Genomic DNA, 115,343 nt, shown 5'->3' on the forward strand with positions numbered 1-115,343 from the left:
GGCCTGTAAAAACGCGATTCTGATCGTTGAGTTTGCGCGTGAGCTGGAAATCCAGGGGAAAGGCATTATGGAGTCGGCGCTGGAAGCTTGTCGCCTGCGTTTGCGCCCGATTGTGATGACCTCTATCGCCTTTATTGCCGGGACCATCCCGCTGATCCTCGGCCACGGCGCCGGAGCCGAAGTGCGCGGCGTGACCGGGATCACGGTGTTCTCCGGGATGCTTGGCGTGACGTTGTTTGGTCTGTTCCTGACCCCGGTGTTTTACGTCGCGCTGCGTAAGCTTGTCGCGCGTAGAAAACCCGATGCCGGGATTTTGCCGGGTTAACCCCCGCAGGCAATAAAAAACCGCCTTCAGACATGCGCTGAAGGCGGTTTTTTTTAGGCTAAAGTCACGCTAGCGGGCTTTTTTATCGCGGGTATCCAGTTCCGGCACCGCGACGCATCCGCTGGTATCGCCCTTTTTGACTTTTGCCAGCGCGCTGGCCACGGTATGACGGGCCAGCACATCCAGCGAGGCCTGCTCGGCTTCATCGGCAATGGATTTGAAATACCAGCAGGCGTTGGCGCTCACCACGCAACGTGCCGGCACATCGGGCCGGGATGCCCACAGTTTTTTATCTTCGATAACCGAGATGTAGATATCACGCAGGGTGATGCTTTCTGCCGGGCGGCCAAGATGGATGGAACCGTTGCGCCCCAGCGTGGAGACAATAATTCCGTCACGGGTCAGCGGTACCATGAGTTTGCGGATTAAGCTCGGGTTGGCTTCCAGGCCGTAGGCCAGAATCGAACTCGTCGAACGTTCACCCATCTCCTCCGCCATCGCTACGCTAAGAACCATCTGCAAAGCTGTCGGGAAGCGGTAATCTAACATGTTGTCTTCCTGGGTCGCGGTGAATCTTGTTCTTTTTGGCACCGCAGAGGTGAATAATCAATAAGCAACAATATAACAAACATGGTCATTATTTTGAAGCTATCTACTGCGCACATGAGGCGTAAAATAAGCTTTCCGTGCCATATTTGTGACCGGACCTGGCCATGCATGAATGCTGCATGAGCCATCGTCATTTCCCCTCGACGGTCAGGATGCCACCAGCACAGCTGCCTGCGAGTTTATACCGTCGCCTGGAGGCGATTGTGGTGTTGATGGCAATGCACCGCGGCCAGGACCCCGCCCAGTAACAGCAGAATGGCGGCACTTTCCAGCAGATCCGGAAAACGCCGGAGATAGATGAAGCCGTATAACAGCGCGAAAAGGGTTTCAAAGACCACCATCTGCCCCGTCAACGATACCGGAAGGCGCCGGGAACAGAGATTCCAGGCCAGATATCCCAGCCACGAAGAGACCACGGCCAGCACCACGTTCATTGCCCAAAACAGCGTTTGCGCATCCTCTGGTAACGATAAATCCACGGCGGAAAACCCACAGAGACTGGCAATGAGCCACAGCAGTAGCGAGATACCTCCCGTACACAAGCCAATCAACAGCGACCACTGATTGCTGTTGTAAGGGAGCGTTTTCAGAGTGCGGGAGTTATCGACAGCGTAACGGCTCCAGCACAGCAATGCGGCGAAGGCGCAAAGCATCCCCAGCATCGGCTGTTTTCCCCCCGCAGTTGGGTACGCGGACGACTGCTGCGCATGCAGATTAATCAGCACCACTCCGCCGACGATCGCTGCCATCGGCAACACTAATTGCCTGAACGGCGGCGCATGCTGGTCTCTGTGACCAAGCAACGGAACCATCACCGGTATTAAGCCAATCACTAACGAGGTTGCGGCGATGCCGATCTGCTGCACGGCCGCCGCGACTAGCAGAAAATAAAGCACATTGCTCAGCAGTGAAAGACGGATCAGCGTCAGCAGATCGCGATGATGCCAGACGCGGGTAATGCTGCGCCATTGTGGAATCAGTAAAATTGCCGCCAGGACGCCATAGGTTGCAAAACGCCCGCAGGTTAACAGCAGCGGTGAGACCTCGGGTAACAACATCGGTGGCAGGAAGATGAATCCCCAGCAGGCACCCGCCAGCGCGCCAAAAGCAATTCCCTGCTTCATGCTGACGCCCGCAGCGCCGTTTCAGGCAGTGTCGCCCCCGACTGGCGTTCACTCCATGAGGATAAAAAGTATTGCAGCCGTGGGCTTCTCGGCTGATGAAACAGTTGCGCCGGCGGCCCCTGCTCTTCAATACAGCCATCGGCAAGAAACAGCACCCGATCGGAGACTTTAGCGGCAAACCCCATCTCATGGGTCACAATCATCATGGTCATACCATCATTAGCAAGGTTGCGGATGACTTTTAGCACCTCCCCGACCAGTTCCGGGTCAAGCGCTGAAGTCGGTTCATCGAACAGCATAATGCCGGGTTTCATGGTCAATGCCCGGGCGATGGCAACACGCTGCTGCTGACCACCGGATAACATCGCAGGCCAGCTATCGGCTTTGTCTGCCAGACCAACCCGCGCCAGCTGCGTTTTCGCCTCGGCGTAGGCTGCTTCACGGGAGACCTTTTTAACCCGCCGTAGCGGTGTGGCGACGTTATCGAGTACCGTCATATGCGGCCACAGATTAAACTGCTGAAAGACCATACAGACGTCGCGTAAAGCCTGACGGTTTTCTCTGTCGCTTAATCGCCGGCGTTTCTCGCCGCCGAGTGGTTCATAGCCGACGCATTCGCCATTAACCACAATCCCGCCGGAGCTATAATCCTCTAAAAAGTTTATGCAGCGTAACAACGTGGATTTACCCGACCCTGAGCCGCCAATGACGCAAATAACTTCTCCGGAAGTAATGCTGACATCGATGCCACGTAAAACGTGGTTTTCGCCATAGTGTTTATTGAGGCTATTAATCTCAATAGCATAATCACGCATAATATTAACCTCGGCTTAATTGAGAATAAGAATAATGGCGCTCTATTTTATTACCCAGACGGGAAATACCGATCGCGATCCCCCAATAGACAATGGCCATTAAGGAGTAGATTTCAACCATCGCATAGGTCTGGTTGGCTATGGTCATGGCGGTATTGGTGAGTTCACCGACCGTAATAATCGATAGCACCGACGACTCTTTCACCAGAATGATGCTCTGGCCAATCAACGGCTGGATAATACGCGCGAGCATTTGCGGCCAGACAATGAAAGTAAATATTTTCCATGAACTTAAACCAAGGTCTGCCGCCGCTTCAACTTGCCCATCAGAGACAGCATTGCGACCCGCGCGGAATATTTCGGCAAAATAGGCGGAACCATACCCTCCCAGGCACAGTACGCCGACCTGTTGGGCTTCGAGGTTAATACCAATATAGGGGCCACCATAAAAGACCAGAAAGAGTTGTACCAGTAACGGCGTGCCGCGAAAAACATTAACCCACGTGTGATATATCACATTGAATAACGCTGGTTTCTGTCTTTCGAGGAGAAACAAACAGAGACCGATCGCCAGTCCCAGCAGGATACCGCCGAGACTCATTTTTAAGGTCATTAAAATACCGGCGGCGATGGCATCTTTATAGGTAAAAAGTATCTCAAGATTCATTGTGCTAATACCCTTTGGGCCGAAGATGAGCGACTTTTCTCTAACCTGGCGCCAACGATACTCAGCCCCCACGAGGTCAGGAAATAAAGGAGCCCGCATGCCGTATAAAACTCCAGCGGCCGATAGGTGGTTGAGGCCAGCGTTTGGGTAACTCTCATCAACTCATGGACCGCCACCACCGAAACTAATGCCGAATTTTTAATGATATCGATGGTTTCATTAATCAATGCCGGCATCATGGTGCGCAAAACCTGCGGCATCTGAATATAAAACAGGGTTTGCGTCGCTGAGAAACCAAAATCTCGTGCCGCCTCCAGTTGACCTTTGGGCAACATTTTAAAACCGGCCCGAAGAATTTCCCCTTGGAAGGCGGCGGTATTTAATGAGAGGGCCACAACCGCCGCCAGCCATGGCGAAAGGGTGATCCCCACGGCCGGCAAAGCATAAAATATTAATATCAACTGGACCAGCAACGGTGTGCCACGGTAAAAACTGACATAGGTTTTGCAAAAACAGCGCACAAAACGCCGCGGAGAGTTTAACCCCAGGCAAATTAACCAACCGAGGATCAATCCTATGACAATCGCGCTCAGCGATACAGCCAAAGTACTGAGCACGCCGATTAATAGTTGAGGGAAATAGGGAAACACCACTGAAATATCAAACATATTGCCCTCCAGTATCCATCAAATTAGTTAGCCGGGGTCGGTACTTGTTCAGGAACGGCCATCGAAAAACCCAGCCACTTCGTTTGTAGCTGTGCCAGTTTTCCCGATTTATTCAACTGAACAATACCGTCGCTGATAAATTTGACCAGTGAGGCGCTATCCGCGTCTTTTCTTCCGGCCCATGCATACCAGGTGGCCGGGCCAAACGGCGGGCGTACAATTTCAAACGTATCACCACGGGTCTTCACCAACGGTGCGAGATTCGGCAGTGATTGCACAACCGCATCAACACGGTGCGCCGCTAATGCCGCATAGGCTTCGTTATAATCAATAAAGGCTTTAATTTCTTTAACGCCGTGACCGGTGGTGGGTTTAAGTACCGATGCTTCATACTCCTTTAGCACAGCGATTTGCGGCGCTCCGGCCTGACTGGCAACAATCATGCCCTGCAGATCTTTGGCGCTATTAATGCGGCTATCCCCTTTGCGTTTCAGAATGGCCACGCTGGCGTCAGAAAAAGGAGCGGTAAAGGCGAATTTTGCTTCACGATCGCGGGTAATGGTTAAAGAGGTTGCCACAAAGTCGAATCGTTTGCTTTCCAGACCGGGGAGAATTCCCTGAAATGGAATATCCAACTGAACCACTCTCACCCCGGGAAATCCTTTCATGACTTCCGTGAGAATATCTTTTCCCAGACCGACGATTTTACCATCCTCAAGCATTTCAAAAGGGGCATAGCGCGCTTCGGTGGCAATCACTATTTCTTTTTTTTGCTTAATATCATCCAGTAAATCAGCCTGAGCCGTGGATATCAATAATGGCGAAAGTTGTAATACAGACATTGACAGTAACAGCCACAGTTTATTTTTCATGAGGTTTCTCCGCGAATTTAAATGACGCTGATAATATTTATTCATTCGCTGAGCGGCGACAAACGGTGGTTTCTAACTGATAACTATTAGCACCGCTAATGGTGCCTTTGGCATGAATAGTGCTTATTGCAGGTTATTTAGCAACAGGGTAACCGATGATGCAACGTAAACCAGGTTTACCGTCCCTCGACGGTTTGCGCTACTTTGATGCCGCGGCGCGTAATCTCAGCTTTACCCGTGCCGCGCAGGATCTTTTTCTTACTCAGAGTGCCGTAAGTCAGAAAATTCAATCACTTGAACAGCAACTTGGCTACCTGGTCTTTCATCGGACTCCCGCCGGGCTACGCTTAACCCCGCAGGGTGAACAGCTGTTTATCGGGGTGCGTCAGGCCTTCGCCATCCTCGAAACCACGCTGCACCAAACCGGTGAAGAAACCCTTGAGGGCACCATAAAGATTCGGGTGATGCCGTCCTTTGCCACCAAATGGCTGCTTCCCCGACTGCATCAGTTTTATGAGCAGTACCCTATTAGCCTGGAAATTGATGCCGATATGACGCCCGCCAATTTTAAATCTGACGTGGTCGATATCGCCATTACCCCATTTTGGGTGGACGATAAAAATTTAATTCAACGACATCTGTTCAATGATGTTATCTATCCCGTAATCAGCCCGGAGTTGATGAAAACCCGGCCTCTGCAAAGTTACAACGAACTCTGCGGCTTACGCTTACTGCATGATTCCATGCCGCAAAATGCCTATAGCACCCATTGGCGCTCTTATTTTGCTCGCCTCGGGCTGTATGACCTGAATGTCGAGGCTGGAACCGGCTTTTCCCGTGCCGACCTCGTGCTCCAGGCCGCCTGTGCCGGACAAGGGATAGCCTTAAGTCGTCACTCTTTGTGTGCGACGGAAGTGCGCAATGGCGCACTGATACGCCCTTTTACCGATATCGTCGAAGACGGACAGGTGTGGTTAACCTGCCCGCGTAATAATGAGAAACGGCCACGCGTTCAGGCGTTGATTAACTGGCTGACAGAGGAAACCGCGCATCATATTGCAGAACGAACGCAAATTCTCGGTGAATATACGCTGCATAAGGCCGGCTAATGACCGCAAATTAATAATCTCCGTTTGTCGCGAGATATCGTTTTCCAGATGATGGCAACACGCCATTATCAACGACGGAGTTTATTATGAGCATGCCAGACATTATTGAAATAGCGAATGGACAAAAAGTTAAAGGAACGTTCAGCACCCATGAAATGCAGCGCCGGCTGTCGGGATTACGCGCCATCATGGAAGCAGACAGTATTGATGCTGTTATTTTAACCTCGATCCATAATATTAATTATTACGGCGACTTTTTATATTGTAGTTTTGGTCGCCAGTATGCTCTGGTGGTGACGCCGAGCCAGTCATTTTTAATTACTACCAATATCGACGGAGGTCAGGGATGGCGCCGTAGCTACGGTGCAAATATCGTTTACACAGACTGGCAGCGTGATAATTACTACCGGGCAGTGCGTAAAGTGATTCCTGATGATAGCCAGCGGATTGCTCTGGAAGGCGATCATGTGACGATCGAACAGCGTGCTAAATTCTGCCATTACTTATCCCAGGAGCAGTTTATTGATATTGCCCCGGCGACGATGCGTATGCGCATGATTAAGTCCGCCGAAGAGATCGCGCTGATTAAAATTGGTGCTCAGGTCGCCGACCTTGGCGGCGCGGCATGCGTCGAGGCGATTGGCGAGGATGTTCCGGAGTATGAAGTTGCCCTTGCGGCCACCTCGGCAATGACCCGGGAAATTGCGAAACGCCTGCCGCATGTTGAATTGCGCGATACCTGGACGTGGTTTCAGTCTGGCCTGAATACCGACGGCGCCCACCATCCGGTGACCACCCGCCGTCTGAAGCAAGGGGATATTTTATCGCTGAACTGTTTTCCGATGATTGCCGGCTATTATACCGCGCTGGAACGAACACTGTTCCTCGGTGAGCCCAGCGACGAGCAGTTGCGTCACTGGGAGATCAACTGTGAGGTGCACCGCCGTGGGCAAGCTCTCATCCGCCCTGGCGCACGTTGTTGCGATATCGCCGCTTCGCTCAATGAAATTTATCGCGAGCACGACCTGCTGCAGTATCGGACTTTTGGCTACGGCCACTCCTTCGGCGTACTGAGCCACTATTATGGTCGCGAAGCCGGTTTAGAATTACGCGAGGATATTGAAACCGTTTTAGCACCGGGAATGGTTGTCTCAATGGAGCCGATGATCATGCTGCCAGAGAGCATGCCGGGACACGGCGGTTATCGTGAACACGATATCCTGGTTGTTAACGAATCAACTGCAGAGAACATCACCCATTTCCCCTATGGCCCAGAGCACAATATTATCGCCGTCAATCAATAAACATGCCGGTTAACACCTGCGCCGCCCCTTAATAAGAAAAATTAAGGGGCGGCTGTTTCTTAACGATGCTGGTTAATCAACATTCACAATGTGCAGCGACGGCAGGCGACTAGCGTCTGCGTGATGATTCGCCCCGCCATTCAGAGCAGAGCCCCTTCCCCTCCATGTTCATTCCAGACGGAATAGTTTCAGCAAACAATTAAGTTGACACGCTTATGCATGCGATCAAAACTAAACCGTACAGTTCACATAACAGTGAACATCATGGTGTCTATTGCGGGCTTGCCGGTACGCGCGGCCCTTAACCACAACGAAAGGATCTGCACATGAAGACGTTAAGGCTAATCGGTGGGCTGGCGGCTATCGCTGTTCCCCTGCTGTTGGTGGGGTGTGCTGGAAAAGAACCGGTGCGTTATAGCGGCATCGATTCGTCGTCAAAGCTGACCGCGAATAGCGATGATAATGCCGATCGCATGCCCTATCGTTATTCACCTCTCGTCGACTGGCGCAAGTACGACAGCATTATTATTGACCCGGTAAAAATTTATCAGGGCCACGATGGACAGTTTGATGATATGGCGCAGGCCGATCGCCAGCTGCTCGCCAACCACATGCAGGAGCAGTTCAGCAAAGTATTAAGCCCTCGCTTTAAAGAGGTCTCCGCCCCTGCTGCGAACACCCTGCGGCTGAAGCTGACCCTGACGGGCGCGGATACCACACCTCAGGTGGTGGGTACCTTTACTAAATTCGATCTGGCGGGCGGGCCTTATAACATCGTGCAATCGATACGCGGAGGCCAGGGACTGATGAGCGGTTCGGTGGATTATGCCGTCGAAATTTATGACGCCAACAGCCACGATCTATTGAAAGCGTACGTCGCCCGGCAGTATCCGAATGCCATGAACGTCTCTGCCAGCATCGGCTCGCTGAGCGCCGCTGAAGTAGGTATTGAAAAAGGGGCGGAAGAGCTGGCGGAGTTGCTCAGGTAGCCTCACAGACAGCAGGTGCAGCCGGAAACGCTCAAGCGATACCGGCTGTCATTTTCCCTATCAGTCATCTCCTGGCGACCCGGTGCTATGAAGACATTCCCGCATCTGACTATCTGCCCGCATTGCGATAGCGTCTACCAGACATTGCCCTGCGTATCGGGCGAAATTGCCCTCTGCCAGCGTTGTCACGCCGTGCTCTGGCGTGATCGCCGGCATGTGCCTGGCCATCTGCTGCCGCTGATGATAACGGCGGCCGTGGCTTTAGCGATCGCCGCGCTTTTTCCGGTGCTCTCGGTCGGGTTTCACGGGATGGTGAACGATGCCACGTTGTGGAATGTGGCCTGGGCACTGACTGCCGGTGACAGTTATCCCGTAATGGCTATCGGTAGCGTTTTTCTGCTGCTGATCGCGCCCTTCTTACAGGTAATTCTAATGGCATGGCTGCTGAGCTTTGCCCATTTCGCCCGCCCGGCACCGGCGTTTATCGGCACCATGCGGGTGCTCAAATGGCTGCATCCCTGGAGCATGGTGGAAGTTGGCATGCTGGGATTTCTGATTGCCGGGATCAAGCTGTCGTCACTGCTGGACGTCTCCATAGGTCCTGGCGGTTGGGCGCTGGCCCTCTCCTGTATGCTGGTGGTCTTCATCAACAGTCACGATCTGCATCCGCTGTGGGATCTGCTGTCGTACGAGGAGCAAAACTATGACCAATAAGGCTCCTTTTGCCCGCCAGATGCAACTGTGTCGCTGCACGCTCTGTGGGCTGGTGTGTGCTGACGACACGGCGTCCGGCGATGACCGAAAATGTCCTCGCTGTCAGACGACGCTGCCCCACCGCCGGTCTGGACGCCGACACCTGAGCTGGGCGCTGCTGTTAACCTCTGTGATCCTGTATCTGCCCGCCAATATTTTGCCGGTGATGTACACCACTCTGCTCGGCCATGGCAGCGAAAGCACCATCCTTTCCGGAATTGTGGCCTTCTGGCACAGCGGGTCATGGGGTATCGCGGCGATCATCTTTATTGCCAGCGTCATGGTGCCGTGTCTGAAATTTTTGTCATTAGGGGTCCTGCTGATCTCCGCGTCCCGCCAGAGTTGCTGGGCCAGATGTGAACGGACCCGGCTTTACCGGCTGACCGAGTGGATTGGTTGCTGGTCAATGCTGGACGTGGTTGTCGTTGCCGTGGTGTGTTGCCTGCTACGGTTTCGTCCGCTGAGTGAAGCCGAACCTCGTATCGGGATCCTGTTTTTCGCCCTGGTGGTCGTCCTGACCATGCTGTGTGCGCTGAGTTTTGAACCAAAAACGCTATGGGAAGACAAGCAATGAAGCGTCCTGTTTCAGGTACTCCTCTTTTTTATTACGGGCGCTGGCGCAATGCCCTGATCTGGTTGCTCCCCGTTATCGCGTTTGTTGTCGCGATGTCGATGGTTATCCAGGCGCGCTTAACCATCGGGCCTGAAGTGGTGATTGCCTTTCGTAGCGCCGCCGGCCTCGAAGCCGGTAAAACCGCGGTGAAATATAAAGATGTCACCGTCGGGATAGTTAAGGAGATAGCCCTCAGCCCCGATAACAGCCAGGTACTGGTGCGGGTCACTCTTGCCCGAAACGCGCAGAATCTGGCGCGCGCCGACACCCGATTCTGGGTGGTGAGGCCACGGGTCGGAATAAGCGGCGTGAGCGGCATTGATACCCTGTTGTCCGGGGCTTACATCGGCGCGGACCGGGGGAAATCCGAGGAGAACAGATACCGGTTCACCGGTATGGAAACGCCGCCGGCTATCGTCAACGACATGGCCGGCAGCCAGTTTATGCTGGAAGCCGACGACCTTGGCTCGCTGGATATTAACGCGCCGGTCTACTATCGCCGCATTCCTGTCGGGCGGATTACCTCTTACCAGCTGCGTAAAGACGGCAAAGGGATCGATCTCAACGTTTTTATTGATGCCCCCTATGACCGCCTGGTCACCGCGGATTCGCGATTCTGGAATGCCAGCGGAGTGGATCTGTCGGTCGGCAGCGATGGTTTCCAGCTTAAAACCCAGACCGTTGCCGCCATTATGGCCGGGGGCATCGCCTTTTCCAGCCCGGAGAACCCCACCCAGGGCGTGCTTCACAAGCAGACCCGTTACAAACTGGCAGCGGATGAACAAACCGCGATGGCGCCTGCTGACGGGCCGCCGGTGCGTTTTCAGCTGCGTTTTGAACACACCTTGCATGGCCTGAACGTGGGCGCCCCGGTTGAGTTTTCCAGCGTGCGGATCGGACGTGTCGCCTCCGTTGAGCTCGACTATAACCCCGAGGGATACCGCTTTCCGACCATCGTGGATATTGAGGTCTATCCTTCGCGGATGGGCCGCGTGCTCGAGAAACTCCCCGAACCAACGGGCGACACCGACCTCAATACGGTCATTTTCACCCGCGAAATGATCGCGCATGGGCTGCGGGCGCAGGCCACCTCCAGCAGTCTGCTGACGGGGCAACTTTATATCTCACTTGATTTCATACCGGATGCGCCGAAAGTGAAATTTGACGCCACAAAGCGCCCGGTTGAACTGCCTACCGTCAATGGCGGACTGACCATCCTGCAGGATCAGCTCACCGATATCGCCAGAAAAATCAACAAAATGCCGCTGGATCAGATCGGAAATAACATGAACAACACGCTGCTAGAACTGAATAAAACGTTGCGCATGGTGAACAGCCAGTCTCTGCCAGCCGCCAACCACCTGATGCAACAAACGCAGCGAACGACGCAAGACGTGCACAACCTGCTGGCGGAAGATTCCCCCCTGATGATTAACCTGTTGCAGTCCTTACAGGAAACCACGCGAACGCTACGGGCGTTACGCAGCCTGACAAACCAGCTGGACCGTCGCCCGGAGTCGTTATTGCAAGGCCGCGCAGCAGACGCGGCGCTGGAGGATCCCCGTTCACGTAAAGCAGGAGTGCAGCCATGAGAACGGTTTTGTGTCTGATCATCGGCGCCGCATGTGCGCTGGCTGGCTGTTCATCTCCCCAGGTGCGTTACCACACCCTGGTCAGCCCTGACCCCGTTTCCCGGGTCGTCGACCCGCCAGGGTTTGTGATTGCGCTGCTGCCCGTCGGGGTTCCGGCCCAGTTGGATAGCCAACAAGTGGTGGTCCGCCAGAGCGACAGTCGCATGGTGATTCTGGACAACGATCGCTGGTTAAGTCCGTTGGGCGATGAGCTACAGACGGTGCTGTCCCTCGCGATGACGCAGCAGCTCAACACCGAGGATGTGGCAGGGATCGCGCGCGATGACAGCAAACCGGTGGTGCGGGTGCTGTTGCAGATTCGCCGTTTTGACAGCTGGCCCGGCAAAGCCGTCAGTCTGGATGCTGACTGGAGCTTATCGACATCGCAAGGGAATGAAAATCGCCGGCTGGTGTGCCGAAGCCACCTTTCGCAAAGCGTCTCCGGCAATCCGGCCCAGATGTTTGCCGCCTGGCAACACGTGGTTGAGCGCCTGGCAGCCCAGACCGCAGAGACCGCAGCCCAGTGGATGGCGACCGGCAGCGCCGCGTGTCGCCGGGGCTAGATGGTGTAAACCGGGTTCGCGGCCGTGAACCCGGTCGGCATATGCCGGTCACTCCGGCTTTTTAACGGCGCCATCAAGAAACATCCGCACGCCATTCATGACCATATCATTGACTTTTTCCTGCGTGAAATCAGGCATCTGACGCATGAAAAACAGGATCTCGCTTTCCGCTTTAATCAGTGAAGTAAACTGAATAGCGCGCAGCATCGGGTCCGATGGCGCCAGTTCACCTCGTTCCATTGCCGCTTTCATTTCCTGAGCCAGCGCCTCCATGCTTTGGCGGATGCCGGATTCCAGAAACAGCTGACCGATATCGGAATGCGCGGCTTCGCCCAGCACGACGCGATAGATTTGCAGGGCCTGATTATCGCACGTCACTACCCGCAGCATATCTTGACCAAAGCGGATGAGTTTCTGTTCCAGAGATAAGTGCTGGTTTTCCGGTTGAGCGAGCCCGTTTGCCGCTTCGGTAAGAAAGCGGGCGCTGCAGTTGCGCACGACCGTTTCAAATAACGCCTCTTTTGAAGCGAAGTATTTATAGAGCGTGGCCTTGGAGCCACCGGCACGTCTGGCCACTTCATCCATGGAAGCACGTTCGTAGCCTATCTCCGTAAACACCTCCGCGGCGGCGGCCACGATCCCCTGGCGACGCGCCTGCGTCAGTACCTTCATGTTGAACCCTTAGCTGGTTTTAAAGCGATGCTTAAACATAACTACACCGTACAGTATGGGTTATTATGCCATGCCGGGGCGTTAAATGCCCCGTTCGGGAGCCCGGAGTGTGACCTGTAGACAGGCAATGATGTGTCTGGATGTGAACGGATCTACACCTGGCTGATGATCTGCTGGCAACCCATTCCCAACAATGAAAGCAAGGGGTTGCGATTGTACTTTCTAACTCTCACTTACCGTACGACTCTTTAACAGGTCTTCAACCAACCCAGGGCCAACCGGCTGCCATCCCAGGCGTTCTCTGGTCAGGGTGCTGGAGGCCGACATATCATGTTCGATCAGCATACTCATCCAGCCAAAATGCGCACTGGCGTCCTGAGCGGCGATACGCTTAACGGGCACATTCAGAATATAGCCAATCACTTCCGCGATGGTGCGCATTGGGATCCCTTCTTCTGCCACCGCGTGATAACGGGCGTTGGGGATATTGTTCTCCAGCGCGCGCAAATAGACCTGCGCCACATCGCTTACGGACACCGCTGACCAGCGGTTTTGCCCGTCCTCCACATACCCGGAAACCCCCTTCTGGCGGGCCAGTTCGATCAGCGGCGTGATTAAGCCTTGTTTCTTTGTGTCATGAACCTGCGGCAGGCGCACCACCGAGACGCTGACGCCACGTTGGGCAACGGCAAGTCCCGCCAGCTCTGAGGCCCGGCGTGGGTTAGGATTTTCTGGATTAAAGAACGCTTCTGTCGCCACGGCATGATGGCCGGTGGAGCCCATCGCAACGCCGGAGGTGATAATCAACGGCTTCTGCGTGCCTGCCAGCGCCGCGCCCATGGCCTCGATCACCCGTTGGTCATTTTCGCAGTTGGCGACAAAGGTAGAAAAATCATGATTAAAGGCAGTATGAATCACAGCATCTGCCAGACTGGCTCCACGCTGCAGGCTCGCCAGATCGTCTATGTTGCCAAAATGCGCCTCGGCACCGGCGGCCACCAGCCGTTTAGCCCCTTCCGCGCTTCTTGTTAAACCCAGCACCTGATGCCCTGCCGCCATAAGCTCACGGGCAATGTTTGCGCCAATAAATCCGGTCGCGCCGGTAAGAAAAATACGCATAGGTAAACACCTCAGATCAGTGAAGGCTTCGCGCCGATTGACAACGACTATAGGGCCCGGCGTTAATACGATCTATGCTTGAAAGTCGCTATTAATCGTCCGATCGTCTCGAGGTAGTATGGACCCGCTCTCAGAACTCTTATCGTTGCTCAAACCCCAGAGCTACGCTTCAGGCGGGCTGGCGCTGACCCAAAACATGGCCATTGCCTGGCCGTATCATGAGGGAATCAAGTGCTATACCGTGGTGTCCGGTCAGTGCTGGCTGTCCGTCGAGGGCGTCGCTGACAATGTGCTGCTCACCGCCGGTGATTGCTATCTTTTGCCTCCTGGCCCTGCTTTTACCCTCGCCACCAGCCTGGCGGTTGAGCCTGTCAACTTTGCCACTATTGTCGCGGAAAAGCGGCTGGGTAACCCGGCTGATGGCGGCGGGCAGGACGGGTGTTTTATCGTTGGCGGCCATTTTGTTCTTGGCGGCCATCATGCCAGCATGCTGCTGGGGGCGCTGCCGCCGATTGTGCATATTAAAAAAGACGCCGATAAAGCGGCGATGCGCTGGTCGCTGGAGCACATGGCGACAGAGGTGCTTAACCCGCAGCCCGGTAGCGCGTTGATCGTCCAGCAGATGGCGTACACCATGTTGATACAGGCGCTGCGTTTACATCTTTATGATGAAAACAGCGACAAAGTCGGCTGGCTTTTTGTGCTGGCGGACAAGTCATTGAGCACCGCCATCAGCTGTATGCACAACGATCCGAGCCATCCCTGGACGCTGCAAATGCTTGCCGAAAAGGTCGGTATGTCGCGCTCAACCTTTGCCCGGCACTTCAAAGATAAAGTGGGCAGTGCGCCGATGGAATACCTTACCCACTGGCGGATGTTGCTGGCCTGCGATCGCCTGAAAAATACCAAAGATTCGCTCACGCAGATTGCCAACGCGCTGGGCTACGAGTCTGAAAGCGCTTTTGGTAAAGCCTTTAAACGCGTGATGGGCTGCTCTCCCAGACAGCATCGTTAAAAAAATTATTTTTCCCGACAATATTTCCGCGCCTCATTCGTCTACCTCAGCAGAAGCTATTTTTTAGTGATTCACTGAGGAGTGAAAACCATGAGAGATTTTGATATGCGTAGACAGGGTTGGGGACACGGTCGCGGGTTTGGCGGGCGCAGTATGGCGAAGCCGATCGTGATTGGCGTGGTGCTGGTGGTGGCGCTGGGGCTACTGGTGATGTCCCTGTGGAACTCGGTGCTTCCCGCGCTGATTGGCGTAAAGAGTATTGGTTTCTGGCAGGCGCTGGGTCTGCTGGTGCTGTGCCGGATCTTATTTGGCGGGCTGGGCATGCGCCCGGGAATGTTTGGTGCCCGTCGGCGGATGCATGAACGCTGGATGCAGATGACTCCGGAGCAGCGCGAGCAGTTTATGCAGCATCGTCGCGCCGGCGGCTGTCATCATGAGCACCGCTGGCACGGCTTCGCCCGTCATCGCGACGGACAGTGCCCACGGGACGACCAGCGCGAGTCTCAGGACGCTAAACCCACCGCCCAGCCGCAACCGGACGAGACAAATCAGCAGAAACCCGCGGGCACCGAGTAAGCGGTATGAGCGCTGAAAAAGCGAAAAACTCCCCGCTGGTCACGGCCCTTGTCGCCTGCAGAGCTAAGTTATCGGCGTTTATTCGCGGCCGGACGGCGGTGCGCGATGATGCGGACGATATCCTGCAGGAAGTCACATATCAGCTGATGAAAGTGGAACAGCCGGTGGAGAACGTAGCCGCCTGGCTGTTCCGCGCCGCGCGCAATGAGATGACCGACCGGTCGCGGAAAAAACGTGAACTCCCGCTGTCGACCTGGTTTACCGATGGCGAAGACGATGAGTCGTTTCCCGAAGACGAACTGGCGGAGACCCTGTTTGGGGTCCCGCAGTCGCCGGAAGAGGCCCGGCTGAGCGAAATGATTTGGGCAGAACTGGATCAGGCGCTATCGGAACTGCCCGCAGCCCAACGCGAGGTGTTCGAGAAAACCGAGCTTGAAGGCTACAGCTTTAAAGCGCTGGCGGAGGAAACCGGCGTTAGCGTTCAGGCGCTGCTGTCGCGTAAACACAAGGCCGTGCTCTACCTGCGCACTCGCCTGCGTACGCTTTATGATGAGCTCATTGGGGAGTAAATCCCGGGCCACGCCGGCACCCGCCATCAAGGAATAACCCGCGCGGCCCTCAGTTGCGCAAACAGCTCAAAGAACATCTCGTCGGTGGCCTGCATTCGGGTGAAGCCCGCCCGACGCAGCTTGCTGCCGTCGCCGAACATGTCGTAATGCCAGCCAAAGACAAAATCAGCAAAGGTCCCGTCGCTCAACCGCAGGATATCCGCTTCCACCAGCCCCCCTTCCCCGGCAAGCTCGCGCCATTCTGCCCGGTAGTCGCGAAACAACTGCTGAAATGACAGCCTGACCGGCGGCGCACACTCAAGCTCAAACCAGCGGGCGATGAGCGGCCACAGCTCGCTCCAGCGCCACAGATCGCCGTTATTGACGTTAAAGGCCTGATTCTCAGCGCTGTGCGCGGTAGCCGCCCACAGCGTCGCCTCGGCCAGCAACCCACCATCCGTATAATCAACAATGCTGTGCCAGGTGTGTTCCGCGCCGGGAAAGCGCAGCGGTAGCCCCCGCGCTTTACACAGCGAGGCGTACAGGGCAATGCTCAGCGCGAGATTCATGGTATTGCCCGGTACCGCGCTGCCGACAACACCCGGCCTGATGGCATTCCAGTGCCAGGTTTTTCCCCGCTGAAACTCGCTGAGCCAGCTGAGCTGAGCGGCGTTAAATTCCGCACCGGGGACGCCGGGATCGCTTTCACGCGCCGGCGTTTTGAACGGCCCCAGATGGGCGCCATAGACTTTGTAACCCTGCATTAAGCTTACCGTCTGCAGCGGCGAGGTTTGTTCTATATTGCTGACCAGATTGCGCAGCATAGTGACGTTCGGTTCCACCATTTCGGTCCAGTTGGCGGCGTTCAGCCAGGCGCTGTAAAAAATATGGCTGACATTCTTCAGTGGTTGCAGCATCTGCGCGCTGTGCTGGGCATCCAGCAAATCGACGTTAACCAACGGAATATTATCGGGATGGGAGGATACATGGCGGCTCAGGCCGATAACCTGCCACTGATTGCGCAGCAGCGTGGTGACCAACTGTCGTCCGACAATTCCGCTGGCACCGGCAACCAGCGCGACGTTTTGTGGCAGCATCTTATTCATGGTGACTCTCCATAAAAGGTGACAGACACAGTGTGATCTATTATTTTTTCTACACATATCCCATGAAACTAATGGCACTTATAAGCAGAATCATTAAATGAATAATAAGCTCAACGCCATTGCCACTTTCTTACGCGTTGCCGAAGCGGGCTCCTTCTCTGCCGCCGCCCGCCAGAGTGGTATCAAGCAGTCTGCCGTCAGTCAGCAAATCGCCGCGCTTGAGGAGGAGCTGGGCGTGGTCCTGCTGCACCGAACCACGCGGGCGATGGCGCTGACGGCGCAAGGGGAAATCTATCGCCGCGATATGACCTTGCTACTGGACGCCATGCGGGAAGCAGAAAGACGCCTGAACCCTGCCGACCCACAATGGCAAGGCACGGTGCACCTGCAGCTCCCCAGCGGCCTCGGCCAGATCGTGCTGCCGCACCTACTGACGCTGCAGCAGATGCACCCGAACTTACACCTGACGCTTTCACTGGATGACCGCATCGCCGATCTGGTCACCGAAGGGGTTGATGTCGCGCTGCGGCTCAGCCATGAGCCTCCGCAAACGCATGCGGCACGGGCGCTGGCAAGGATTGAAACCCCGCTTTATGCCGCCCCCGGTTTTAAACCGCTTCATTCGGTCAGCGAACTGGCGGTACATCCACACGTGCGCTTCAGCGGCATCGCGCAGGAGGCGCCGCTGCGGTTAGTGTCGGGCGATGAAATCCTCGAAGTGAAGGTGAATACCGTGTTTCGGGCCAACACCAGCGATGCGCTGCTACAGGCGATTGAGTCCGGCATCGGTATCGGCGGCATGCAGCGGCCTCTCGCCGCCAGGGCGTTGCAGGCCGGCAGGTTGGTTCCGGTTCTTCCCGCCTACCGGCTACCCGATCGTTTCCTCTACGCGGTCTATCCCGACGCCCGCTTCATTCCCCAGAGAGTCAGGAGCATTATCAGTGTGATTGAAGGCGTGCTGGCTAGCATAACGGAAAGCCGCTGAGGTTCCCGCATGGCGTGCTTCCCGAGCGCAATGCGCTCACCGACGACGACACAACGAAAGTGTGCTTAACTCATCATTCATCGTCGGGCAGACCACACAGGAGGTCAGCTTGCAGGTTGAAACAACGCGCTTGTCTCTGCGCCCTATCGCACAAATGGCGACGCAACCCGACAGCCCTGGATCAGCTGCAGGGACTGCTGGTGAAACCGCAGGGCTACTTATGCCGTTCATCACCTTTTGTAGGATATAACTATGATAACTGTAGAAAAATCAGATCCCCTTTCTTCCGAATCCCATCGATTAATTGAAATGCTATCAGCAGAACTGGCCATGATTACGGGTGATAACGGCAAAAGTCATTTCACCATTGATGCCATGAATGATGATAACGCGTTATGGATACTGGCAAAGAATGCGCATGGCGATGCGATAGGATGCGGCGCTATCCGGCCATTCGCGCAAAATATAGCCGAGGTGAAAAGAATGTTTTCCGACCGAAGTGTGCCGGGCGTGGGGAACGCCTTGCTCACTTACCTCGAAGCCGCCGCCACAGAAATGGGATATCGCGAGCTGAGGCTGGAAACCCGGCATATCAACCTGCGGGCGGTACAGTTTTACGAGAAAAATGGCTATGTCCGTATTGAGAATTATGGTCCGTACGTGGGCAGAGAAGAGGCAGTTTGTTTCTCAAAGGCGTTGTGTTAATCGCATTAAGGGGGAGCCTGGTGACAGAAAAACGTTGTCATGCTTGCGACTGGGTTGTTCTTTAAAGCATTGAGACGGTACGGACTTGGCAAAGTCAGATCCAGGTACGAAGAAATACATGACGTCCGCAATGAGTGAGGAGCAGAAGTTGACCGCGGCCAGATGACTAGCTAAGTCGTAGCGATTCAACTCAGGGCAAATCAGCCTCATAACACATTATCCTTATTCCGAGGCTTTTCTTGCCAGCTCTGGGTCTATTTGACTGTAACGTCCTTGATCTGACCGTTACTGCAGGAGAATGTTTTATCCCGGGGCTGAGGCAGTTTGTTGGCCCGCCTTGCTGATAAGTACAAATATTTAATTTCACAGAAGAGTTTTCCTGATACGAACTTCCTGGATGAAAAGCGTAATGGACGCCACTATGATAATGGAAAAAAATACGATTTTAGGAAGATCGTAATTGAACACCGTGGTGAACTTGTCATTGTTATATAGATGATTGTTCCTGTAAGAGAACGTTTCGTAGATATTACCCCAAATTTCGAGTGCAGACCCGACAGATAAAACAATAAATAAAAATGAGCAGTTAACTCTTATGCTTTTTCGTTTCCTTCTTCTTTTGAAAAATAAGGCAGTGATGATTATCGGCACAGCAAAGGCGATTAACTCCTTGAAGCTGAAAGTATATATAATTTCCATATCTGAAATCCTTTAATGTACTACTTGGAAAAGTAGGGCGGTTTTCGAACGTCACATCACAAAAAAAAGACCACGAAACCACAAAGGTCAGAGTGCTCGCTATGAGTACTCCTGCTATGCCTACATCGTTATACCTCTTTACGGCATATCGTCAACCCGCGTACTTTGGGGAGGCGGGTTAAGGTCTGCTTTCGCCAGTGCTCAAATACTGACTGATATGAGTTTTAAGTGGACTTGTCATGATTGCGGGCTAAAAGGTAGGAATTATGATTGCTTGAGTAAAGCCGTGAATTTCTGTTTCTTGCACGGAGCGGACAAGCTATCGAGTTGAAGGTCCGCTGTGAGCGAGGAGCGGAAGTTACTTTTGAACACAAATAAGCTTAAATAGGGGGATCTAAAAGGATTTCTACAAAAGTTATGGGGGTTCAGTGGAGTAATGCACCGTATAAATTCACCGTTTCTGGCTTAGTTCGATGATATTATTCCGCTTAAACAGTAGAACAAGTCTTAAAAACGACGTTGGCGGCGTTAGCAAACGCCGCCTTTGGACTGGTACCAGAACCGTTGGTGTTAACTTTTCCATTCAGCCATCGTGTATGGCTGCGTCAGATGTAAAATTTATCTGTTACTGGGATGTCTGATCTCTGACAGAATTACAGTAAGTTGTTCAAGTGACAGTGGTCGTCCCATATTGCTTTCAAAAGCCTTATTAAATACTTTAAGCATTCTGTCGTACCCATCCACGCTTGGGGCGTGGGAGTTTAAATATCGCCCTTTGAACTCTTGAAAACGATCCAGTTTATTGATGATAAATTCCGCAGCGACTAGCAGTTCGGATTCATTATTTCCATCAAAACCTCTGAAACGCGGATCGTCACCAAAAGGTGCAGCATCGCGCTGAAGTATGGTTTTTTCCTCTTCACTTAGCTCAGAGTAGCTGTATTCGATAATGCTCCACATTTGCAGTATATCCAATACATACTTGACCTCTGGAGGTGTTTCCTGATCTTTAAATGGTATACCTGAAAATTTCCAAGGAATAGCCCAAGTTTGTTGATCAAAAATAGCTTCCCGGATAAAGTCGTGATCTATATCGCCTTCAACACTATTCTTGTCGTACAAATCACATAGCATAAGAAGAATAAGTTTTTCACTGTCTCTGATCTGCATATTCAGTCACCTTTAGGATTGTATGTGAAATCATCGGCCACACGGCATATTTCTGGTTGAAGGGATGACAATTTTGTATAAATTATGCGACTTTCTCTGAGTTTTTCTCCAGGCGTAATAGCATCTGATAAAGCTGAAATATGTGTTCTGATTTCTGCTGTAAATACATCAACAGGCACATTAATTTTTTCAGCAAGGGCTGAACCGGAGAAAGTTGTCTGGAACTGCTCAAGGAACTGTTCAGTTTCATCAATGATAGGTTCCATTGTTATGCCAACGATTTTTTCTGCATTGCAGCCTGGGCCAACCGTTCGAAGCAATTTTATTGCGCTATTCAATGATGTCTGAACAGTGCCTGCTAGCCTAACATGTCGTTGATGATGGATTTGTTGCACAGCCGTTTGCGCTTCTGTGGCGGCCCGGCGCGAGTACCACCATCCCACAATCGAACCAATAGCACAGAGAATAGTGACGCCAGTTCCTATTCGGGACAGCAAGATGTCATCGAATTCCATAAGCCCCCCTAATTTATATACCAACCGCAATATGATAATTGAAAGCACAACTTTGTCATCTAAAAGTTCCCTACCATGCACTGATTAACACAGGCCAGAGACTGTTTCTGGGCAGGGGGCCTGATGTACTGAAGGTCTTTGATGAGCGAAAAGCGGATATTACACCCGCTTTCTAGAACTAGCACTTTACGTACAATATACACTATTTTTGAGCTTCTATGTTTTAAATACTAATCATTATTTCTATCAGGAGCATAACTTATAAAGGGCCCCATACCCATAATCAGTCTGTTCATAAAATGATATGTTGCTAAAGCATAGTCATGCGTCTTGTAATCGATAACACTCATTTTCTTACCTGCATATTTCTCAAAACCAGGGTATTTACTAAACTGAGCATCTACAACATAAAGATGTTTTATCTTATTGTTAACAACTCTAATTTCATCAATCATAGAGTATGAAGGTATTTTTTCTAAATTTATCCCATTACTTAAAGATAATTTTTTAAGTTCTGGCCATTTGAAAGGCATATCTTCATCTTTCCCACCAATGATCATCATAGCTCGTTTAACAAATTGTTCAATCGTTGCCCATAAATGAATAATCAAACCTTCATTAGCAATTTTCCTAGCTGATAAAATTTCACAAGCCAAATTGAAGTTCGGGAAACCTATTCGAGCAAAATCAATTTTCTCTTCGTCGTGTTCATTATAGATCTGACTAAACATTCCATTATGCTGCTCATCATAGTCTTTGAGTAAAGGGGATACTTTATCGGCATTAAAATTGTAGTGTTTTAAAGCATATCTGTTAAGGATGATTATATCATCAATTCGTTTATTGAAGCTGTTTAACAGGGAATACCTTTTACTGGATTTACTTTTTTCATATTCACTCTGAATATCATCTGAGCCAGGGAAATCGGAAAAGTCATCAACCTTTAATTTTATTTCTGAGTCAGAACTACTGAGGTTAACATGTACATATTCATTTAAAGTTGGGATGAAGTTTGCTAAAGGTAGTTCCATGTTTGTCTTATCCATATTATTTTGCCAAGGTTTTGAATCTCGTAATTCTGAGAAACCATTATGTATCAACATATCACATGAAAGAAATTTTTCAATCATAATGAAAATCAGTGAAAGCCGTTTACGTGGTAAGTTGCATTTATCGTATTTTGCGGTATTTACTTGCTGGTTAAAGATTAGGCACCCAGTTTACTTTCCATATTAATAAACTATTATTAGCCAATACTAGCTATTCAATTCTTGTTTCCCGTTGCACTGCTTTCGGAGAGTGTGGCTTTTTATGTGTTTTCCCGAAAGTAAACATCATAACACAAGAAAGTAAAGCTAAAAAAAAAGCTAAAAATATATCCTGATATTTTTAACGATTCATTAAAAATAACACCAATAATATTAAAAGAGTTGTAAGATGAGAAGGCTGCTAATAGCAACCAAATTACAGCTATAAAAAAACAGACCCACTGATTAATTTTTGAAACAGATACACTCATTGGGCCAGTAATAAATTTATCTACGAGGTTTTCGTAGTCGGGTCTCTCAAGTAAGGTTTTATATAATGGCCCAGTTATTCCGTCTTCTAACAAATCAAGGTGATTCTCCCAATTCTCTTGCCAATATTTACTTCCTCTACTTGATAGAAACCATGCAAAAGTAAATACAAAACCAATGCAAGAAACCACAAATGACAGGAAGAATTTACTTGGCATATTTTCGGATGATAAAATAGAAAAGTATCCAGCAAATGCTACAGCTATTAATGCCCAGAAGTAAGTAGCTCTTTTCCAGTAGAGCTCAATCTCAAACTTTCTAATATCAGATACCTGACCAAATGCGTCCCTGAGAATATTTGAGTCTTTCCCGTTAATTCCAAATTTTATATTGTATTCATCTTGATTCATGTATAGAGCCTATGTTTAGCTTGTAATAAATAGGATTACTGAAACGTGCTAATTAAAATTAGCAAATTTTAATTATAAAATGTCACACTTAAAATGCTAGTGTTTTTTTGTCCGCAGAATTCATTTTAGTTTCCATATGAAATTTTAAACGGTACATTAATTAAATGCCCGAGTATCCGCTTCTGGCACAGGGCTGCTGTTGCAGCCCTGACAATCTTAGACTTCAATCGATTCAGGGATCTCTAACGCATCATCGACTTCAATGCCCAGATAACGGACTGTGCTTTCCAGTTTCTTATGACCCAACAGAAGTTGGATCACCCTGAGATTCTTGGTTTTCTTGTAGATCAGGTAAGGTTTTGTTCTTCTCATGGAATGTGTGCTGTACAGCGAATTTTCGAGACCAAGCTTTCCTACCCACCCATGAAAAATACGGTTGTATTGCCGGGTTGAAATGTGTTGGCAAGAACCGACTCTAGATTGGAATAAGTAGTCTTTACTGTGCAGATTGCCCAGCTTTATTAGCGCTGCAACTGCTTCTCTTGTCCCTTTGGTTATCTCAAATTGGACGAGGCTACCGGTTTTCTGTTGTAACACCGTTGCTCTACTCGAAACAGAACTGCCATATGCAACATCTGATACTTTGAGTTTTACTAGATCACAGCCCCGAAGTTTACTGTCTAAAGCCATGTTGAACAGGGCTAAATCGCGCGTTTTACCTTCCAGTTCAAGCCGGATTCGGATCCCCCAGATATGAGATATCTGAAGTAGTCTTTTTTGGCCGATGATACGGTCTTTGTTCCACGGTGACGTGTTCATACTCAAATCTCCTGCAATGTGGGAGATTTGAGTATGGTTGTCCCTTATGAGCGATGAGCGGACACTATGACTGCATGCAATAGTGATGCGTGAAAATACTATTATTAGAGTGCCTTGAAGATCAGTGGCGATTCAGTTTAGCGGCAGAGGTCCGACTCAGCAGCAAAGTGAGCCCCAATGGATTTAGATGATGATATTAATTTTGTGCCGGTCGGCCTCTCCTACCACCCCAATCATACTATTTACTGTACTTAACTAATCGAAGACTCACCCATAAGTTATACCGGCGAGCCTCAACTTTCACTCTTCTATATTATCGAACCCACCTTCGATATACCATTTTTCTGCCAAGAGTTTTTTGTAAAGAGCATATTCCCATGAATCTGGTCTACGATGAACAGTTTCAAACATATGTTCAACTTCTTCTTTAACAGAAACCCAATCTTTAGTTGTCAGGAAACTGGAGAATGTATTTTTTAAATCTCCCAATTTTACCAATGCGTTGGAAGAGTAAAGCTCATTCAGTTTTAGCTTTGTAAAATGGCTATGAAGCTTTAGCCTTACTTTTTCATCATATTGTTTATTTGGTAGGCAAATGAAATCTATTTCTATTGGGTCTTTACTTAGAAATATCATTTCAAACCATGTTTCTTTCGAGAAGTCGTCATAATATGGATGTATAAATTGCTTTTTAAGCGAGTTAGGCATCGTATTTTTTTTAGCTTCATTACACCTAGAGCAAATTGGGACAAGATTTTTTGTAAATACAGAAAAAGCATAATAAGTTTGCTTTGGGGCGTGATGGTCAATCGCTGTCACTATGCTTTCTGAGCACATAGGGCATTTTTTATATGGTGAAGATGCTAGCAGTTTATCATAATAATCTCTACAAATAGCACCTCTACCTACCAAATGCTCAGAGTATAACGACTTCATTAACGCATCATTGAATTTACCCAAAGCATTCGATCTTTGCAGTTTTACAATGTCACCACTTTGAAGAAGAGTATGATAGTCATTATACAAATCCTTTATTAATGGCATTACCGCGTTGTAGTCATATAATGTGATTTTTTCATGTGCAATTGCGCATTTTTTAAAAATATCCAGATCATCAAATGCTGGAAGAGTTAAATGTATCATTGTTAACTCTCACTCTTTTTAATTCGAATCAGTGAGCGAGCTAGGGCCCTTGCTTCTCCGCCTAACTTCTCATCAAAATGCTTATTCAACGCATCGAAATCACTATAAGCCTCAGATGCATCAGTAATCATCTTATAAAAACCTGTATTTACTACTTCGTGACTGAACACTTCCCTTGTTAAGGTACCAACATTCTCTCCGAAAGTTTCAATCTGTGGTCTATTTGCGCTTACATACTTACCCGTCCTGTTTAAAATCCAGGCACAATCTGAACGAACCTCCTGAAGTACAACGGGTGAGTGTGTCGCTACAATCGCTACACCATTCCTTTCACTCATCAAATGTGAAATTGCACGAATATATGCAGATATAAGAGGTGGGTGCAAGTGAGCTTCAAGCTCATCAATAAGAGTTAAAGAACGATCTTCGGTAACTTCGATTAACTTAGTGATACTGATTAATGTTACTAAATGTCCAGAGCTAAATTTATTTAGAAATCCACGTACCTTATCGCTCCAATCCTGAGCTGTATCATCTATGATAAGCTCTGCGAGGTTAGATATTCCAATTTCCTTAAAAAGAGGATCATTTTCTAAAATTATAAGACAGTCCTTCCATCTTTTTCTTCTCGCGCCTACGAGACATTCTCGCATACTTTCACAGAAATCTTTATGTAAGGTATCGAACGATTTTGGTATTAGTTTTCCATTAACTCGTTCCATCAGACCAATATATTCATACTTTAAGCCGCTGGGTATTTCGCTCGGGGCCACAGGACCAAATTTATCGAAGGGACTATAGGAAAGAAGAGTTAGTGATGTAAAATATTCCGGTTTACTAATCCATTCATCAATATCGTTAGGCACTTGCAGAAGTCCGACGTATTTATCCTCCAGCGCCTTATTTCTTATAACGCCTTTTATAAATCCAGAAAATAAAGTTGTTTTACCAACTCCATTTCTTCCTATTATTGCATGTATATTGCTCGGTGGCATTGTATTCGGAACAACACCAAAACTTAAACGAACTTCTTTGTCTTCATGGTCAGTAAAGGGGAATAAGTATGAAAATCTGAATTCGTTATTATTTTCGTGCCCTTTTGCAAGATTATGCAAACTATCAAATATATGTCTTTCGCTTATTTCTCTAAGAACAGAATGAATCATAGCAGGGTGGGCTCTGAACTTACGATAAATATTCAAGTCATAAGAAACATCTCTCATCCCCTTGAGAATGGCCTTTTTAACACCGGGAGATAATAAGTTTAGAGTTTCATAATAGTTTTCAGTTTGACCTAATGAAAAATAATCATCAGAGAATCCTTCAGAAACATCATCAACTATCGGTTTACAATACGAAATTTTTTCTTCGCTCGATACACACTCTGATTCTGGCTTCATTCGATCTTGGCCAATTTTCACCTCTCCTATTGTGTTATAACGCCCTTGATTATCACTGTAAAGAAGAAGGTATTTAGTTTCCCAATAATACCAATCATTCCAACTACTTTTCATTAAATAAACTGTATTACCAAGACCAACTTGAGGTAGTATATCAGCTTTTATAAATTTCAATTTTTTACCTCCCCCCCATCAATATATTTTGAAAAAATAAATTATACAAAAATACATGATTTTCCGCTACCAACAATTTATGTAGAGTTAAAATTTTTAATTTTTTGACTACAAAGCGGGCTTTCTCGTTAGTTGACCATAAAATCATCGCTCAGCTCATAACCAAAATTATCATCGTCTTCGTCACCGCCCTCAATAGATGGCCATTTCACATACCACCCGGCAAGCTCGGCACTGCGAAGAACAAAATAGCTGTCTGCTTCGACGGTGTTAACGGTTCCGGTTGCTGAATCTTGGCGCAAACTACGTATAGTTTCCGCTACCTCATCCAGCTTGACGTCGTCGGTAACATTGAGGACCAGACCGTTATCCGGTTCCACTTACCCTCCAGACCGTCAGGGGGAGTGATCTTAATGGTTTTCATCATGCAACTCCTTTAGGGGTCAGTTTGGATATCGGAAATTTTTGTACGTTAAGCGCAATATTTAACCAATGGTGGTGCGTAAGCGATTGATTTAACGCCAGTGGCTATCGCTTTTAGGTTCTCGCTCTTACATAAGTTATACGATTAGACAAAATCGATGGAAAACTGTTAACTGTTAATTGTGCGGGAGTAAACCTCATTGCTATATATAAGCCTGTTCGAAAGACAGGCTTGCCGTACAACAATTTCCGATATCCAAATTGCCCCCTGTAAAACTCAGCTTACCTGTAAATTTATCTTATAAATAAGGACTGCTCTCCAAAGATTAATACATCAGCGGCGTTAGAAAAGTCCGCTTCTGGCTGTGAGTTCAATGGGTTCAAAGTCCACGGTGAGCAATGAGCGGACGCCAGTTATACAAGATAGCTGAGCAGAGTGCCAAAGCCGCTAATGACTTTAATTATTCAGAGTAACAGTGCTCCGGAGCCGGGAATTTTGGCGTCTTGCCGGTGATGCTCAGGCCAAGCATGTCGTGCAGCTCCAGCTTCTTCAAACTTTTTCGCGGTTTCGATCAGGACGGCGGCTTGCTGACTGTTTCGGCCCTGCAGGATCATCCCCAGGGTATCGCCGATGAGACGTATCTCAACGCCCGCGGTACTCAGTTCGTGCACAAACGTTGCGTCATAGCAGGTGAGCATGATGAGCTCAGATAAACTGTTCTGCCAGCAGCAGTACTGCGATGAGGATCATCAGGCCGCCGGAAATCCGGCTGATATTCAGCGCCGCGCGTGGTCGCGTCCTCAGTACCGTGCCTGAGCCGTATCCCACGAGCAGGTAAACCACACCGCAGCTGACGACATGCACAAGCCCCAGCGCAGCCATCTGCAGCGGAAGCGGCCAGACAGCGTGGACATCAGTGAACTGTGGCAGCAGGGCTAAAAACAGCAAAAAAACCTTTGGATTAAGACCGCTGATGCAGAACCCCTTAAGCGCCCACTTTAACCCCGACCCCGCATCCTCATTCTGGCCCGCCGCCGGTGCCGACGGATGGCGCAGCATGCCGATGCCAAGCCAAAGAAGATAACCCGCCCCGGCAACGGTTAGGGTGGAAAGGACGCCCGGAGCCCCCGCAATAACCGAACCGACGCCGGTTGCGACGATGAGCGTAGCGACAAGATGGCCGCTCAACATGCCAGCAACCGCTGGTATGACGCGGCGTCCCTTGATGCCGGCTGAAATGGCATAAGCCCAGTCGGCGCCTGGCGTGAAAATGAACAATACGGAAACAGCCCAGAACGCGGCAAACATATTCAGTGACATGCTACGTTATCCTCCTCAAACCCATTGTTCGCCAGGCATTTTCGGCGTCTGAAGCCTGCAAATACGGACACCGTCACCTGGCTGACATATTTATAAGTCGAGAAAGAATATTGCATTTCAGGTGGGATGTGATTTCATTTTAATCTTAATAACCGATGAAAAACGGGAGGTATTCACAAATGGACAGAACAGATTGCAATATTCTTGCAGAGCTTCAGCGGGACGGCAGACTTTCGCTGACTGACCTTGCGGAACGAGTGGGGATCAGCCTGTCATCATGCCAGCGGCGGGTCAAGGCTCTGGAACATGAGGGTGTGATCAGCGGTTACCGGGCGTATCTTGACCCCGCCAGGTTCGGGCTAAATTTTTCAGCCATAGTCTTCGTCACTCTGCGGGAAGGCGACCGGCATGCAGTCAATGCTTTCGAGGAGGCAGTAAAAGAGATACCACAAATCATTCAGGCCCAGCGCCTGTTTGGCGATCCGGATTATCTGCTTTACGTTATCACTCGTGACCTGCCGGCTTTTCAGGTGCTTTACGATGAAAAACTTTCTGCTCTGGCGGGAGTACAGCGGCTTACCTCAACGCTGATTATGAAAACGGTGGTAAAAGATCGTGCACTGCCAGTCTGACAGTACACCGTGTTCATATGCGTAAAAATGACGGGCTAAGGGATACATTGTTTGGGCAAGGAATAATATCTACTGAAACCTCAGACAGATACCTCGCAAACCAAGAGCATACTATTCCTGTTTATTACCAGATATACCGAATGCCAGACACGATTCTTCACTCGCCCCAAGGTAACTTTCGCCAGGAAAACCCGATGGCAGCGCATCAGGGAGATCAAACGTTGAGCTGATGGCTTTAAATGTTCGGCTCTCACCACTAGCAACAATACTATGCAGTATTTCCAACGCATGGTAAGCCATTTCCATACTTGCTCTATGTGGTTCAGATTTTCGTAAGGACCATGCCATTTCCGCCGCTCCCAGGCCACGGCTTTCCGTACTGAAACCGTGGGCTTGCTGCATTACAAACGGTTCGCTGTTACCTTTGAGGATGACCTTAACATCGCCGCCAAATTTATTCGGATCTGCCATATAAACAACCCCCTTCGTACCATAGAGGGTCAGTACTGGCCTTTCCGGTTTAATCTGGATGGACTCAGAATCAAAGTGCAACGAACCCACGCAGTCATTTTCAAACAGCATCGTTCCAGATAACAACGTTTCGCATGCCATTTCATAAGGCTCCCCCAACTTGTCGAGGAAATAATGTTTCCGCTGTTTATTGCGGGTACGCGAATAACCACTCACCTCATGAACTGGGCCCAGTATGCTCAGCAGAGCAGTGACATAATAAATCCCGACGTCAAAACCAATTCCGCCACCCGCCTTGCTGGTGAAGGGAAAGATCTCGGCAAACAGTGCCGAATCGCGATTCAGCGCGCAATGGCAGGAGGTCACCTCACCAATCATGCCGCTATCAACAATCGCTTTTGCTGTTTGTACACTCGCCCCCAAAAAGGTATCTGGCGCACATCCAAGACGGCAGTTGTTCACCTGCGCCAGCGCGAGTAGCTCACCAGATTGCGCCAGGTCTATGGTCAGAATTTTTTCGCTATAGACATGCTTACCTGCATTCAGCAATGCCTTGATGACATCGTAATGCGCCTGTGGGGGGGTAAGATTGATCACCATTTCTATGGTGGGGTCGTCGATAATCTGCTCCCAGCTCAGCACAGCAATATCGTAACGCTGCGCGGTGGCCTGGCATTTATCGAGGTTTCGGTCGTAGCATCCCGCAATCTCGATAATGGAGAATTTGGCCTGTAGGCTTTCGATGTAAGACCTACTGATAACGCCGCACCCGACAATAGCCGTGCGGACTTTTTTAACCAATGGCATGATTTACCCTCTACTTTAAGGCGTAGGAAACAAAAGCCAGGCGACGGCTATCCGGAGCCCAGGCATTAACATTGATGGTGCCCTGCCCGCCAAAAAGCTCGGCGAAGACTTCAGGCTCTCCTCCCTCAGTCGGCATCCGCATGAGTTGGACATGTTTATTCGCCGGATGATCGTGTGCCGCCACATCGGCTGCAGAATAGGCAATGCACACCAGCGTTTTACCATCCGGCGAGATATGTGGAAACCAGTGGTTCGCCTGCCCCCAGGTCAGTTGCTGCGGGTTCGAGCCATCGGCGTCCATTCGCCATATTTGCATCAGGCCGGATTGGGTTGAATTAAAATAGATGTAGCGACCGCACGGTGAAAACTCGGGCCCATCGTTATGGCCAAAATCTCTGGTTAGAGCGTTCTCCACCCCACCCGTTGAAGGGATAGTATAAATGTCATAGTGGCCGTTACGTTCCGCGCAGTAGGCAAGCGTTTTTCCGTCCGGCGACCAGCTGTGCAAATAGCTGGGGCCAATGGGTGTCAGTAAGTTCGGTATCCCGCCGCTAAGCGGCAGTTGATAGATACGTGACAGCCCGTCCTCATGCACATTGTGGCTAATAGCAATCTTCTTCTGACATGGGGAAATGACGTGATCGTTATTGCAGTTGGTCGCAAACCCGGTATCTAACCGAGAAACTATGCCGGTTATAAGATGCAGCGAATAGATGGCCCCCAGAGAATTAAAATAAATCTGCTGACTGTCGCGTGTCCATTCCGGGGCTTCAATCAGATAATCGAAAGTCTTAATACTTTCTCGCACTCCAGTGACCATATCAATAATCTCAAGCGTGCTGGTGACATTGCGGTATTTCTGGGTGAAAAGTGCATTGAGTATTTTCATAGAAAGATCCTTTAATATTCGCCCGGATACACTAGCCCCCAGGTTTGACGAATTTTGTCCATGACTAAAAGGACATCGCGGGTATCGCTGAGTGTTCTTTTCGGATTCTCTTTTAAGTTATTTACCAGACAGCGCTCAATGTCCTTAATTTCATAATAATAGCCAGTGCCAATGTTCTTATTATCGATGACCTGTTCCCGCCCGTCATGAAAGGTGAAGGTGGCTTTATCCGGCATCCAGAAATTATTGATGGTGATGTAACCTGTTTCACCATATATCATCGCGCTATTCACAGTTTTCGTGACAATTGAGGATGAGAGCATGGCCAGTTGTTTATCGCCATAGCGCAACAGATAACTACCGGTCCCGTCCACTCCTGTCGGCACCATAATCGCCTGCGTCATGATCTCCTGCGGAAGGCACTGATAGACCATTTGTGCGAGTGTCAGGACATAAATACCGGTATCCAACAGGCTGCCGCCGCCGAGGTTAGGGTCGTATAAACGGTCAGCAAAATCCTCCCGGGCTTTAAAGCCAAAATTGGCCTGCACCAGAGTGACCTTGCCTATTTTTCCCTCGGAAATGGCAGCAAGGACCTGTTCCATCACAGGGAAAAAGCGTGTCCACATCGCCTCCATAAAGAAAACGTGATGCTCGGTCGCAGCCTGTTGAATTTCCGAGAAATCGCTAGCCGATAGAGTCACCGGTTTTTCGCAAAGCACGGCCTTACCCGCCCTGATGCAGGATAATGCCTGCTCCTTATGGAACACATGAGGGGAGGCAATATAGACAATATCGCAGTCGCTTTTTTGTAACAGCGAATCATAATCATCGTACACCTCAGAAATGGAATAGGTTTTGGCGAATTCATCAGCGCGTTGCTTATTTCTTGAGGCTACCGCAACGATATCGCTGCCATCGGAAAGCAATAGATCGCTAGCAAACGTACTAGCGATGCGGCCGGGGGCGATAATGCCCCACTTAATTTTCCTCGCCGGGCATGCAGAACTGTCCATACTCGTTCCTCTCTTATTGTTGGCTAACGTCAAGATGTTGAGCGATGGCATTGACCACCAGGTTGTGATCGTCAATGTCTGTCAAACCGGAAACGGTGATGGTGCCAATTGGGCCGGTATTTTTAATATAAATGGGAAAACATCCCCCGCTCAGCGTATAGCTGCTGTCAAGGGTGACACCGTTGGTATGGAAGGAGTCCGGGTTGTAATGCTTAAATTTAAGGCGTATTAGCATAGAGCAATGACCAAATCGGTTGGTCAGTTTTTTTTTGCGTGAAACCCACTCTTCGTTATCCGGAGATGAACCCGTATTGGCGAAATAATAAAGATTCTGCCCGTGGCGACAGATATCTATAACTACTGGATAGTTATTTATTATCGCCTGTTGGGTAATTATCGTCCCAATAGCAAGTGCGTCTGTGTTGCTGAATGCAGAGAATTGCAATTGCGACTCCTGCTCAAGTAATTTTTGCATCATATCATCGCTGTCATTCATTGCACTCTTCTCCTTGCAATATCATCACCATCATGTCGTTTAGTATAAGGACGTCGACCTACGATAAATATATGAGCAGATGGGTAAAATATAAATTTATTGCGTCAGCTAAGTTACCGGGATCACATTATCACGCAGGATATACAGGTGTGAATTCTTCACCTCTGTGAGGTGAAGATCCGTTTCATTTATGTTGCATTGTCGGCGCGTACACATTAATCAATAAGGCGCGTTTCATCAGCCTCATAGCGTAAAAAATCAAAATGGGCTTCATGTTGATGGAGCATGGTATCTACGCACGCCAGCCCGAAGAATGCCCCGGTAAATTCCCCATACTGGCTATATTCATCAGAAAATGCCGTCGTATCGTAGCGCTCTCCAATCGGCTGATAATCCCCGTCGCGCAGTGACCAGTAACACCGAATATCCCGCCCCTCAATGCGCATCTGCAGGAAAACAGGCTCACGACCTGCCCGGACAGGCTGGGCAGTATCATACCGCTGTCCGTTATCCATATGGATGACCGACAACACGGGTTCCTCCAGTGATACATCCCAGGTTTGCAGCAGGTAGAGATAGTTCATGTTGTCGTAATAGAGCACCAGACCTGCGCTATGCTGATACACCTGTGGGGAAAAAGCGAGTTTGGTGGTGATCGTGCAATAAACCGAGGTCAGCTTTTTCGCCAACAGGCTTACCTTGTTGGTCGAGCTTAGCGACTCCTGTCCCCGTAGCGTGACATGACTGTCACGTTTGTTTAGCACAGCGAAACGGCGAAAATCGATGCGCGGCGCGTAATACGTTTTACTCAATTGCACCTGATCAAAATGATCCGTCGGCGCATCCGGCGTAAATGGATTTGGCTTCAGGGACGGCTCGTTGACCTCATGGCGGGCTATGTTGCCCCCTCCTTTGAGCCTTAGCCAGTTGTCCGTCGTCCAGTACATCTCCTGGATAGCCGTTTCTCTGCCAAGCGTGCAGCGCAGTTCATCACGAAACGGTCGGCTACACAGATGTACCAACCAGACTTCCCCCTGCGGGGTTTCAACGTAGCTACCGTGCCCGGCTTTCTGCAGATAGGTCTCAGGGTTGAAGTACTGAGGTTTAAGATGGTTCGCATCGTGCCGTTCATTAAAGTTTTCAGCGTACGACGTTAAAATCGGATTCTGCGGGTCGCTCTCATATGGCCCCCAGACACTTTTCGCCCGTCCCATCGCGACGGCATGCCCGTATCCGGTGCCGCCCTCCGCGGTCATAATATAGTAGTGATCCCCGCGTTTCGTCAGATGAGGCGCTTCGATGCACCCCCGATCTGTACCGCCGGACCAGATGCGCTGAGGAAAACCGACAATGGCTTTCTGCGTCGGAGAGTACTCTACCAGGCAAATGGCGCCGGGTTTTTCGTAGCCAGGGCGTGTTTCCCACTCCAGAGAGACGATCCATTTTCGCCCGTCGGTGTCATGCAACATTGATGCATCAAAACCGGCGGAGTGGAGATAGACAGGCTCGCTCCAGGGGCCGGTTATCTCTTTGGCGGTAATCAGGTAGTTGTCGACATCAAAATAGCGGGCATTCATAGAGTTCATCACGCCATAGATGACATAGAACATTTGTTCTTCCTCGCACCAGGTCAGGCAAGGTGCCCAGATTCCTTTGGCGGAGGGAAGTTTACGCAAGTCGGGAGCATTGTCATCTTGCAAAACATGCGTCAGCAACTGCCAGTTTTTTAAATCCCGCGAATGGTAAATCGGGATCCCCGGAAACCATTCAAATGAGGAAACGGCAACATAATAATCATCGCCACGGCGGCAAATACAGGGGTCAGGATTAAAACCTTTGAATATGGGATTCTGAATCATAAATAATCACTCTTTATCCGTTATTAGCGTATTTTGTTATCCCTGATTTTACCGGCCATATTTATTTCCAGGTATATGAAACGCCCTCGTAAATATAAGAAGTGTCTTCGAGTAGGTGATCCTATTCACAAAAATAAAAAGCGCCATTATCGCAATGGCGCAGACAGAAAAAACACAGGCAGTGCTATCAACGATTAGTATGGTTCTGCCGAATAAGAGAAATAATCGAAGTCCGCATAAGCTTGTTGGCCAGTAAAATCCTGGCAACACATCCCCACAAAGGCCCCTGTAAAACGCTCGATACTGCGTTCTTTAAAGTACTCGTCGGACAGTTTGCTGTATTCCACATACCCGCCGACGGGGAACCACTCAGTTTCATCCAGTGAATAATAAAACCATGCCGCATCCCCCTTCACCTGTACTTTGAGATGCACCACCCCTTCACTGGCTATACGAATGCCGTCGCCGGCCACCATAGTGAATTTGTTCAGATCGTTGACCATCAGGTTGACCGTCCGCTGCCCTTCCTCATCGCAGGAGATATTCAGGTACAGATAGTTTGTCGTGTCATAAAAACAGACCAGCCCAGCCATTTGCTGGAATGAACGTGGGGAAAAATCCACGCAGGTTTGCGCGGTATAGGCAAAATCCGTCTGACGCCGGGCTTGCAGGCTCTGGTAATGGCGAGAACTGAGCGATTCACGACCACGTAGACGCAACCAGCCTTTCCGTTCTACAAGCGAACACATTTCTTCGCTGAGCGGAATGCGCAGCGATTGATAATGCAGCGGCAGCATTGGGGCATCAAAATCATCTTTAGCCGGCAGCACGGGCCAGGGGCGATCTTCCAAAAGGGTATGAACCACGTTTTCCGGCGTTGTCCTCTCATTGATAAGCCGTAACCAGCCCTCTTCATTCCAGTACACTCGTTGAATAGCTGTTTCGCGCCCCATCGGGCTACGTCCTTTTGTCGGCAGCGGCCTGCCGCACAGGTGCACAATGAACATTTCGCCGAATGTATTTTCAAACAGATCAGCATGCCCCACGCGCTGTAGTGGTAAACGGCAGTCGTATCGGGACGTCATCATCTGGCCGATAGGATCCGTTTCGTACGGCCCGAAGAGATTGCGCGAACGAGCCATGGTCACACCATGGTTATAGAAAGTGCCACCTTCTGCAGTCAGAAGATAAAACCAGCCTTCGCGTTGGTATATATGCGGTCCTTCGGTAGTCCCCAGCGCGCTTCCCGCGTAGATTTTCCGGCACTCGCCCACCAACCTGTTTTCCTGCGCGTCATACTGCTGAATGATGATACCGTTCCACTTAGGAAAGCCTGGCTTCCCGCCTTCCAGGTGACTCATTTCCATACTCACCAGCCATTTCGTCCCGTCGCTATGGTGGAAAAGTGACGGGTCAATGCCCCGGCTGTGAAGGTAGGTAGGTTCTGACCACTCCCCTTCGATATCGTCGGTGGTAACCAGGTAATTGTTCGCATCCCAGAAGCGCCCGGCGACATTTTTAACATCACTAAAAATCAGGTAAAAGCGCCCATCTTGAAAACTCAGGCACGGGGCATACACGCCGCCTGAATCCGGGTTACCAATCATGTCGAGCTGGCTTCTACGGTTTAACGGATAAGCTATCCGCTGCCAGTTTTTCAGATCGAGAGATTTGTACAGGCTCACCCCCGGAAACCATTCGAATGTCGAGGTAGCCATATAATACACCTCGCCAACGCGAATAATTGATGGGTCTGGGTTAAAGCCAGGAATAATAGGGTTAGTGATAGCGGCCATAATAGCGACTCCTTGTTAGCGTCCGTAATAAACCGTTAGTGTCTGGCGGGCTCGTTTTGTGCCGCGATCGCCGTAACGGCGTTATCGGACTCTTCACTGTTGCGGTATTTTTTCAGAATTAAAATCAGGCTCAGGATCAGCATCGCCGGAATCACCGTGAAAATGAGTCTGACGACAAGGGTCGCCGATTCAGTCTGTACGGGCGCGTTACCCACATAGCCCCCCATCGTCAGCAGCCAACCGATAATGGCCCCACCGATGGCAATACCAATCTTAATGGCAAAAATGTTGGTGGAAAAAACCAGGCCACTGAGGGATTTGCCTGATTTTTTCTCCACATTATCAATAATGTCGCTAAGCAGGCTCCATTGCAGTGGCGTGGCTGTGGAGTTGATAAAGTGAATAATACCCACCACCACGCAGGTCAGGACAATGTAATCAGCAGGCACAAAGAACAGCGCAATCATCACCGCCGCCTGTACCGTCATTGCCAATTTGTAAGCCCATAAGCGGTCGAGTTTTCCGTACAATGTGGTGGTAAACATCGAACCGATAAACTTCGCACCGAGGATAATAGAAAGCACCACGCTGACCAGGTCCGGGCGATGCAAATAATAATTCACGAAGTACATGGCCCCGCCGGTTTTTAATATTCCGGCAATCAGGTTGACCACATTGAGGCTAAAGATACAGCGCCAGTTCTGGTCTTTCAGCAGGATATTGAGGTCTTTATAGATACCGCTAAATTTCTGGGTTTTATCAACCTCTTTGATATAACGCTCTTTGGTCATCGCAAAGCACATCATGAACATGATCGTACTCAACATACCCATCAGGATCATGCCGTAGAAATACCCCTTTTGCAGATCGCCATTGCCCAACACTTTGGTCAGGGGTAGCGCCACGGCAGAAACGATAATCCCGCCCAATGCGGCAAAGGCGAAGCGGTATGACTGCATTGATACCCTTTCCTTCGTGTCCCTGGAGAGGTTATTGATCATTGCACAGTAGGGCACGTTAACCAGAGAGTAAAAAATCGACAGCGTGGTATAGGAAACGTATGCATAGATAATTTTTCCAGTTTCCCCGAAATCCGGAGTATAAAACGTCAACGCTCCAAAAATGCCAAACGGTAAGGAAAACCAGAGCAGGTAGGGGCGAAACTGGCCGTATTTTGTTTGTGTATGGTCAGCTAAATAACCAGCATAAACATCAGCAAATGCGTCAAAAACACGAACCACGAGAAACATAGTTCCCATATGAAAAGCACTGAGGCCATACACATCAGTGTAAAAATAGGCCATAAATAACATGATGGTTTGCCAGATGATATTAGAGGCACCATCACCCAGACCATAGCCTACTTTTTCTTTAAACCCTGTCTTATTCATAACAATACCTTTATTTTTCAAGGGATAGTCAGCATAGCGAAACAAGCGCCGTATTCATGCTATGAAAAGTAGGCTTAATTTAGGGCAAAAAATGTATTCTTTGATGGAGTTTATATGATTTTTTTGCGCGACCAGGGAAACGCCGATCACACTCAGAAAAATCAGTCTGTTTTTAACATTTATCGTTACAGCTGCAGTCCGCTACCGACATCAGTAGTGGTTCTGACTTTATCCCTGAATGATAGTGGGGTATCGTTCATCATTTCCCTGAATTTAAGGCAAAAGTAAGCACTGTCGGTGAAGCCAGCGCGTTGGGAAATCTCACTGATACGTAGATCGGTATTCGTCAGTAAATTAATGGCAATATTTAACTTTCGCAACAGAATAAATTTTTTAAAGCTGAGACCAAAGGTAATTTTAAATACTTTGGAAAACCATGACTTAGACCAGTTACAGGTTCGCGCTGCTTCTTCTGTTGTTATTTCATAATTTTCAGTGGCATCAATAGATTTCAGTAATTTGATAAGCTCTCCGAGATAGGCGTTATTTTCCCTTTCTGTAATATGCACGGCTGCTTTCAGATTTTTAAATGCATGCAGCAGAATACTGCGGATTAGTGAGCGGAAAAGCGTGTCGGTAAAATCGCTAAACTCGCCACACCAGTTAAATAGCATTTCCAGCCGGTCGGCGTCTTCTGCGCCAAGAATAGCCATCGCACCACAATGCAATGCATCGGATGCCAATGCGTGCTCATCAAGCCACTCTTTTTCGAATTGCAGGAGATAGCGCACATGATTCGCCTGCGCCGGGATAACCATCTCATGAATCATCAATGCCGGAACAAAAATCAACGTATTGTTTTCTATTACTAATTTTTCATTTCCGATAGTGAAACTGCCCGTTGATTGTCGAAACCACATCATCTCGTGCATCATATGATAATGCGGTACCACCTCTATCCCCTGGAAGCCTCTGATAGCGTCGACCCGGAAGGTGAACAAGTCCCCGGCGCGGACGGGAATTTTCTCGAAAACGGGAGATTCATCACTCATACAGTACACTCTTCTTATATTTGTCAGGATTGTTTATACATATCAGAAACTAGAATAGCAATAACTTAATAACGTCTACTTAAGCAAATCCGTACTTTTATCCAATGGGGTCTGTATGAACAGTTCGCTAATAAGCGTAAAAGAAAAAATAAGTTATGGGCTAGGCGACACCGGTTGCAATTTAGTCTGGCAGACCGTAATGCTATTTATGGCCTATTTTTATACCGATATTTTTGGTTTGAATCCAGCACATATGGGCACCATGTTTCTGGCGGTGCGTTTAATTGATGCGGTAACTGATGTATTAATGGGTGCAGTGGCCGACAGAACAAAGTCAAAGTATGGTCAGTTTCGCCCCTACTTATTATGGTTCGCGATTCCGTTTGGCGTGCTGTGCTGCTTAACGTTTTATACCCCAGATCTATCGTACGGTGGAAAACTGATCTACGCGTACGTTTCTTATACATTACTGTCGCTGGTCTACACCGCCATTAATGTCCCCTACTGCGCGATGATCAATAATATTTCAAATGACTCCAGAGAACGAGTGTCATTACAATCCTGGCGATTTGCTCTTAGTACTCTGGGTGGCTTGATTGTCGCCCTGACGGCCCTACCGCTGGTGGCTTATCTGGGGAAAGGTAATCTGCAGAACGGCTATTTTTACACCATGATGGTAATGGGTACGCTGAGCATTATTCTCTTTTTCATCTGCTTTGGTCTGACTAAAGAGCGTTTTTCATCAGATGTCGAATTAACCAAAAAGTACAGTATCCTCGACGATCTCAAAACGCTACTTTCCAATAAAGACTGGCGCATTCTTTTTGCACTCAATGTGGTGAATCTGGTCGCCGTGCTTTTTAAAGGTGGCACCACACTTTATTTTGTAAATAGTATTATGAATCGTCCTGATCTCGGCAGCCTGTTACTAACCGCGACTCTGGCATCGGGTGTATTAGGGGCAATGATCTCGCCTACCGTATTTAAAAACATCGATAAAGTAAAAGGATTTAAAGCGGCAATGTTACTCGAAGCCGCACTGCTGCTGGGTATGTATTTTATTCCCGGCAGCAACGTCATCGCCATTTTCTCGCTGGTGATTATCATTAATATTATCCAGCTTGCCGCAACCCCGTTACAGTGGAGCATGCTGTCAGACATTATTGATGCTGAGGAGCAAAAGAGTGGCAAGAAACTCAGCGGTATTGTCTTCTCCACCAATTTATTCGCCATTAAGTTAGGGATTGCCATCGGTGGTGCGCTGGTGGGATATCTGCTAGCCTGGGGTGATTATGTCGGTGGGGCAACAACGCAAACGGCGTCGGCGCTGGAAACTATCCGACTGCTGTTCACCGTGTTACCGGCTATCCTTGTAGCCTCGCTGGTGCTCATCATGCGCAAATACAGCCTTAACGATAAAGCGCTGATGTCCATGACGCAGAAAAACTCAGCGGCGTAAATACACAACAGTGACCGGTATCCCCGGTCACTTATTCTTTTGCGTTATGCTGACGGTAGATCGCCGGCGTGATATTCATCTGGCGTGTAAAGAAGTTATAAAAGTAGGTAATGGAGGGAAACCCGACCAGAGCGGGGATATCCGCAATCGGAATGTTTTTGTTCTCCAGCAGTATCCGGCAGCGAATGAGTTTTTCTTTCAGGATCACCACATGAACCTTACACCCAAGCTCTTTTTGAAATTTGCTGTCAATGAGCGTACGGGAAAGCCCCAGGTAGTTGATTACGTGAATTACTTTCAGCGGCTTATGAATGTTCTCGCTGATAAATGACAGCGCGCGCCTCACCAGCGGGTCATGGGTCTGTTTTACATCCGTCGACATGCGTTCTTTGATACCTATCGGAGGAACGACAATACGACACCGGGCTTTCTGGTCTTCTGATGAAAGATGTGCATGTAAGAGTCGGGCAGCCTGAAAACCTATTTGACGGGTACCTTGCACCACCGTTGTTAAGGAGATACGCGACAGATAGTTGACCAGGTCTTCATCATCGATCCCAATGATAGCGATCTCATCAGGCACCTTTACACCTGCGATTGCACATGCCTGTAACAGATGGCGGGCGCGGGAGTCGGTGACGGCGATAATACCGCTTTGAGGTACAAGCGAACGGATCCACGATATCAGCGCGCACATCGAGATATCCCGCTGTTGGATCGCGGCATCGTAATCCTGGAACAATTCAGGAACGTAAAAATGCGTTTTCGCCAACTGCAAATAGGCATTTTCACGCTCTGTTGCCCATCGTTTTTCACTGGCATTCGGTAGGCCAAAAAACACGATGCGCTGAATGCCCTTATTCATCAGATGCTCAAATGCCAACTTAACCAACTCATAATTGTCCGTCGCTACATAATCACACTGTGGGTAGTTGTCTTCCAGGGCAAAAGATCCGCCGACGCCAACATAAGGCTTTACGGACCCAGCTAATATTTTAACCATATCTCGATCGTCAAAATCAGCGATAATGCCATCTGCTGATGCCATAATGGTGTTCACTTTATTTGTGCAAAATGACTCTTCGATATAAATATCCCAGTTGCATTCTGAGATAGCAAAATACTCACCAATACCCTCAATAACCTGACGGTCCCAGGCTTTATTGGCATTAAATAGTAACCCTACGTGATACTGGCACATATGTATATTCTTCGTGTTTAGGTCGGTAAGGTAATGAACTTATTATATTTTATCATGCTTCGTGGATAACTGTTTTGTTGAGCGACTGTTAGTTCTGAATTTCTTCGGCGTCACACCAACAATTTTTTTAAACTGAAAACAGTAATAGGCACTATCGGTAAACTCACATTGATAAGCAATATCCGTCACATTCAAATCGGTATTCGTCAGCAGGTTAGCAGACTGGGATATTTTCTTTCTGACAAGATACTCTTTGAAACTGACCTGCATAATTTTTTTAAAAGTACGCGAAAAATGGCTCGACGACAGACCAACAGTTTCCGCAGCCTCATTCAGAGTAATATTAAATGAAGTGCGAGTCTCCATATCAATAATAAAGTTTATGATACTTTCAAAGGAGCTATTACCTTCCCCTTCTGGCGATATTTGTTCTGCCTGGGTGGCGTGGTGGAATACCGTGTTAAGCAGTAGAATCATCAATGGGTTTATCTCATGGACTGAATGCGCTGCCTCATGTATTTCCGTAAACCATCTGAACAAGAATTGTAGCTTTCCGGCGTCCTGTTCATTGAGTTGCGTGACAATGCCGGCATGGGGTTTCAACGCCGGGAATGGATATTTTAACCGACTAAGAACAGCATTATCATATTGTAAAAGAAAACGTTCATGATCGTTGGTAAACGCCAGCTCCATATCATGCAATACCAGAGGACTGACGTAGATTAAAGTGTTATTTTTCAGACTAAACTTTTCGCTTCCAATAGTGTAACTGCCCTCCACTTTATGAAACCACATAATTTCATGCTCCAGATGCATATGTGGTCGGATGTATACCCCTTTCTCCGGAACGCCTTCCCGAGCGCGTAACATGTAGTCGACACCGATGGTTGTGTCGATTTTTTCAAAAAAGTGATCTGCATTCCACATGGTCAGCATAAAAATTATATAAACCTCAATAAAAACTACATCTTTAAGACGTATATGAGCGAAAAATTACATATAACAGTAGTGCAATTTTTTAGTGATGTATAGGGAAATTAATTTTTACTTAAAGTTAGGGTTATTTATTTAATCTTCGAATAAGTTTCAATTGATTAATTCATGCTAATTTAGATGCTACATAGGCCAGGCAGAAAGGTATTATGATGAAAACATTAATTTTAAAGCTTGATGGAATACCTGAAAATCTTGAGCAACATTTAAAAAATGAGTATATGCTGATTGATGTTCACGAAGCAGTATCTCAATCTCAACAAGAAAATATCAATTCCGCTACCGTTGGCGTTGCCAATGGGGAGAGTAAACTCGATGCCGATTTCCTGAAGAATTTCCCGTCATTGAAACTAATTGCTATTTTCGGTGTAGGGTTTGATGGGATCGACATGCAGTATGCGCGACAGAATAATATTATCGTCACCAACACTCCGGGGGTATTAACAGAAGATGTCGCGGACCTCGCCCTTGCCTTTTGTCTGGCGCTCACCCGTGAAATTATGCCTGCCATTGATTTTGTGCGACAGGGGCACTGGAACCATTCGCGCTATCCGCTAACTACGAAGTTCAGTCGGTGCAAGGTGGGAATATTTGGCATGGGGCGCGTAGGTCAGGCGATTTACCGTCGGTTGTCGGCGTTTGATTGTGATATCTATTACACGGATTGCAATCAGGTGGATATTACAGCCAGACGGATTGAAACCATACAACAACTGGCAAGTGAGGTGGATGTACTTATTTTATCAGCTAATTTATCCGCACAAACCCACAATATTATTGACCTGACAGTGCTAACTGCATTAGGTAAATCTGGTTACCTGGTGAATGTGTCACGCGGCAGTCTGGTAAATCAGGACGATCTTATAACCGCACTTGAAAAAAATCTGATTGCAGGTGCGGCACTTGATGTACTGGTACATGAACCTGAAATACCGATTGGCCTGCAACGTGCCAATGTCATTATTACACCTCACTACGCAAGTGGCACGAATGAGACCCGTAATTCGATGAAGAATCTAGTATGTGAAAATATTCGTTTATATTTGCATTCAGATAGTGTGCTTACCCCCGTTAAATAATTATTCACGCCAGGAGTACTCTTTAGTACTCCGGCATCAATGGCTCGCTCCGAGACTTCGGTGAAGGATAAGCTTATCAAGTCAGTGCGGCTAATATTAATCGGCACTAATCTGCACTAAGGGCAATAATTCATCTGGATTCTGTACTCAGACGTTCACGTAGGAATTCGAGAAAGCGCTGTGTCTTAGCAGGCAGCAGGCGGGTTTCAGTCATTGCATAAACCTGCATGGGTGAGCCTTGCCAGGCTGGCATGATCGGTTGCAGCACGCCAGTTAACAACTCATCGGCGACGATTTCCTGCGGCATCAGAATGATGCCCATATCAAGCGTTGCCAGACGGCGAATCATTCCGACACTGTTGATCGAGAATCGACTGCTGATGGGCACAGTATGAGTCTGCCTGCCCCGGCGCAATGTCCACGAACTACCTTTCATAATATTCATGCATTCATGTCTTTCAAGATCGGCCGGTGCATTCGGATGCCCCGAACGTTCAAGGTATCCGGGTGAGGCGTAGAGATGCGGTGTGAGTGAAGCCAAGGGTCGCGCAATCAGTTGTGAGTTTTCGGATTCGCCGATACGAATTGCCACGTCGAACGGTTCGGTAACCAGATCTACCCTGCGCGGGTTAAGATCGAAATCGAACGAGATGCCAGGGTAGAGGTCAGCGAACTCAGCAATCAAGCGTGCAAGATAGGTCACGGCGAAATCAACTGGAAGTGAGACCCGCAGAACTCCGCTCGGCTGTGCAAGCATCTCGCCAAGTTGTTCATGTACCAGGCGAGCTTCATCCACGATGCGCTTGCATCGTTCAAAATAAATCTGGCCGGCCTCGGTCAGTTCGACCTTTCTGGTGGTTCGGTGTAGCAGGCGCAGCCCGATCGCTTTCTCAAGCGCACTGATTCTCCGGGAAAGCGTGGAATTTGGAATTCCGACCGCGGCTGCCGCGCCACGAAAGCCCCTTGCCTTCACGACCTCGACGAACAGAGCCATATCTTTGAGGTAATTATCCATATTGACGACACCTTGTGACGATCTTTAGGACAACGCCGTATCCAGCTGCTCCCGGCCTGTTAAGCGACTGATGGCACCTTAACAATTGCTTCATTTATGGAACAATGTTATCCAAAAAACGCTATTTATTCCAGTTTATGTAAAGGGGATGATGATCGCGATGAAATAATTGAGGACTTATGAGTGCACCGATCCTGTCGTCGTCAGGACTGAGCAATGAGTACATTCATAAATTCATGGCTGCTTCAGATTCTTTAATAGAGCGGGCAGCCAGTAATTCAAATACTGACTCTACCAACCAGTCTATTGATTCATTCACTACCGAGGATCTTTCCATGAGCAAATTGTTCGAGCCTGTCCAGGTTGGGCATTACAGCCTACCAAATCGCCTGGTCATGGCCCCCATGACCCGTTCACGCGCTCAGTATGACGGCACGCCGGGTGAACTCGCCGCCGAATATTATGCGCAACGTGCCGATGTCGGTCTGATTGTTACCGAAGGCACCCAGCCTTCCGACGACGGTCAGGGTTATCTCACCACCCCTGGCATCTACACCGATGCCCATGTTGCCGGTTGGAAGAAGACCACCGATGCTGTGCATGCTCAGGGTGGGCACATCTTCATTCAGCTCATGCATGCTGGTCGCATGTCGCATCCCGACAACACGCCGCATCATCGTCAGGGTGTCGCGCCATCTGCGATCGCGCCGGGCACAGGCATGTTCACCGCCACCGGCATGCAGGATATCCCGACGCCGCGCGCGCTGACCAAAGAGGAGATGCAGCAGACAGTCAGGGACTTCGCATATGCCGCAAAGCGTGCGATCGAATCCGGTGCCGATGGCGTTGAGATCCATGGCGCCAACGCCTATCTCATTCAGCAATTCTTCGCCCCGAATGCCAACTCCCGCACCGATGAATATGGCGGCGCTATCGAAAACCGCGCTCGTTTCGCCATCGAGGTAGCCGTCGCTGTAGCTGAGGAAATCGGTGCCGCTCGCACTGCCATTCGCCTGTCGCCCGGCACTACGATGTGGGGCATTGAAGAAGGCGAAAACGGACCGGACTTATATCGTTACCTCGTTGCGGAACTCGACAAGCTCGGACTGGCTTATCTGCACATCATGCACCAGGGAAACGACCCGCTACTGGCCGATATCCGCAAAGCCTGGTCGGGCAAGTTGATCCTTAACCGCCCGGGTCGCCCGCGTGAACAGTTTGGAGCCGATGTCGTTTCAGGTCTCGCTGACCTCGAAGCTTACGGCGCAGCAGTTCTCGCCAACCCGGACTTCACTAAACGAGTGAAAACCGGAGCCCCGTTCAACAACGCTGACCCTACCACTTTCTTCGGCGGTAACGACAAGGGTTATACTGACTACCCAACCATGAGTGACGCCCCTGGGGCATAGGAATATCATCATGGTTTACATCGCTTCGCTGCAAGGACGAACCATGGCAGCCATTTCCAGGACTCTGGCCTGGGTGGCGAGCCAGGCTGTTCGGGCCAACTTTCCGCCACGCCTCATCAGCGCTCAGTCATTCCCTTCCCCTCTACGCACTGACAAACCTGGGGGGATCGAAGGCGGTCACCGGTGGCAGCGCCTCGCGCCACGGTTCAATCTCCACCCAGCAGCTTTGCGCACTACAGCCCTGACCCAGGCGCGAACTGCCGCGATCTTCGGTTAATACGTTGGGGTTACCATGTTTATCCAGCGACCCCTTTTCATTGGGGTCCAGAGGATCGTACCAGGCGCCGGTCGACATCTGAACCACGCCCGGCAAAATCTGTTCGCTCAGGTGCACGCCGGCCAGGATCGCGCCGCGCGCGTTATACACTTTCACCACGCTGCCTTCGCCGATCTCCCTCGCCTGCGCATCCTGCGGGTGCATCCATAGCGGCTCGCGGCCGTGGATTTTGGTTGCCCGGCTGACGCTGCCGTGATCGTACTGGCTATGCAGCCGGGTACGCGGCTGGCTGGAGAGCAGATGCAGCGGCCAGCGCGCCGCTTCCTGCCGTTGCCAGGCCGCTTCCTGCTCGTCCCACCACGGGTGGCCGGGGCATTCACGATAGCCAAAGCCGGCAATCGTTTCGGAGAACAGCTCGATCTTGCCGGACGGTGTGGAAAGCGGATAGCGCTGCGGATCGGCCCGGAAGTCCGCCAGAAATATCTGCGGCTTCTCCGGCGCGCTGTACTCCAGCACCCCTTGCTGCCAGAACGCCTCAAACGACGGCAGTTCAATCCTCTCTTCCCGCGCTCGCGGTCGCGACTCTTCGTAGATCTGCCGCAGCCACTGCCCGACATCACGCCCTTCGCTAAAACTCTCGCCGCAGCCCAACCGCCCGGCCAGGTCGCAGAAGATAGCGTAATCATCGCGCGCTTCGCCCACCGGCGGAATTTGCGCGCTCATGGCAATCATAAACCCGTCGTGGCCGCCGCTGCCGATATCTTCCCGCTCCAGCGAGGTAGTAACCGGCAGAACAATATCGGAAAATTTGGCCTGCGCGGTCCAGTACTGCTCGTGCACCACCACCGTTTCCGGCCGCCGCCAGGCTTCACACAGGCGGTTGATATCCTGATGGTGATGAAACGCATTGCCGCCGGCCCAGTAGACCAGGCGAATATCAGGATAGCGCAGATGCTGGCCGTCAAACTCATAGGCTTCCCCCGGATGCAGCAGCATATCGGACAGCCTCGCCACCGGAATGACGCTGTTCACCGCGTTTTTACCGGCAGGCAGCCGCGGCCCGGAAAAGGTCTTGCGCGCCGCCCCCGCCAGATTGGTACAGGCATAGCCAAACCCTAACCCGCCGCCCGGCGTACCGATTTGCCCCAGCAGCGCGGTGAGCGCCACCGTCGCCCAGTAGGCCTGCTCGCCTTGGCGCGCACGCTGTATCGACCACGAAATATTCACCATCGTGCGCTGGCTGGCCATCTCACGCGCCAGCGCGGTAATCTGCTGCGCATCAATGCCGATGATCGCTGCCGCCCACTCCGGCGTTTTTGCCACACCGTCGCTCTCCCCCATCAGGTAGGCGCGATACGCGGCAAAACCCACCGTGTGGCTGGCGACAAAACCGCTGTCGTACAGGGATTCGTTAATCAGAACGTAACAGAGCGCCAGCAGCAGCGCGGTATCCGTCCCCGGACGCACGGCAAGCCACTCGGCGCTCACGACGGCGCTCAGGTCATTGCGCACCGGGCTAATATTCACAAAGCGCGTCCCCTGCTCCTGCATCTTCTCCAGCCAGTATTTCAGCATGTGGTCGTTGGCACCGCCGCCGCTGACCTGCGAATTACGCAGCGGCAGGCCGCCAATCGCCACAAACAGCTGGCACTCCCGCGCCAGCTCGGAGAAATGGGTATGCTGACGATGCAGCGGACTTAACGGCCCGAGGACATGCGGAAGAATACGCTCGCCCGCCGCACTGCTGTAGGTGTTGGTACTGGCGGTGTAGCCGCCAAAGGATTTGAGAAAACGGTGCAGCTGGCTTTGGGCATGGTGAAAACGCCCGGCGCTGGCCCAGCCGTAGGAGCCACCGAAAATCGCCTCGTTGCCGCAGCGCGTTTTGACCGAGTTCAGCTCGCGGGCCAGCAGGTCGAGCGCCACCTCCCAGCTTACTTCAACAAACGGCTCTTTGCCGCGCCCTTCCCGCGACGCCGGGCCATGCTGTAAATAGCCAGCACGTACCGCCGGACGGCGAATTCGCGTCTTGCTGGTGACCGCATCGGGGAGCGACTGACCGATGCGTGAGGGGTTTTTATCCCACGGCACCGGGGTCACTGCGTCAATTTTGCCGTCGCGGGCCTCGACCTGCCAGGTTCCCCAGTGCATTACGGTCAGATTGTGTTGTTTTCTCATAGCGCCTGTTTTCTTTTCTCGCCCGATAACCATCGCCATAATAAAGGGTGATAATAATGGGATTCACCCACGCATCACCCTATAATCTGCTACACAAGAAGGATTGCCCACGCAGAACAACTCTGTATTATTCCTGAGTACGATATATTACAGCGACGAAATAATTAAAATTAAGCCACAATCTTTATTTGAATTAATAAGGCTTGCAAGCAATTTAAACCCACAAAATAAAAATGGGTTAACTCTCATCATGAAATATTTTCAGGTTGCAGGTGATAAATTTAAGTTTTCCTTAGACAAATCTGCGATATAACATTGTTGATATAGCTTATATATTTTTTGTATTTGAGGTTGCGTGGCTGTTATTGTCATGCTACTGCTCCGCAGCCACCTCCATCACAGGACCATAATAAGAATGTCGCAGAAAATGAAATTATTGCCCATCGCGCTGGGTCTGCTCTCGCTCGCCTCCGCAAACGCCCTGGCGGCAGAAGCCTTATCACTTCAGGGAAAAACCATCGGCGTCGCCGTTGTCGGCACCCAGCACTTCTGGGATCGTGAAGCCTATAAAGGCGCTAGCGAAGAAGTCGAGAAACTGGGTGGCAAAGTGATCGGCGTCGACGGCGGCCGTGATAACCAGGTTCATGCCAACAACCACGATATTTTACTGTCGCGTAAAGTCGATGCGGTAATTAGCATCCTGGGCGATAGCGCCGTTGAGCCGAAATTCAAAGCGCTGCGCGACGCGGGTATTCCGGTATTTACCGTTGACCATGTGTCAAAATACTCCGTCAATAACACCACCTCCGATAACTACACCCTTGGGTCAACCATTGGTCGTTATATGGCCGATGAGTTAGGCGGCAAAGGTAACGTTGCGGTATTTAACGCGTTCTCCAGTTCCCTGCGTATTTGCGGCATTCGTTACGACCAGTGGAAATATGTCCTTAAGGATTACCCGGACATTCATATTATTCAACCGGAGCTGGCGGAACAATTTGCCAACTCGCCGGAAGATGCGCGTAAGAAAACCCTCGAACTGCTGAGCCAGTACCCGAAAGGTAAACTTGACGCCATCCACGTTGCCTGCTGGGATCAGCCAGCTATCGGTATCGTCCAGGCGCTGGAAGAGACCGGGCGCGATAAAGACGTTAAGGTCACCGCCATTGATGCCGGCCCGGAAACGTTGGAAATCATGGCCGAGCCGGGTAGCCCGTTCGTCGCCAACGTCGCCCAGCAGCCGCATCTGATTGGCCAGACCTCCGCCGATAACGTCGCCCGCTACTTCGACAAACAGAAGCTGCCGGTGCAGACCTTTATTCCGGTGGTTCCGGTGAAAGGTCCGCAGGAGGCGAAAGCGGTCTACAAACAGCTGGGATATGGCGAACTGCAGTGATAAATCAATCCTCCGGCGGGGTCCATCCCGCCGCTGGTCTGGCGATGAACCAGATCAGCAAAACCTTCGCCAACGTGACTGCATTAAATGCGGTCACGCTGCTTCTGAAACCCGGTGAAATTCACGGCCTGATCGGCGAGAATGGCGCGGGAAAATCCACCCTCATTAAGATTCTCGCCGGTGTATACCAGGCCGACAGCGGCAACGCCACCCTCGACGGCGTGCCGCTGCCGCTCGGTAATCCTGCGGCGATTGAAGCACTGGGCATCCGCGTCATTCACCAGGAGCTTAACCTGATCCCGCACTTTACCGTCGCGGAATCGGTGTTTCTCGGTCAGGAATACCGCACCCGCTGGGGTTCGCTGGACCGGCGGCGCATGAATGCCGCCACCGAAGCGTTCTTCCGCGACAGCTGGCAGCTGGACATTAACCCGCGTCGCCTGATCCGTGACCTCAGCCTCGCCGAACGCAAGCTGGTGCAGATAGCCAGGGCGTTGATCGATGGCGCCGCAAAGCTGGTGGTGTTCGATGAGCCTACCGCCCCGCTGGAAGCGCAGGAGGCCAGCCTGGTCTCCTCGGCGATCCTGCGTCTGCGGGAACAGGGGATCGCAATCCTCTATATTTCTCACTATCTCAACGAAATCGCCGCCCTGTGCGATCGCGGCACGGTGCTGCGTAATGGCGAGGTCGTCGGCTATCCTGACCGGGAACTGCTGCAAAATACCGACGCGCTGATAAAAATGATGGTCGGTCGCGATATCGAGCAGCTGTATACCCCGCGCCAGAGCAGCGCTCAGGAAGTCGATGCTGTCGCACCGGTGCTTGCGGTACGCCACCTTAGCGACGGCCAGCAATTAAACGATATTACCTTTGATATTCAGCCGGGCGAGATTGTCGGCGTCGCCGGACTGCTGGGCGCTGGGCGCGACGTGCTGGTCGATCTCCTTTACGGACTGCGCCGTCCCCGTAGCGGCACAATCAGCATCGACGGTCAGCTGAAACGGCTGCGTACGCCGTATCAGGCCACCCGTGCCGGGCTGGCGCTGGTCCCGCGCGACCGCCGTCATCAGGGGCTGATCCTCCCCTTCTCCACCGCCGATAATATTAATCTTGCCTCGCTGCCTGACACCGCCACCTTCGGCTGGGAACGTCGAGGCCGAGCGCTGGAAAAAGCGCGCAGCTGGATTGACCAGCTCTCCATCCGCCCAGGCCGCCCGGAACTGCCGGTACGCTTGATGAGCGGCGGCAACCAGCAAAAGGCGATTCTCGCCCGCTGGTTGGGCACCGACGCGCGGCTGTTCATTCTCGATGAGCCTACCCTCGGGGTGGATATCGGGGCGCGCAGCGATATTTATCAACGTACCCGCGAGCTGGCGGACCGCGGTCGCGGCGTACTGGTCTCTTCCAGCGACGCACCGGAGCTGCTGGGCCTGTGCGACCGCATCCTGGTGATGTGGCGCGGCGAGCTGGTAGCCAATCTCCCGACCCAGGGACTGACGCTGGACGCGTTACTGGTGACGATTAACGGTGGACAGGAACAACAGGTATGAGTGCAGGTATCCAGCGTCGCCCCCTTGCGGGCCTCACGACGCTTATCGAAAAATTCCCCCTGATTCTCTTTTTTGCGCTGCTGGTGTGGCTCAGCCTCCAGTCGCCCTTCTTTTTAAGTTGGCAGAATATCAGCATGATGCTGGTACAGAGCGTGCCGCTGGCGATCCTCTGCTTCGGCCTGGTGTGCGTGATAGCGGTCGGCGGCGATGATGTGGTTTCCGGCGGGATTGACCTGTCGCTGCCCGCCATTGCGGTGCTCGGCGTGGCGCTGCTTAGCCTTGGCATGGCGGAGTGGAACACCCCCTACCTGCTGCTGTTTTTACTGCTTATTGCCGTCAGTCTGGCCTGCGGCGCGGTCAACGCCACGCTGGTGCTGGTGGCGGGTCTGCCACCGCTGCTGGCGACCCTGTCGACCTCGGTGGCCTTCACCGGGCTGACCGACCTGCTGACCGGCCAGCGGCGTATCGCGGTCAGTGATCCGCTGATGGTGGCTTTTCGCGATAACGATCTGTTCGGCATCCCGTGGCCGCTGATCTACCTGCTGGCGGTCTTCGCGCTGTTTCAGTTTCTGCTGCATCACTCCCGCTTCGGCCAGCATTTACAGGCCGTTGGCGGCAACCGCGATATGGCACAGATGAGCGGGCTCAACGTGCGCCGCTTGACCATTATTGTCTGGCTGCTGGCGGGGATCGCCGCCGGACTGGCGATCATGCCGCTGCTCAGCCAGGGTTCTGGCAGCTCCAGCGGCACGGCGACGCCATTGCTGCTGGAAACCGTCCTCGCCACCTTTATCGGCGCGGCGTTCTCGCGCCGTCGGGTGGTCACCATCTGGGGCGCGCTGCTCGGTGCGGTGCTGGTCAACGCACTCTCCAACGGTCTGGGTCTGCTGGGGGTGAATATTTTCTGGATGGGGGCTATCAAAGGCGGCCTGATCCTCGTAGTGCTGGCGGCGTCGGCGGTCAGACATAAAGGAGGCAACTGATGAGCCAGTTGACGCTCAAGACCCCATCAACGGGGCAAACTGCCAGCAGCCCGCTGGCGTGGCTGTCGCGGGCAGGATTCGGCGTCATTACCCTGCTGGCGATTGCCCTGTTCGGCTGGGCCAACCCGGTATTTTTGACCTTCGATAACTGGGCCAACCTGCTGCAGGGCAGCGCCATTTTGCTGATCGTGGCGATGGCGATGACCCTTATCGTCAGCGCCGGGGCGATTGACCTCTCCGTCGGCGTGGCGCTGGATTTCGGCGCGGCCTTTGCGCTGGTGGCGCTCAAAACCTGGCACCTGCCATGGCAAGCGGCAGTGGGTTGCGCGCTGCTCGGCGGGGTGATTATCGGCCTGCTGAACGCCTTCCTGATCCTTATCTGCCAGATTCGTCCGTTCCTCGCCACTCTCGGCACCTGGTTTATCGCCAGCAGCGCCGAGCGTATTTATACCGACGGCGGCGGCTCCATCTCTTACCGTCGGATGGCGCCGGAGTATCACGATCTGGCAGTCGGCACTATCGCCGGTATTCCCACCCCGGTGGTGATTGTGCTGGTGCTGTGGCTGGCGGCCTGGCTGATTACCGAACGTACGCTGTTCGGCAAATACGTTCGCGCGATCGGCCAGAACGGCGAAGCGGCGCGTATCGCCGGGATCCGCGACCGCCGGACCATGCTATGGGTGCTGGTGGCAGCCTCCGCGCTGTGCGCCGTCGGCGGCGTGATCCTCTCCGCCAACCTGCGCCAGTTTACACCGCTGGCCGGCCAGGCCTACCTGATGGACGCTATTGCCGCAGTATTTATCGGCACCGCCTTTAACCGGCTGGGCCGGGTCAGCATCGCCGGCACCCTCGGCGGCGTACTGTTCCTCGCGATTATTGATAACGGCCTGAACCTGATGGGGCTGAACTACCTGGTGAAAGATGCGCTGGTGGGCGTGATTCTGGTGGTGGCGCTGGCCCTCTCCTTCTGGCAGGCACGTCTGCGTCAAACGCATCGTTAAGTGGAGCACATATGGCAACTTTTGACGCCGTCTTTGTCGGCCTGACTATTCTTGATATCGCCGGACGCCCGGTTAGCGACATCCCGCCGCGCGGCGGGGTGGCTTTTATCGAACAGATCCGCCTGAACCCCGCCGGCACCGCCGCCGGAGCCAATATTAACGCGGCAAAGCTGGGGATTCGCACCGCCGCGGTGGCCTGCCTGGGCGAAGACGAAAAAGCCGATTTTATCCTCGCCAGCTATGCCCGGCTGGGTATCGACTGCTCGCTGATCCAGCGCACCGCGCTGAAGGAAACCTCAGCGACGATCCTGCCCATCCGCCCCAACGGTGAGCGCCCGGCGCTGCACTGCCGGGGGGCTTCCGATATCCTTTTCGTCAGTGAAGAGCAGTTCGCCGATGTTCTTGATTGTCGCTTCCTGCACCACGGCGGCACCGGCCTGCTGGCGGCGATGGACAACGGGCAAAGCGCACTTCTGCTACAGGCGGCGAAAGCCCGCGGCGTAACCACCAGCTTCGATCTCATTGCCCCCGATGAGCACACCCTGGATCTGCTGCGCCCGCTGCTGCCATCGGTGGACTACTTTATGCCTTCCCTTGAAGAAGCCGCGTATCTTTCCGGGCAGACACAGCCGGAAGCGATCGCCCGTTTCTTCTTCGGGCTTGGCGTCGGAACCTGCATTCTGAAAGATGGCGAGAACGGCTCCTGGCTGCTGACCCGCGATGGTGCCATTGAACATATTGCGCCATTCCGGGTCGATGCTGTCGACACCACCGGCTGCGGCGACAGCTACTGCGGCGGCTTTATTGCCGCCCTGGCCCGTGGGTTAAGCGTCAAAGCGGCGTGTGAGGTGGCTTCTGCCGTCGCCGCGCTGGTGGCGACCGGGATGGGTTCAGATGCGGGAGTCGTTGACTGGGAGCAAATTCAGGCGTTTATGGCGGCAAACCGCCGCTGATAGCAGCATCGCCGCCGCATCTCGCGGCGGCAAAAGCGGCTTAGCGCCACTGGTAAAGCAGCGGCTCCCCGGCAACATAGCGCTGGAGGTCGGCGGCAATCATCGCGGTATGCTTCGCGATGCTCTCCCGCGTCGCCCCGGCAATATGCGGGGTGATAATCACGTTATCAAACTCGGTGACAAACGGATGGTCGCGCCACAGCGGTTCCCGGTGGTACACATCCAGCCCCGCGCCACCCAGCGGACCGTGGCGTAGCGCCTGAATCAACGCCTCTTCATCTACCACCGCGGCGCGAGAGGTATTAATCAGCAGCGCCCCCGTCTTCATGCTCTTGAGCAATGGCGCGTTGACCAGGCCATCGCTGTGCGGGCCGCTGCTCAGATGCAGGCTGACGATGTCGGCCTCACGGAACAGCGCCTCAAGCGTCGTTTTCTGTAATCCCGGCTCGTTGATATCCTCGGCGGCGACAAACGGATCCACCACCAGCACCGCCATACCAAAGGCGCGGGCAATGCGCGCCACCCGACGGCCAATATTGCCGTAACCGATCAGCCCCAGGGTTTTATTGCGCAGCTCGCTGCCTTTAAACACTTCATAAGGACTTTCCGGGCTGACATCCCACACCACATCGCGGCGCAGCCCGCTCTGGGTGGCCTGTGCGGCGTTCTCGGCGTTAGTAAACTCACCGCGCTTCAGTGCCGCGTGCGATTGCGGAATGTGTCGCGCCAGGCTCAGCATTAGCCCCAGCGTCAGTTCTGCGGCAGCGTCGGCATTCCGGCCCGGCGTATAGAGCACCCGGATATCCCGCGCCTGGGCGGCTTTGGTATCGATATTCACCGGATTGGCACGGGTACAGGCGATGACCTTCAAACGGGGGCAGGCGGCGATCACCTCTTCCGTCACATCATCGTAGCTGGTCACCAGCACGTCAGCGTCGTGAGCCAGCTCGATCAGTTGGCCGGGGCTTAGCTTCGGCTTGCCCAGCGCCCATCCTTCAACCCGCAGTTCGCCAAGTTGCTGAAATGCGCTGAGATCGCCGGCGTGTTCGGCGGTAAATACAATTTTCATATGCGTTGTTCCTGAGAAAGAGCGTGAAGCGCCTCGTGGCGGGCCTGCCAGACCGGGAGCATCTGCTCGCGCAGCAGGCGATAAACCGGGTAGAGCGCGGCGTAACGGCGATGCGCCTGCCCATTGGGCTGATAGCGGGTCTGCTCCAGCACCGGGTAATGGCTCAGGGCATCGACGCTGCGCGCAGCCAGAATCGCCGCGCCGCGCGCGCTCAGCTCGTTGAACGTGCTGGAGACCACCGTTCTGCCGGTGCAGTCGGCAATGATTTGCAGCCAGGTGGCGGAAGCCGCACCGCCGCCGGTCAGGTACAGTTCACCGCCCTGCGGATAGCCCTGAAGCGAGTCGACGATGGCGTATGCCAGCCCTTCAAACACCGCCCGCTGTAGCTCTGCGCGAGTGGTGTGCTGGCTGATACCGAAATAACCGGCCCGCGCCTCGGGGCTAAAGAATGGCGCGCGTTCGCCGTTGAGATAGGGCTGCCAGAATACCCCGCCGCTGCCCGGCTCAACGCTGGCGATGCTCTGTTCCAGTTGCTGTAAATCCGGATTCAGCGAAATCTGCTGCTGGAGCCAGTCGATGTTCGGCGTCCCGGCCTGCATCGGAAACAGATTAATGAACCGGCCTGCTTCGGTATGGGTGACATAACGCGTCCCCTCATTGACCGTCTGACGACCGTGGCAGACGATACCAGTGCAGCAGGTGGTGCCAAGAATGGTGTAGATATCACCGTCGTTCACCGCGCCGCAGCCCAGCGCCGCGCTGCATACGTCGAGCGCACCAGCCGCCACCGGGGTGGCAACGGGAAGCCCGGTCAGCAAGGCGACCTCTTCACGCAGCGTACCGGCCAGGGCATCCGGCGCCAGCAGCGGCGGGAACAGATGCGCTAAATCCGCGAGGCCCATGTCATTCAGCACCACCGTGGATAACGTCCCGCTCTGCTGATTGAGCAAAGAGGTGCTGGCGTCGGTGAGATCCAGCGCCGCGACGCCGGTGAGGCGAAAGCGGATCCAGTCTTTAGCGAAAAACAGATAACGGGCCGCCGCCAGCCGCTCCGGCTGATGATGTTTAAGCCAGCACAGCTGCATACTGGTGTTGCAGGGCTGCAGGTGGGTACCGGTATCGTCGAAGAAACGGCGATCAAAACCGGGGCGACTGAGCAGTTCGCTCATCAGCTCGCGGCTGCGGGTATCACTCCACAAAATTCCCGGCCCGACCGGTTCGCCTTCGGCGTCGCTGAGCCAGACGCCTTCACCCTGCCCGGCCAGGCCAATCGCGCGTAAACGCCCGTTTTGCAGCGCCGGATGCTGGGCTATGTCACGCAGGATCGTCACCACCGACAGCCACAGCTGGGCCATGTCCTGCTCGGCGTAGCCGTTGGCCGATAGCCGTGGACCGGTATTCTGCGCCGCGCTGGCGCACGCCTGAAAATATTCATCAAACAGCACCGCTTTAACGCGCGAGGTGCCGATATCGATTCCGAGATAAAAATCCATGCCTGACCCGTTGGTGGAGGGAGATTTATAGCCTAATAGTGCTGGCTCTGGTCACGCTCGTAGCGGCGACGCATCAGCTCGCACTCGAACAAAAACTCCAGCCCTTCCAACTGGCGACGGGCCTCGTTAATATCTTTGCCCCAGCAGGTCAAACCGTGGCCGCGCAGCAGGAAACCGTAACGCAGCGGGTTGGTCTGGGCGTAATCTTCAATGCGCGCCGCCAGGGCGTCAATGTCCTGGTCGTTATCGAAAATTGCCACCGGTACGGTATCGAGATGGCTGTGCTGGCCGGTCAGGGTTTTCTGCATTTCATAGCCCTGCAGCGCCAGGGTGCCGCTTTTTTCAATGCGCGACAGTACGGTGGCGTTGACGGTATGCACGTGCAGCACAACGTTGGCCTCCGGGAACAGGCGATACACCAGGGTATGCAGGCCGGTTTCCGCGGAAGGTTTGCGCCCGGAAGGCGCGGTATTGCTGGCGATCTCAACCTGGAGGAAATCTTCCGTCGTCAGGCTGCCCTTATCGCGTCCTGACTCGCTGAGCCAGCACCAGGTCTCATCCTGACGCACCGACATATTGCCGCCGGTGGCCGGTGCCCAGCCTTTCGCGCCGATCCAATGACAGGTGGTGACCAGTTGCGCGAGTCTTTCTTGCCACATAGCAGTTCCTTAGTTTAGCGATGTTGATTTGAGAACCTTTACGGCCAGGCGTTATCGTTGCAGGCAGTGTGGTCGCGGACAGCACGCAACACCTGGAGCGTACAGGTCGTACGTGCGGAGCGTGAGCGCAGCCCAGGTCCAGAATGGCCTATGAAATAGCCTGACGAAAAGTTCTTTAGCCGTCTAAATGGCTATTCACCCGATACTAACACCGCTCGCTGGCGCGAACAATATTTCAGGAAAGACCGACATTGATAATGGTTATATCAGAAATGCATATGAAATTAGCGATTTCAACAACGATACAACCTGGTGCATTCAAAAAACCAACATTACCCGCTATGGGCTGCCGGTAACATGGAGGATCGTTCTGCAAGAAAGAAACAGGATGCGCCCGTAGAAATCGGGCGCAGTGGCGGTTAGAGCGCCGTGGCGGCTATATCAATCACAAAGCGGTATTTCACCTCTCCCTTCAGCATCCGGCTGAACGCCGCTTCAACCTCCTCGCCGCGAATCATCTCGATATCAGCGGTAATGTTGTGCTGGCCGCAGAAATCCAGCATCTGCTGGGTCTCCTGAATGCTGCCGATGGAGGTGCCACTGATGCTCAGGCGACGGAACACCAGCGGCGTGACATCCGGTGCTGGGTGAGGACTGTCGGGGATCCCCACCAGCACCAGCCGGCCGTTGGTTTTCAGGGTCACCAGATAGGGGTCCAGGTCGTGCGGGGCGGCAACGCAATCAAGAATGATATCGAGGCTGGCGACACAGGCCGCCATCTGTGTGCTATCGCGGGAAATCACCACCCGGCTTGCCCCCAGACGCCGCGCGTCTTCGCCTTTTTCCGGCGAAGTGGTAAACAGCGTGACCTCCGCCCCCAGCGCGCTGGCCAACTTGACCGCCATATGCCCCAGACCGCCAAGACCGATCACCCCGACCCGGTCTCCTGGCTTGACGTCGAAGTAGCGCAGCGGCGACCACACGGTAACGCCGGCACACAGCAGCGGCGCGACACCGGCCGGGTCAAGGTTCTCCGGCACGCTCACCACAAAGCGCTGATCAACGACGATATTCTGCGCATAGCCGCCGCGAGTCAATTCGCCGGTATAGCGGTCTGTGCCGTTATAGGTCGGCGTAAAGCCGCTGTCGCAATATTGCTCTTCATGCTGCTGGCAAAAGGCGCACTGACCGCAAGAGTCGACCATGACGCCCACCCCCACCAGCTGGCCCGGCGTAAAGCGGGTTGCCGCCTTGCCGCTCTGGCGAACCCGACCCACAATCTCGTGGCCCGGGACCAGCGGGTACTGGCTGACGCCCCATTCATTGCGCGCCATATGCAGATCGGAGTGGCACACGCCGCAGTAGAGAATATCGATCAGCACATCGTTATCCTGAACGTCGCGCAGGGACATTTCCCCCACCCGCAGCGGCTGGTCGGCAGCGGTGGCCATCATTCCACGAATCTTCATCTTTACCTCAGGTCTGGCTGTAAAAAGGCCGCACACTATAGACATGAGGTTTCCATATTGGTAGTAGTTACCATTTGGTGACCATACAAAGAGAGGAGCAAAAATGCCGGTTATCGTCGAGGGGAAACTCTATTTCTATGCCGATTCCGCCCCGCGCAGGTTGATGGATCTTTTTTCGCTAAAGTGGTCCTCCATGGTGCTGCACGCGCTGTGGCACTGGCCGAACCATCGCTGCCGCACCGCTGAACTGCAGCGCAGCCTGCAAGGGATCTCAAAAAAGATGCTGATCCAGACCCTGCGCGAGCTGGAGATGCGCGGTTTGATTAGTCGCCATGTGTATCCGGTGGTGCCGCCAAAGGTGGAATATGCGCTGACCGAGTTGGGCAAAACCTTCGCCCAGCCGATTGAACAGATGTATCAGTGGGGACTGGAGAATCAGGCTGCGCTGGATCAGATGGAAGCGCATTACCGGGCGGCTGCGGAAAAAAGCACATCGTCATGAAAATACACCTCCGGCACTGCTCCACGGCGGTGCAAAACCTTGCACTGTGCACACTATTCTGGCAAACGCCTGCGGATTAATGGTTTTTTATGTGCATAGTGCACAGAATATTGTGTTAACCCTGCCCCGATTTTATTGGCATACCTCTTGCTACCCCTCTGCATCGCCATTCGGATAGCCACTCAGAGGTTCCACTATGTCAAACAGCAATGATTTTCCGCTCGTCGAAGCGCCTGCGGCCGGGCGCAAGGGCGTATTTTCGATCTCCATGGTTCTGTTCAGCTTCACCTTTTTTACCGGCACGATGTTCGCAGGCGGCAAGCTTGGCGTCTCTTTTTCCATCGTAAACCTGCTGTGGATTGCGGTTATCGGTAACTTTCTGCTGGCCCTGTACGCCGCATCGCTCGGCTGGATTGCCGCTCGGAGCGGGCTGAATACCGTGCTAATGGGGCGTTTTTGCTTCGGAGAAATCGGCAGCAAGCTCGCTGATTTTATTCTCGGCTTCGCCGAACTGGGCTGGTACGCCTGGGGGACGGCAACGGTCGCTATCTCGCTGGTCAAAATCCTCGCCCTGCCCGAGGTCGCGACCATTCCGCTGATGATCCTGTTCGGGATCCTGTTCTGCGTGACCGCGCTGGTAGGCTATAAGGGGCTGGACGCGCTGTCGCGTATTTCGGTGCCGCTGATGTTTATTCTGCTGGTGGTGTCGATGTACCTTGCCGCCCATCACGCTGGTGGCTGGCAGGCGATGACCCAAATAGAACCGAGCGAAACCATGACCTGGTCGGCCGCCATCACCATGGTGTTCGGCACCTTCGCCAGCGGCGCGACCCAGGCGACGAACTGGACCCGGCTGGCCAATTCCAGCCGCACCGCCATCATCGCCAGCATGAGCAGCTTCCTCGTCGGTAACGGGCTGATGATTGTCGCCGGGGCCTGGTGCGCCATCGTCTATCAGCAGGCCGATATCGTCGAAGTGCTGATTTTGCAGGGGCTTTCCGTCGCTGCGGTGGTGATGTTGTGCCTCAACCTGCTGACGATTCAAGGCCCGACAATCTATAACGTTTCTGCCGCCGCCTGCCACCTGCTGCGCAGCGAGCGCCGCCGTACGCTGACCGTCGCCGCCGCTGGCGTCGGTATTCTGCTGGCCATTGGCGGTATGTACGAAATGCTGATCCCTTTCCTGGTCCTGCTGGGCAGCATTATTCCGCCTATCGGCGGCGTGATCCTCGCCGACTATTGGTTTTATCGCGGTGGCCGCTACCCTCTGCTGCACAGCGCCCGTTTGCCGCGCTTTAACTGGCTGGGGCTTGGCGCCTACGCCGTGGGCGCGGTGGTGGCTTATCTGTCACCGTGGATTGCGCCGCTGGTGGGCATTACCGTTTCTGCGCTGGTCTACATCGCCCTGACTCGCCTGAGCAAGCGTCAGCCCGCCGCTGATTCCGTTGCGGAGCAGTAATCATGAGCCTGACGGTCAGCGAAATCCTCGCCCTTGACGGCCTCTCCGCCATGCGTCTGCGGGCGGGCAAACAGGGGCTACAGCTGGCGGTTCGCTGGTACTACGTGGCGGAAAATGAAAATATCGCCGAGTGGATTATGGGCGGGGAGCTGGTGTTTATCACCGGGATCAACCATCCCCGCGATGAGGACAACCTGATCCATTTGCTGATGGAGGGTAAACAGCGCGGGATCGCCGGGATGGTGATCCTCACCGGTGATGCCTATATTCAGGCGATCCCGCCGCGCCTGATTACCCTCGCCGATGAACTCGGTATACCGCTGATCGAACAGCCCTATCTGCTGAAGATGGTGATCGTGACGGAACGCATCGGCACCGCGTTGGTACGAAGCGAAAATGCCCTGCAATCACAGCGCGATATTCTGATGCAGTTGCTCACTGGCGATTATCCCGACTTGCAGATCCTGCATCAGCGCGCGCTCCATCAGCAGCTGGATTTTACCCGTCCGCTGCGGGTCGCGGCGCTGCGCCTGGAGGGAATACAGCGGCTGTTTCGTCAGTCGCCGCCTGAGCAGGCCGAAGCCTGGCTACAGCAGGCCCGCCGCACCGTGCGCCAACGATTGCAGCAGCAGCTCAATCAGCAGGGAAACCCTTTCCCGCTGGTGGAGCGCAGCAATATGTTTCTGTTCCTGTTGCCAGATGAGGAAGGTGAGTTTTATCAGCAGAAAAAATGGTTAGAACAGTGGCTGCTCACGCTGGCGCAAGGCAACGACGGGTTGTCGCTGCTGTGCGGCCTTTCCGCGCCGGTGCAGCAGCTCCAGGGATACCAGCGCGCACTCTCGCAGGCGCGTCAGGCGCTGGATCTCAGCGATAACCTGCGCCCGGCCCAGCGCATCAGCGACTATCAGCAACTGGGCTTTATCAAACTGCTTTCCGCCGTCAGCGATCCTACGCTGCTGAGCGATTTTATGCATGACACCCTCGGCTGCCTGATCGAACCCGACCGCAAAAGCCCGTGGCTGCTACTGGAGACGCTGGAAACGTTGCTTCAGGAGAACGGCAACGTGGTCAGGGCCGCCGAGCGCCTGGGGATTCACCGCAACACGTTGCATCAGCGCATCCAACGCATTGAAAAACTGACCCGCTATCCGGTCAGTCATCCGCAATTTCATCTCAACGCCTCTGTCGCCTTAGCGATCTGGCGTATGTCGCAAAACCATTTACGGGAACAACCATGAAAATTATCAACGCGCGCCTGCGCCATAAAGCAGCGCTGTATACCCTTGATTTACAAGATGGTGTGATTAAGAGCATCGTGGCGCAAACCGCAGCCCAGGCGGCTGACGCCAGCGATATCGACGCCCAGCAAAAGCTGGTTATCCCGCCGTTCGTCGAGCCGCATATCCATCTCGATGCCACCCTGACGGCGGGAGAACCGGAGTGGAATATGAGCGGTACGCTGTTTGAGGGCATTACCCGCTGGAGCCAGCGTAAAGCGAGCGTCACGGTGGAAGATACGCGCCAGCGCGCGCTCAAGACGATCGGCATGCTGCGCGATAATGGCGTACAGCATGTGCGCACTCATATTGATGTCACCGATCCGTCGCTGACGGCCCTTGAAGCGATGCTGCAGGTGAAAAAAGAGGCGGCCCATCTTATCGACCTGCAAATCGTGGCTTTCCCGCAGGAGGGCATCGAATCCTTCCCCGGCGGGCGCGAGCTGATGACCCGCGCTATAGAGATGGGCGCCGACGTGGTGGGCGGCATTCCGCATTACGAAAACACCCGCGATAAGGGAGTCAGCTCGCTGGTCTTTCTGATGGACCTGGCCCAGCGCCACGGCTGCCTGGTGGATGTCCACTGCGATGAAATCGACGACCCGCAGTCGCGCTTCCTGGAAGTACTGGCAGAAGAGGCCAGGGTTCGCGGCATGGGCGCGCAGGTTACCGCCAGCCATACCTGCGCCATGGGCTCCTACGATAATGCATACTGCTCGAAGCTGTTCCGCCTGTTAAAGGCGTCGGGCATCAACTTTATCTCCTGCCCAACCGAAAGCATTCACCTGCAGGGGCGCTTCGATACCTGGCCAAAACGTCGCGGCGTGACGCGGGTGGCGGAGCTGGATCGCGCCGGGATCAACGTCTGCTTTGCGCAGGACTCCATTCAGGATCCGTGGTACCCGCTGGGCAACGGCAACATTATGCGCATCCTGGATGCCGGGCTGCATATCTGCCATATGCTGGGGTATGAAGATTTGCAACGCTGTCTCGACCTTATTACCGATAACAGCGCCCGGGCGCTGTGCCTCGGCGATAACTACGGTATTGCCGAGGGGCGTCCGGCGAACCTGCTGATCCTCGATGCAGAAAATGATTATGATGCGCTATGCCGCCAGGCTAAAGTGCTGACCTCCATTCGTCACGGCAACATCATTATGCAGCGCCAGCCGGAGCAGGTTTGCTATTCAAACTGATGAAAGTTTAGCGGATCCGCTGATGCTCTTTTCAACAAGCCGCCCATGGCGGCTTTTTACACCTGCAGCAAGATTAAACTCCCTCAGTAGAATTTCAGGCCCTGTTATTGCAAATCTTCGCGCGTTGGCCCCTGGAAGTAGATGGTACTAATATGGCAGCGACGAGGTTACGTCAGCACAAAACGAATCGTTTCCCAGACAGAACGGCCATTCATTAGACCCTCACCCATTCTGCATTGCTCATCGACAAGCGCATCCAGTCCGGTCAGCTCAAAATCCGGTGGATACAAGCCGGTTACCCGGATGTTTTCTTTGGATAATTGTTTCGACAGCGTCGTTGTAAAGCCGCTAAGCCCGTTTTTGCTGGCAAAAAAAACAGACCTCGACCCCTTCTCGCGCCAATCACACGCACAGCGCCTGACCAATTCCCCCGCCCCCACCAGTGATAACAGCTCTTTTACCCTTCAGCATGGTTTGCTCCCTTTTTCGCGATCTGTATCTGCGAGGGATATATAGCATGGGGCGGTGGGGTAACATCTTCCCGTTAGTGCCTGTCTGTACGACTTGTATCGTGTTCCTGGGGATGAGCAATGTCTGCTTCTGGCTGTTAGCTCAATGGGTCGATGCAACGTTATCTCGAAACGAGAGACCGCTCATTCTTTCGATCTTTCTGTATAAGCGATGAGAAATTCAATGAGGGCCTTCACTCTTTTCATTTTGCCTGCGCTTTTCGGGTAATAGAGATAAACCGGCGGATACGTTTTCCAGTAACGCTCCATAACGGGAAGAAACGTCTCTCTGTCTGGCTGTAATTGGTGAATGGGTTCAAATAAGCGGCCAATCCCCAGCCCGTTCCGGATACCGTCGGCCATGACGTCAATATCGTTGCTGATAAGCTGGCCGGGCATTTCAACGGTCAGTTGCTCTCCGTTGTCATTCAGGATCAAAGGGAGGATGCGGTTATTGGTGATGAAGCGATAGCCGATAAGCCGGTGCTGGCGGAGATCGGCCGGCACCACAGGCATGCCATATTCGGCAAGATAGGCTGCCGAAGCATACAGTCCTTCACGAAACGGTTTCATTAAAGGACGCGCCACCACCCCGCCTTCCAGAATATCGCCAAAGCGAATCCCCAGATCAAAACGGTCGTCGATGATGTTCACGGTGCCATCGTAGACCGAAACCTCAAGCTGAATACCTGGGTATTCACGGCAGAATGCAGCCATCGCGGGCTTTAAAATCAACAGATAGGCGAAACGCGAGAGCGTAATCCGCACCAGTCCCGAAGGTTCCTGATTCTGGTCGCGGATACTTTCCAGCGACTTTTCCAGCGAATCCACCGCCGCTGCGGTTTGCTCCAGCAACTGTTGCCCGGTTTCTGTCAGCTCAATGCGCCGGGTAGTGCGCAGGAAAAGAGGATGCCCGATGTGCTGTTCTAAAAGCTTGAGGGCATTGCTGACCGATGGCGGAGTAATTTCAAGTTTCCTGGCCGCCGCCGAGATACTGCCTTCACGCGCAATACTTTGAAAGATACGTATCTGATTATAAATGGCGTTATTCATAGGATCATCCTTAAGCAATGCCTTAATCAATTGTTAGCCACAGGCTAAAAGTGATTAAGGCATTACTGCTCTAAAAAATACAATGTCGTCGCCCTATACTGGATCCAAGATTAACAACGGCTAATTAACACATTGAAAATGAAAAATATCCTGATCGTTTCCGGGCATCCAGACCTGAACCACTCCGTGGCGAATGCCACCATTCTGGACGAGGTGGCGACTGCCCTGCCTGACGCTGAAATACGCCGGCTGGACTGGTTATATCCTGACGGCAGAATCAACATCAGCGCGGAGCAGGAAAGCCTGCTGAAAGCAGATGTGATTGTCTGGCAGTTCCCTTTTTCCTGGTATGGGCTCCCTGGGCTCATGAAATGCTGGCTGGACGAGGTTTTTGTTCATGGTTTTGCGCATGGCTCAACGGCAAAACTGGGTGGTAAAAAACTGATCCTGTCATTCACGACAGGCGCGCCACAAGCACTGTATTCAGCAGATGGCTTCTTTGAACATAACGTCGAGGATTATCTCGTGCCATTTGAAACGACAGCCAGACTTTGCAATCTGCAATGGCAGAAACCAGTTTATACCTGCGGTATCAGCTATGCCGACAGGGATACAGCTAAAATCGCCCAACAGAAAGCCCTTGCTCAAGACCACGCCTCTCGCCTGGTCGCAATGCTGAGAACCTTATCTGTTGACACGAATGTGGCCGGTTAAGGAGAACAAGACAATGTTTATCATCACCATTACGGTCAGCGATGCACTCTCGCCAGAACAGCATCATTCGTTGTTCCCCGGGCATGTGCAGTGGTTCCAACATCATTTCTCGACCGGTGAATTTGTGATCGTCGGGCCTTATATCGACCGCGAAAGATCGGGGGTCATTATAGCCAACACGGAGAGTCGCGGTGCCCTGATGGCGATCCTGGAAGAGGATCCCTATTACCCCGACCTGGCGACGTATGACATCCGGGAGTTTGTGCCCGCAATGGTTGCGGAAAACCTGCATCAGCTTCAGCAATCATAAGCACATTCCTGAACCGGATAAGACGGAGTAAAAGACAATGCAATATACCCGGCTTGGTAAAAGTGACTTAACGGTATCCCGTATTTGTATGGGGTGCATGGGGTTTGGCGACCCGTCGACGGGCCAGCATCGCTGGACGTTGGGCGAAGCAGAAAGCCGCGACATTATTCGCTATGGTCTTGAGCGAGGCATCAATTTCTACGATACCGCCATTGCCTATCAAAACGGCTCCAGCGAGCGGTACGTGGGCAAGGCGCTGCGTGACATGGCAAAACGTGAAGACGTGGTGGTCGCCACTAAGTTTCTGCCCCGTACGTCCGAACAGATTGCTAACGGCGTCAGCGGTAAACAGGCCATTGCACAGTCGCTTAATCAGAGCCTGCGCAATCTCGGCATGGACTATATCGATCTCTATATCTATCACATCTGGGATTACAACACGCCGGTTATTGAAGTGCTCGAAGCGCTGCATGAGGCCATTAGCGCCGGTAAGATCCGCGCCATTGGTATATCCAACTGCTATGCGTGGCAGTTGGCTAAAGCAAATGCCCTTGCCGCACACCATGGACTGACCCCGTTTGTTTCCGTACAGAGCCACTACAACCTGATTATGCGTGAAGATGAACGGGAGCTTTTCGGCTTATGCGCTGAGGACGGTATTGCGATGACGCCTTACAGTGCGCTGGCCAGTGGTCGTCTTGCCCGTCAGACTGAGACTCAAACCGTACGAGCCGCTGAGGATGATTATGCCAAAGGGAAGTACGACGCAACGGCGGATCTGGATCGCAAGATCATTGACCGTGTCGCTGAACTTGCCGAACGATATCAGGTTTCGATGACCGCTGTTTCTCTCGCATGGCTGCTGACAAAAGTGACTGCGCCGGTCGTCGGTGCGACCCGAAAACAGCACATTGACGGCGCGACAGACGCGGTCGTTCTGCAGCTGAGTCCTGAGGATATCCAGTATCTGGAAGCGTGCTACCAACCGCATGCGTTGACCGGGATCATGGCGCAAAACACTCTGCAAACCAAAGACGCAAAACAGGTGTGGACGCGCAGTACGTGAGGATTGTGAGCACTGCCCAGGGCCAAAATGGCAAATAAAATAGCCTAATGGGATAGGTTCTTAGGCGACTCCGGTAGATGGCAATGGCATGCAGGAAACGGCAGAAATGAAAAAACCCCAGGATATTGACTATCCTGGGGTTTTATATTTGGCGGAAGCGTAGAGATTCGAACTCTAGAACCCTTTCGGGTCGCCGGTTTTCAAGACCGGTGCCTTCAACCGCTCGGCCACGCTTCCGGTATGGGGCGCACTATAAACACCTCTGCGTAGGCTGTAAAGCCCGATTTTGTTCAACTGCCGTAAAAACAAACAAAAATATGTTATTCGTCTGAAATATAGGCATATTGCATAAAAAAACGACGTCAATCGGGCCAGCTACGGTCAATGTTTTTTGATGTACATATCTTTCGTGAAGTAGTACCCCAGCTTATCCGGTGTAAATCCGCCCACCCACGGCTTCACCAGGTGCGTTCTGACATAGTGGTAGACCGGGATTGCGGGCACATCTTTCCCCAGCAAATCCTCTGCCTGCTGATAGTACTTGCCTCGGGCGACAACATCCGGCGCTTTGGCGGCGTTCTTCAACGCTTCATCATAGGCAGGATTGCTGTACTGGCTGGTATTTTCACTGTCGCCAGTACGGAAGTTATTCAGGAAGGTAGCCGCATCATCGTAATCGGCAATCCACGCGTAGCGCACCGCATCAAAAGTATGCGTGTGCATGGTGTCGAGCATCGTCTTCCACTCCTGGTTTTGCAGCTTCGCTTCCACGCCGAGGTTTTTCTTCCACATCGAACTGGCGGCAATCGCCACCCGCTGGTGCGATTCAGACGTGTTATACAGCAGATTAAACACCAGCGGATGCGATTCACTGTACCCGGCCTCACTCAGCAGCTTTTTAGCCTCGGCAATCCGTTTATCCCGCGGCCAGCTGGCGTAATCCGGGTTTTGCAGTTTTACGCCTCCAATATCAGGCTGGCTGATCACCCAGGCCGGGCGCTGTCCCTGCCCCAGCACTTTTTCCGCGATGATGTCTTTATCCAGCGACATATTCAGCGCCAGACGCACACGCGGATCGTTGAACGGCGCTTTGGTCGTATTGAACTCGTAGTAATAGGTCGCCAGCTGCGGCGAAACGTCCAACTGATCGCCCATGGTTTTTTTAAGCTGGGCAAACTGGTTGATCGGCACCGTATAGACAATGTCGATTTCACCGGCTTTATAACGGTTAACGTCAGCCGCTTCCGAATGAATCGGCAGATAGGTCACTTTGTTGATTACGGTATGCGCGTTATCCCAATAGCGCGGGTTACGCTCAGCGACGATGCGCTCGTTGACCACCCACGCGGACAGCTTATAGGGACCGCTGGTCACCATATGCTGCGGTTTGGTCCACTGCTCGCCAAAACGGTTCACCAGCACTTTATCAATTGGAACCAGCGAAGGGTGCGCCAGCATCGCCAGAAACGCGGCGTTAGGCTGCGTCAACGTCACTTCAAAGGTGGCATCATCAATCGCTTTCACGCCCAGCGTTTCCGGCGCTTTTTTCCCCTCGGCAATCTCCTGCGCATTCACGATGTGCATATTGCCGGGATAGCTGGCGTACGGCGACGCGGTCAGCGGCGACACCAGACGTTGCCAGCTCCAGACAATATCCTGCGCGGTGATGGCGGTGCCGTCAGACCAGGTGATGCCAGGGCGCAAATGGAAGGTCCAGACGGTGTTATCTTTATTATCCCACTTCTCCGCCAGACGAGGCTGGATCTCACCTTGCGGCGAGACGCTGACCAGCCCCTCAAACAGATCGCTGATGATATTAAACTCAACATCGCTTTCGACTTTATGCGGATCCAGCGATGCCGGCTCGCTGCCGTTATTTCTGACCAGCTCCTGCTTTTCTGCCAGCACCGTACCCGGTGGCACCTGGGCGGCGAAAGCCGTTGCCGTCGAGCAGAGTAAACCGATAGCCAGTAATGCTTGTGTGATGTGATTGTATTTTTGTGATTTCATATCCCTTGCCTTTATTACGCTTCGTTTGTACCCTCTCCACACTTAGCCACAGAATGGCAATAACGCAATATTTTTCAGTAACCTATCAGATTCCGATCTAGTTCCTGATACCAAACGCACAAACGCACCGCTTTAGCATCATTTGTTAGAATAAAATGCTATGACATTGCGCTGTGAGATAAAGTAAAGATGGGTAAAAGCACTATGGCTTCTGGCGTGGTTTTTTTATGCTTCGTTATTAATTACATCTGTCATAAGAGAGTGACTCATGGATCGTATAATTACGTCGTCGCGTGACCGTTCATCGCTGCTCAGCACGCACAAAGTTCTGCGGAACACCTATTTCCTCCTCAGTCTGACACTGGCATTTTCCGCTATCACAGCGACGGCCAGTACGGTACTGATGTTGCCCTCTCCGGGGCTGATTCTGACGCTGGTCGGGATGTATGGTCTGATGTTCCTGACCTATAAACTGGCCAACAAACCGACCGGGATTCTGGCGGCGTTCGCCTTTACCGGCTTCCTGGGATATATCCTTGGCCCGATGCTGAATGCCTATCTGTCCGCGGGCATGGGCGATCTGATCGGCCTGGCGCTGGGTGGTACCGCACTGGTGTTCTTCTGCTGCTCGGCCTACGTGCTGACCACGCGGAAAGACATGTCTTTCCTCGGCGGTATGCTGATGGCAGGCGTGGTGGTGGTGCTTATCGGGATGGTGGCAAACATCTTCCTGCAGTTGCCGGCTCTGCACCTGGCGATCAGCGCGGTGTTTATCCTGATTTCTTCAGGTGCAATCCTGTTTGAAACCAGCAACATCATCCGCGGCGGCGAGACCAACTATATCCGCGCTACCGTGAGCCTTTACGTGTCGCTGTACAACATCTTCATCAGCCTGCTGAGCATCCTTGGCTTCGCAAGCAGAGACTAACCTCTCCTGCCGTAGTTCACAGGCCCTGCTTATGCGGGGCCTTATTTTTTGGTAAACTACCGCCAGTCTGAACGGTATGTGAAGAATTATGTTTATCTTTGAAGGCAATGAAATAGAGACTGATAGCGAAGGCTATCTGAAAGATACCACGCAGTGGAATGAGGCAATGGCGGTGGTTATCGCCGAACAAGAGGGCATTACCCTCTCCGTCGAACACTGGGAAGTGGTGCGCTTCGTGCGTGATTTTTATCTGGAATTCAACACCTCGCCCGCTATCCGCATGTTGGTGAAGGCGATGGCCAATAAGTTTGGCGAAGAGAAAGGCAACAGCCGCTATCTCTACCGTCTGTTCCCGAAAGGCCCGGCCAAACAGGCGACTAAAGTTGCCGGCCTGCCTAAACCGGTGAAATGCATCTAATACAGAATGGCAAACTTTTGCCATTCTCTGGTGGGTTGATGAGGTTCCGTATTCACCCTGTCAACCCGCGCACTACGCGGCCCGCCCGCCCGTAGCCACGTAATTAACGCAGCCACCTGTTCCTCTTCGCCGCAGGCCAGTACTTCCACGCTGCCATCGTCAAGATTACGCGCGTAACCCGTTAGCCCTAAGCGTAGTGCTTCCCGCTGCGTCGAGTAGCGAAACCCCACGCCCTGAACGGAACCATAGACCCACGCCATGGTGCAGATTGTCGCCATGATTGCTCTCCTTTTGTGGCTACCCTTGATGCTGAGAATAGCAAACTTTTGCTAACGCACATGCTTCGGCAACAGGCCGTAATGCTGACGAAAGCGTGCGGTAAAACGAGAACCAGACTGATAGCCACTGTTGCGAGCGATCTCGCCGATGGGCAGCGAGGTCGATTGCAGCTGGCCTAATGCGAAAGCCATACGCACCTCCTCAACAATCAGGCGAAAGCTTTGCGACTCCAGCTGTAAACGGCGGCGTAGCGTCGATTCACCGAGAAACAGCATCTTCGCCACCCGAGGCACGCTCCACTCGTCCGCCGGTGACAGCATAATAATTTGCCGCACCTGGCCCGTCAGATCCTGCTGCCGCTCATGCAGTAACGGCCCGGCGTACCCCGCCTGCTGCAACGCCAGCAGCAGCCCCATCGCCTGGTGATGTTGCAGCTCCGTCGATAATCCCTCGCGAACCGCCTGCAGGACGTTCTGCCACATAAACAATAATTCCGGCGTGACCGGCGCGCACAGGGACGTCAGTCGACCGGGTGGCAGCTCGCTCATATATCGCGCTTTAAAATCGGCCAACAGCTCAGGCGTCAAAGAGAGCAAATCGGAACAAAATAAGCCATTCTCCGGCTGATTAATCACTGCGAGTTCGATGTCAGCGGGCAGGATGATCAGCTGCTGCGGCGTCGCCAGCATCTGGCTGGCGCCCTGCACGATGATCTTGCTCCCACGATTCACCCGACACAGCGCCGGCGAGAATAGCCTGACGCGGTGCAGTTTATAGAGCCGACGGGAGGTAATTTCCGCCGCCGACAATGCATTATGCTGAAAGTGAATATTGCGCATCTGGACTCTCTGTATCTCGCTTTCTGTCGTTTAGCGCCCCGACATTGCCGTCAGCTGCGCGCTGGCAATAACATGGCTGCGTACCATAAACCCGACTAATGCGCCGCTGGCCTGTGCATCAATGGGTAACGCTGGCGTGTCCAGAGCCCACACCGTAAAACGGTAACGGTGAGGTTTATCACCAGCCGGCGGGCAAGCGCCGCCAAACCCGGCGTAACCAAAGTCATTTCGTCCCTGTACCGCACCAGCAGGCAGTTTAGCGTTATTTTTATCTCCGGCGCCAGCAGACAGGTGGGAAACCGCCGCGGGGATATTCACCACCGTCCAGTGCCACCAGCCGCTGCCGCTTGGCGCATCCGGGTCGTAGGCGGTTATTGCGAAACTGCGGGTGCCTGAGGGCGCATTTTCCCAGGCCAACTGGGGCGAAATATTGCCACCTGAACAGCCAAAGCCCTGAAACAACTGTGTTGCCGCCAGGCTATCGCCCTCCCGCATATCGCTGCTGGTGACGCGAAATGGTGCTGCCGCTGCGCTGGTACTGATAACCGCTATCAACATTGCTGCGAACCGGGATCCTGTTTTCATCGTATTGTCCTCCATTGGGTGAGGAAACACTGTAAGATCGACCGCGGTTTTTTATTGTGCCGAAGCGTCTGCATTTTGTGCCGAAATGCTCAGTTGTCGCCACCGCTGGAAAGATGCTTGCGCCAGCCACTTGTGCTAACCTACGCGCCATTTTTCGGTGCCGACATTCCCGTTGCTTAAAGGTAGCCCCATGACAGATTCCATTTTCCCCCGCTTAGTGTTATCCAAAGGACGCGAGAAATCCCTGCTGCGTCGCCATCCCTGGGTGTTCTCCGGCGCCATTGCCCGTATGGAAGGTAAAGCCCGTTCCGGCGAAACCATCGACATCGTCGACTCGCAGGGAAAATGGCTGGCCCGTGGCGCCTGGTCGCCGTCATCGCAAATTCGCGCGCGCGTCTGGAGTTTCGATCGCCAGGAAACGATTGATACCGCCTTTTTCGAACGTCGCCTGCAGCAAGCGCAAACCTGGCGTGAATGGCTGGCCGCCCGCGACGGCCTCGACAGCTACCGCCTGATCGCCGGCGAGTCTGACGGACTGCCGGGCGTCACGATTGACCGTTTCGGTAACTTTTTTGTCCTGCAGCTGTTAAGTGCCGGTGCCGAATATCAGCGCGCCGCCATCGTTAGCGCACTGCAAACCCTGTTCCCGGACTGCTCAATTTACGATCGTAGCGATGTCGCGGTGCGTAAAAAAGAAGGTCTGGAACTGGCGCAGGGTCTGGTCACCGGTGACCTGCCACCGGCGTTACTGCCGATCACCGAGCACGGCATGCAGCTGCTGGTCGATATTCAGGGCGGCCACAAAACCGGCTACTACCTCGATCAGCGCGACAGCCGACTGGCAACCCGTCGCTACGTCGCCGATAAACGCGTGCTGAACTGCTTCTCTTATACCGGTGGTTTCGCCGTCTCCGCGCTGATGGGCGGCTGCCGTCAGGTGATTAGCGTTGACACCTCCCAGGAGGCGCTGGACGTTGCGAAGCAAAACGTTGAGCTCAATAAACTGGACCTTGCCAAAGCCGAATTTGTCCGCGACGACGTATTTAAACTGCTGCGTAAATATCGCGATCAGGGTGAGAAGTTTGACGTGATTGTCATGGACCCGCCAAAGTTCGTCGAGAACAAAAACCAGCTGATGGGCGCCTGCCGTGGCTATAAAGATATCAACATGTTGGCGATTCAACTGTTGAACCCCGGCGGCATTCTGCTGACCTTTTCCTGTTCCGGTTTGATGGCGACCGATTTATTTCAGAAAATCATCGCCGATGCCGCAATTGACGCCGGACGTGATGTACAATTTATAGAACAGTTCCGTCAGGCTGCCGATCACCCGGTGATTGCAACCTACCCGGAAGGGCTGTATCTGAAAGGGTTTGCCTGTCGCGTCATGTAACTTGAAAAGTGAAACCTTGCCCGCATATAGCAGGTAATGACGTTTCCCAGGAGGTGCTTATGATTGCCAGCAAATTCGGTATCGGGCAACAGGTCCGCCATACGCTATTGGGCTATCTTGGCGTGGTGGTTGATATCGATCCACAATACTCGCTCTCCGAGCCTGAAGAGGACGAAATTGCCGCCAATGACGAACTGCGCGCATCTCCCTGGTATCATGTGGTGATGGAAGATGAGGACGGACAGCCGATCCACACTTATCTTGCGGAAGCGCAGCTGAGCAGCGAAACCAGCGATGAGCATCCGGAGCAGCCGTCCATGGACGAACTGGCTAGAACGATTCGCCAGCAGCTGCAGGCGCCGCGGCTACGTAACTAAGACATCGCTAACATGAAAAAACCCCGCAAGTGCGGGGTTTTTATTTACTTCGTTTCACTATCTGTCCCCTGCAGCGCCTGGCAAATGACAGAATTAAATTGTGGGGCCCGCTGCGTTTTTTCCGGCCACCGGGTATTAGCCAGATTCACCTTTTGCGAAGCCTTAACGCTAGTCAGGGACAACTGATGAAAAAATGGCCGTAGCATTGCTCCGCCGGGCAGCATGTTGATTTTGAATACAGGGCTGCCGTCCTGATAATGATACTTCTGCTGCATCTCTCCTATCCTCTTCGGATTAAAAGCAGACTGAGCATAGCTTGCCCAATAGTTTGCGGCGCCATAACCACGAGAGTATTGACTTTCGCACGTAGGCAGGACAGTCATTTTTTTTGTTCTTTTCTCACCAGGCTTAAACGTATCCTCCATCCAGCGGGCCATTCCTTCGAGATACCATTGCTGTTTAAATACTGCATAGCCATACTGATATAAATGAAAAAGCTCATGCGCAGGAGTAATATTTTGCGCAGGTTTTAAGGCTGCGTTAAGCACTATTTTTAAACCACAAGGAATCTGTTTGCCATCGCTCATGGTTTCGGTTGCTACACGATCGAAAGCCAGCCCATTACCCTTCGGCAACGTAAGTAGATAAACATTTATCTGTCGGGCCCGGGAAAATATTTTTTGTTGTAAAGGGAATTGAAGACCTAACACTGAAGAGTAGAGATATTTTGCGGCCTGTAACTGAACAGCGATATCTTTGATAGTGTCGGGAACCCCGTCGCCATTACTGTCCTGTAGATAAATTAGTGCATCCTTACTATCCAGGCTATAAAAAATATGAAAGTCATCTGCAACAAACTCTTTTTCCAGTCTACGCTCCAACAACAATGATCCCTTCACACAGCCTGATACTTGTAGCACTTCACTGGCATAAACAGGAGTGGATAGTAACAACATTAATATATAGATTCCTGGTGAAGTCCCCCCTTTATGCCATTTCGCAAGACTCATCAGTATTTGCTCCGAACGGTATCTCACCTCTGCTGTAATCCAGCAGAGGTGAGATACTAACTATTCAATGTTAACCGCTAAATTTAACTTCTTTAGCTGGTCCAGTCCTGTTACTTTTCCAGACGCCGGGACAATCAATTGTTCGCAATTCTGTAGCCAGATATCCCACTGTTTTGCAATAGTTGCACCGTAGAAGCGCTGTGCATTATGAATCGCGGCGCAGTGCATCTTTTGTTGTAAAGTCTTATCTGAGATGACTTTTATTAAGGCTTCCGACAGTGCAACTTCGTCGCCGGATGGCACCAGAATGCCAGCTTGCATATCCTGTAAAATATCGCGTGGCCCATATTTTATGGCAAAGCTGATTAATGGAGTGCCGTAAGCCATCGCTTCTACTGCAGAAATTGACTGCCCCTCCTGGGTAGAGCACAGCACCGTGCAGCAGGCAGCCTTATGGGCAGCCGCCACATCTGAAGTAAAATCATTGATTTTTATCGAATTTTCAAGACCCCATTCTTTAACCTGGGCGGTTAAACTTCGTCTTAGAGGGCCCACTCCGTAGGTATGTAACTGAGCAGAAGGTATTGCAGCAATGACATTGCGAAAAGCACGTAGCAACAATGCATGCTGCTTCTCTTCAGAGTAACGAGCCAGATAGAGAACTGTCTCCGAAGGTACCTTCTGCAGGTTGGCTGGTATTTTACTTTCATCCATATGATTTGGAATCACTGCCATCCGTAATTCAGGGAAGCCCTCTTCACGCAAATCCTGCCACTGCTCCTGCGTTAAAATAATCAGTTTGTCGACGAGTTCGGGTTGCTCAAGGATATGTCGATACGAACTCTTCGTCATTCCGTTAAGTAGTTTGTGATGGGAATGAACAATTGCGCTCACGGAACAGTTCATTCTTTCCGCAGGTCGGGAGCTCACAAAATTTTTCCATGCTTTATTTTTATCTACAATAAAATGCCATGAGCCACAATCTTTTAGCATCGTTTCCAGCATCCAGGAGAAAAATGCTTCCTCCTGGGTGAAGTGTTTTATCTCTCCACTACCGAGCGCTAGTTCTATATGACTTAATTGTAGATTTGCTTTCTTCTCATCATAAAACTTACGTAAAACAATATTTCCATCGCTATCAATGTAGTCCTCAACAATTCTCCCTCCTGGACGAACCAGATAATTGTGTTTACCAATTGGGACATTCAGATCGGGTTCTATTGTCTGTCTCAGCGCAATATCACCACTGAGCGGAACCATAGAGGTGATTATTTTCGCGTGCAGGCAGTCTTTCAACCAGTAGTAGATGTTATAAACAGGTACATCTTTCGGTAAAGCTCCACGTAATCGCAATTTTTCTACGGTACTTGCCAGTTCCCGATTCCATGATGATGTGATAATCCATGGTATGATGCGTAAACTTTCGCTAAACAGTTTTGCCCGCTGTACCGCAGCAACTTCAATCCCATTTCCGACATCGCGTAAGTTTTCCAATAAAAAAACTGGAGTACCGTTGTGCGCAGACTCTTTCACTGCCTTTTCAGGCGATATTTTTTTTGCAGCAAGGTGGTACTTCTGATAAGCAATGTAACCCGAGAGATAGTGCTCGACATCATCGATACGCACACGGTAACTATGGTGACGAATGAAAAAACTATTGACTATCCGACCTGGATTTTTAAAGAACATCGCCAGTTCAGGCCAGAAAAAGCCGTTTAATAGATAACGGGCTCGGTACTCCAGCGCCTGATAGAACTTTTCTATGTCAAAATCATTTAGCAAATGTCGATGCTCAGGCGACCCGTCCAATCGGGCAACCATCTCAGACGCCGCCATCATTAATTCCAGTAAAGTAGGATAGGTCGTCACACGAAGGAGAACAAAATCCAGGTGATCGCGAACGTTGTTCAAGCCAAACTGAAAGTATTTTTCTTCCGGCCGGAAACGGGTTAATTCATTAACACAGTAGCTCAACCAATGATCATGATGCTGCCAGTGTTTATTTTTGATGAAATAAGTAAAGGCTTTCTCCACCATCTCAAGCCATTGAGGTTCTTTTGTCAGACTGTACAGGCGCATTAATGCAAAAGCCGCTTCACCATCATAGTAGATGATGCGGAATTTCGTTTTAATAGCGAGATCTTTACTATGCAGGACATGGACAAAAGTGCCATTGATAGGATCCTGCATATAAGCGATCCCCACAGCCAGTTGCCTCATCAATTCCAGATACTGCCGATCTCCCGTTACTTCAGTGTATTTCACCAACGCGAGAATACTTACGGCGTTACCACCAAGTTTAATTTCATCATCAACATCACATAAAAACGCCGCCTGTTGCCCGTCAGGCAAAGTGCGGATTTCTATTAGACGCGTTACCAGCAGATTAATCGCCCGGTCTATCGATTGGCGAACCGTGGACTGTCGAGTGACTTCCCAACCTTCAATAAGTGCGTAGGTAGAACTCGCGTGACGCAGCGCATTATATGAACGCACAGGTCGATCGAAACAAGGAAACCAGCCATAGTGATACAAGCCATCTTTCTTAACCTGACGCGCTAAATAGTCAGTTCCTTTCTTAATAACGTCTGCCAGACATTCATCCTGCCAGTTTTCACTAATCGCACGATAGCCAGAATTACGCCCGGCATGCTCAACAATCCGAGCCCCGGAGCGGTCACAAAATACCGCTCGGGTTTTAAAGCGCCAAAGAGGCTGCTGTGGTTCGGTGGGCCAGGAGAGGGAGTGATTAAAACGACGCTGACCGTAGTTTTCCAGATTAACGTCATTGGGTGCAACGACACCGTTATCACCATCATAAAGTAATGCATTCGCCGCAATTTCTTGTTCAAGCATTGAGCATGTGAACTGTGGATCAAAAGAGAGGCCGAAGCGAAAATAATTTCGTTTAGTGATGATGAATTTTTCATTTATCGTCTGCCAGGATAGTTTTTCAACGCTATCAACCAGATCGATACGTAGCCATTGCGGCTCATTATCCTGCTTTTTACGCCATTCCTGCAGGGCTCGCGCGCCAGCCAGCCATGCCAGGTCGAAACTCTTTCCCGTGGCCACATGAATATGCGCGCGCGCTTTACTGTCACTGACGCTAAAAAAGATAACCCACGCAGGATAATCAGAAGGCAGTCCGGCAGACTTTAAATTTCTGGCCTCGAAACAGGCTTGTTGTAACAAATCACTTAATGCCATCTCAAATCTCCATTTGCCTTAAAATGCGTTGAAAATTTTAAAAAACATTAATACCAGTTCTTTCTACCCTTGAATGCTTGTTCGGTATCAAGGTAGGTATGACGAAACATGGCATACTAACGTTTGCCAATATTTTATCTTTCCCTGAGTGCTTCTTTAGCACGGTTAAATGGTTTAACCATATAATCCATTACCGTTTTTTGACCCGTTTTAATATCAACCGTTGCAATCATCCCCGGGCCAATGGAAAAACGTTTCCCCTTTTTATTCTCCAGAAAATCATGGTCGGTCCTGATAAATACACGATAGTAGTAAACATCCGGTTTTGCTTCATCCTGTGTGGTGTCCGGGGATATTGTCTCTACCACCCCATCGAGTGCACCATAGATCGCATAGTCATAGGCGGTAATTTTTACTAACGCTGGCTGATCGGGATGAATGAAGGCAATATCACGCGGTGAAATACGCGCTTCGATAAGTAAACGACCATCGACAGGAACGATTTCCATCAATTCGCCGTTTGGCGCAATAACCCCACCGATAGTATTGACCTTAATATTTTTGACAATACCCTGGACTGGCGAACGTACGGTTAAGCGAGTTACCGAATCGGCACGCCCTTTGATTACTTCGGCAAGGCTGGCAACATCCGCATTCGCTTTTGAAAGTTGCTCACGGGCATCGACATAGTAGCGGGTATTGAGATCGATCTTTTTCAGTCCAATATCAGCCGCTTGCTGACGCAAACGGAGAACCTCAACATTACTTGCCGCCCCTGTTTTAGCTAATCTTTCGGTGATAGCCAGCTCGCTATTGACCAACGCCAGTGACTCTTCAAGTTGTCGAGATGATTTTGTCAGCTGTTCTCGACGACTATGATAGAGACGAGTCTCCTCAGCCAATAATGCAGGCCAGGGTTTGAGGGTGTCAGGAAAGACCAAAGGCTGATTATTGACCTCAGCCGTCAGACGAATACTTGCCGCTAATGAAGCCCGATATTTCGCCTGACTTTCCCCAACATTAGATTCACTGCGAGTGGGATCCAGGCGGGCAACGATTTGCCCTGCCGTCACCTTGCTCCCTTCCTGCACGTTCAGTTCCGTCAGAATACCGCCATCCAGCGTCTGTATTACCTGCTCACGAGAACCAGGGATAACTTTTCCGGTTCCGGTAGAGACTTCGTCCAGTACGGCAAACCATGCCCAGATACTGCTGACAAGTAACATAATTGCCAGCATAATAATCAGACGACGCGATTTGACTATCTGCACTTCATCCTCTTCACTATCTTGCATCAGCAAGACAGGATCGGCATCTTTCATAATATGCAAAACATCTTCGCCAGGTTTATTCATATATTCACCACCTGACCACGCGCTTTTTCTTGTTCAAAGACGGTCGTTTTTGGCTTATCGAGCACCAACTGTCCATCCTGGATGACCAGGATCCTATCAACAATATTCAGAACGGCCGCTTTGTGCGTGGCGATAACCATCGTCCTTTCGCCGGCCCATTTCGCTAGTTGTTCAACAAATGCTTTTTCTGTGCGCTCATCAAAGAACGAAGTGGGTTCATCAAGAAGGATGATATTAGGATCGCGTAGCAGCGTTCTGGCCAACAACAACGATTGCCGCTGCCCCCCGGACAGGCCTCCCCCGCCCTCCATAATAATGTGCTCCAACCCAAGAGGAAGCTTGCGAACGAAGTCCAGTGCTCCACATAGCGTCAGGACCGAAACGATTTCATCATCCGTTGCTGTTGGGTGCCCAAGGGTCAGATTTTCTCGCAACGTTCCATGAAATAAGCGCGCCTCCTGGGTAAGCAGACTCGCATTACGCCGTATATCCGCCAGATCGATTTGCGGTAGGCTCAGATCGTCCAGACGTAGTTCACCGCTGGTCAGTTCCACATTTCCCATCATGGCCTGTAACAGGGTAGATTTTCCGGCACCAATGCGACCCAGAATAGCGATCTTCTCCCCAGCTTTAATTGACAGCTGATGAATGCGTAAGGGAATAGCACCATCATTGGGTCCATAACGAAATTCAGCCTGACGAAACTCATAACTGCCGTTAAGAACGGCACGATGAATTCTGGGCTCGTCCTGCCCCCCCTCGACGGGGAGTGCCATCAAATTATCCAGACTGGCTTTCGCCGCTTTCACCTGCTGCCAACGGGCAAGGACACCACACAGAGCCGTCATTGGTGCAACCATCCGGGTAGAAAGCATTGACGCCGCAACCATCGCCCCGGTCGTGATATCTCCACTAATCACTAACGGCGCGCCAATCACCACCACCGTGGCATACAATAGATTTTGTACCGACATTCCCCAACTGACTAACCCATGTGTCAGCTTGCGTGTTTTTACTCCGGATTCTGCAGTGATCGCGATATAACTATTCCACTGATGCAAAAAACGACTTTCCGCCTGCATCATTTTGATATCCTGTAAACCCTGGATACTTTCAACCAAAATCGCATTACGTAATGTATTTTCATGTTGGTTTTTATTGGCTAAAGCAGAGAGTTTTCGCTGTAACAACAGCCCAGGGAGAATCATTATGATCGTTGCTACAGGGGCAATCCAACTTAGCCATGGTGAAACAATAAAAAGCACTAGCTGGAACAAAATAAAAAATGGCAAATCCGAGATAATCGTCATCACGGTGGAGGTCATCATTTCGCGGACCTGTTCCAGCTCACGAATTTGAGAGATAAAACTCCCGGTAGAACGTGGTATTGCCGTGTTTTTAAGGCGAAGCGCGTGGCCAAACACCCGGTCCGAAACGCGTATATCGCTACGTTTACCCAGCAAATCTGTTACATGCCCACGAGTTATCTTCAAAATAAAACTAAATACCGCCGCGAGGACGACTCCACTGAACAGCACATATAATGTTGGGAAGGATTGTGCCGGAATAACCCGATCATAAACTTGCATCGAGAAAAGGATTCCTGCCAACGCTAAGATATTAATAACCAACGATGCCAACATCACATGCGTGTAGGGGCGAAGATCTTTCAGGATAATTTTACGCAGCCAGTCTGGCTGAAAGCGAGCCAAATAGCTTTCTGTACGGATGTCTTTTTCCGGTGCTGCGGGACGAAAAGCAACCGTATGTTCAATTTCGGGCAGCAGGTTTTCCAAGGGACAATGGCTAAGCAAAGATATCTCTTTGATAAAGCGCACCCCGACCGCGTTGTTCATGTCAAAACTTTCAATCACGCCAATTTGACCGTCCCTAAGTTGAATAACTAAGGGCAAGCGCCAGGCCGACATACGCTGATCGGTTGACGATAAAAACTGACAGTTCAGTCCGGCATGACGAGCAAGATGCCTCAACGCGGCGGGGAGTTTTTTTTGGGTCGTCCATTCCGCAGCAGCATGCAAAGTGCCGGGCGAAAAACTTTGCCGATAATGATTGGCGATAAAAGCGATGGCATTCGTCCAATCGAGTAAATGTGGGATCTCTTCTCGTTCATTCTGGATCGTCATGGGCGGATCTCCACGCCCTGGATATTGTGATTTTCTAACGCGAACACGGTACGCATCTTACCGGTACTGAACAGGCAATCCAGTTCAAGGGAACGTAACTGAGATTCGGTCAGAACCTGGCTAAATCGTGCCTGATAAATCTCCTGATCGACGTTGAGTAAATCCAGTAACGGGCGCGACCCCAGTTCCAGATATTGAGCCTGATATAATTCCCGAGTTTGCTCGCCCAGCAGTTGTTGACGACGCTGAATTCCCAAAGATTGCGCCAGATTGACCGCCTCATCGCGGGAAGCATTCAGTTTTTGGCTGGCATCCAACTGCGCTGTTTTTATTGCCGCATTTGCAGCCGCCAGAGTTTGCTGGGCAGCATCACGAGAAGCCGTCATTGCCCCCCCCTGATAAATCGGCATTTCTACCCGAACCCAGGCAGAGTATTGCGTTTTGTTAAGTACCGCACTATTTACATAATTATCATTAAGATAGTGCGTAACTTCAGGTTCAAGAGAGATGGTTGGTAGCATTTGTGCGTTAGCATTATCTACCTGCGCCTGCGCCTGCCCGGCTTGAGCCAGCGCCGCCAGTACCGCGGGCACGGAGCGATAATCTATTTTTGTTACTGCGCATGCGGCATCCATCCCCGACGGCACATCATCCGTCACGGTCGCAATACTGCCGATACCGATGTAAGTTGCCAACGTAGCTTTCCAACGCTGAAGAGCGGCCTGGTATTGCAGCAGCGTCGACTGCGCACCTTCAATACGCGTATCCGTTTGCACGACATCTGATAAAGAAGACGCCCCGGCATCATTTCGTTGACGAATAAGATCCCCAATCTTTTTCAACGAATCGACCTGTAATTTCGCTATGTCTACCAGTTTTTGATAGCCCTGTACCTGCACCACAGCACCGGCGGTATCATGAGCGACCTGATCAATGCTGAGCATAACCGTGGCCTGTTGCTGCGCGACGCCTGAATCTGCTGCTCTGACAGAACTGGACACTTTGCCAAAGTCATACAACATTTGTGATACCGACACGACTAATGAAGGCGTATATCCGGCATCAGCATAGGTATTACTGTACCCATTATTCATACCCGCACTAACCTGAGGGTAATATTTTGCTTTTGCCACATCCACTTTTTGCGCCTGTTCTTGTAATTTACTTACCTCCTGAGTAATAGATGGGTGCCAATTAACGGCATTTTTAACCGCTGTTTTAATATCGAGTGGACCCGATATTCTACTCTGGTTATTAATTACCTCGTCGCTATAGCCTGCTATCTGTTGGTTATCGGTTAAACGCTGACTACTAATATCATTCGGCATAAAATACGAGCTTTCTGCATTAACCAGAAATGCAGGGCAGGAAAAGAGAAAAATCGCGGTAGACCCGCAGGTTCTGATCATCCTTTTTTGTTTAAACAGACGCATCAAATTCACCCTTCAGAAAGCACACTGAAAAAACGGATATGATGATTTCCGCATCCTTATTTTTATTTAACAATCCCCGTCATCTCCGGGTTAGCTTCTGGAATACCCTCTTCTCTGATAGTGCCATTCAGGCAGCACATCCCTGTGCTACCAGCAGCAACATGTTAATTAATGTGAATTGTTGGTATCAATCAATTCATCAAGTGTATTGATATGCACCCCTTGCAGCGTAATCAGCGTCGCTTGTTGATGATCTGCACCAGCCGAACCATCCCTGTCGATTGATACAACCGTATCCCCCCCTGCTGTATACGACAGGGAGATATAATTCCCTAACGTGTCGCTTGAACCATCCCAACCAACCAACAGAGCAGAAACATCAATATGATCTCCTTGTGCGACCGAGAAATCCTTCCAGGTATCGCTACCGTTACCTCCGGTATTGTCATCAGCCAGCAGGTTGTAAACCAACGTATCGGCTCCGATGTTCATCGTGAAGGTATCGTCGTAAGCAGTACTATGAATGTCTTCACTATTAATACTGCCGTTGATTTGCGGATGCAGATCAATCGTCAATGTCGCGTTTGACGAAACATTGTTTGAGTCATTCACCGAGTACGAGAAGATTTCTTTCTCAGTGATTGACGACACATCCAAGCCTGCTTTCAGACTGTAGGTATAAGAACCATCATTTGCCATTACCAGGGTGCCATAATCACCGTAAATTGTGACGGCAGTTCCACTTACACTCCCTCCGCTACTGGTTGTAATGCTGCCATTGCTATGGAAGGTCCAGGATTCAGCACCTCCGGAGAGAGTATGACCCGAGACGCTAAAGGACGAGAACAGTGGCCCGTGAGTATCTTCAGTACCGGCTGAATTCAAGCCACTCTGAATGTTCCCGCTAACGCTCCCCGCTACGGTGTAATGAGTTGCGGTGTTGATTAATGTTCCTGAAACGTCTCCGGTAAGGCTGAATGTAGCTGCCGTTGTTGAGTTCACATTGGTCAGCACGGTCAGTTGATAATTACCTGCCGCCAGATCAACGTTGCTCAGAGTGAAAGTCATGGAGTCAGAATCATTTGCCCCAAGAATGGCAGACAACGCTTTCACATCCGAACCACTCCATACCAGGACACTCGTGGTTGTACCATCACCATTATCGACCAGATGGTAGAGCGACAATGAACTCACAACATTCATCGTCAACCCACCCAGAGTCGCATTTGGATCTCCAGTAAAGTTCAGACCAATTTTCGCGTTATCCAGCACATGATCAGCACTGACGGTAAAGTTCATTGTCTTGCTTACAGGAACAGTCGCTCCAGCGCCCACCGCTACCGGTGTCGTCGTCGACAGCGCTGCAGCATTATAACTTTCCGCTACCGATGCACTGTATGCCGTCGCAACATTCAACGAGACCTCGTCATTCACTGCAACAGAAGGTGAAGCTCCAGTTGAGACGCTCAGCGTTGCTGTTGCTGTCGCACCGTGACTATCGATGATTGTGTAGGTGAATATGTCTGTCTTACCTATATCCCCTGCACTTCCCGAGCTTTGGTAACTGTAGCTGCCATCGGAATGGATTGTTAACTGACCATACGCCCCATTGATAGTAATGCCCGCTTCTGTCACCCCCACCGGAGCGGATCCAGATACCGAAGTCGCTACCACCTGGCTGACCGTAATACCTTCACCAGTATCCCCTACATCACCAGACGTCGTGGTTTCCAGCACATTACCGCTGACCGCTCCCGCAGCAAATCCTACGGAGTCGGTGATCGATACATCTACGGCTGTCGCAACATTCAACGAGGCCAGCAGATTGAGAACCGAAGCCAACGGACTGGTGGTTGTTGGCGATGAGAGCACCACCGTATAGTTCCCGGCTGGCAAATCTTCAAACGCTACGCTGCCACTGTAGTTCACACCCAGAAGAGTCGAAGTCAGGGTTACGGCATTTTGCGCAACCGCAGCAACCTCACCAGTTGCGGTATTAACCACCAACAGATCTGCGGTCAAAGAGCTACCGCTGGCCAGGAGTGCCAGCAAGGATACCAGCCCTGCTGCCGATACAGGCGACGATCCCGAAATACCCAAGGTGACATTTTCTGTAGTACCCGCAGCCACAGTAAAGTCGAAAGTATTACCACTAAGCAGAGATACGTTAACCGTATTCAGTAATGACAACCCAACCAGTTGCGTAACCACACCAGACTCATTCAGATTGTCGTAGTCGGCCGTAACCAAGGTCGTGTGCACATCATTATTTGCTATCAATTCAATATCTGCATCGCTGTCAGAATCCGAATCACTGTCAGAGTCAGAATCGCTGTCAGAATCAGAGTCGCTGTCCGAGTCAGAGTCACTGTCAGAATCCGAGTCGCTGTCGGAATCCGAGTCGCTGTCGGAATCAGAGTCGCTGTCAGAATCCGAGTCGCTGTCAGAGTCCGAGTCGCTGTCAGAATCCGAGTCGCTGTCAGAATCCGAATCGCTGTCAGAATCCGAGTCGCTGTCGGAGTCAGAGTCGCTGTCAGAATCCGAGTCGCTGTCAGAGTCAGAGTCGCTGTCAGAATCCGAGTCGCTGTCAGAGTCCGAATCGCTGTCAGAGTCAGAATCACTGTCGGAGTCGGAATCACTGTCGGAGTCTGCATCGCTGTCTGAACCACCACCTTCATCCGCCGCCACAACATTGATAGTCAGCGTTGCTGTCGCCGTATCTCCATCTGCATCCGTGATCGTGTAGGTAAACACCTCCGTCTGACCGATGGAATCTGCATCTCCTGTCGCTTTATATGAGTAGCTACCGTCGGCATGGATCGTCAGTTGTCCGTAGGCACCATTAATGACGATACCGCCATCCACCATGACTACCGGCTGTGCTCCGGCGACCGAACTCGCCACGACCTGGGTTACCGTTATTGTGTCGCCGGTATCGCCGACATCACCGGTTCCGTCTGTTTCCAGCACATTGCCGCTGATAACACCCGAGACATATTCCGCTGAATCCGTTACCGCTATATCCACTGCCGTGGCCACATTCAGCGAAGCCAACAGGTTAATCACAGAAGCCAGCGTGCTGCTTGTCGTCGGAGAAGAAAGCACCACGGTGTAGCTGCCAGCAGGCAGGTCTTCAAACGCTGCACCGCCGCTGTAGTTCACGCCCAGCAGGGTTGACGTCAGGGTGACCGCATTAGGTGCAATCGCAACCACTTCACCGGTGATATTGTTCACCACCGACAGGTCCGCAACTACCGAGCTGCCATTGGCCAGCAGCGCCAGCAACGTAATCAGCCCACTGGCAGACACTAATGAAGAACCGGAGACTGCGAGAGTCAGATCCTGCGTTTCCCCTTCGTTCACCGTAAAGTTAAAGCTGTTATTAGTCAGCAGTGACACGTTAACCGTACTCAGTAACGTCAGTCCGACCAATTGGGTCACCGTGCCTGTGTCGCCGGTAATGTTGTCCTCAACTGTAGTGATAGCTGCAGTGTTTGTATCGTTGTTTGCCTGAGGCTCTGTATCCGCATCGCTGTCAGAATCCGAGTCGCTGTCGGAGTCGGAATCGCTGTCGGAATCAGAGTCACTGTCAGAATCGGAGTCACTGTCAGAGTCCGAGTCGCTGTCAGAATCCGAATCGCTGTCGGAGTCGGAATCACTATCCGAGTCAGAGTCACTGTCAGAATCCGAGTCGCTGTCAGAATCCGAGTCACTGTCAGAGTCCGAGTCGCTGTCAGAATCCGAATCACTGTCTGAATCCGAGTCGCTGTCAGAATCAGAATCGCTGTCAGAATCCGAGTCGCTGTCCGAGTCAGAGTCGCTGTCGGAATCCGAGTCGCTGTCCGAGTCAGAATCGCTGTCGGAGTCTGAATCACTGTCGGAATCCGAGTCGCTGTCAGAATCCGAATCACTGTCAGAATCCGAATCACTGTCAGAATCCGAATCACTGTCAGAATCCGCATCGCTGTCGGAATCAGAGTCGCTGTCAGAATCCGAGTCGCTGTCAGAATCCGAATCGCTGTCGGAGTCGGAATCGCTGTCGGAATCAGAGTCACTGTCAGAATCCGAGTCACTGTCAGAATCCGAGTCGCTGTCGGAGTCAGAGTCGCTGTCAGAGTCCGAGTCGCTGTCAGAGTCCGAGTCGCTGTCAGAATCCGAGTCGCTGTCAGAGTCCGAGTCGCTGTCAGAATCCGAATCACTGTCAGAATCCGCATCGCTGTCGGAATCCGAGTCGCTGTCAGAATCCGAGTCGCTGTCAGAATCCGAATCGCTGTCGGAGTCGGAATCGCTGTCGGAATCAGAGTCACTGTCAGAATCCGAGTCACTGTCAGAATCCGAGTCGCTGTCGGAGTCAGAGTCGCTGTCAGAGTCCGAGTCGCTGTCAGAATCCGAGTCGCTGTCAGAGTCCGAGTCGCTGTCAGAATCCGAGTCGCTGTCAGAGTCAGAATCACTGTCGGAGTCGGAATCACTGTCGGAGTCTGCATCGCTGTCTGAACCACCACCTTCATCCGCCGCCACAACATTGATAGTCAGCGTTGCTGTCGCCGTATCGCCATCTGCATCCGTGATCGTGTAGGTAAACACCTCCGTCTGACCGATGGAATCTGCATCTCCTGTCGCTTTATATGAGTAGCTACCGTCGGCATGGATCGTCAGTTGTCCGTAGGCACCATTAATGACGATACCGCCATCCACCATGACTACCGGCTGTGCTCCGGCGACCGAACTCGCCACGACCTGGGTTACCGTTATTGTGTCGCCGGTATCGCCGACATCACCGGCTCCGTCTGTTTCCAGCACATTGCCGCTGATAACACCCGAGACATATTCCGCTGAATCCGTTACCGCTATATCCACTGCCGTGGCAACATTCAGCGAAGCCAACAGGTTAATCACAGAAGCCAGCGTGCTGCTTGTCGTCGGAGAAGAAAGCACCACGGTGTAGCTGCCAGCAGGCAGGTCTTCAAACGCTGCACCGCCGCTGTAGTTCACGCCCAGCAGGGTTGACGTCAGGGTGACCGCATTAGGTGCAATCGCAACCACTTCACCGGTGATATTGTTCACCACCGACAGGTCCGCAACTACCGAGCTGCCATTGGCCAGCAGCGCCAGCAACGTAATCAGCCCACTGGCAGACACTAATGAAGAACCGGAGACTGCGAGAGTCAGATCCTGCGTTTCCCCTTCGTTCACCGTAAAGTTAAAGCTGTTATTAGTCAGCAGTGACACGTTAACCGTACTCAGTAACGTCAGTCCGACCAATTGGGTCACCGTGCCTGTGTCGCCGGTAATGTTGTCCTCAACTGTAGTGATAGCTGCAGTGTTTGTATCGTTGTTTGCCTGAGGCTCTGTATCCGCATCGCTGTCAGAATCCGAGTCGCTGTCGGAATCAGAATCGCTGTCAGAATCCGAGTCGCTGTCGGAGTCGGAATCACTATCCGAGTCAGAGTCACTGTCAGAATCCGAGTCACTGTCAGAATCCGAGTCGCTGTCAGAATCCGAGTCACTGTCAGAGTCCGAGTCGCTATCGCTGTCCGAGTCGCTGTCCGAGTCGCTGTCAGAATCGGAGTCACTGTCAGAGTCAGAATCGCTGTCGGAGTCAGAGTCGCTATCGCTGTCCGAGTCGCTGTCAGAGTCAGAATCACTGTCAGAGTCAGAGTCGCTATCGCTGTCCGAGTCGCTGTCAGAATCAGAGTCACTGTCAGAATCCGAGTCACTGTCGGAGTCGGAATCACTGTCAGAGTCCGAGTCGCTGTCGGAGTCAGAATCACTGTCGGAGTCCGAATCGCTGTCGGAGTCACTGTCAGAATCGGAGTCGCTGTCGGAATCCGAGTCAGAGTCAGAATCCGAATCGCTGTCAGAGTCAGAATCCGAATCGCTGTCAGAATCGGAATCACTGTCAGAATCCGAATCGCTGTCGCTATCCGCATCGCTGTCCGAGTCAGAGTCACTGTCAGAGTCCGAGTCGCTGTCAGAGTCCGAATCGCTGTCAGAATCAGAGTCGCTGTCGGAATCCGAGTCACTATCCGAGTCAGAGTCACTGTCAGAGTCAGAATCGCTGTCGCTATCCGAGTCACTGTCGGAGTCGGAATCACTGTCAGAATCCGAGTCACTGTCAGAATCAGAGTCACTGTCAGAGTCCGAATCGCTGTCGGAGTCGGAATCACTATCCGAGTCAGAGTCACTGTCAGAATCCGAATCACTGTCAGAATCCGCATCGCTGTCAGAATCCGAGTCACTGTCGGAGTCAGAATCGCTGTCAGAGTCAGAATCACTGTCAGAATCCGAGTCGCTGTCAGAATCCGCATCGCTGTCAGAGTCGGAATCACTGTCGGAGTCTGAATCGGAGTCGCTGTCGGAATCCGAGTCGCTGTCAGAATCAGAGTCGCTGTCAGAGTCCGAGTCGCTGTCGGAGTCGGAATCACTGTCCGAGTCAGAATCGCTGTCAGAATCCGAGTCACTGTCAGAGTCCGAGTCGCTGTCAGAGTCAGAATCACTATCCGAGTCCGAATCGCTGTCGGAGTCGGAATCGCTGTCGGAGTCACTGTCAGAATCGGAGTCGCTGTCGGAATCCGAGTCGCTGTCAGAATCAGAGTCGCTGTCCGAGTCGGAATCACTGTCAGAGTCCGAGTCGCTGTCAGAATCAGAGTCGCTATCGCTGTCCGAGTCGCTGTCAGAGTCGGAATCACTGTCGGAGTCCGAATCGCTGTCGGAGTCGGAATCACTGTCGGAGTCTGAATCGGAGTCGCTGTCGGAATCCGAGTCGCTGTCAGAATCAGAGTCGCTGTCAGAGTCCGAGTCGCTGTCGGAGTCGGAATCACTGTCAGAGTCCGAGTCACTGTCAGAATCGGAGTCGCTGTCAGAGTCCGAGTCGCTGTCGGAATCAGAGTCGCTGTCCGAGTCGGAATCACTGTCAGAGTCCGAGTCGCTGTCAGAATCAGAGTCGCTATCGGAGTCCGAGTCGCTGTCAGAGTCGGAATCGCTGTCAGAGTCGCTGTCAGAGTCCGAGTCACTGTCAGAGTCCGAGTCACTGTCAGAGTCCGAGTCGCTGTCAGAATCCGAATCACTGTCAGAATCCGAATCGCTGTCAGAATCCGCATCGCTGTCGGAGTCGGAATCGCTGTCAGAATCCGCATCGCTGTCAGAATCCGCATCGCTGTCAGAATCCGAGTCGCTGTCGGAATCCGGAGTCACTATCCGAGTCAGAGTCACTGTCAGAGTCAGAATCGCTGTCGCTATCCGAGTCACTATCCGAGTCAGAGTCACTGTCAGAGTCAGAATCGCTGTCGCTATCCGAGTCACTGTCGGAGTCGGAATCACTGTCAGAATCCGAGTCACTGTCAGAATCAGAGTCACTGTCAGAGTCCGAATCGCTGTCGGAGTCGGAATCACTATCCGAGTCAGAGTCACTGTCAGAATCCGAATCACTGTCAGAATCCGCATCGCTGTCAGAATCCGAGTCACTGTCGGAGTCAGAATCGCTGTCAGAGTCAGAATCACTGTCAGAATCCGAGTCGCTGTCAGAATCCGCATCGCTGTCAGAGTCGGAATCACTGTCGGAGTCTGAATCGGAGTCGCTGTCGGAATCCGAGTCGCTGTCAGAATCCGAATCGCTGTCGGAGTCGGAGTCGGAGTCGCTGTCCGAGTCAGAATCGCTGTCCGAGTCAGAGTCGCTGTCAGAGTCGGAATCACTGTCAGAGTCCGAGTCGCTGTCGGAATCCGAGTCGCTGTCGGAGTCAGAATCGCTGTCGGAGTCTGCATCGCTGTCAGAATCACTGTCGCTATCCGAGTCACTGTCGGAATCAGAGTCGCTGTCAGAGTCCGAATCACTGTCAGAGTCCGAGTCGCTGTCAGAGTCAGAATCACTATCCGAGTCAGAGTCGCTGTCAGAGTCAGAATCACTGTCGGAGTCCGAATCGCTGTCGGAGTCGGAATCACTGTCGGAGTCTGAATCGGAGTCGCTGTCGGAATCCGAGTCGCTGTCAGAATCAGAGTCGCTGTCAGAATCCGAGTCGCTGTCAGAATCCGCATCGCTGTCAGAGTCGGAATCACTGTCGGAGTCTGAATCGGAGTCGCTGTCGGAATCCGAGTCGCTGTCAGAATCCGAATCGCTGTCGGAGTCGGAGTCGGAGTCGCTGTCCGAGTCAGAATCGCTGTCCGAGTCAGAATCGCTGTCAGAATCCGAGTCACTGTCAGAGTCCGAGTCGCTGTCAGAGTCAGAATCACTATCCGAGTCCGAATCGCTGTCGGAGTCGGAATCGCTGTCGGAGTCCGAATCGCTGTCGGAGTCGGAATCGCTGTCGGAGTCACTGTCAGAATCGGAGTCGCTGTCGGAATCCGAGTCGCTGTCAGAATCAGAGTCGCTGTCCGAGTCGGAATCACTGTCAGAGTCCGAGTCGCTGTCAGAATCAGAGTCGCTATCGCTGTCCGAGTCGCTGTCAGAGTCGGAATCACTGTCGGAGTCCGAATCGCTGTCGGAGTCGGAATCACTGTCGGAGTCTGAATCGGAGTCGCTGTCGGAATCCGAGTCGCTGTCAGAATCAGAGTCGCTGTCAGAGTCCGAGTCGCTGTCGGAGTCGGAATCACTGTCAGAGTCCGAGTCACTGTCAGAATCGGAGTCGCTGTCAGAGTCCGAGTCGCTGTCGGAATCAGAGTCGCTGTCCGAGTCGGAATCACTGTCAGAGTCCGAGTCGCTGTCAGAATCAGAGTCGCTATCGCTGTCCGAGTCGCTGTCAGAGTCGGAATCGCTGTCAGAGTCGCTGTCAGAGTCCGAGTCACTGTCAGAGTCCGAGTCACTGTCAGAGTCCGAGTCGCTGTCAGAATCCGAATCACTGTCAGAATCCGAATCGCTGTCAGAATCCGCATCGCTGTCGGAGTCGGAATCGCTGTCAGAATCCGCATCGCTGTCAGAATCCGCATCGCTGTCAGAATCCGAGTCGCTGTCGGAATCCGAGTCACTATCCGAGTCAGAGTCACTGTCAGAGTCAGAATCGCTGTCGCTATCCGAGTCACTATCCGAGTCAGAGTCACTGTCAGAGTCAGAATCGCTGTCGCTATCCGAGTCACTGTCGGAGTCGGAATCACTGTCAGAATCCGAGTCACTGTCAGAATCAGAGTCACTGTCAGAGTCGGAATCACTATCCGAGTCAGAGTCACTGTCAGAATCCGAATCACTGTCAGAATCCGCATCGCTGTCAGAATCCGAGTCACTGTCGGAGTCAGAATCGCTGTCAGAGTCAGAATCACTGTCAGAATCCGAGTCGCTGTCAGAATCCGCATCGCTGTCAGAGTCGGAATCACTGTCGGAGTCTGAATCGGAGTCGCTGTCGGAATCCGAGTCGCTGTCAGAATCCGAATCGCTGTCGGAGTCGGAGTCGGAGTCGCTGTCCGAGTCAGAATCGCTGTCCGAGTCAGAGTCGCTGTCAGAGTCGGAATCACTGTCAGAGTCCGAGTCGCTGTCGGAATCCGAGTCGCTGTCGGAGTCAGAATCGCTGTCGGAGTCTGCATCGCTGTCAGAATCACTGTCGCTATCCGAGTCACTGTCGGAATCAGAGTCGCTGTCAGAGTCCGAATCACTGTCAGAGTCCGAGTCGCTGTCAGAGTCAGAATCACTATCCGAGTCAGAGTCGCTGTCAGAGTCAGAATCACTGTCGGAGTCCGAATCGCTGTCGGAGTCGGAATCACTGTCGGAGTCTGAATCGGAGTCGCTGTCGGAATCCGAGTCGCTGTCAGAATCAGAGTCGCTGTCAGAATCCGAGTCGCTGTCAGAATCCGCATCGCTGTCAGAGTCGGAATCACTGTCGGAGTCTGAATCGGAGTCGCTGTCGGAATCCGAGTCGCTGTCAGAATCCGAATCGCTGTCGGAGTCGGAGTCGGAGTCGCTGTCCGAGTCAGAATCGCTGTCCGAGTCAGAGTCGCTGTCAGAGTCGGAATCACTGTCAGAGTCCGAGTCGCTGTCGGAATCCGAGTCGCTGTCGGAGTCAGAATCGCTGTCGGAGTCTGCATCGCTGTCAGAATCACTGTCGCTATCCGAGTCACTGTCGGAATCAGAGTCGCTGTCAGAGTCCGAATCACTGTCAGAGTCCGAGTCGCTGTCAGAGTCAGAATCACTATCCGAGTCAGAGTCGCTGTCAGAGTCAGAATCACTGTCGGAGTCCGAATCGCTGTCGGAGTCGGAATCACTGTCGGAGTCTGAATCGGAGTCGCTGTCGGAATCCGAGTCGCTGTCAGAATCAGAGTCGCTGTCAGAGTCCGAGTCGCTGTCGGAGTCGGAATCACTGTCAGAGTCCGAGTCACTGTCAGAATCGGAGTCGCTGTCAGAGTCCGAGTCGCTGTCGGAATCAGAGTCGCTGTCCGAGTCGGAATCACTGTCAGAGTCCGAGTCGCTGTCAGAGTCCGAATCGCTGTCAGAGTCCGAATCGCTGTCAGAGTCCGAATCGCTGTCGGAATCTGAATCACTGTCAGAATCCGAGTCACTGTCAGAATCGGAGTCACTGTCAGAATCCGAGTCACTGTCAGAATCCGAGTCACTGTCAGAATCCGAGTCACTGTCAGAATCCGAGTCACTGTCAGAATCCGAGTCACTGTCAGAATCCGAGTCACTGTCAGAATCCGAATCACTGTCAGAGTCCGAGTCTGCATCGCTGTCAGAGTCGGAGTCACTGTCAGAATCCGCATCGCTGTCAGAATCCGAATCACTGTCAGAATCCGAATCACTGTCAGAGTCGGAATCGCTGTCAGAGTCGCTGTCGGAGTCGGAGTCGGAGTCGGAGTCGCTGTCCGAGTCAGAGTCACTGTCAGAATCCGAGTCGCTGTCGGAGTCGGAATCGCTGTCGGAGTCGGAATCGCTGTCAGAATCGGAATCACTGTCAGAGTCCGAGTCGCTGTCAGAATCCGAGTCACTGTCAGAGTCCGCATCGCTGTCAGAATCCGAGTCACTGTCGGAGTCGGAATCACTGTCAGAATCCGAGTCACTGTCAGAATCAGAGTCACTGTCAGAGTCCGAGTCACTGTCAGAGTCCGAGTCACTGTCAGAGTCCGAGTCGCTGTCAGAATCCGAATCACTGTCAGAATCCGAATCGCTGTCAGAATCCGCATCGCTGTCAGAATCCGCATCGCTGTCGGAGTCGGAATCGCTGTCAGAATCCGAGTCGCTGTCGGAATCCGAGTCACTATCCGAGTCAGAGTCACTGTCAGAGTCAGAATCGCTGTCGCTATCCGAGTCACTGTCGGAGTCGGAATCACTGTCAGAATCCGAGTCACTGTCGGAGTCAGAATCGCTGTCAGAGTCAGAATCACTGTCAGAATCCGAGTCGCTGTCAGAGTCCGAGTCGCTGTCAGAATCCGAATCACTGTCAGAATCCGAGTCGCTGTCAGAGTCCGAGTCACTGTCGGAATCCGAGTCACTGTCAGAGTCGGAGTCGGAATCACTGTCGGAATCCGAGTCACTGTCAGAATCCGAGTCACTGTCAGAGTCGGAGTCGGAATCACTGTCGGAATCCGAGTCGCTGTCGGAATCCGAGTCACTATCCGAGTCAGAGTCACTGTCAGAATCCGAGTCGCTGTCAGAATCCGAATCGCTGTCCGAGTCAGAATCGCTGTCGGAGTCTGAATCACTGTCAGAATCCGAGTCGCTGTCAGAGTCCGAGTCACTGTCAGAGTCGGAATCGCTGTCAGAATCCGAGTCGCTGTCAGAATCCGAATCGCTGTCGGAGTCGGAATCACTATCCGAGTCAGAGTCACTGTCAGAATCCGAGTCACTGTCCGAGTCCGAGTCACTGTCGGAATCCGAGTCGCTGTCGGAATCCGCATCGCTGTCCGAGTCGGAATCGCTGTCAGAATCGGAATCACTGTCAGAATCCGAATCGCTGTCGGAGTCGGAATCACTGTCAGAATCCGAGTCACTGTCGGAGTCGGAATCACTGTCAGAATCCGAGTCGCTGTCGGAGTCTGCATCGCTGTCAGAGTCCGAGTCACTGTCGGAGTCTGCATCGCTGTCAGAGTCGGAGTCACTGTCAGAATCCGCATCGCTGTCGGAATCGGAGTCGCTGTCAGAATCCGAGTCACTGTCGGAATCCGCATCGCTGTCAGAATCAGAATCGCTGTCCGAATCGGAGTCGCTGTCGCTATCCGCATCGCTGTCAGAGTCCGAATCACTGTCAGAATCGGAGTCGCTGTCGCTATCCGCATCGCTGTCGGAGTCCGAATCGCTGTCAGAATCGGAATCACTGTCAGAGTCCGAGTCACTGTCAGAATCCGCATCGCTGTCAGAATCCGAGTCACTGTCAGAGTCGGAATCGCTGTCAGAGTCGGAATCGCTGTCAGAATCCGAGTCGCTGTCAGAGTCCGAGTCACTGTCAGAGTCGGAATCGCTGTCGGAGTCCGAGTCGCTGTCAGAGTCCGAGTCACTGTCAGAGTCGGAATCGCTGTCAGAGTCGGAATCGCTGTCGGAGTCCGAGTCGCTGTCGGAATCCGAATCACTGTCAGAATCGGAGTCGCTGTCGGAATCCGCATCGCTGTCGGAGTCAGAATCACTGTCAGAGTCAGAATCGCTGTCAGAATCGGAGTCGCTGTCGGAATCTGCATCGCTGTCGGAGTCAGAATCACTGTCAGAATCCGAGTCACTGTCAGAATCGGAGTCGCTGTCAGAATCGGAGTCGCTGTCAGAATCCGAGTCACTGTCGGAATCCGAGTCGCTGTCAGAGTCCGAATCGCTGTCAGAGTCCGAATCGCTGTCAGAGTCCGAATCGCTGTCGGAATCTGAATCACTGTCAGAATCCGAGTCACTGTCAGAATCGGAGTCACTGTCAGAATCCGAGTCACTGTCAGAATCCGAGTCACTGTCAGAATCCGAGTCACTGTCAGAATCCGAGTCACTGTCAGAATCCGAATCACTGTCAGAGTCCGAGTCTGCATCGCTGTCAGAGTCGGAGTCACTGTCAGAATCCGCATCGCTGTCAGAATCCGAATCACTGTCAGAATCCGAATCACTGTCAGAGTCGGAATCGCTGTCAGAGTCGCTGTCGGAGTCGGAGTCGGAGTCGCTGTCCGAGTCAGAGTCACTGTCAGAATCCGAGTCGCTGTCGGAGTCGGAATCGCTGTCGGAGTCGGAATCGCTGTCAGAATCGGAATCACTGTCAGAGTCCGAGTCGCTGTCAGAATCCGAGTCACTGTCAGAGTCCGCATCGCTGTCAGAATCCGAGTCACTGTCGGAGTCGGAATCACTGTCAGAATCGGAGTCGCTGTCGGAATCCGCATCGCTGTCGGAGTCGGAGTCGCTGTCCGAGTCAGAATCGCTGTCAGAATCGGAGTCGCTGTCGGAGTCAGAATCACTGTCAGAGTCAGAATCACTGTCGGAATCCGAGTCGCTGTCAGAATCCGAATCGCTGTCGGAATCCGCATCCCCTTCTTTTACACCACCATCTGTATCCGAGTCAGCATCTGAGTCACTGTCCGAATCAGAATCAGAATCATCAGGAAATGAAGCTGCCGAATGATGATCTTTGTCAGATGCACCCGCAAACATCGCAGCAATACCAAGTAACGCAGCCCCAGCCATTACCCAACCAGAAATACTGTTTCCAGCACTCCCCGCAGCTAAAACTTCAGAAAGATCACTAATTAGTGAGTAATGGGCCTCATTAGTACCAGCCCCCTCCAGCCACCATAACGCCCCAGTATCATCCTGAAGAACTAAATCACTGTGTAATCCATGCTCGTCAACGACGAAAAAATTTTTGATAGTTAAAGTATTACCATCATTAAATTTCAGAACAAGATCATTACCTTCGCGGGTGTAAGAACTAACATCCTCTCGCTTAATGTGCAAAAGCACTACTGACTGCGAATTTAAACTCACTTGATTGCCATCGACGGTGTATTTAACACCTGTATCTTTCACTGTCACATTTATGTTTTTCATCAAGAGGCACCCTTGAGATGAGTCGCAGCCAGAGATGTAAGATAATTCTTAGTTATGCATCTTATTAGATATACCAGAACATGCAGGCTCGCAAGAATGAATTGACACAAAATAGTCACACTTGCAAATAAATACAACTAATTGATTTTAATAAAAATAAAATAAAAATGTTACATTTTGATATGTTTATTATTTTAACAAAAACATTCCAAGGTAATAAATCAAGTCAAAATCTAAAAATCATGAATCATTAGATTTTCATATTACAATTATGATAATTTTCATTAAAATTATAATATCCGTGATATTCATCATAAAAATCACATCAAAAAACACATATTTTATTTTATTATTTAAAAAATTCTTTAATGCCAGTATTACGCACTATATGTGTGGATATAAAATGTTAAATATATTCATTGGCGATTTTTTTTGCTGCTATACAAAAAATGGTAGGTATTCTATTACAGGCATATATCCACACCAGGCACATGGGTAAAAACATTGTTTACCCTCGCCTGTTGATTTATCTATAGGAAAAAATGAGGAAACATTTCACCAGACATGAAATGCGAAATGCGATGGGAGAGACAATAAAACAGCTCTTAGTCAATAAAACTTCAAACTGAGTAAGAGCTGTATGGCAGGATGCGACTCTTTTATTTACCTCGACAGACCCAGGCGCGGTATTTCAATCGCCGGGCAGCGATCCATCACCACGTTTAGTCCCGCCTCACGCGCCAGCACGGCAGCCTGCTCGTTAATGACGCCCAGCTGTAACCACAGGGTTTTGGCGCCAATAGCGATGGCCTCTTGCGCGACGCCCAAGGCAGCATCGGAGTTACGGAATACATCAACCATATCCACCTTCTCCGGCACGTCGCCGAGCGTGGCATAGCCTTGCTGTCCCAGCAGCGTGGTGCCCGCGACTTTAGGTGAAACAGGGATCACGTGATACCCCTGCTCCAGAAGGTATTTCATCACCCTATAGCTGGGCCGGTCGGGTTTGTTACTCGCTCCCACCAGCGCAATCGTCTGTGTTGAGTTCAGAATGGCTGCGATATCGTTCTCTTTCATTTTATCCTCCCGCTATTTAGCCCAAGTGTAAGCTAATCCAGGCGAACGGGCCATCCATCCTAACTTACGGATGCGTCAAAATTTTTCACCCAGACGCTTGCAGCAGCAGTCACTTCCAGTAATCTGTCTGCAGGTCAAAATGTGGAATAAAATTATGGAACTGACGACACGTACGTTACCGGCACGCAAACATATCGCGCTGGTTGCTCACGATCACTGTAAAGATATGCTGATGAAATGGGTTACGCGCCACCAGCCACTGCTGGCCCAGCACGAACTCTATGCAACCGGCACCACCGGTAACCTTATTTCCCGGGCGACCGGGCTTGAGGTGAACGCGATGCTGAGCGGCCCGATGGGCGGCGATCAGCAGGTTGGTGCGCTGATCTCGGAAGGGAAAATCGATGTGCTGATTTTCTTCTGGGACCCGCTCAACGCGGTACCGCACGATCCAGACGTGAAAGCGCTGCTGCGCCTGGCGACGGTCTGGAACATCCCCGTCGCTACCAATGCGTCAACGGCCGACTTTATTATTCTGTCACCGACCTTCAATGAGCCGCTCGATATCCTGATCCCGGATTATCAACGTTACCTCGCCGAACGTCTTAAGTAAGTCCGGCTGGCGGCGAGTCCGCCAGCTTCTTACGGTTTTCTCGCCACCGGCACATCAAGCGCTTCTAACATTTCGACGAAAGGCGAAGGCTGAGCTTTGTTGAACAGCAGCCAGACGCGCAGCCGCGCGCGCGTCATCGCGACATACAGCAGACGTCGTTCTTCAGCATCGGGGAAATCCTCCGGCTGCGGCAACAACGCCTGTTCCATGATCGATTCGCGGGCTGGCGCCGGGAACGCATCGTCGCCCTCCTGAAGTCCCAGAATAATTACGTAATCCGCCTGCTGGCCTTTGCTGGCATGAATAGTCATGAAATCAAGCTGCAGATGCGGCCAGCGCGTGGCAGCTTTTTCCAATGCCTCTGGCTTCAGGTGATGATAACGGGCCAATAATAGGATCCGCTGTTCCGGCTTCGCATAGCCGCTGAGCTTATCCAGCAGATCGTCAAGCTTGTCGTCTGCCAGCAGGGTCACCGCCTTTTTGTCTCCGGCAGTCAGGCTGTTCAACGGTTTGCTCATCTGGTGCGGGTTTTGTTGGATAAAGCCGTTCGCCACCTCGCCAATGCGACCATTAAATCGGTAGGTGGTATCCAGCGCGCAGCAATCCCCCTCACCAAAATAGTGGTTGAAGGCCGTTGTCAGAGAAAGCTGCGCTCCGCTAAAGCGGTAAATGGCCTGCCAGTCGTCGCCAACGGCAAACAGTGTAGTCTGGGCATTCTGACGGCGTAAAGCCGCAAGCAGCGCGGCACGCTGGGGCGAGATATCCTGAAACTCATCCACCAGGATATGCTTCCACGGACTGACAAACCGACCTTTATCCAGAATATTCACCGCCTGGTGTATCAGCCCGGAAAAGTCGACCGCATTTTCCTCTTTCAGCGCCGTTTTCCACGCTTTCAGCAGCGGAGCCATCAGCTTAACGCGCTTGCCGAACAGATCGCGCACCGCTTCCGGTGCGCCGGCGATCATCTCGGCTTGCGAACCTCCGTGCATGCGCATCAAACTGACCCAGCGATCGAGGCGGCTGGCCATCCGCCGCTGTATTTTCTTGTCCTGCCAGAATTCGCCGTCCGGCACCTGCCAGTCCATCTCTTCTTCCAGCCACTGGCGCCAACCTTTTGCCTGTGCTTTTTTCTCCTGGCACTGCAGACGCCAGTTTTTCAGCAACAGGGCCTGACGCGCGGAGCTATCGCTCTCCAGCTTGCTGATGGCGGGCACTTTTTTGCTGCCTTGCTGAATAATATGCAGCGCCAGCGAGTGAAAGGTGCGTGCCGTAATATCGTCAGAGCTCAACCGCTCGCGGATGCGCTCGTCCATCTCCTGGGCGGCCTGGCGACCAAACGCCAGCAGCAGGATCTGGTCGGGAGCGGCTTCGCCTCGCGTCAGCAACCAACCGGCGCGGGCAACCAGGACCGACGTTTTTCCGCTTCCGGCACCGGCCAGTACCAACAGCGAGCGCTCGCCGTTTACCACCGCTCTCGCCTGCGCCGGGTTAAGCGGTGAGGATTCTATCCCGGCAAAAAAGCCGCTGTACTGTTCCAGCATCGCCCGAGTAAACGCCTGGTTATGGGCAAGGCGCGCGGTTTCGGTATCAGCCAGCCAGCCCTGGCACTCCTGCCACAGCTCACGACAGTTCTCAAAAGCATCAAGGCGGCTGGTCGGCATCGGCAGCCCGGCGAGCGCCCGACGAATTTTCCCCTGTACTTCAGTGACCTGTTGACGGGTCAGCCATTTGCCTTCTGCGCTGGCGCGACCCGCATCCACCAGCAGCTGGCGGAGAACATCGGCGGAAATGTTGCTCATTTCCGTACTCCACTGCAGCCAGAGCGTATTCAGATGATGAAAGAAACGTTGCGTCTCATTCCATTCGGTACCGTGCAAACGCACCACTTTGCTGTCCGGCAGAACAAACTCCAGCTCGCCCCACACCAGGCCTCGCTTGCAATGAACCGACAATAACTGATTGAAAGGTATGATATATTCATGGTTATCACCAGATACCTTTACTCCGGCGTTGAGCAGTTGCACCCTGTCGTAAGGATGCTGTGCCATGCGCTTGCCTAATGTTGTCGCTTTAAGTTCCATATAATGCCGAATATCAATCAGGTTGGATGTTTTCAAGTTTAACCGCCTGCGACCAGGTGCTCCAGCGTAAAAAACGTTACAATGGTCGGGTCTTATACCCGGCATACTGCAAGTTGCAGCACAGCGGCAGGTGGGCGAACCCCGATGAGCGTACTCAGGTCAGTCGTTCCGGTGAGCGAACATCGCCAGCGTACAGGCAACCTGAAGTATGACGGAGATATTATCTCCAGAACTGAACTGAGGGTTTATGCGTACCATTCTGAATATTCTGAACTTTATCCTTGGTGGTTTCGCAACCACCTTGGGCTGGCTGCTGGCAACACTGGTCAGCATCATTCTGATCTTCACGCTGCCGTTAACCCGTTCCTGCTGGGAAATTACCCGACTGTCGCTTCTGCCTTATGGCAATGAAGCGATTCATGTTGATGAACTGGAACCGCAAAGAAAAAGTGCGCTGCTCAACACCGGCGGTACGCTTTTAAATATTCTGTGGTTTATCTTCTTTGGCTGGTGGCTTTGCCTGATGCATATCTTTAGCGGCATCGCACAATGTGTGACCATCATCGGGATCCCGGTTGGTATCGCCAATTTTAAAATCGCCGCCATTGCACTGTGGCCGGTAGGACGCAGAGTAGTTTCCGTCGAAACTGCCCGCGCTGCGCGTGAAGCCAATGCGCGCCGTCGCTTTCAGTAACCGGACGGAAGAAAACCATGCTTAGCCCCTTGCTACGTCGTTATACATGGAACAGCACCTGGCTATATAACGCCAGGATTTTTATCGCACTTTGCGGCACAACCGCCGTTCCGTGGTGGCTTGGCGAAGTTAAACTCACCATTCCTCTGACACTGGGTGTGGTTGCAGCAGCCCTGACTGACCTCGACGACCGCTTGACCGGCCGACTACGCAACCTGGCCATCACGCTGGTGTGCTTTTTTATTGCATCTGCGTCGGTAGAACTGCTTTTTCCGTGGCCGTGGCTGTTTGCGCTCGGCTTAACGGTCTCGACGACAGGATTTATTCTGCTCGGCGGCCTGGGGCAGCGTTACGCCACCATCGCATTTGGCGCGTTGCTGATTGCCATCTATACCATGCTGGGGACCACGCTCTACGACCGCTGGTACCTGCAGCCGCTGTTTTTGTTGACCGGTGCAGTCTGGTACAACGTGCTGACGCTCGCCGGACATATTATTTTCCCGATTCGTCCTCTCCAGGACAATCTGGCACGTAGCTATGAGCAACTGGCGCGCTATCTGGAACTCAAATCTCGCCTGTTTGACCCGGATATCGAAGATGAAAGTCAGGCTCCGTTATACGATTTAGCCATTGCGAATGGCCAACTGGTCACCACCCTTAATCAGACCAAAGCCTCGCTGCTGACTCGTCTACGGGGCGACCGTGGCCAACGCGGCACTCGCCGGACGTTGCAGTATTACTTCGTGGCCCAGGATATTCACGAACGTGCCAGCTCCTCCCATATTCAGTATCAAACGCTGCGCGACCATTTCCGCTATAGCGATGTGATGTTCCGCTTTCAGCGAATGCTGTCGATGCAGGCACAGGCGTGTCAGAAATTATCCCGCGCTATTTTGTTACGTGAGCCCTATCAGCACGATGCCCATTTCGAACGGGCCTTTATGCATCTTGATTCCGCCCTCGATCGCGTACGTGCCAGTGGCGCCCCGGCCGAGCAAATCAAGGCCCTGGGCTTTCTGCTTAATAATTTACGGGCGATCGACGCCCAACTGGCGACCATTGAGTCAGCACAAACCATCGCACCTTCCAACAGCAATACCGAAAGTTTGCTGCTGGACGACAGGCTAAGCGGCTTCAGCGATATCTGGCTGCGTCTGCGTCGTAATATGTCGCCTGAATCCGCGTTGTTCCGCCACGCGGTGCGAATGTCGCTGGTGCTCTGTGCAGGCTATGCGTTTATTCAGTTTACCGGACTGAATCACGGCTACTGGATACTTCTGACCAGCCTGTTTGTCTGTCAGCCAAACTATAATGCCACGCGACACCGGCTCGCCCTGCGGATTATCGGCACCCTGATTGGCGTCGCCATCGGACTGCCCTTATTACTGCTGGTGCCCTCCGTGGAAGGACAACTGCTGTTGATTGTCCTGACTGGTGTACTGTTCTTCGCTTTTCGCAATGTGCAGTATGCCCACGCAACGATGTTTATCACCCTGCTGGTCCTGCTCTGTTTTAATCTGTTGGGCGAAGGATTCGAAGTCGCGTTACCGCGTATCTTCGATACGTTGATGGGCTGTGCTATCGCCTGGGCGGCAGTGAGCTTTATCTGGCCTGACTGGAAGTTCCGTAATCTGCCACGCGTGCTGGCTCAGGCGATCAACGCCAACTGCCGCTACCTGGATGCCATTCTTGAGCAGTATCACCAAGGACGCGACAATCGTCTGGCATATCGTGTCGCGCGCCGCGATGCCCATAGCCGGGATGGCGAACTTGCCTCAGTGGTATCGAACCTGTCCACAGAGCCAAAGGCTGACGCCGCACTGCGCGAAACCGCATTCCGTCTGCTGTGCCTGAACCATACATTCACCAGCTATATTTCCGCACTGGGCGCACACCGGGAGAAACTTACTACACCGGATATTCTGGCGCTGCTTGATGATGCCGTCTGTTACGTTGATGATGCGCTGCACCACAGGCCTTCCGACGAACATCGGGTGCAGCAAGCGCTCAATAGTTTGCAGACTCGGATCCAGCATCTCGACCCCCAACCTGACAGTAAAGAACCGCTGGTGCTCCAGCAAATTGGCCTGCTACTGGCGCTGTTACCGGAAATATGCCGCTTACAAAAACAGGTTGCGGTTCAACCGGAGTAGCCTTCGATATCACGGTGCTGACCACCAGCCCATTCTGCAAGCTCCCGCCGACGTTGCGTCGGGAGCGCTGCAGCATGCACACCGACAATCGCGCCCTCTAATGCATAAAGAAAATTCAGCGAGAGCGCTTTATTTGACTCTCGCAATTTTGACCAGACGTCCTGAGCCCCCAAATTCCGCAACGTCTGCTCATCGGTTACGCCGACATGAATTAACATTAACTCCATATGGAAACTTATATTTGGCAGGTCTTTCAACCGTCCTGTTGCGCGCAGCTGTTTTTTTTCATTTCGCGCGGTTTGCAATGAAAACACGGATAGTTTGAGCAACATTTTACTGTCACGCCAAAGCGCTTCATCAATTTGATAATATTTCAATAAAACCGGGCGACCGTTTTTTCGCATAATCAAAAGAGGGGCAGCCTTTACAACATGATAGCCCGCGCTTTGCTCACAGAGTTTGAGGTAGACTTCACCCTCTGTTGCCATGGCAAAAACAGTATTTTCTATCGCCAGACTATAACCACCAAAAAGCGGCCGGCAATGTATTTTCCCGAGTGATGATAAACATTCCTGAAATTGATGGAACCGTTGATGTGTGATTTTCTTCATGATTATTCCTTTGTTAATCATGTGAACGGAATTTATTTTTAACGGAACCGTTAATACTGAAAATAAGTGACTTCGTTTATTGCAGCAAGATGATTTTTAGATTCTTGCCAATTAACGTATCGTTTTGCGAGGGGCTTTCAGAAAATTATCGCCAAAAATAGAATATACCATGAAGGATCTCCCGTTCCCTGAGTCCTGCATCGCCCGGTAAGATCGCGTCAGGACACATGTACGATTTTCAACCACAAAAATGATAAATGAGGTTGATCTTTTCCCCAGGTAGATATACTGTACATTCATACAGTAACTCACAGGCGGGATAGACTATGTTCACTTCAGCTTACGCAAACCGTTCATCACTGACTTCTGCTTCCGTACGTCGCCATTCGCAAGACGTCACCGAACAACCAGCCAGCGGGCTGATTAGTGAAATTGTCTACCGCGAAGATCAGCCTATGATGACGCAGCTACTCCTGCTACCTTTATTACAGCAGTTGGGGCAACAGTCTCGTTGGCAGCTCTGGCTAACACCGAAACAGAAACTGAGCCGCGAATGGGTGCAGTCTGCTGGTTTACCGTTAACCAAGGTAATGCAGATCAGCCAACTGTCGCCGTGCAACACCGTAGAATCGATGATCCGCGCGCTCCGTACCGGCAATTACAGTGTCGTTATTGGCTGGTTGTCAGATGAACTTACTGCAGACGAACACGACCGTCTGGTCATCGCAGCAGAGGAAGGTCATGCCATGGGCTTCATCATGCGCCCTGTTGGAAATATGAACCAGGGTGGCAGACAACTCAGCGGCCTAAAAATTCACTCTAATTTGTATCATTAAGCTAAATTAGGATGAATCCTAGAATTTTTTTTGATCACACCAATTCCATATTTTTAACAGGGCCATTTTTGCCGAAATGCCTGTCTGATGCGGTTTCGCAGCTTTTTTTGCCGAACGAAAATCAACCATATTTGTTAAATATTGTGTATACAACCCTTTTTTTTCATATGCCTGACGGAGTTCACACTTGTAAGTTTCGAACTAAGTTGTAGACTTTACATCGCCAGGGGTGATCGGCTTACGCTGCATGTATCAGCATAGTTAACAACAAGTCACGCCCCGGGTGAAGGATTTAACCGTGAGGTCTTTTGTACCTTCATGGCGAATTTTGGATGATAATGAGGCGCAAAAAATGAAAAAGACAGCTATCGCGATTGCAGTGGCACTGGCTGGCTTCGCTACCGTAGCGCAGGCCGCACCGAAAGATAACACCTGGTATGCAGGTGGTAAACTGGGTTGGTCCCAGTTTCACGATACCGGTTTCTACGGTAACGGTTTCCAGGGCAACAATGGTCCTACCCATAACAGCCAGCTTGGTGCTGGTGCGTTCGGTGGTTACCAGGTTAACCCGTACCTCGGTTTTGAAATGGGTTATGACTGGCTGGGTCGCGTTGCATACAAAGGCAGCGTAGACAACGGCGCATTCAAAGCTCAGGGCGTTCAGCTGACCGCTAAACTGGGTTACCCGATCACTGACGATCTGGATATCTATACCCGTCTGGGTGGTATGGTTTGGCGTGCAGACGCTGATGGCAACTACGGTTCTACCGGCGTTTCCCGCAGCGAACACGACACTGGCGTATCCCCGGTATTTGCTGGTGGTTTAGAGTGGGCTGTTACTCGTGACATCGCTACTCGTCTGGAATACCAGTGGGTTAACAACATCGGTGATGCAGGTACCGTTGGCGCGCGTCCGGATAACGGCATGCTGAGCCTGGGTGTTTCCTACCGTTTCGGTCAGGACGATGTAGCTCCAGTTGTAGCTCCGGCTCCGGCTCCGGCTCCAGAAGTTACTACCAAGCACTTCACCCTGAAGTCTGACGTACTGTTCAACTTCAACAAATCTACCCTGAAACCGGAAGGTCAGCAGGCTCTGGATCAGCTGTACACCCAGCTGAGCAACATGGATCCGAAAGACGGTTCTGCAGTGGTTCTGGGCTATACCGACCGTATCGGTTCTGACGCTTACAACCAGCAGCTGTCCGAGAAACGTGCTCAGTCTGTTGTTGATTACCTGGTTTCTAAAGGTATCCCGGCTGGCAAAATCTCCGCACGTGGCATGGGTGAATCCAACCCGGTTACCGGCAATACCTGTGACAACGTGAAAGCTCGCGCTGCACTGATCGACTGCCTGGGCCCAGATCGTCGCGTAGAGATCGAAGTTAAAGGTTACAAAGACGTAGTATCTCAGCCGCAGGCTTAAGATTACTACCTATAAAAAACCCCGCTGATGCGGGGTTTTTTTTACGCTAAATTCAGATACCGAAGTAAACGGCCACTCGCCACGACACGAGCTCCCCCTACCCTTAACATCACTCTTTACCGAGCAATACCTGCAAATCGTGCTTCAGGCTGGACATTTTGCTGGCATATTTCTCTTTATGCTCCGCGTCCTCGATCAACTGCACGATGGTTTCTGACAATGTTTTGCCACGTCGATGCGCCAACCCAGCCAGACGCTGCCAGACGATAAACTCCAGGTCGATCGACTTTTTGCGCGTATGCTGATGCTCTGCGTTAAAGTGACGCTTGCGACGCGCCCGGATAGTCTGCTTCATGCGGTTGGTTAATTCCGGATTCATATGCTGCTCAATCCAAGTATGCACCAGAACCGGTTCATTTTCGAGCGTCAGTAAGACATCGACCGCGGCTTTTGCTGCGCTGGCTTCAATATGGCGGGTAATCAGCTCACCTTCCCGGTGCTTCTTTACCAGATAATTCCATTTCCAGCCGCTTTCAAGATTTTCCAGTTGTTGATATTTCATTGCGATCTCAATGTGACCGTGTAACTCATTTCAGGATATCAGTTTTTTCCCGATGTGCTGAGAATAAATCATCATTCGTGATGCAGGTAACCCGCTTATCATCACTGCACATGTAATCCTCCGTGTGCTCGGACGCAGCATAAGGTATAATCGCGCGCTTTACATCTGACTAAAAACAGCGACTTTGACCATTACGAAACTGACCCGAAAAGACCTTGCTCCTGATACGGAAAGTTATCAGGCGCTGTTTGCACAAGCTGATTTAGCCCATGCTGAGGAATCCCTCGCAGGCGAGCTGCAGCCCCGTTTATTCTATGGTCTGGAACAACTTCTTGTGACCCCGACCATCTCGCCATTCATGCTGGTTAAAGCCCCTGAAGAAGCGGAATACCTGCAATGGCTGGCGACAGAAACCCGCACGCTGTTTGAACCGACGGACCCGCTGTACGGCGTTCGCTACCAGGTCAACGGCGGAAACGTCACCCTGACACCGGCAACGCACGCTGACGATAATTTTGCCAGCACCGCCCCGGTTGAAACTGCCGATTGGGTCGAAGCAGAACAGCTCTTTGGCTGCGTACGGCAATTTAACGGCGAAATCTCGCTGCAACCGGGCCTTGTGCATCGCACAAATGGTGGCGTCTTAATTATTTCTCTGCGTGCATTACTGGCACAGCCACTGCTGTGGATGCGCCTGAAAAGCATGATTATTCGCCAGCGCTTTGACTGGCTGTCCATTGACGAGTCCCGTCCTCTGCCGGTCAGCATTCCCTCGATGCCGCTCAACCTGAAGGTCATTCTGGTCGGCGAGCGTGAGTCACTGGCGGATTTCCAGGAGATGGAACCCGAGCTCTCTGCGCAGGCGATTTACAGCGAGTACGAAGACAATCTGCAGATTGCTGATGAAGACACCCTGAAGCAATGGTGTCAGTGGGTCTGGAAAAATGCGCAGCAGCTCGAGCTGCCTGGCCTGGCGGCGGACGCCTGGCACCTGCTGATTCAGGAAGCGGCCCGCTATACCGGTGACCAGGAGATGCTGCCACTGTGTCCGCAATGGATCGCTCGTCAGCTGCGTGAGGCCGCCGCCTTCTGCGAAGGTGAACAGATCACCGCCGAAGAGATGCAAACCATGCTGGCTCGCCGTGAGTGGCGTGAAGGCTATCTTGCCGAGCGTATCCAGGATGAAATCCTGCAGGAACAGATCCTGATTGAAACCGAAGGCGAATGCATTGGTCAGATCAACGCCCTGTCGGTCATCGAATTCCCGGGTCATCCTCGCGCATTTGGTGAGCCATCGCGCATTAGCTGCGTCGTACACATCGGTGACGGTGAGTTTATCGACGTGGAGCGCAAGGCGGAGCTGGGCGGTAACATTCACGCCAAAGGCATGATGATCATGCAGGCGTTTCTGATGTCCGAGCTGGAGCTCGAACAGCAGCTGCCTTTCAGCGCCTCACTGACCTTCGAGCAATCCTACAGTGAAGTGGACGGCGACAGTGCCTCGATGGCCGAGCTGTGCGCCTTAATCAGCGCGCTGGCAGGAGTCCCCATCAATCAAAGCATCGCCATCACCGGTTCCGTAGACCAGTTTGGTCGCGTACAGCCGGTTGGCGGGCTCAATGAAAAAGTCGAAGGCTTCTTTTCCATTTGCCAGCAGCGCGAGCTGACCGGCAAACAGGGCGTGATCATTCCTGCAGCGAACGTCCGCCATCTGAGCCTGTCCGCAGAGCTCCAGCAGGCCGTCGCCGATGAGCAGTTTTTCATCTGGGCAGTCGAAGATGTCACTGAAGCGATACCCATTTTGACCCAGTTGCTATGGGATGGCGAAGGGCAAACGTTACGGCAAACCATTCAGGAACGGATTGCACAGGCGACGCAGCAAGAGAGTCGCCACCGTTTTCCGTGGCCGCTACGCTGGTTAGGCGGTTCAGGTTCGAACTGATCGGACTTGTTCAGCGTACACGTGTTAGCTATCCTGCGTCCCGAACTCAAAATAAGGCTTACTGAAAACATGGTAGATAAACGCGAATCCTATACAAAAGAAGATCTTCTTGCCTCTGGCCGTGGTGAACTGTTTGGCGCGAAAGGCCCGCAGTTACCAGCGCCAAATATGCTGATGATGGACCGCGTCATCAAAATGACCGAAACCGGTGGTAACTACGATAAAGGTTTTGTTGAGGCAGAACTCGATATCAACCCGGACCTGTGGTTCTTCGGTTGCCACTTTATTGGCGATCCGGTGATGCCTGGCTGTCTCGGTCTGGATGCCATGTGGCAGCTGGTTGGTTTTTATCTGGGCTGGCTCGGCGGCGAAGGCAAAGGCCGTGCGCTGGGCGTAGGCGAAGTCAAATTCACCGGCCAGGTTCTGCCAACGGCGAAGAAAGTGACCTACCGTATTCACTTCAAACGTGTTGTTAACCGTCGTCTGATCATGGGCCTGGCGGATGGCGAAGTGCTGGTTGATGGTCGTCTGATCTACACCGCGAACGATCTGAAAGTGGGCCTGTTCCAGGACACGTCTGCGTTCTGATAAGCAGAGATAAGTATAAAAGGCGAAGCCCCCGCTCGGCGGAGGCTTCTTTTTTTAAAGAGACAGTCAGGCAGTTTGTACCCTGTCCTCCATGGCTTCTCGCCAGCCTCCTAGCCAGTAGGACCTTTGGTTCAAGGTCTGGTAGGGACACATTTCTTTCGATCTACCGGTGATGCCGGCCTGATATCCACGTTGATGTGCCCGTTCCAGGCGATCTCGTTTTTGTCTCTTCATGCCTCGTTTCCCTCATTATTTGATCTGGTGGAAAAGAAAACAGTGGTCACTAAATATGCAACCACGGTTAACGAATACCGCGAATCAGAGGTAACGTCAATGCGCAAAATTCACGCCATTGTCATAATTGTGAGCTATATGAAAGTTCATTTGTACAAAAAATGTGAACCGGCACAAGTAACGGCCTGACGAGGCAAATAAAAAAGCCGCGGGTGTTTTTCGACCTCCGCGGCTTTAAATCTGTATTCATTTTACTTATGGCAAGCGATTCAGCTCACTGGCAATTGCCGTCGCTTCCTGAGACCAGGCCTGCGCCATCGTCTTCACCATCGCGTCATAACCGTCCTGCTGCTGCTTCAGTTCGATATTGAACGGACGCTTGATCAGCTGTCCCTGATGCTTCAGCAACCACTCCCCGCTGACAATCACCCGTCCATCGTAACGCCCGTGGAAACCATTTACTGCCACGTTGAGGGTATCCTGGTCGCTGCCCAGAGGCTGTGAAGAAACCACCCAACCCGGCAGTTGATTACTCAAATTGGCCACCAGCGTGGTTCGCAGCTGCTGATCGAGCGGACTCGCCCACAGATTATTGCTCGCAATCACATACTGCACGTCAGTCGTCTGATAGACCACGCCGTTGCCCGCCAGATAATCCGGGATGCTCACCTGCTCAACCCACAACAGTTTTTTGCTTTGGTGAGCGGCGCTTTGCGCGCCGCCCTGTGCAACCGGAAGCTGATAGTAGGTTTTATTTTCCCCACTGCTGCTGCACGCCGCCAGCGCACATACCGCGGCAACCACTAACCATTTTTTCATTATTTCGCTCCCTTCGGCTGAGGATCTTTTTTATCCTTGGCCTCAAATACCAGCGCGTTGCTCTTATCATTGAGCGTTTTCAGTACTGGTTGCAGTTCGCGAAGAACCTGATCCAGTCGCTGCATATCCGCAACCATCTTGTTGTATGCCGCAGAACCAGGCTGGAAGCCCTGCATACTACGGTTGAGTTCACGCAACGTATTCTGCATATCTCCTGGCAGCTGCTGCATTGACGGGCTTGCCGCAATCTTATTCAGGCTATCCAGTGTCGTCTGAACACGCTGCATGGTTTTTTCACTCTGCGCCAGCGTGCTGGTCGCTTGCTCCAGCAGCGGGTTAATCGGCAGATTGTTAATCTTATCCAGAGCCTCCATCAGGCGCTGCTGGATCTGTGCCAGACCACCGCTAACGGTAGGAATAATCGGATAACCGCCAAACTCCAGAATCTTGCCACGCGGCGGCGCTTTCTGATAGAAATCGAGATCGATGTACAGTGCGCCGGTCACCAGGTTACCGGTTTTCAGCGATCCGCGTAATCCGCGATTGATCAGTTCGTCAATATGAGTGCGAATGTTAGGATCCCCGCCCAGTTGATTGATCAGGCGCTGCGGTTCAATTCGAATTTCCACCGGAATGCGATAGTCATCATTCAGACGCTGATGTAAGCCCGGAATAAAGAACGGAACTTTACCGACGGTACCTAAACGTATCCCACGGAACTCTACAGGTGCGCCAGGTTGCAGACCGCGTACGGAGTCTTTAAAGAACATCACGTAATCGATGTGCTGGGTATAGATCGAATCCTGAATGCTCTTTTGATCGTCAAAAAGATGATAGCCAGTTTTATTGGCCGCCGGCTCACCCAGGTCGAGACCTTCCGGGATATCAAAGCTGACGCCGCCGCCAAACAGGGTTGCTAATGACCCCATTTCTACCCGCATCCCCGCCGAGGTTAAGTCGACCGCAATGCCGCTGTCTTTCCAGAAGCGCACGTTGGTCGTCACCAGACGATCGTTAGGTGCGTTGATAAACAGCTGATAGGTGATGCTGCGTTTTTGCGGGTCGAAGGTGCTGGTTTCCACCGAACCGACGCGATAGCCACGGAACAGCACCGGGTCGCCCGGAGAGAGCTGTCCGGCTTTATCGCTTTCCAGCAGTACCCGAATACCTTTCGCATCCGGCGACGCCAGCGGTGGAGAATCCAGCAGCGGATATTGCGCGGAATCGCCGCCTTTGGTGCCCGGTTGAAGCTCAATATAGGCACCGGAAAGTAAGGTCCCCAGGCCGCTGATCCCTTCACGCCCAACCTGCGGCTTCACGACCCAAAAGACCGAATCTGTATGCAGGAGCTTTTTCATGCCGGAATTGAGGCGCGCCTTAATCTCAACGTGCGTCAGGTCATCCGTCAGGATAGCGCTTTCCACCACCCCGACGTCCACGCTACGGCTTTTAATCCGGGTTTTGCCCCCTTCAATACCTTCCGCGTTGGTGGTGATCAGCGTCACTTCCGGCCCTTGATGGCTGTAGTGATAAAAAAGGATCCACGCGCCGATTAGCACAGTGACGATGGGGAAGATCCACACGGGTGACCAGTTCTTCACCTTTTGCACCTTTGCTTCTCCGCTCTTATTTTCCATGCTGCTGCATTTCCTCATGGCTTGAATCTGGTTCACGGTCCCACAACAAACGAGGGTCAAAGGTCATGGCTGAGAACATTGTCATGACAACAACGAGCGCAAACATCACCGCCCCGATCGCAGGATAGATACTCATCAATCCTCCCATGCGCACCAGCGCCGAGAGTACCGCGATGACAAAAACATCAATCATTGACCAACGGCCAACAAACTCCACTACTTCATAAATCAGGTGCATGCGCTCTGAGTCACGTTGGCCGTTGCCATTAGCGTTCCAACAGAGCCAGGCAATCGCTATCATTTTTAGCGTCGGGACCATAATACTGGCAATAAAAATCACCAATGCCACCGGATAGGACCCTTCGCTCCAGAGCAGTATCACCCCAGCCATAATCGTGGAAGGTAGTTTATCCCCGAGCAAATCGGTGATCATGATTGGCAGGATATTCGCGGGAAGATAAAGGACTACAGAGGTCAGAAGCAAAGCCATGGTCCACTGCAGACTATGCTTACGCCGGGCCGTCCCTTTAGTCTGACAGCGCGGACAAACCGCCTCATCAGCAGGCAAAATGGCCGTACAGCACGAACAGGAACGCAGACCCTGGCGGATCCCCGTCTGGCCAATTTTCAGCGGCTGTCTGAGGGCGGGCATCGGTGCAATGTCATCCCATAGCCAGCGCCGGTCGACGCATTGCAGCGCCCGCAGCTGGAGCATACAGAACAAACACCAGGGCACAAAACTTAGCCCCACGCCGATATCGCCATAGGCCATCAGTTTGACAAAGCTCACCAGTACGCCGGCGAGGAAAATCTCTGCCATTCCCCAGGTCTTAAGATGGAACAGAATCCGCGCCAGAAACTCCTTGAGCCGCGCCGGCAGATGCACCCGGTTGACCAGTAACAGAATCGTCACCAGACAAAACGCCGGCACCAGTTGCACAAAGAGGAGAAAGAAGGTGCCCAGGCTGGCGTAATCTTCGCTGAACAGAACGTCAGGAATTTCCAGCAGTTTAATCTCACTGCGCAGACCGCCAACGCTCATATCGACGAAGGGAAACAGGTTCGCCAGCAGCAGCATAAACAGCGCCACCAGCGCATAGGCCGTGGGACGCTGCCGAGGCGCGTCCCACGTGGTTGTCAGCGTCGTACCGCAACGCGGACACGCGGCTTTCTGGCGATGCTCCAGCTGCGGCAAAGCCACCAGCAAATCACATTGTGGGCACAGGATATGCCGCGCAGCATGATGATGATCGCACATGAAAACTCCTCAGCTCAGGCGCCGTTTTTTAATCCTTCGAGATATTCCCAGCGTTCAAAGGCCGTTTCCAGCGCCTGTTCCGCTTCGGCCAACTGAGCCAGCACTTGCTGCGTATGGTCATGGGACTGGCCAAAGAAAGAAGGATCGGCAACCTGCTCCTGCAGACTCTGCAGTTGGGTTTCCAGTTCTTCAAGTCGTTGTGGCAACTGTTCCAGTTCGCGCTGCAGGTTATAGCTTAGTTTGTTAGGCGCACGTTTGACACTTTCTGCTTTCGATTGAGCAACTTCTGCAGATTTTTTAGCAGCAGTCTGTTTTAGCGCCAGATGCTGTGATTGTTGACCGCGCGCATCATGATATCCGCCGACATACTGACCAATTTTTCCGCCGCCTTCGAAGATCCAGCACTCGGTAACGGTGTTATCGACAAACTGACGGTCGTGGCTGACCAGCATGACGCTGCCCTGATAGCCATCGACTAGCTCTTCCAGCAGTTCCAGCGTTTCCACATCCAGATCGTTTGTCGGTTCATCGAGAATCAACAGGTTGCTTGGCTTGAGGAACAGACGTGCCAGCAGCAGTCGGTTACGCTCCCCGCCAGACAGCGCCCGGACCGGCGTCATTGCGCGTTTAGGATGGAACAGGAAGTCCTGCAAATAGCCCAGCACATGGCGCGGCTTACCGTTCACCAGCACTTCCTGTTTGCCTTCGGCCAGGTTATCCATCACGGTTTTATCCGGATCCAGCTCGGCGCGGTGCTGATCGAAGTAGGCCACTTCCAGCTTGGTGCCGACATGAACCCGCCCGCTATCAGCCTTCAGCTGACCGAGCATCAGTTTCAACAGCGTGGTTTTCCCACAACCGTTAGGACCGATCAGCGCGATTTTGTCACCGCGCTGGATTTGCGCCGTGAAATCTTTGACCAGCACCTTACCGTCAATCTGGTAGTTAACATCTTCCATTTCGAAGACGATTTTGCCTGAACGTGCCGCCTCTTCGACCTGCATCTTCGCGCTGCCCATCACTTCGCGACGCTCGCCACGTTCACGACGCATCGCTTTCAAGGCGCGAACGCGACCTTCGTTACGGGTACGACGCGCTTTAATGCCCTGGCGAATCCACACTTCTTCCTGGGCCAGCTTGCGGTCAAACTCGGCGTTTTGCAGCTCTTCAACACGCAGGGCTTCTTCTTTCTCCAGCAGATACTGATCGTAGCTGCCCGGATAGGTCACCAGCTTACCGCGATCGAGATCGACGATACGGGTGGCCATATTGCGAATAAAGGAACGGTCGTGCGAGATGAAAATGATGGTCCCTTTGAAGGTCTTGAGGAAGCCTTCCAGCCAGTCAATGGTTTCGATATCCAGGTGGTTGGTCGGTTCATCCAGCAGCAGCACGCGCGGGCCGCTGACCAGCGCACGCCCGAGAGCTGCTTTACGTAACCAGCCGCCGGAAAGAGACGCCAGCTCGGCGTTCGCATCCAGACCCAGCTGTTCCAGCACCTCGTTAATACGGTTTTCAAGCTGCCACAACCCCAGGTTATCCAGCAGATCCTGCAGGCGCGCCAGCTCGTTTAAATTTTTGGTGCTCGGATCGGTCATCACCAGGCGAGAGACATCATGGTATCCCTTCAGATAAGCCGCCTGCTCGGCGATCCCTTCCGCCACAAAGTCGTATACCGTACCGGCAATATTGCGCGGCGGATCCTGTTGCAAACGGGCCACAACCAGATCCTGCTCATAGATGATCCGTCCATCGTCCAGCCCCTGCTCCCGGTTGAGGATCTTCATCAGGGTGGATTTGCCCGCACCGTTGCGCCCGACCAGACAGACGCGCTCGTTATCTTCGATATGCAACTCGGCGTTATCCAGCAGCGGT

96 protein-coding genes, 1 tRNA gene and 1 pseudogene (2 of these 98 cut by a window edge) are annotated in these 115,343 nt (G+C 52.1%); 40 read left to right on the forward strand and 58 right to left on the reverse strand.

All coding sequences use genetic code 11. The annotated features are described in order from the left end of the window. On the forward strand, positions 1 to 325 hold the 3' end of the coding sequence (oqxB, locus tag ACMYSN_RS05945; RefSeq protein WP_462497366.1) for an efflux RND transporter permease subunit. 2,828 nt of this gene lie to the left of the window's left edge; the window shows 325 of its 3,153 coding nt (coding positions 2,829–3,153); its start codon lies off the left edge, out of view; the stop codon is at positions 323 to 325. Between the two features lie 69 nt (positions 326 to 394). On the opposite strand, the gene ACMYSN_RS05950 is transcribed toward oqxB, so the two are convergent. From ACMYSN_RS05950 to ACMYSN_RS05975, 6 genes are all read right to left on the reverse strand, one after another. Beyond that, positions 395 to 874 carry an RrF2 family transcriptional regulator gene (locus ACMYSN_RS05950; protein WP_123753688.1) on the reverse strand — a complete coding sequence of 160 codons (480 nt, stop codon included), beginning with the start codon at positions 872 to 874 and terminating at the stop codon, positions 395 to 397. 239 nt (positions 875 to 1,113) lie between these two features. After that, positions 1,114 to 2,058: a DMT family transporter gene (locus tag ACMYSN_RS05955; RefSeq protein ID WP_462497367.1), complete on the reverse strand. Its 945-nt coding sequence runs from the start codon at positions 2,056 to 2,058 to the stop codon at positions 1,114 to 1,116. Then, on the reverse strand, positions 2,055 to 2,873 hold the full coding sequence (locus ACMYSN_RS05960) for an amino acid ABC transporter ATP-binding protein (protein ID WP_462497368.1): 819 nt from the start codon (positions 2,871 to 2,873) through the stop codon (positions 2,055 to 2,057). The genes ACMYSN_RS05955 and ACMYSN_RS05960 overlap by 4 nt, the downstream gene beginning before the upstream one ends. Positions 2,874 to 2,877: 4 nt before the next feature. Beyond that, the gene (locus ACMYSN_RS05965; protein WP_462497369.1) at positions 2,878 to 3,540 is read right to left on the reverse strand and encodes an amino acid ABC transporter permease; all 663 of its coding nucleotides are present in this window, start codon (positions 3,538 to 3,540) and stop codon (positions 2,878 to 2,880) included. Next, positions 3,537 to 4,208 carry an amino acid ABC transporter permease gene (locus ACMYSN_RS05970; RefSeq protein WP_462497370.1) on the reverse strand — a complete coding sequence of 224 codons (672 nt, stop codon included), beginning with the start codon at positions 4,206 to 4,208 and terminating at the stop codon, positions 3,537 to 3,539. The genes ACMYSN_RS05965 and ACMYSN_RS05970 overlap by 4 nt, the downstream gene beginning before the upstream one ends. A gap of 23 nt (positions 4,209 to 4,231) precedes the next feature. Beyond that, on the reverse strand, positions 4,232 to 5,080 hold the full coding sequence (locus ACMYSN_RS05975) for a type 2 periplasmic-binding domain-containing protein (RefSeq protein ID WP_462497371.1): 849 nt from the start codon (positions 5,078 to 5,080) through the stop codon (positions 4,232 to 4,234). 155 nt (positions 5,081 to 5,235) lie between these two features. On the opposite strand from ACMYSN_RS05975, the gene ACMYSN_RS05980 reads away from it, so the two are divergent. From ACMYSN_RS05980 to ACMYSN_RS06010, 7 genes are all read left to right on the forward strand, one after another. Beyond that, positions 5,236 to 6,189, forward strand: coding sequence for a LysR family transcriptional regulator (locus ACMYSN_RS05980; protein WP_462497372.1), 954 nt, complete (start codon positions 5,236 to 5,238; stop codon positions 6,187 to 6,189). 86 nt (positions 6,190 to 6,275) lie between these two features. Further along, positions 6,276 to 7,493, forward strand: coding sequence for a M24 family metallopeptidase (locus ACMYSN_RS05985; protein ID WP_462497373.1), 1,218 nt, complete (start codon positions 6,276 to 6,278; stop codon positions 7,491 to 7,493). Positions 7,494 to 7,819: 326 nt separating this feature from the next. After that, a complete protein-coding gene (locus ACMYSN_RS05990) occupies positions 7,820 to 8,482 on the forward strand; it encodes a DUF3313 domain-containing protein (RefSeq protein ID WP_462497374.1) in 663 nt (220 codons plus the stop codon). A gap of 87 nt (positions 8,483 to 8,569) precedes the next feature. Next, entirely contained in the window at positions 8,570 to 9,196 is a 627-nt protein-coding gene (locus ACMYSN_RS05995; protein ID WP_462497375.1) for a paraquat-inducible protein A, read from the forward strand. Next, positions 9,186 to 9,809, forward strand: coding sequence for a paraquat-inducible protein A (locus ACMYSN_RS06000; RefSeq protein ID WP_462497376.1), 624 nt, complete (start codon positions 9,186 to 9,188; stop codon positions 9,807 to 9,809). Before ACMYSN_RS05995 ends, ACMYSN_RS06000 begins: the two co-directional genes overlap by 11 nt. Continuing rightward, positions 9,806 to 11,440, forward strand: a complete 1,635-nt coding sequence (locus ACMYSN_RS06005; protein WP_462497377.1) for a PqiB family protein — start codon at positions 9,806 to 9,808, stop codon at positions 11,438 to 11,440. The genes ACMYSN_RS06000 and ACMYSN_RS06005 overlap by 4 nt, the downstream gene beginning before the upstream one ends. Then, complete coding sequence (locus ACMYSN_RS06010) at positions 11,437 to 12,042, forward strand: PqiC family protein (protein WP_462497378.1); 606 nt, start codon at positions 11,437 to 11,439, stop codon at positions 12,040 to 12,042. Before ACMYSN_RS06005 ends, ACMYSN_RS06010 begins: the two co-directional genes overlap by 4 nt. A 48-nt stretch (positions 12,043 to 12,090) precedes the next feature. On the opposite strand, the gene ACMYSN_RS06015 is transcribed toward ACMYSN_RS06010, so the two are convergent. Both ACMYSN_RS06015 and ACMYSN_RS06020 read right to left on the reverse strand, forming a co-directional pair. Then, complete coding sequence (locus tag ACMYSN_RS06015; protein ID WP_462497379.1) at positions 12,091 to 12,714, reverse strand: TetR/AcrR family transcriptional regulator; 624 nt, start codon at positions 12,712 to 12,714, stop codon at positions 12,091 to 12,093. Between the two features lie 222 nt (positions 12,715 to 12,936). Next, positions 12,937 to 13,833: an SDR family oxidoreductase gene (locus tag ACMYSN_RS06020; protein ID WP_462497380.1), complete on the reverse strand. Its 897-nt coding sequence runs from the start codon at positions 13,831 to 13,833 to the stop codon at positions 12,937 to 12,939. A 118-nt stretch (positions 13,834 to 13,951) separates the two neighbouring features. Here ACMYSN_RS06020 and ACMYSN_RS06025 point away from each other — a divergent pair, with 118 nt between their 5' ends. From ACMYSN_RS06025 to ACMYSN_RS06035, 3 genes are all read left to right on the forward strand, one after another. Further along, positions 13,952 to 14,848, forward strand: a complete 897-nt coding sequence (locus tag ACMYSN_RS06025) for an AraC family transcriptional regulator (protein WP_462497381.1) — start codon at positions 13,952 to 13,954, stop codon at positions 14,846 to 14,848. A 90-nt stretch (positions 14,849 to 14,938) separates the two neighbouring features. After that, positions 14,939 to 15,424, forward strand: a complete 486-nt coding sequence (locus ACMYSN_RS06030) for a hypothetical protein (protein ID WP_462497382.1) — start codon at positions 14,939 to 14,941, stop codon at positions 15,422 to 15,424. A gap of 5 nt (positions 15,425 to 15,429) precedes the next feature. Beyond that, positions 15,430 to 15,993, forward strand: a complete 564-nt coding sequence (locus ACMYSN_RS06035; RefSeq protein WP_462497383.1) for an RNA polymerase sigma factor — start codon at positions 15,430 to 15,432, stop codon at positions 15,991 to 15,993. Positions 15,994 to 16,019: 26 nt separating this feature from the next. Here ACMYSN_RS06035 and ACMYSN_RS06040 read toward each other — a convergent pair whose 3' ends face one another. Continuing rightward, positions 16,020 to 17,078: an SDR family oxidoreductase gene (locus ACMYSN_RS06040; protein ID WP_462497384.1), complete on the reverse strand. Its 1,059-nt coding sequence runs from the start codon at positions 17,076 to 17,078 to the stop codon at positions 16,020 to 16,022. A gap of 97 nt (positions 17,079 to 17,175) precedes the next feature. Between ACMYSN_RS06040 and ACMYSN_RS06045 the strand changes: the two genes are divergently transcribed. After that, positions 17,176 to 18,063 (forward strand): LysR family transcriptional regulator, encoded by an 888-nt coding sequence (locus ACMYSN_RS06045; RefSeq protein ID WP_462497385.1) that lies wholly within the window; start codon positions 17,176 to 17,178, stop codon positions 18,061 to 18,063. A 252-nt stretch (positions 18,064 to 18,315) separates the two neighbouring features. Further along, entirely contained in the window at positions 18,316 to 18,768 is a 453-nt protein-coding gene (locus tag ACMYSN_RS06050; RefSeq protein WP_462497386.1) for a GNAT family N-acetyltransferase, read from the forward strand. 1,317 nt (positions 18,769 to 20,085) lie between these two features. On the opposite strand, the gene ACMYSN_RS06055 is transcribed toward ACMYSN_RS06050, so the two are convergent. The 10 genes from ACMYSN_RS06055 to ACMYSN_RS06100 form a co-directional block, all read right to left on the reverse strand. Further along, positions 20,086 to 20,637 (reverse strand): YfbU family protein, encoded by a 552-nt coding sequence (locus tag ACMYSN_RS06055; protein WP_462497387.1) that lies wholly within the window; start codon positions 20,635 to 20,637, stop codon positions 20,086 to 20,088. 2 nt (positions 20,638 to 20,639) lie between these two features. Continuing rightward, positions 20,640 to 21,152 (reverse strand): hypothetical protein, encoded by a 513-nt coding sequence (locus ACMYSN_RS06060; protein ID WP_462497388.1) that lies wholly within the window; start codon positions 21,150 to 21,152, stop codon positions 20,640 to 20,642. Between the two features lie 230 nt (positions 21,153 to 21,382). Continuing rightward, positions 21,383 to 22,282: a hypothetical protein gene (locus tag ACMYSN_RS06065; protein ID WP_462497389.1), complete on the reverse strand. Its 900-nt coding sequence runs from the start codon at positions 22,280 to 22,282 to the stop codon at positions 21,383 to 21,385. Positions 22,283 to 22,461: 179 nt separating this feature from the next. Beyond that, complete coding sequence (locus ACMYSN_RS06070) at positions 22,462 to 23,079, reverse strand: RipA family octameric membrane protein (protein ID WP_462497390.1); 618 nt, start codon at positions 23,077 to 23,079, stop codon at positions 22,462 to 22,464. A gap of 216 nt (positions 23,080 to 23,295) precedes the next feature. Next, a complete protein-coding gene (locus ACMYSN_RS06075; RefSeq protein WP_462497391.1) occupies positions 23,296 to 23,898 on the reverse strand; it encodes a site-specific integrase in 603 nt (200 codons plus the stop codon). A 300-nt stretch (positions 23,899 to 24,198) separates the two neighbouring features. Then, positions 24,199 to 25,041: a hypothetical protein gene (locus tag ACMYSN_RS06080; protein WP_462497392.1), complete on the reverse strand. Its 843-nt coding sequence runs from the start codon at positions 25,039 to 25,041 to the stop codon at positions 24,199 to 24,201. Between the two features lie 2 nt (positions 25,042 to 25,043). Further along, positions 25,044 to 26,615, reverse strand: a complete 1,572-nt coding sequence (locus ACMYSN_RS06085; RefSeq protein ID WP_462497393.1) for an AAA family ATPase — start codon at positions 26,613 to 26,615, stop codon at positions 25,044 to 25,046. Between the two features lie 128 nt (positions 26,616 to 26,743). Beyond that, positions 26,744 to 26,995, reverse strand: a complete 252-nt coding sequence (locus ACMYSN_RS06090) for a hypothetical protein (protein WP_462497394.1) — start codon at positions 26,993 to 26,995, stop codon at positions 26,744 to 26,746. Between the two features lie 508 nt (positions 26,996 to 27,503). After that, entirely contained in the window at positions 27,504 to 27,737 is a 234-nt protein-coding gene (locus tag ACMYSN_RS06095; protein WP_462497395.1) for a hypothetical protein, read from the reverse strand. Between the two features lie 7 nt (positions 27,738 to 27,744). Then, positions 27,745 to 28,359: a LysE family translocator gene (locus ACMYSN_RS06100; protein ID WP_462497396.1), complete on the reverse strand. Its 615-nt coding sequence runs from the start codon at positions 28,357 to 28,359 to the stop codon at positions 27,745 to 27,747. 179 nt (positions 28,360 to 28,538) lie between these two features. Here ACMYSN_RS06100 and ACMYSN_RS06105 point away from each other — a divergent pair, with 179 nt between their 5' ends. Then, on the forward strand, positions 28,539 to 28,991 hold the full coding sequence (locus ACMYSN_RS06105; protein ID WP_462497397.1) for an Lrp/AsnC family transcriptional regulator: 453 nt from the start codon (positions 28,539 to 28,541) through the stop codon (positions 28,989 to 28,991). Positions 28,992 to 29,102: 111 nt separating this feature from the next. Here the strand turns inward: ACMYSN_RS06105 and ACMYSN_RS06110 are convergent, their stop codons facing one another. From ACMYSN_RS06110 to ACMYSN_RS06145, 8 genes are all read right to left on the reverse strand, one after another. Next, complete coding sequence (locus ACMYSN_RS06110; protein ID WP_462497398.1) at positions 29,103 to 30,269, reverse strand: Gfo/Idh/MocA family protein; 1,167 nt, start codon at positions 30,267 to 30,269, stop codon at positions 29,103 to 29,105. Positions 30,270 to 30,279: 10 nt separating this feature from the next. Next, on the reverse strand, positions 30,280 to 31,158 hold the full coding sequence (locus ACMYSN_RS06115; RefSeq protein WP_462497399.1) for a TolB family protein: 879 nt from the start codon (positions 31,156 to 31,158) through the stop codon (positions 30,280 to 30,282). Positions 31,159 to 31,169: 11 nt separating this feature from the next. Next, positions 31,170 to 32,174: a Gfo/Idh/MocA family protein gene (locus ACMYSN_RS06120; RefSeq protein WP_462497400.1), complete on the reverse strand. Its 1,005-nt coding sequence runs from the start codon at positions 32,172 to 32,174 to the stop codon at positions 31,170 to 31,172. 13 nt (positions 32,175 to 32,187) lie between these two features. Beyond that, positions 32,188 to 32,670, reverse strand: coding sequence for a heme-degrading domain-containing protein (locus tag ACMYSN_RS06125; RefSeq protein WP_462497401.1), 483 nt, complete (start codon positions 32,668 to 32,670; stop codon positions 32,188 to 32,190). A gap of 215 nt (positions 32,671 to 32,885) precedes the next feature. Beyond that, positions 32,886 to 34,529, reverse strand: coding sequence for a glycoside hydrolase family 43 protein (locus tag ACMYSN_RS06130; RefSeq protein ID WP_462497402.1), 1,644 nt, complete (start codon positions 34,527 to 34,529; stop codon positions 32,886 to 32,888). A gap of 194 nt (positions 34,530 to 34,723) precedes the next feature. Beyond that, the gene (locus ACMYSN_RS06135; RefSeq protein ID WP_462497403.1) at positions 34,724 to 36,325 is read right to left on the reverse strand and encodes a glycoside hydrolase family 43 protein; all 1,602 of its coding nucleotides are present in this window, start codon (positions 36,323 to 36,325) and stop codon (positions 34,724 to 34,726) included. A gap of 35 nt (positions 36,326 to 36,360) precedes the next feature. Next, positions 36,361 to 37,716 (reverse strand): MFS transporter, encoded by a 1,356-nt coding sequence (locus ACMYSN_RS06140; protein WP_462498208.1) that lies wholly within the window; start codon positions 37,714 to 37,716, stop codon positions 36,361 to 36,363. A 185-nt stretch (positions 37,717 to 37,901) separates the two neighbouring features. Continuing rightward, entirely contained in the window at positions 37,902 to 38,768 is an 867-nt protein-coding gene (locus ACMYSN_RS06145) for a helix-turn-helix domain-containing protein (protein WP_462497404.1), read from the reverse strand. 115 nt (positions 38,769 to 38,883) lie between these two features. Here ACMYSN_RS06145 and ACMYSN_RS06150 point away from each other — a divergent pair, with 115 nt between their 5' ends. Next, positions 38,884 to 40,227, forward strand: coding sequence for an MFS transporter (locus ACMYSN_RS06150; RefSeq protein ID WP_462497405.1), 1,344 nt, complete (start codon positions 38,884 to 38,886; stop codon positions 40,225 to 40,227). A gap of 31 nt (positions 40,228 to 40,258) precedes the next feature. Here the strand turns inward: ACMYSN_RS06150 and ACMYSN_RS06155 are convergent, their stop codons facing one another. Together ACMYSN_RS06155 and ACMYSN_RS06160 are read right to left on the reverse strand one after the other, a co-directional pair. Beyond that, entirely contained in the window at positions 40,259 to 41,428 is a 1,170-nt protein-coding gene (locus ACMYSN_RS06155) for an AraC family transcriptional regulator (RefSeq protein ID WP_462497406.1), read from the reverse strand. Between the two features lie 42 nt (positions 41,429 to 41,470). Further along, on the reverse strand, positions 41,471 to 42,355 hold the full coding sequence (locus tag ACMYSN_RS06160) for a helix-turn-helix domain-containing protein (protein ID WP_462498209.1): 885 nt from the start codon (positions 42,353 to 42,355) through the stop codon (positions 41,471 to 41,473). A 215-nt stretch (positions 42,356 to 42,570) separates the two neighbouring features. On the opposite strand from ACMYSN_RS06160, the gene ACMYSN_RS06165 reads away from it, so the two are divergent. Continuing rightward, a complete protein-coding gene (locus ACMYSN_RS06165; RefSeq protein ID WP_462497407.1) occupies positions 42,571 to 43,500 on the forward strand; it encodes a Rossmann-fold NAD(P)-binding domain-containing protein in 930 nt (309 codons plus the stop codon). A gap of 130 nt (positions 43,501 to 43,630) precedes the next feature. On the opposite strand, the gene ACMYSN_RS06170 is transcribed toward ACMYSN_RS06165, so the two are convergent. Then, complete coding sequence (locus ACMYSN_RS06170) at positions 43,631 to 44,515, reverse strand: LysR family transcriptional regulator (protein WP_462497408.1); 885 nt, start codon at positions 44,513 to 44,515, stop codon at positions 43,631 to 43,633. A 179-nt stretch (positions 44,516 to 44,694) separates the two neighbouring features. Here ACMYSN_RS06170 and ACMYSN_RS06175 point away from each other — a divergent pair, with 179 nt between their 5' ends. Next, entirely contained in the window at positions 44,695 to 45,924 is a 1,230-nt protein-coding gene (locus ACMYSN_RS06175) for an alkene reductase (protein WP_462497409.1), read from the forward strand. Between the two features lie 142 nt (positions 45,925 to 46,066). Here ACMYSN_RS06175 and ACMYSN_RS06180 read toward each other — a convergent pair whose 3' ends face one another. Further along, positions 46,067 to 48,376, reverse strand: coding sequence for a molybdopterin guanine dinucleotide-containing S/N-oxide reductase (locus tag ACMYSN_RS06180; RefSeq protein WP_462497410.1), 2,310 nt, complete (start codon positions 48,374 to 48,376; stop codon positions 46,067 to 46,069). Between the two features lie 415 nt (positions 48,377 to 48,791). Between ACMYSN_RS06180 and ACMYSN_RS06185 the strand changes: the two genes are divergently transcribed. Genes ACMYSN_RS06185 through ACMYSN_RS06205 form a run of 5 tightly spaced genes read left to right on the forward strand, consistent with a single transcriptional unit; the run spans position 48,792 to position 54,259 of the window. Next, positions 48,792 to 49,772 (forward strand): sugar ABC transporter substrate-binding protein, encoded by a 981-nt coding sequence (locus ACMYSN_RS06185; protein WP_462497411.1) that lies wholly within the window; start codon positions 48,792 to 48,794, stop codon positions 49,770 to 49,772. Between the two features lie 44 nt (positions 49,773 to 49,816). After that, entirely contained in the window at positions 49,817 to 51,322 is a 1,506-nt protein-coding gene (locus tag ACMYSN_RS06190) for a sugar ABC transporter ATP-binding protein (RefSeq protein ID WP_462498210.1), read from the forward strand. After that, positions 51,319 to 52,305 carry an ABC transporter permease gene (locus tag ACMYSN_RS06195; RefSeq protein WP_462497412.1) on the forward strand — a complete coding sequence of 329 codons (987 nt, stop codon included), beginning with the start codon at positions 51,319 to 51,321 and terminating at the stop codon, positions 52,303 to 52,305. Before ACMYSN_RS06190 ends, ACMYSN_RS06195 begins: the two co-directional genes overlap by 4 nt. Continuing rightward, positions 52,305 to 53,306 carry an ABC transporter permease gene (locus tag ACMYSN_RS06200; protein ID WP_174508534.1) on the forward strand — a complete coding sequence of 334 codons (1,002 nt, stop codon included), beginning with the start codon at positions 52,305 to 52,307 and terminating at the stop codon, positions 53,304 to 53,306. The genes ACMYSN_RS06195 and ACMYSN_RS06200 overlap by 1 nt, the downstream gene beginning before the upstream one ends. Before the next feature lie 11 nt (positions 53,307 to 53,317). Then, the gene (locus ACMYSN_RS06205) at positions 53,318 to 54,259 is read left to right on the forward strand and encodes a carbohydrate kinase family protein (protein ID WP_462497413.1); all 942 of its coding nucleotides are present in this window, start codon (positions 53,318 to 53,320) and stop codon (positions 54,257 to 54,259) included. Between the two features lie 40 nt (positions 54,260 to 54,299). On the opposite strand, the gene ACMYSN_RS06210 is transcribed toward ACMYSN_RS06205, so the two are convergent. The 4 genes from ACMYSN_RS06210 to ACMYSN_RS06225 form a co-directional block, all read right to left on the reverse strand. After that, a complete protein-coding gene (locus ACMYSN_RS06210) occupies positions 54,300 to 55,328 on the reverse strand; it encodes a 2-hydroxyacid dehydrogenase (RefSeq protein WP_462497414.1) in 1,029 nt (342 codons plus the stop codon). After that, positions 55,325 to 56,821, reverse strand: coding sequence for an FGGY-family carbohydrate kinase (locus tag ACMYSN_RS06215; RefSeq protein WP_462497415.1), 1,497 nt, complete (start codon positions 56,819 to 56,821; stop codon positions 55,325 to 55,327). Before ACMYSN_RS06215 ends, ACMYSN_RS06210 begins: the two co-directional genes overlap by 4 nt. 32 nt (positions 56,822 to 56,853) lie before the next feature. Then, positions 56,854 to 57,480 (reverse strand): methylthioribulose-1-phosphate dehydratase, encoded by a 627-nt coding sequence (locus ACMYSN_RS06220; protein WP_462497416.1) that lies wholly within the window; start codon positions 57,478 to 57,480, stop codon positions 56,854 to 56,856. Between the two features lie 419 nt (positions 57,481 to 57,899). Next, entirely contained in the window at positions 57,900 to 58,949 is a 1,050-nt protein-coding gene (locus ACMYSN_RS06225) for an NAD(P)-dependent alcohol dehydrogenase (protein ID WP_462497417.1), read from the reverse strand. 103 nt (positions 58,950 to 59,052) lie between these two features. Between ACMYSN_RS06225 and ACMYSN_RS06230 the strand changes: the two genes are divergently transcribed. The 4 genes from ACMYSN_RS06230 (at position 59,053) to codA (ending at position 63,383) form a co-directional block, all read left to right on the forward strand. After that, complete coding sequence (locus ACMYSN_RS06230; RefSeq protein WP_462497418.1) at positions 59,053 to 59,451, forward strand: winged helix-turn-helix transcriptional regulator; 399 nt, start codon at positions 59,053 to 59,055, stop codon at positions 59,449 to 59,451. 196 nt (positions 59,452 to 59,647) lie between these two features. After that, the gene (codB, locus tag ACMYSN_RS06235; RefSeq protein WP_434585678.1) at positions 59,648 to 60,910 is read left to right on the forward strand and encodes a cytosine permease; all 1,263 of its coding nucleotides are present in this window, start codon (positions 59,648 to 59,650) and stop codon (positions 60,908 to 60,910) included. 2 nt (positions 60,911 to 60,912) lie between these two features. Beyond that, positions 60,913 to 62,148, forward strand: coding sequence for a PucR family transcriptional regulator (locus tag ACMYSN_RS06240; protein ID WP_462497419.1), 1,236 nt, complete (start codon positions 60,913 to 60,915; stop codon positions 62,146 to 62,148). Next, a complete protein-coding gene (gene codA / locus ACMYSN_RS06245; RefSeq protein WP_462497420.1) occupies positions 62,145 to 63,383 on the forward strand; it encodes an amidohydrolase family protein in 1,239 nt (412 codons plus the stop codon). Before ACMYSN_RS06240 ends, codA begins: the two co-directional genes overlap by 4 nt. Positions 63,384 to 63,553: 170 nt before the next feature. Here codA and ACMYSN_RS06250 read toward each other — a convergent pair. Together ACMYSN_RS06250 and ACMYSN_RS06255 are read right to left on the reverse strand one after the other, a co-directional pair. After that, positions 63,554 to 63,688, reverse strand: a pseudogene (locus tag ACMYSN_RS06250) (deoxygluconate dehydrogenase); the annotation flags it as partial. Positions 63,689 to 64,036: 348 nt separating this feature from the next. Further along, the gene (locus tag ACMYSN_RS06255) at positions 64,037 to 64,945 is read right to left on the reverse strand and encodes a LysR family transcriptional regulator (protein WP_462497421.1); all 909 of its coding nucleotides are present in this window, start codon (positions 64,943 to 64,945) and stop codon (positions 64,037 to 64,039) included. A 138-nt stretch (positions 64,946 to 65,083) separates the two neighbouring features. Here ACMYSN_RS06255 and ACMYSN_RS06260 point away from each other — a divergent pair, with 138 nt between their 5' ends. Genes ACMYSN_RS06260 through ACMYSN_RS06270 form a run of 3 tightly spaced genes read left to right on the forward strand, consistent with a single transcriptional unit; the run spans position 65,084 to position 67,035 of the window. Further along, positions 65,084 to 65,659, forward strand: coding sequence for an NAD(P)H-dependent oxidoreductase (locus ACMYSN_RS06260; protein ID WP_462497422.1), 576 nt, complete (start codon positions 65,084 to 65,086; stop codon positions 65,657 to 65,659). 13 nt (positions 65,660 to 65,672) lie between these two features. Further along, a complete protein-coding gene (locus tag ACMYSN_RS06265; protein ID WP_462497423.1) occupies positions 65,673 to 65,969 on the forward strand; it encodes a YciI family protein in 297 nt (98 codons plus the stop codon). Between the two features lie 37 nt (positions 65,970 to 66,006). Continuing rightward, positions 66,007 to 67,035 (forward strand): aldo/keto reductase, encoded by a 1,029-nt coding sequence (locus ACMYSN_RS06270; RefSeq protein ID WP_462497424.1) that lies wholly within the window; start codon positions 66,007 to 66,009, stop codon positions 67,033 to 67,035. Between the two features lie 149 nt (positions 67,036 to 67,184). Here the strand turns inward: ACMYSN_RS06270 and ACMYSN_RS06275 are convergent. Next, positions 67,185 to 67,272: transfer RNA gene (locus ACMYSN_RS06275), tRNA-Ser, on the reverse strand. Between the two features lie 144 nt (positions 67,273 to 67,416). Continuing rightward, positions 67,417 to 69,045: an ABC transporter substrate-binding protein gene (locus ACMYSN_RS06280; protein WP_462497425.1), complete on the reverse strand. Its 1,629-nt coding sequence runs from the start codon at positions 69,043 to 69,045 to the stop codon at positions 67,417 to 67,419. A 268-nt stretch (positions 69,046 to 69,313) separates the two neighbouring features. Between ACMYSN_RS06280 and yccA the strand changes: the two genes are divergently transcribed. Continuing rightward, entirely contained in the window at positions 69,314 to 69,973 is a 660-nt protein-coding gene (gene yccA, locus ACMYSN_RS06285) for an FtsH protease modulator YccA (RefSeq protein WP_123753653.1), read from the forward strand. An 88-nt stretch (positions 69,974 to 70,061) separates the two neighbouring features. Then, entirely contained in the window at positions 70,062 to 70,391 is a 330-nt protein-coding gene (gene tusE, locus ACMYSN_RS06290) for a sulfurtransferase TusE (protein WP_187042943.1), read from the forward strand. Here the strand turns inward: tusE and yccX are convergent. Genes yccX through ACMYSN_RS06305 form a run of 3 tightly spaced genes read right to left on the reverse strand, consistent with a single transcriptional unit; the run spans position 70,388 to position 72,094 of the window. Next, positions 70,388 to 70,669, reverse strand: a complete 282-nt coding sequence (gene yccX / locus ACMYSN_RS06295) for an acylphosphatase (protein ID WP_462497426.1) — start codon at positions 70,667 to 70,669, stop codon at positions 70,388 to 70,390. The two genes, tusE and yccX, sit on opposite strands and share 4 nt — an antisense overlap. A 51-nt stretch (positions 70,670 to 70,720) precedes the next feature. Beyond that, a complete protein-coding gene (locus tag ACMYSN_RS06300; RefSeq protein ID WP_462497427.1) occupies positions 70,721 to 71,509 on the reverse strand; it encodes a helix-turn-helix transcriptional regulator in 789 nt (262 codons plus the stop codon). 30 nt (positions 71,510 to 71,539) lie between these two features. Continuing rightward, on the reverse strand, positions 71,540 to 72,094 hold the full coding sequence (locus tag ACMYSN_RS06305) for a YbhB/YbcL family Raf kinase inhibitor-like protein (protein ID WP_462497428.1): 555 nt from the start codon (positions 72,092 to 72,094) through the stop codon (positions 71,540 to 71,542). 190 nt (positions 72,095 to 72,284) lie between these two features. On the opposite strand from ACMYSN_RS06305, the gene rlmI reads away from it, so the two are divergent. Both rlmI and hspQ read left to right on the forward strand, forming a co-directional pair. Further along, entirely contained in the window at positions 72,285 to 73,487 is a 1,203-nt protein-coding gene (rlmI, locus tag ACMYSN_RS06310; RefSeq protein WP_123753648.1) for a 23S rRNA (cytosine(1962)-C(5))-methyltransferase RlmI, read from the forward strand. Positions 73,488 to 73,546: 59 nt separating this feature from the next. Next, positions 73,547 to 73,864: a heat shock protein HspQ gene (gene hspQ / locus ACMYSN_RS06315; RefSeq protein ID WP_123753647.1), complete on the forward strand. Its 318-nt coding sequence runs from the start codon at positions 73,547 to 73,549 to the stop codon at positions 73,862 to 73,864. A 44-nt stretch (positions 73,865 to 73,908) separates the two neighbouring features. Here the strand turns inward: hspQ and ACMYSN_RS06320 are convergent, their stop codons facing one another. From ACMYSN_RS06320 to ACMYSN_RS06355, 8 genes are all read right to left on the reverse strand, one after another. Then, positions 73,909 to 74,820: a peptidase gene (locus ACMYSN_RS06320; RefSeq protein ID WP_462498211.1), complete on the reverse strand. Its 912-nt coding sequence runs from the start codon at positions 74,818 to 74,820 to the stop codon at positions 73,909 to 73,911. Positions 74,821 to 74,934: 114 nt separating this feature from the next. Beyond that, a complete protein-coding gene (locus tag ACMYSN_RS06325) occupies positions 74,935 to 78,084 on the reverse strand; it encodes a glycosyltransferase (protein ID WP_462497429.1) in 3,150 nt (1,049 codons plus the stop codon). A 134-nt stretch (positions 78,085 to 78,218) separates the two neighbouring features. After that, positions 78,219 to 79,439: an HlyD family efflux transporter periplasmic adaptor subunit gene (locus tag ACMYSN_RS06330; protein ID WP_462497430.1), complete on the reverse strand. Its 1,221-nt coding sequence runs from the start codon at positions 79,437 to 79,439 to the stop codon at positions 78,219 to 78,221. Beyond that, positions 79,436 to 81,583 (reverse strand): type I secretion system permease/ATPase, encoded by a 2,148-nt coding sequence (locus ACMYSN_RS06335; RefSeq protein ID WP_462497431.1) that lies wholly within the window; start codon positions 81,581 to 81,583, stop codon positions 79,436 to 79,438. The genes ACMYSN_RS06330 and ACMYSN_RS06335 overlap by 4 nt, the downstream gene beginning before the upstream one ends. Beyond that, positions 81,580 to 83,016: a TolC family protein gene (locus ACMYSN_RS06340; protein WP_462497432.1), complete on the reverse strand. Its 1,437-nt coding sequence runs from the start codon at positions 83,014 to 83,016 to the stop codon at positions 81,580 to 81,582. The genes ACMYSN_RS06335 and ACMYSN_RS06340 overlap by 4 nt, the downstream gene beginning before the upstream one ends. Before the next feature lie 168 nt (positions 83,017 to 83,184). Further along, on the reverse strand, positions 83,185 to 90,228 hold the full coding sequence (locus tag ACMYSN_RS06345) for a BapA/Bap/LapF family large adhesin (RefSeq protein ID WP_462497433.1): 7,044 nt from the start codon (positions 90,226 to 90,228) through the stop codon (positions 83,185 to 83,187). Further along, positions 90,176 to 96,937, reverse strand: coding sequence for a BapA prefix-like domain-containing protein (locus tag ACMYSN_RS06350; RefSeq protein ID WP_462497434.1), 6,762 nt, complete (start codon positions 96,935 to 96,937; stop codon positions 90,176 to 90,178). The genes ACMYSN_RS06345 and ACMYSN_RS06350 overlap by 53 nt, the downstream gene beginning before the upstream one ends. A 663-nt stretch (positions 96,938 to 97,600) precedes the next feature. Then, positions 97,601 to 98,014 (reverse strand): CoA-binding protein, encoded by a 414-nt coding sequence (locus ACMYSN_RS06355; protein ID WP_123756208.1) that lies wholly within the window; start codon positions 98,012 to 98,014, stop codon positions 97,601 to 97,603. A 154-nt stretch (positions 98,015 to 98,168) separates the two neighbouring features. On the opposite strand from ACMYSN_RS06355, the gene mgsA reads away from it, so the two are divergent. Next, the gene (mgsA, locus tag ACMYSN_RS06360) at positions 98,169 to 98,627 is read left to right on the forward strand and encodes a methylglyoxal synthase (RefSeq protein ID WP_123756253.1); all 459 of its coding nucleotides are present in this window, start codon (positions 98,169 to 98,171) and stop codon (positions 98,625 to 98,627) included. A 29-nt stretch (positions 98,628 to 98,656) separates the two neighbouring features. Here mgsA and helD read toward each other — a convergent pair whose 3' ends face one another. After that, positions 98,657 to 100,711: a DNA helicase IV gene (gene helD / locus ACMYSN_RS06365; protein WP_462498212.1), complete on the reverse strand. Its 2,055-nt coding sequence runs from the start codon at positions 100,709 to 100,711 to the stop codon at positions 98,657 to 98,659. A gap of 247 nt (positions 100,712 to 100,958) precedes the next feature. On the opposite strand from helD, the gene ACMYSN_RS06370 reads away from it, so the two are divergent. Further along, positions 100,959 to 101,405 carry a YccF domain-containing protein gene (locus ACMYSN_RS06370; protein WP_123756207.1) on the forward strand — a complete coding sequence of 149 codons (447 nt, stop codon included), beginning with the start codon at positions 100,959 to 100,961 and terminating at the stop codon, positions 101,403 to 101,405. Positions 101,406 to 101,422: 17 nt separating this feature from the next. Beyond that, entirely contained in the window at positions 101,423 to 103,558 is a 2,136-nt protein-coding gene (gene yccS / locus ACMYSN_RS06375) for a YccS family putative transporter (protein WP_462497435.1), read from the forward strand. Here the strand turns inward: yccS and ACMYSN_RS06380 are convergent. Then, positions 103,546 to 104,169: a TfoX/Sxy family DNA transformation protein gene (locus ACMYSN_RS06380; protein ID WP_462497436.1), complete on the reverse strand. Its 624-nt coding sequence runs from the start codon at positions 104,167 to 104,169 to the stop codon at positions 103,546 to 103,548. The two genes, yccS and ACMYSN_RS06380, sit on opposite strands and share 13 nt — an antisense overlap. Positions 104,170 to 104,495: 326 nt before the next feature. Here ACMYSN_RS06380 and sulA point away from each other — a divergent pair, with 326 nt between their 5' ends. Then, the gene (gene sulA / locus ACMYSN_RS06385; protein WP_462497437.1) at positions 104,496 to 105,005 is read left to right on the forward strand and encodes an SOS-induced cell division inhibitor SulA; all 510 of its coding nucleotides are present in this window, start codon (positions 104,496 to 104,498) and stop codon (positions 105,003 to 105,005) included. A gap of 352 nt (positions 105,006 to 105,357) precedes the next feature. Further along, positions 105,358 to 106,428: a porin OmpA gene (gene ompA / locus ACMYSN_RS06390; RefSeq protein ID WP_123756251.1), complete on the forward strand. Its 1,071-nt coding sequence runs from the start codon at positions 105,358 to 105,360 to the stop codon at positions 106,426 to 106,428. A 109-nt stretch (positions 106,429 to 106,537) separates the two neighbouring features. On the opposite strand, the gene matP is transcribed toward ompA, so the two are convergent. Then, entirely contained in the window at positions 106,538 to 106,990 is a 453-nt protein-coding gene (matP, locus tag ACMYSN_RS06395) for a macrodomain Ter protein MatP (protein WP_123756203.1), read from the reverse strand. A 184-nt stretch (positions 106,991 to 107,174) separates the two neighbouring features. Between matP and ACMYSN_RS06400 the strand changes: the two genes are divergently transcribed. Together ACMYSN_RS06400 and fabA are read left to right on the forward strand one after the other, a co-directional pair. Beyond that, complete coding sequence (locus ACMYSN_RS06400; RefSeq protein ID WP_462497438.1) at positions 107,175 to 108,932, forward strand: Lon protease family protein; 1,758 nt, start codon at positions 107,175 to 107,177, stop codon at positions 108,930 to 108,932. 69 nt (positions 108,933 to 109,001) lie between these two features. Continuing rightward, a complete protein-coding gene (fabA, locus tag ACMYSN_RS06405) occupies positions 109,002 to 109,520 on the forward strand; it encodes a bifunctional 3-hydroxydecanoyl-ACP dehydratase/trans-2-decenoyl-ACP isomerase (RefSeq protein ID WP_123756201.1) in 519 nt (172 codons plus the stop codon). Between the two features lie 66 nt (positions 109,521 to 109,586). Here the strand turns inward: fabA and rmf are convergent, their stop codons facing one another. The 5 genes from rmf to ACMYSN_RS06430 form a co-directional block, all read right to left on the reverse strand. Then, entirely contained in the window at positions 109,587 to 109,754 is a 168-nt protein-coding gene (gene rmf / locus ACMYSN_RS06410; protein WP_004871568.1) for a ribosome modulation factor, read from the reverse strand. Between the two features lie 255 nt (positions 109,755 to 110,009). After that, a complete protein-coding gene (gene pqiC, locus ACMYSN_RS06415; protein WP_462497439.1) occupies positions 110,010 to 110,573 on the reverse strand; it encodes a membrane integrity-associated transporter subunit PqiC in 564 nt (187 codons plus the stop codon). After that, a complete protein-coding gene (gene pqiB, locus ACMYSN_RS06420; protein ID WP_462497440.1) occupies positions 110,573 to 112,210 on the reverse strand; it encodes an intermembrane transport protein PqiB in 1,638 nt (545 codons plus the stop codon). The genes pqiC and pqiB overlap by 1 nt, the downstream gene beginning before the upstream one ends. Continuing rightward, positions 112,200 to 113,468, reverse strand: coding sequence for a paraquat-inducible protein A (gene pqiA, locus ACMYSN_RS06425; protein ID WP_462497441.1), 1,269 nt, complete (start codon positions 113,466 to 113,468; stop codon positions 112,200 to 112,202). The genes pqiB and pqiA overlap by 11 nt, the downstream gene beginning before the upstream one ends. A 14-nt stretch (positions 113,469 to 113,482) precedes the next feature. Continuing rightward, positions 113,483 to 115,343, reverse strand: partial view of an ABC transporter ATP-binding protein gene (locus tag ACMYSN_RS06430; protein WP_123756197.1) — the 3' portion only. 47 nt of this gene lie beyond the right edge of the window; the window shows 1,861 of its 1,908 coding nt (coding positions 48–1,908); its start codon lies beyond the right edge, outside the window; its stop codon occupies positions 113,483 to 113,485.

It is taken from the genome of Klebsiella sp. R445, assembly GCF_051131755.1.
Taxonomy (GTDB): Bacteria; Pseudomonadota; Gammaproteobacteria; order Enterobacterales; family Enterobacteriaceae; genus Klebsiella; species Klebsiella lignicola.

What these genes read in the sequence shown, in the direction of transcription:
- ACMYSN_RS06350 (WP_462497434.1), bottom strand. Translation starts at nt 96,937, where the DNA reads ATGAAAAACATAAATGTGACAGTGAAAGATACAGGTGTTAAATACACC.
- ompA (WP_123756251.1), top strand. Translation starts at nt 105,358, where the DNA reads ATGAAAAAGACAGCTATCGCGATTGCAGTGGCACTGGCTGGCTTCGCT.
- ACMYSN_RS06230 (WP_462497418.1), top strand. Translation starts at nt 59,053, where the DNA reads ATGCCGGTTATCGTCGAGGGGAAACTCTATTTCTATGCCGATTCCGCC.
- pqiB (WP_462497440.1), bottom strand. Translation starts at nt 112,210, where the DNA reads ATGGAAAATAAGAGCGGAGAAGCAAAGGTGCAAAAGGTGAAGAACTGG.
- ACMYSN_RS06240 (WP_462497419.1), top strand. Translation starts at nt 60,913, where the DNA reads ATGAGCCTGACGGTCAGCGAAATCCTCGCCCTTGACGGCCTCTCCGCC.
- ACMYSN_RS06110 (WP_462497398.1), bottom strand. Translation starts at nt 30,269, where the DNA reads ATGCCATTGGTTAAAAAAGTCCGCACGGCTATTGTCGGGTGCGGCGTT.
- ACMYSN_RS06380 (WP_462497436.1), bottom strand. Translation starts at nt 104,169, where the DNA reads ATGAAGAAAATCACACATCAACGGTTCCATCAATTTCAGGAATGTTTA.
- ACMYSN_RS06370 (WP_123756207.1), top strand. Translation starts at nt 100,959, where the DNA reads ATGCGTACCATTCTGAATATTCTGAACTTTATCCTTGGTGGTTTCGCA.
- ACMYSN_RS06050 (WP_462497386.1), top strand. Translation starts at nt 18,316, where the DNA reads ATGATAACTGTAGAAAAATCAGATCCCCTTTCTTCCGAATCCCATCGA.
- ACMYSN_RS06330 (WP_462497430.1), bottom strand. Translation starts at nt 79,439, where the DNA reads ATGAATAAACCTGGCGAAGATGTTTTGCATATTATGAAAGATGCCGAT.
- helD (WP_462498212.1), bottom strand. Translation starts at nt 100,711, where the DNA reads ATGGAACTTAAAGCGACAACATTAGGCAAGCGCATGGCACAGCATCCT.
- ACMYSN_RS05970 (WP_462497370.1), bottom strand. Translation starts at nt 4,208, where the DNA reads ATGTTTGATATTTCAGTGGTGTTTCCCTATTTCCCTCAACTATTAATC.
- ACMYSN_RS06115 (WP_462497399.1), bottom strand. Translation starts at nt 31,158, where the DNA reads ATGAAAATACTCAATGCACTTTTCACCCAGAAATACCGCAATGTCACC.
- ACMYSN_RS06055 (WP_462497387.1), bottom strand. Translation starts at nt 20,637, where the DNA reads ATGCAGATCAGAGACAGTGAAAAACTTATTCTTCTTATGCTATGTGAT.
- ACMYSN_RS06220 (WP_462497416.1), bottom strand. Translation starts at nt 57,480, where the DNA reads ATGTGGCAAGAAAGACTCGCGCAACTGGTCACCACCTGTCATTGGATC.
- ACMYSN_RS06300 (WP_462497427.1), bottom strand. Translation starts at nt 71,509, where the DNA reads ATGCGCAATATTCACTTTCAGCATAATGCATTGTCGGCGGCGGAAATT.
- ACMYSN_RS06020 (WP_462497380.1), bottom strand. Translation starts at nt 13,833, where the DNA reads ATGCGTATTTTTCTTACCGGCGCGACCGGATTTATTGGCGCAAACATT.
- ACMYSN_RS06000 (WP_462497376.1), top strand. Translation starts at nt 9,186, where the DNA reads ATGACCAATAAGGCTCCTTTTGCCCGCCAGATGCAACTGTGTCGCTGC.
- fabA (WP_123756201.1), top strand. Translation starts at nt 109,002, where the DNA reads ATGGTAGATAAACGCGAATCCTATACAAAAGAAGATCTTCTTGCCTCT.
- ACMYSN_RS06135 (WP_462497403.1), bottom strand. Translation starts at nt 36,325, where the DNA reads ATGGCCGCTATCACTAACCCTATTATTCCTGGCTTTAACCCAGACCCA.
- ACMYSN_RS06195 (WP_462497412.1), top strand. Translation starts at nt 51,319, where the DNA reads ATGAGTGCAGGTATCCAGCGTCGCCCCCTTGCGGGCCTCACGACGCTT.
- pqiA (WP_462497441.1), bottom strand. Translation starts at nt 113,468, where the DNA reads ATGTGCGATCATCATCATGCTGCGCGGCATATCCTGTGCCCACAATGT.
- sulA (WP_462497437.1), top strand. Translation starts at nt 104,496, where the DNA reads ATGTTCACTTCAGCTTACGCAAACCGTTCATCACTGACTTCTGCTTCC.
- ACMYSN_RS06185 (WP_462497411.1), top strand. Translation starts at nt 48,792, where the DNA reads ATGTCGCAGAAAATGAAATTATTGCCCATCGCGCTGGGTCTGCTCTCG.
- ACMYSN_RS06015 (WP_462497379.1), bottom strand. Translation starts at nt 12,714, where the DNA reads ATGAAGGTACTGACGCAGGCGCGTCGCCAGGGGATCGTGGCCGCCGCC.
- mgsA (WP_123756253.1), top strand. Translation starts at nt 98,169, where the DNA reads ATGGAACTGACGACACGTACGTTACCGGCACGCAAACATATCGCGCTG.
- ACMYSN_RS06260 (WP_462497422.1), top strand. Translation starts at nt 65,084, where the DNA reads ATGAAAAATATCCTGATCGTTTCCGGGCATCCAGACCTGAACCACTCC.
- ACMYSN_RS06025 (WP_462497381.1), top strand. Translation starts at nt 13,952, where the DNA reads ATGGACCCGCTCTCAGAACTCTTATCGTTGCTCAAACCCCAGAGCTAC.
- ACMYSN_RS05955 (WP_462497367.1), bottom strand. Translation starts at nt 2,058, where the DNA reads ATGAAGCAGGGAATTGCTTTTGGCGCGCTGGCGGGTGCCTGCTGGGGA.
- ACMYSN_RS06095 (WP_462497395.1), bottom strand. Translation starts at nt 27,737, where the DNA reads ATGCTCACCTGCTATGACGCAACGTTTGTGCACGAACTGAGTACCGCG.
- ACMYSN_RS06325 (WP_462497429.1), bottom strand. Translation starts at nt 78,084, where the DNA reads ATGGCATTAAGTGATTTGTTACAACAAGCCTGTTTCGAGGCCAGAAAT.
- ACMYSN_RS06170 (WP_462497408.1), bottom strand. Translation starts at nt 44,515, where the DNA reads ATGGATAATTACCTCAAAGATATGGCTCTGTTCGTCGAGGTCGTGAAG.
- ACMYSN_RS06160 (WP_462498209.1), bottom strand. Translation starts at nt 42,355, where the DNA reads ATGTGGAATGCAGATCACTTTTTTGAAAAAATCGACACAACCATCGGT.
- ACMYSN_RS05975 (WP_462497371.1), bottom strand. Translation starts at nt 5,080, where the DNA reads ATGAAAAATAAACTGTGGCTGTTACTGTCAATGTCTGTATTACAACTT.
- ACMYSN_RS06180 (WP_462497410.1), bottom strand. Translation starts at nt 48,376, where the DNA reads ATGAGAAAACAACACAATCTGACCGTAATGCACTGGGGAACCTGGCAG.
- ACMYSN_RS06100 (WP_462497396.1), bottom strand. Translation starts at nt 28,359, where the DNA reads ATGTCACTGAATATGTTTGCCGCGTTCTGGGCTGTTTCCGTATTGTTC.
- pqiC (WP_462497439.1), bottom strand. Translation starts at nt 110,573, where the DNA reads ATGAAAAAATGGTTAGTGGTTGCCGCGGTATGTGCGCTGGCGGCGTGC.
- ACMYSN_RS06340 (WP_462497432.1), bottom strand. Translation starts at nt 83,016, where the DNA reads ATGCGTCTGTTTAAACAAAAAAGGATGATCAGAACCTGCGGGTCTACC.
- matP (WP_123756203.1), bottom strand. Translation starts at nt 106,990, where the DNA reads ATGAAATATCAACAACTGGAAAATCTTGAAAGCGGCTGGAAATGGAAT.
- ACMYSN_RS06270 (WP_462497424.1), top strand. Translation starts at nt 66,007, where the DNA reads ATGCAATATACCCGGCTTGGTAAAAGTGACTTAACGGTATCCCGTATT.
- ACMYSN_RS06045 (WP_462497385.1), top strand. Translation starts at nt 17,176, where the DNA reads ATGAATAATAAGCTCAACGCCATTGCCACTTTCTTACGCGTTGCCGAA.
- ACMYSN_RS06080 (WP_462497392.1), bottom strand. Translation starts at nt 25,041, where the DNA reads ATGATACATTTAACTCTTCCAGCATTTGATGATCTGGATATTTTTAAA.
- ACMYSN_RS06225 (WP_462497417.1), bottom strand. Translation starts at nt 58,949, where the DNA reads ATGAAGATTCGTGGAATGATGGCCACCGCTGCCGACCAGCCGCTGCGG.
- ACMYSN_RS06305 (WP_462497428.1), bottom strand. Translation starts at nt 72,094, where the DNA reads ATGAAAACAGGATCCCGGTTCGCAGCAATGTTGATAGCGGTTATCAGT.
- ACMYSN_RS06070 (WP_462497390.1), bottom strand. Translation starts at nt 23,079, where the DNA reads ATGAATCAAGATGAATACAATATAAAATTTGGAATTAACGGGAAAGAC.
- ACMYSN_RS06130 (WP_462497402.1), bottom strand. Translation starts at nt 34,529, where the DNA reads ATGATTCAGAATCCCATATTCAAAGGTTTTAATCCTGACCCCTGTATT.
- ACMYSN_RS06005 (WP_462497377.1), top strand. Translation starts at nt 9,806, where the DNA reads ATGAAGCGTCCTGTTTCAGGTACTCCTCTTTTTTATTACGGGCGCTGG.
- ACMYSN_RS06215 (WP_462497415.1), bottom strand. Translation starts at nt 56,821, where the DNA reads ATGGATTTTTATCTCGGAATCGATATCGGCACCTCGCGCGTTAAAGCG.
- ACMYSN_RS06155 (WP_462497406.1), bottom strand. Translation starts at nt 41,428, where the DNA reads ATGTGCCAGTATCACGTAGGGTTACTATTTAATGCCAATAAAGCCTGG.
- ACMYSN_RS06175 (WP_462497409.1), top strand. Translation starts at nt 44,695, where the DNA reads ATGAGTGCACCGATCCTGTCGTCGTCAGGACTGAGCAATGAGTACATT.
- ACMYSN_RS05950 (WP_123753688.1), bottom strand. Translation starts at nt 874, where the DNA reads ATGTTAGATTACCGCTTCCCGACAGCTTTGCAGATGGTTCTTAGCGTA.
- ACMYSN_RS06065 (WP_462497389.1), bottom strand. Translation starts at nt 22,282, where the DNA reads ATGATTGAAAAATTTCTTTCATGTGATATGTTGATACATAATGGTTTC.
- ACMYSN_RS06150 (WP_462497405.1), top strand. Translation starts at nt 38,884, where the DNA reads ATGAACAGTTCGCTAATAAGCGTAAAAGAAAAAATAAGTTATGGGCTA.
- ACMYSN_RS06120 (WP_462497400.1), bottom strand. Translation starts at nt 32,174, where the DNA reads ATGGACAGTTCTGCATGCCCGGCGAGGAAAATTAAGTGGGGCATTATC.
- ACMYSN_RS06265 (WP_462497423.1), top strand. Translation starts at nt 65,673, where the DNA reads ATGTTTATCATCACCATTACGGTCAGCGATGCACTCTCGCCAGAACAG.
- ACMYSN_RS06125 (WP_462497401.1), bottom strand. Translation starts at nt 32,670, where the DNA reads ATGAATGACAGCGATGATATGATGCAAAAATTACTTGAGCAGGAGTCG.
- tusE (WP_187042943.1), top strand. Translation starts at nt 70,062, where the DNA reads ATGTTTATCTTTGAAGGCAATGAAATAGAGACTGATAGCGAAGGCTAT.
- rmf (WP_004871568.1), bottom strand. Translation starts at nt 109,754, where the DNA reads ATGAAGAGACAAAAACGAGATCGCCTGGAACGGGCACATCAACGTGGA.
- ACMYSN_RS06140 (WP_462498208.1), bottom strand. Translation starts at nt 37,716, where the DNA reads ATGAATAAGACAGGGTTTAAAGAAAAAGTAGGCTATGGTCTGGGTGAT.
- ACMYSN_RS06200 (WP_174508534.1), top strand. Translation starts at nt 52,305, where the DNA reads ATGAGCCAGTTGACGCTCAAGACCCCATCAACGGGGCAAACTGCCAGC.
- ACMYSN_RS06205 (WP_462497413.1), top strand. Translation starts at nt 53,318, where the DNA reads ATGGCAACTTTTGACGCCGTCTTTGTCGGCCTGACTATTCTTGATATC.
- yccX (WP_462497426.1), bottom strand. Translation starts at nt 70,669, where the DNA reads ATGGCGACAATCTGCACCATGGCGTGGGTCTATGGTTCCGTTCAGGGC.
- hspQ (WP_123753647.1), top strand. Translation starts at nt 73,547, where the DNA reads ATGATTGCCAGCAAATTCGGTATCGGGCAACAGGTCCGCCATACGCTA.
- ACMYSN_RS05985 (WP_462497373.1), top strand. Translation starts at nt 6,276, where the DNA reads ATGAGCATGCCAGACATTATTGAAATAGCGAATGGACAAAAAGTTAAA.
- ACMYSN_RS06165 (WP_462497407.1), top strand. Translation starts at nt 42,571, where the DNA reads ATGATGAAAACATTAATTTTAAAGCTTGATGGAATACCTGAAAATCTT.
- ACMYSN_RS06320 (WP_462498211.1), bottom strand. Translation starts at nt 74,820, where the DNA reads ATGTTGTTACTATCCACTCCTGTTTATGCCAGTGAAGTGCTACAAGTA.
- ACMYSN_RS06190 (WP_462498210.1), top strand. Translation starts at nt 49,817, where the DNA reads ATGAACCAGATCAGCAAAACCTTCGCCAACGTGACTGCATTAAATGCG.
- ACMYSN_RS06040 (WP_462497384.1), bottom strand. Translation starts at nt 17,078, where the DNA reads ATGAATAAGATGCTGCCACAAAACGTCGCGCTGGTTGCCGGTGCCAGC.
- ACMYSN_RS06060 (WP_462497388.1), bottom strand. Translation starts at nt 21,152, where the DNA reads ATGGAATTCGATGACATCTTGCTGTCCCGAATAGGAACTGGCGTCACT.
- ACMYSN_RS05960 (WP_462497368.1), bottom strand. Translation starts at nt 2,873, where the DNA reads ATGCGTGATTATGCTATTGAGATTAATAGCCTCAATAAACACTATGGC.
- ACMYSN_RS05995 (WP_462497375.1), top strand. Translation starts at nt 8,570, where the DNA reads ATGAAGACATTCCCGCATCTGACTATCTGCCCGCATTGCGATAGCGTC.
- ACMYSN_RS05965 (WP_462497369.1), bottom strand. Translation starts at nt 3,540, where the DNA reads ATGAATCTTGAGATACTTTTTACCTATAAAGATGCCATCGCCGCCGGT.
- ACMYSN_RS06280 (WP_462497425.1), bottom strand. Translation starts at nt 69,045, where the DNA reads ATGAAATCACAAAAATACAATCACATCACACAAGCATTACTGGCTATC.
- ACMYSN_RS05990 (WP_462497374.1), top strand. Translation starts at nt 7,820, where the DNA reads ATGAAGACGTTAAGGCTAATCGGTGGGCTGGCGGCTATCGCTGTTCCC.
- rlmI (WP_123753648.1), top strand. Translation starts at nt 72,285, where the DNA reads ATGACAGATTCCATTTTCCCCCGCTTAGTGTTATCCAAAGGACGCGAG.
- codA (WP_462497420.1), top strand. Translation starts at nt 62,145, where the DNA reads ATGAAAATTATCAACGCGCGCCTGCGCCATAAAGCAGCGCTGTATACC.
- ACMYSN_RS06035 (WP_462497383.1), top strand. Translation starts at nt 15,430, where the DNA reads ATGAGCGCTGAAAAAGCGAAAAACTCCCCGCTGGTCACGGCCCTTGTC.
- ACMYSN_RS06255 (WP_462497421.1), bottom strand. Translation starts at nt 64,945, where the DNA reads ATGAATAACGCCATTTATAATCAGATACGTATCTTTCAAAGTATTGCG.
- ACMYSN_RS05980 (WP_462497372.1), top strand. Translation starts at nt 5,236, where the DNA reads ATGATGCAACGTAAACCAGGTTTACCGTCCCTCGACGGTTTGCGCTAC.
- ACMYSN_RS06210 (WP_462497414.1), bottom strand. Translation starts at nt 55,328, where the DNA reads ATGAAAATTGTATTTACCGCCGAACACGCCGGCGATCTCAGCGCATTT.
- ACMYSN_RS06105 (WP_462497397.1), top strand. Translation starts at nt 28,539, where the DNA reads ATGGACAGAACAGATTGCAATATTCTTGCAGAGCTTCAGCGGGACGGC.
- ACMYSN_RS06010 (WP_462497378.1), top strand. Translation starts at nt 11,437, where the DNA reads ATGAGAACGGTTTTGTGTCTGATCATCGGCGCCGCATGTGCGCTGGCT.
- ACMYSN_RS06335 (WP_462497431.1), bottom strand. Translation starts at nt 81,583, where the DNA reads ATGACGATCCAGAATGAACGAGAAGAGATCCCACATTTACTCGATTGG.
- yccA (WP_123753653.1), top strand. Translation starts at nt 69,314, where the DNA reads ATGGATCGTATAATTACGTCGTCGCGTGACCGTTCATCGCTGCTCAGC.
- ACMYSN_RS06075 (WP_462497391.1), bottom strand. Translation starts at nt 23,898, where the DNA reads ATGAACACGTCACCGTGGAACAAAGACCGTATCATCGGCCAAAAAAGA.
- codB (WP_434585678.1), top strand. Translation starts at nt 59,648, where the DNA reads ATGTCAAACAGCAATGATTTTCCGCTCGTCGAAGCGCCTGCGGCCGGG.
- ACMYSN_RS06030 (WP_462497382.1), top strand. Translation starts at nt 14,939, where the DNA reads ATGAGAGATTTTGATATGCGTAGACAGGGTTGGGGACACGGTCGCGGG.
- ACMYSN_RS06355 (WP_123756208.1), bottom strand. Translation starts at nt 98,014, where the DNA reads ATGAAAGAGAACGATATCGCAGCCATTCTGAACTCAACACAGACGATT.
- yccS (WP_462497435.1), top strand. Translation starts at nt 101,423, where the DNA reads ATGCTTAGCCCCTTGCTACGTCGTTATACATGGAACAGCACCTGGCTA.
- ACMYSN_RS06145 (WP_462497404.1), bottom strand. Translation starts at nt 38,768, where the DNA reads ATGAGTGATGAATCTCCCGTTTTCGAGAAAATTCCCGTCCGCGCCGGG.